86 protein-coding genes and 2 pseudogenes are annotated in these 108,711 nt (G+C 50.6%); 41 read left to right on the forward strand and 47 right to left on the reverse strand.

Annotated features, from left to right (window positions below; translation table 11 throughout):
* Positions 1–400 precede the first annotated feature (400 nt).
* The 4 genes from tig to MRY86_RS01785 all read left to right on the forward strand — a co-directional run bounded on the left by tig (position 401) and on the right by MRY86_RS01785 (position 4,752).
* Positions 401–1,828, forward strand: coding sequence for a trigger factor (gene tig, locus MRY86_RS01770; RefSeq protein WP_293564440.1), 1,428 nt, complete (start codon positions 401–403; stop codon positions 1,826–1,828).
* Positions 1,829–2,009: 181 nt separating this feature from the next.
* A complete protein-coding gene (locus tag MRY86_RS01775) occupies positions 2,010–2,732 on the forward strand; it encodes an ATP-dependent Clp protease proteolytic subunit (protein ID WP_293564442.1) in 723 nt (240 codons plus the stop codon).
* A gap of 107 nt (positions 2,733–2,839) precedes the next feature.
* Positions 2,840–4,099, forward strand: a complete 1,260-nt coding sequence (clpX, locus tag MRY86_RS01780) for an ATP-dependent Clp protease ATP-binding subunit ClpX (protein ID WP_293564444.1) — start codon at positions 2,840–2,842, stop codon at positions 4,097–4,099.
* 77 nt (positions 4,100–4,176) lie between these two features.
* The gene (locus tag MRY86_RS01785; RefSeq protein WP_293564446.1) at positions 4,177–4,752 is read left to right on the forward strand and encodes a CopD family protein; all 576 of its coding nucleotides are present in this window, start codon (positions 4,177–4,179) and stop codon (positions 4,750–4,752) included.
* Between the two features lie 51 nt (positions 4,753–4,803).
* On the opposite strand, the gene MRY86_RS01790 is transcribed toward MRY86_RS01785, so the two are convergent.
* Positions 4,804–5,406, reverse strand: a complete 603-nt coding sequence (locus tag MRY86_RS01790; protein WP_293564448.1) for a hypothetical protein — start codon at positions 5,404–5,406, stop codon at positions 4,804–4,806.
* A gap of 275 nt (positions 5,407–5,681) precedes the next feature.
* Here MRY86_RS01790 and MRY86_RS01795 point away from each other — a divergent pair, with 275 nt between their 5' ends.
* The 6 genes from MRY86_RS01795 to obgE all read left to right on the forward strand — a co-directional run bounded on the left by MRY86_RS01795 (position 5,682) and on the right by obgE (position 10,977).
* On the forward strand, positions 5,682–6,614 hold the full coding sequence (locus tag MRY86_RS01795) for a ribose-phosphate pyrophosphokinase (protein WP_363325381.1): 933 nt from the start codon (positions 5,682–5,684) through the stop codon (positions 6,612–6,614).
* A gap of 159 nt (positions 6,615–6,773) precedes the next feature.
* A complete protein-coding gene (locus MRY86_RS01800; RefSeq protein ID WP_293564452.1) occupies positions 6,774–7,406 on the forward strand; it encodes a 50S ribosomal protein L25 in 633 nt (210 codons plus the stop codon).
* An 89-nt stretch (positions 7,407–7,495) separates the two neighbouring features.
* On the forward strand, positions 7,496–8,275 hold the full coding sequence (locus MRY86_RS01805) for an amidohydrolase (RefSeq protein ID WP_293564454.1): 780 nt from the start codon (positions 7,496–7,498) through the stop codon (positions 8,273–8,275).
* A 143-nt stretch (positions 8,276–8,418) separates the two neighbouring features.
* On the forward strand, positions 8,419–9,099 hold the full coding sequence (locus MRY86_RS01810; RefSeq protein ID WP_293564456.1) for a C40 family peptidase: 681 nt from the start codon (positions 8,419–8,421) through the stop codon (positions 9,097–9,099).
* Positions 9,100–9,318: 219 nt separating this feature from the next.
* Positions 9,319–9,891, forward strand: a complete 573-nt coding sequence (locus MRY86_RS01815) for an adenylate kinase (protein ID WP_293564458.1) — start codon at positions 9,319–9,321, stop codon at positions 9,889–9,891.
* A gap of 33 nt (positions 9,892–9,924) precedes the next feature.
* Positions 9,925–10,977, forward strand: coding sequence for a GTPase ObgE (obgE, locus tag MRY86_RS01820; protein WP_293564460.1), 1,053 nt, complete (start codon positions 9,925–9,927; stop codon positions 10,975–10,977).
* Here obgE and MRY86_RS01825 read toward each other — a convergent pair whose 3' ends face one another.
* Both MRY86_RS01825 and MRY86_RS01830 read right to left on the reverse strand, forming a co-directional pair.
* Positions 10,978–11,937: a GTP-binding protein gene (locus MRY86_RS01825; protein ID WP_293564462.1), complete on the reverse strand. Its 960-nt coding sequence runs from the start codon at positions 11,935–11,937 to the stop codon at positions 10,978–10,980. It lies immediately after the preceding gene.
* Between the two features lie 168 nt (positions 11,938–12,105).
* The gene (locus MRY86_RS01830) at positions 12,106–13,737 is read right to left on the reverse strand and encodes a S41 family peptidase (protein ID WP_293564464.1); all 1,632 of its coding nucleotides are present in this window, start codon (positions 13,735–13,737) and stop codon (positions 12,106–12,108) included.
* Between the two features lie 275 nt (positions 13,738–14,012).
* Between MRY86_RS01830 and MRY86_RS01835 the strand changes: the two genes are divergently transcribed.
* Complete coding sequence (locus MRY86_RS01835) at positions 14,013–15,788, forward strand: BamA/TamA family outer membrane protein (protein ID WP_293564466.1); 1,776 nt, start codon at positions 14,013–14,015, stop codon at positions 15,786–15,788.
* Here the strand turns inward: MRY86_RS01835 and MRY86_RS01840 are convergent.
* Genes MRY86_RS01840 through MRY86_RS01850 form a run of 3 tightly spaced genes read right to left on the reverse strand, consistent with a single transcriptional unit; the run spans position 15,785 to position 19,171 of the window.
* Positions 15,785–16,453, reverse strand: coding sequence for a rhomboid family intramembrane serine protease (locus tag MRY86_RS01840; RefSeq protein WP_293564468.1), 669 nt, complete (start codon positions 16,451–16,453; stop codon positions 15,785–15,787). The genes MRY86_RS01835 and MRY86_RS01840 overlap by 4 nt on opposite strands.
* Before the next feature lie 36 nt (positions 16,454–16,489).
* The gene (locus tag MRY86_RS01845) at positions 16,490–16,894 is read right to left on the reverse strand and encodes a hypothetical protein (RefSeq protein ID WP_293564470.1); all 405 of its coding nucleotides are present in this window, start codon (positions 16,892–16,894) and stop codon (positions 16,490–16,492) included.
* A gap of 18 nt (positions 16,895–16,912) precedes the next feature.
* Positions 16,913–19,171: a hypothetical protein gene (locus MRY86_RS01850; protein ID WP_293564472.1), complete on the reverse strand. Its 2,259-nt coding sequence runs from the start codon at positions 19,169–19,171 to the stop codon at positions 16,913–16,915.
* A gap of 108 nt (positions 19,172–19,279) precedes the next feature.
* Here MRY86_RS01850 and MRY86_RS01855 point away from each other — a divergent pair, with 108 nt between their 5' ends.
* Positions 19,280–20,368, forward strand: a complete 1,089-nt coding sequence (locus MRY86_RS01855) for a helix-turn-helix domain-containing protein (RefSeq protein WP_293564474.1) — start codon at positions 19,280–19,282, stop codon at positions 20,366–20,368.
* Here the strand turns inward: MRY86_RS01855 and MRY86_RS01860 are convergent.
* From MRY86_RS01860 to MRY86_RS01875, 4 genes are all read right to left on the reverse strand, one after another.
* Complete coding sequence (locus MRY86_RS01860; protein ID WP_293564476.1) at positions 20,365–20,661, reverse strand: SCP2 sterol-binding domain-containing protein; 297 nt, start codon at positions 20,659–20,661, stop codon at positions 20,365–20,367. The genes MRY86_RS01855 and MRY86_RS01860 overlap by 4 nt on opposite strands.
* Before the next feature lie 29 nt (positions 20,662–20,690).
* The gene (locus tag MRY86_RS01865) at positions 20,691–21,119 is read right to left on the reverse strand and encodes a nucleoside deaminase (RefSeq protein WP_293564478.1); all 429 of its coding nucleotides are present in this window, start codon (positions 21,117–21,119) and stop codon (positions 20,691–20,693) included.
* Positions 21,119–23,041: a prolyl oligopeptidase family serine peptidase gene (locus MRY86_RS01870; protein WP_293564480.1), complete on the reverse strand. Its 1,923-nt coding sequence runs from the start codon at positions 23,039–23,041 to the stop codon at positions 21,119–21,121. The genes MRY86_RS01865 and MRY86_RS01870 overlap by 1 nt, the downstream gene beginning before the upstream one ends.
* Positions 23,042–23,127: 86 nt before the next feature.
* Positions 23,128–23,553 (reverse strand): DUF1801 domain-containing protein, encoded by a 426-nt coding sequence (locus tag MRY86_RS01875; RefSeq protein WP_293564482.1) that lies wholly within the window; start codon positions 23,551–23,553, stop codon positions 23,128–23,130.
* Positions 23,554–23,722: 169 nt separating this feature from the next.
* Between MRY86_RS01875 and MRY86_RS01880 the strand changes: the two genes are divergently transcribed.
* The gene (locus MRY86_RS01880; RefSeq protein ID WP_293564484.1) at positions 23,723–24,307 is read left to right on the forward strand and encodes a NifU family protein; all 585 of its coding nucleotides are present in this window, start codon (positions 23,723–23,725) and stop codon (positions 24,305–24,307) included.
* Between the two features lie 83 nt (positions 24,308–24,390).
* Here MRY86_RS01880 and MRY86_RS01885 read toward each other — a convergent pair whose 3' ends face one another.
* The 8 genes from MRY86_RS01885 to gltX form a co-directional block, all read right to left on the reverse strand.
* Positions 24,391–25,269: a porin family protein gene (locus MRY86_RS01885; protein WP_293564486.1), complete on the reverse strand. Its 879-nt coding sequence runs from the start codon at positions 25,267–25,269 to the stop codon at positions 24,391–24,393.
* Between the two features lie 94 nt (positions 25,270–25,363).
* Positions 25,364–25,795: a GNAT family N-acetyltransferase gene (locus tag MRY86_RS01890; RefSeq protein ID WP_293564488.1), complete on the reverse strand. Its 432-nt coding sequence runs from the start codon at positions 25,793–25,795 to the stop codon at positions 25,364–25,366.
* A 2-nt stretch (positions 25,796–25,797) separates the two neighbouring features.
* Positions 25,798–26,571, reverse strand: a complete 774-nt coding sequence (locus MRY86_RS01895; RefSeq protein ID WP_363325382.1) for an exodeoxyribonuclease III — start codon at positions 26,569–26,571, stop codon at positions 25,798–25,800.
* Between the two features lie 577 nt (positions 26,572–27,148).
* Positions 27,149–29,203 carry an OmpA family protein gene (locus MRY86_RS01900; RefSeq protein WP_293564491.1) on the reverse strand — a complete coding sequence of 685 codons (2,055 nt, stop codon included), beginning with the start codon at positions 29,201–29,203 and terminating at the stop codon, positions 27,149–27,151.
* Between the two features lie 220 nt (positions 29,204–29,423).
* Positions 29,424–30,410 carry a type IX secretion system membrane protein PorP/SprF gene (locus tag MRY86_RS01905; protein WP_293564493.1) on the reverse strand — a complete coding sequence of 329 codons (987 nt, stop codon included), beginning with the start codon at positions 30,408–30,410 and terminating at the stop codon, positions 29,424–29,426.
* Positions 30,411–30,470: 60 nt separating this feature from the next.
* Positions 30,471–37,652 (reverse strand): gliding motility-associated C-terminal domain-containing protein, encoded by a 7,182-nt coding sequence (locus MRY86_RS01910; protein WP_293564495.1) that lies wholly within the window; start codon positions 37,650–37,652, stop codon positions 30,471–30,473.
* Positions 37,653–38,145: 493 nt separating this feature from the next.
* Positions 38,146–38,346: a hypothetical protein gene (locus tag MRY86_RS01915; RefSeq protein WP_293564497.1), complete on the reverse strand. Its 201-nt coding sequence runs from the start codon at positions 38,344–38,346 to the stop codon at positions 38,146–38,148.
* A gap of 12 nt (positions 38,347–38,358) precedes the next feature.
* On the reverse strand, positions 38,359–40,095 hold the full coding sequence (gltX, locus tag MRY86_RS01920; RefSeq protein WP_363325380.1) for a glutamate--tRNA ligase: 1,737 nt from the start codon (positions 40,093–40,095) through the stop codon (positions 38,359–38,361).
* 330 nt (positions 40,096–40,425) lie between these two features.
* On the opposite strand from gltX, the gene MRY86_RS01925 reads away from it, so the two are divergent.
* Positions 40,426–41,076 (forward strand): polysaccharide deacetylase family protein, encoded by a 651-nt coding sequence (locus MRY86_RS01925; RefSeq protein ID WP_293564501.1) that lies wholly within the window; start codon positions 40,426–40,428, stop codon positions 41,074–41,076.
* Between the two features lie 104 nt (positions 41,077–41,180).
* On the opposite strand, the gene MRY86_RS01930 is transcribed toward MRY86_RS01925, so the two are convergent.
* Positions 41,181–41,714: a biopolymer transporter ExbD gene (locus tag MRY86_RS01930; protein ID WP_293564503.1), complete on the reverse strand. Its 534-nt coding sequence runs from the start codon at positions 41,712–41,714 to the stop codon at positions 41,181–41,183.
* 95 nt (positions 41,715–41,809) lie between these two features.
* Here MRY86_RS01930 and MRY86_RS01935 point away from each other — a divergent pair, with 95 nt between their 5' ends.
* The 5 genes from MRY86_RS01935 (at position 41,810) to MRY86_RS01955 (ending at position 46,746) form a co-directional block, all read left to right on the forward strand.
* Entirely contained in the window at positions 41,810–42,790 is a 981-nt protein-coding gene (locus MRY86_RS01935; RefSeq protein WP_293564505.1) for a tocopherol cyclase family protein, read from the forward strand.
* Between the two features lie 134 nt (positions 42,791–42,924).
* Complete coding sequence (locus tag MRY86_RS01940) at positions 42,925–43,293, forward strand: DUF2237 domain-containing protein (RefSeq protein ID WP_293564507.1); 369 nt, start codon at positions 42,925–42,927, stop codon at positions 43,291–43,293.
* A 125-nt stretch (positions 43,294–43,418) separates the two neighbouring features.
* Positions 43,419–44,837, forward strand: a complete 1,419-nt coding sequence (locus MRY86_RS01945) for a TonB-dependent receptor (protein ID WP_293564509.1) — start codon at positions 43,419–43,421, stop codon at positions 44,835–44,837.
* A gap of 7 nt (positions 44,838–44,844) precedes the next feature.
* Positions 44,845–45,672, forward strand: coding sequence for a M15 family metallopeptidase (locus tag MRY86_RS01950; protein ID WP_293564511.1), 828 nt, complete (start codon positions 44,845–44,847; stop codon positions 45,670–45,672).
* 516 nt (positions 45,673–46,188) lie between these two features.
* Positions 46,189–46,746, forward strand: a complete 558-nt coding sequence (locus MRY86_RS01955) for a thioredoxin family protein (RefSeq protein WP_293564513.1) — start codon at positions 46,189–46,191, stop codon at positions 46,744–46,746.
* Here the strand turns inward: MRY86_RS01955 and MRY86_RS01960 are convergent.
* Positions 46,743–48,443, reverse strand: a complete 1,701-nt coding sequence (locus tag MRY86_RS01960; protein ID WP_293564515.1) for a T9SS type A sorting domain-containing protein — start codon at positions 48,441–48,443, stop codon at positions 46,743–46,745. The two genes, MRY86_RS01955 and MRY86_RS01960, sit on opposite strands and share 4 nt — an antisense overlap.
* A 174-nt stretch (positions 48,444–48,617) precedes the next feature.
* Here MRY86_RS01960 and mnmG point away from each other — a divergent pair, with 174 nt between their 5' ends.
* Positions 48,618–50,483 (forward strand): tRNA uridine-5-carboxymethylaminomethyl(34) synthesis enzyme MnmG, encoded by a 1,866-nt coding sequence (mnmG, locus tag MRY86_RS01965; RefSeq protein WP_293564517.1) that lies wholly within the window; start codon positions 48,618–48,620, stop codon positions 50,481–50,483.
* 229 nt (positions 50,484–50,712) lie between these two features.
* Here the strand turns inward: mnmG and MRY86_RS01970 are convergent, their stop codons facing one another.
* On the reverse strand, positions 50,713–51,318 hold the full coding sequence (locus tag MRY86_RS01970; RefSeq protein WP_293564519.1) for a ribonuclease HII: 606 nt from the start codon (positions 51,316–51,318) through the stop codon (positions 50,713–50,715).
* Between the two features lie 52 nt (positions 51,319–51,370).
* Here MRY86_RS01970 and MRY86_RS01975 point away from each other — a divergent pair, with 52 nt between their 5' ends.
* Positions 51,371–53,884, forward strand: coding sequence for a DUF5686 and carboxypeptidase-like regulatory domain-containing protein (locus MRY86_RS01975; RefSeq protein ID WP_293564521.1), 2,514 nt, complete (start codon positions 51,371–51,373; stop codon positions 53,882–53,884).
* A 5-nt stretch (positions 53,885–53,889) separates the two neighbouring features.
* On the opposite strand, the gene MRY86_RS01980 is transcribed toward MRY86_RS01975, so the two are convergent.
* Entirely contained in the window at positions 53,890–54,426 is a 537-nt protein-coding gene (locus tag MRY86_RS01980; protein ID WP_293564523.1) for a hypothetical protein, read from the reverse strand.
* A gap of 152 nt (positions 54,427–54,578) precedes the next feature.
* On the opposite strand from MRY86_RS01980, the gene MRY86_RS01985 reads away from it, so the two are divergent.
* On the forward strand, positions 54,579–56,513 hold the full coding sequence (locus MRY86_RS01985) for a CBS domain-containing protein (protein ID WP_293564525.1): 1,935 nt from the start codon (positions 54,579–54,581) through the stop codon (positions 56,511–56,513).
* Between the two features lie 69 nt (positions 56,514–56,582).
* Here the strand turns inward: MRY86_RS01985 and MRY86_RS01990 are convergent, their stop codons facing one another.
* The 6 genes from MRY86_RS01990 to MRY86_RS02015 form a co-directional block, all read right to left on the reverse strand.
* Positions 56,583–58,430, reverse strand: coding sequence for a M56 family metallopeptidase (locus MRY86_RS01990; RefSeq protein WP_293564527.1), 1,848 nt, complete (start codon positions 58,428–58,430; stop codon positions 56,583–56,585).
* Positions 58,427–58,807: a BlaI/MecI/CopY family transcriptional regulator gene (locus tag MRY86_RS01995; RefSeq protein WP_293564529.1), complete on the reverse strand. Its 381-nt coding sequence runs from the start codon at positions 58,805–58,807 to the stop codon at positions 58,427–58,429. Before MRY86_RS01995 ends, MRY86_RS01990 begins: the two co-directional genes overlap by 4 nt.
* Before the next feature lie 267 nt (positions 58,808–59,074).
* Complete coding sequence (locus MRY86_RS02000) at positions 59,075–60,136, reverse strand: serine hydrolase domain-containing protein (protein WP_293564531.1); 1,062 nt, start codon at positions 60,134–60,136, stop codon at positions 59,075–59,077.
* Between the two features lie 68 nt (positions 60,137–60,204).
* Positions 60,205–61,077: an OmpA family protein gene (locus MRY86_RS02005; RefSeq protein WP_293564533.1), complete on the reverse strand. Its 873-nt coding sequence runs from the start codon at positions 61,075–61,077 to the stop codon at positions 60,205–60,207.
* 147 nt (positions 61,078–61,224) lie between these two features.
* Complete coding sequence (locus MRY86_RS02010) at positions 61,225–62,136, reverse strand: hypothetical protein (protein WP_293564534.1); 912 nt, start codon at positions 62,134–62,136, stop codon at positions 61,225–61,227.
* Between the two features lie 125 nt (positions 62,137–62,261).
* Positions 62,262–64,694 carry an agmatine deiminase family protein gene (locus MRY86_RS02015; protein WP_293564536.1) on the reverse strand — a complete coding sequence of 811 codons (2,433 nt, stop codon included), beginning with the start codon at positions 64,692–64,694 and terminating at the stop codon, positions 62,262–62,264.
* A gap of 142 nt (positions 64,695–64,836) precedes the next feature.
* Between MRY86_RS02015 and MRY86_RS02020 the strand changes: the two genes are divergently transcribed.
* A complete protein-coding gene (locus tag MRY86_RS02020; protein WP_293564538.1) occupies positions 64,837–65,424 on the forward strand; it encodes a hypothetical protein in 588 nt (195 codons plus the stop codon).
* Between the two features lie 3 nt (positions 65,425–65,427).
* On the opposite strand, the gene MRY86_RS02025 is transcribed toward MRY86_RS02020, so the two are convergent.
* The 8 genes from MRY86_RS02025 to MRY86_RS02060 form a co-directional block, all read right to left on the reverse strand.
* Positions 65,428–65,994 (reverse strand): hypothetical protein, encoded by a 567-nt coding sequence (locus MRY86_RS02025; RefSeq protein WP_293564540.1) that lies wholly within the window; start codon positions 65,992–65,994, stop codon positions 65,428–65,430.
* Positions 65,991–67,229, reverse strand: a complete 1,239-nt coding sequence (locus MRY86_RS02030; protein ID WP_293564542.1) for a hypothetical protein — start codon at positions 67,227–67,229, stop codon at positions 65,991–65,993. The genes MRY86_RS02025 and MRY86_RS02030 overlap by 4 nt, the downstream gene beginning before the upstream one ends.
* Position 67,230: 1 nt before the next feature.
* Positions 67,231–69,906 (reverse strand): hypothetical protein, encoded by a 2,676-nt coding sequence (locus tag MRY86_RS02035; RefSeq protein WP_293564544.1) that lies wholly within the window; start codon positions 69,904–69,906, stop codon positions 67,231–67,233.
* 39 nt (positions 69,907–69,945) lie between these two features.
* Positions 69,946–70,254: a DUF4286 family protein gene (locus MRY86_RS02040; RefSeq protein WP_293564546.1), complete on the reverse strand. Its 309-nt coding sequence runs from the start codon at positions 70,252–70,254 to the stop codon at positions 69,946–69,948.
* Between the two features lie 29 nt (positions 70,255–70,283).
* Positions 70,284–71,633: a TlpA disulfide reductase family protein gene (locus tag MRY86_RS02045; protein WP_293564548.1), complete on the reverse strand. Its 1,350-nt coding sequence runs from the start codon at positions 71,631–71,633 to the stop codon at positions 70,284–70,286.
* A 74-nt stretch (positions 71,634–71,707) separates the two neighbouring features.
* On the reverse strand, positions 71,708–73,258 hold the full coding sequence (locus MRY86_RS02050; RefSeq protein ID WP_363325383.1) for an Rne/Rng family ribonuclease: 1,551 nt from the start codon (positions 73,256–73,258) through the stop codon (positions 71,708–71,710).
* 787 nt (positions 73,259–74,045) lie between these two features.
* Complete coding sequence (locus MRY86_RS02055; protein ID WP_293564552.1) at positions 74,046–74,834, reverse strand: tetratricopeptide repeat protein; 789 nt, start codon at positions 74,832–74,834, stop codon at positions 74,046–74,048.
* An 11-nt stretch (positions 74,835–74,845) separates the two neighbouring features.
* A complete protein-coding gene (locus tag MRY86_RS02060; RefSeq protein ID WP_044145658.1) occupies positions 74,846–75,154 on the reverse strand; it encodes an HU family DNA-binding protein in 309 nt (102 codons plus the stop codon).
* Positions 75,155–75,393: 239 nt separating this feature from the next.
* Here MRY86_RS02060 and MRY86_RS02065 point away from each other — a divergent pair, with 239 nt between their 5' ends.
* Genes MRY86_RS02065 through apaG form a run of 3 tightly spaced genes read left to right on the forward strand, consistent with a single transcriptional unit; the run spans position 75,394 to position 77,221 of the window.
* A complete protein-coding gene (locus MRY86_RS02065; RefSeq protein WP_293564557.1) occupies positions 75,394–76,269 on the forward strand; it encodes a YicC/YloC family endoribonuclease in 876 nt (291 codons plus the stop codon).
* Positions 76,266–76,832 carry a guanylate kinase gene (gmk, locus tag MRY86_RS02070; RefSeq protein WP_293564559.1) on the forward strand — a complete coding sequence of 189 codons (567 nt, stop codon included), beginning with the start codon at positions 76,266–76,268 and terminating at the stop codon, positions 76,830–76,832. Before MRY86_RS02065 ends, gmk begins: the two co-directional genes overlap by 4 nt.
* A gap of 2 nt (positions 76,833–76,834) precedes the next feature.
* The gene (gene apaG, locus MRY86_RS02075) at positions 76,835–77,221 is read left to right on the forward strand and encodes a Co2+/Mg2+ efflux protein ApaG (protein WP_293564560.1); all 387 of its coding nucleotides are present in this window, start codon (positions 76,835–76,837) and stop codon (positions 77,219–77,221) included.
* Here the strand turns inward: apaG and MRY86_RS02080 are convergent.
* The 4 genes from MRY86_RS02080 to MRY86_RS02095 all read right to left on the reverse strand — a co-directional run bounded on the left by MRY86_RS02080 (position 77,218) and on the right by MRY86_RS02095 (position 83,321).
* Positions 77,218–79,488, reverse strand: a complete 2,271-nt coding sequence (locus tag MRY86_RS02080) for a tetratricopeptide repeat protein (RefSeq protein WP_293564561.1) — start codon at positions 79,486–79,488, stop codon at positions 77,218–77,220. The genes apaG and MRY86_RS02080 overlap by 4 nt on opposite strands.
* A gap of 243 nt (positions 79,489–79,731) precedes the next feature.
* Positions 79,732–81,096, reverse strand: coding sequence for a dihydrolipoamide acetyltransferase family protein (locus MRY86_RS02085; protein WP_293564563.1), 1,365 nt, complete (start codon positions 81,094–81,096; stop codon positions 79,732–79,734).
* 138 nt (positions 81,097–81,234) lie between these two features.
* Complete coding sequence (locus tag MRY86_RS02090) at positions 81,235–82,500, reverse strand: competence/damage-inducible protein A (protein ID WP_293564565.1); 1,266 nt, start codon at positions 82,498–82,500, stop codon at positions 81,235–81,237.
* Positions 82,501–82,550: 50 nt separating this feature from the next.
* Positions 82,551–83,321, reverse strand: a complete 771-nt coding sequence (locus tag MRY86_RS02095; RefSeq protein WP_293564567.1) for a biotin--[acetyl-CoA-carboxylase] ligase — start codon at positions 83,319–83,321, stop codon at positions 82,551–82,553.
* Between the two features lie 135 nt (positions 83,322–83,456).
* On the opposite strand from MRY86_RS02095, the gene rsfS reads away from it, so the two are divergent.
* The 5 genes from rsfS (at position 83,457) to MRY86_RS02120 (ending at position 92,546) form a co-directional block, all read left to right on the forward strand.
* Complete coding sequence (rsfS, locus tag MRY86_RS02100) at positions 83,457–83,843, forward strand: ribosome silencing factor (protein WP_044219535.1); 387 nt, start codon at positions 83,457–83,459, stop codon at positions 83,841–83,843.
* Positions 83,844–84,048: 205 nt separating this feature from the next.
* Complete coding sequence (gene ftsH / locus MRY86_RS02105; RefSeq protein WP_293564571.1) at positions 84,049–86,151, forward strand: ATP-dependent zinc metalloprotease FtsH; 2,103 nt, start codon at positions 84,049–84,051, stop codon at positions 86,149–86,151.
* Positions 86,152–86,493: 342 nt separating this feature from the next.
* Positions 86,494–86,853, forward strand: a complete 360-nt coding sequence (locus tag MRY86_RS02110) for a hypothetical protein (RefSeq protein WP_293564573.1) — start codon at positions 86,494–86,496, stop codon at positions 86,851–86,853.
* A 287-nt stretch (positions 86,854–87,140) separates the two neighbouring features.
* Positions 87,141–89,582, forward strand: coding sequence for a zinc-dependent metalloprotease (locus MRY86_RS02115; protein WP_293564575.1), 2,442 nt, complete (start codon positions 87,141–87,143; stop codon positions 89,580–89,582).
* Positions 89,583–90,149: 567 nt separating this feature from the next.
* Entirely contained in the window at positions 90,150–92,546 is a 2,397-nt protein-coding gene (locus MRY86_RS02120; protein ID WP_293570991.1) for a M12 family metallo-peptidase, read from the forward strand.
* Between the two features lie 100 nt (positions 92,547–92,646).
* Here the strand turns inward: MRY86_RS02120 and MRY86_RS02125 are convergent, their stop codons facing one another.
* From MRY86_RS02125 to MRY86_RS27125, 3 genes and pseudogenes are all read right to left on the reverse strand, one after another.
* Positions 92,647–93,741: an alkaline phosphatase gene (locus tag MRY86_RS02125; RefSeq protein WP_293567773.1), complete on the reverse strand. Its 1,095-nt coding sequence runs from the start codon at positions 93,739–93,741 to the stop codon at positions 92,647–92,649.
* A 238-nt stretch (positions 93,742–93,979) separates the two neighbouring features.
* A complete protein-coding gene (gene argH, locus MRY86_RS02130; protein WP_293567775.1) occupies positions 93,980–95,317 on the reverse strand; it encodes an argininosuccinate lyase in 1,338 nt (445 codons plus the stop codon).
* A gap of 171 nt (positions 95,318–95,488) precedes the next feature.
* Positions 95,489–95,821: pseudogene (locus MRY86_RS27125) on the reverse strand (erythromycin esterase family protein); the annotation flags it as partial.
* 436 nt (positions 95,822–96,257) lie between these two features.
* On the opposite strand from MRY86_RS27125, the gene MRY86_RS02135 reads away from it, so the two are divergent.
* The 8 genes from MRY86_RS02135 to MRY86_RS02170 all read left to right on the forward strand — a co-directional run bounded on the left by MRY86_RS02135 (position 96,258) and on the right by MRY86_RS02170 (position 103,619).
* Positions 96,258–96,725, forward strand: a complete 468-nt coding sequence (locus MRY86_RS02135; protein ID WP_293567777.1) for a GNAT family N-acetyltransferase — start codon at positions 96,258–96,260, stop codon at positions 96,723–96,725.
* Positions 96,722–97,009 carry a hypothetical protein gene (locus MRY86_RS02140; RefSeq protein WP_293567779.1) on the forward strand — a complete coding sequence of 96 codons (288 nt, stop codon included), beginning with the start codon at positions 96,722–96,724 and terminating at the stop codon, positions 97,007–97,009. Before MRY86_RS02135 ends, MRY86_RS02140 begins: the two co-directional genes overlap by 4 nt.
* A gap of 210 nt (positions 97,010–97,219) precedes the next feature.
* Positions 97,220–98,569, forward strand: coding sequence for an ATP-binding protein (locus MRY86_RS02145; RefSeq protein ID WP_293567781.1), 1,350 nt, complete (start codon positions 97,220–97,222; stop codon positions 98,567–98,569).
* A complete protein-coding gene (locus MRY86_RS02150; RefSeq protein ID WP_293567783.1) occupies positions 98,553–99,173 on the forward strand; it encodes an RloB family protein in 621 nt (206 codons plus the stop codon). The genes MRY86_RS02145 and MRY86_RS02150 overlap by 17 nt, the downstream gene beginning before the upstream one ends.
* 89 nt (positions 99,174–99,262) lie before the next feature.
* Complete coding sequence (locus MRY86_RS02155) at positions 99,263–100,738, forward strand: S41 family peptidase (RefSeq protein ID WP_293567785.1); 1,476 nt, start codon at positions 99,263–99,265, stop codon at positions 100,736–100,738.
* 116 nt (positions 100,739–100,854) lie between these two features.
* Positions 100,855–101,649 carry a LytTR family transcriptional regulator DNA-binding domain-containing protein gene (locus tag MRY86_RS02160; RefSeq protein WP_293567787.1) on the forward strand — a complete coding sequence of 265 codons (795 nt, stop codon included), beginning with the start codon at positions 100,855–100,857 and terminating at the stop codon, positions 101,647–101,649.
* Positions 101,650–101,747: 98 nt separating this feature from the next.
* Positions 101,748–102,899, forward strand: coding sequence for a serine hydrolase domain-containing protein (locus tag MRY86_RS02165; protein ID WP_293567788.1), 1,152 nt, complete (start codon positions 101,748–101,750; stop codon positions 102,897–102,899).
* A 3-nt stretch (positions 102,900–102,902) separates the two neighbouring features.
* Positions 102,903–103,619 carry a hypothetical protein gene (locus MRY86_RS02170; RefSeq protein WP_293567790.1) on the forward strand — a complete coding sequence of 239 codons (717 nt, stop codon included), beginning with the start codon at positions 102,903–102,905 and terminating at the stop codon, positions 103,617–103,619.
* A gap of 362 nt (positions 103,620–103,981) precedes the next feature.
* On the opposite strand, the gene MRY86_RS02175 is transcribed toward MRY86_RS02170, so the two are convergent.
* The 4 genes from MRY86_RS02175 to MRY86_RS02190 form a co-directional block, all read right to left on the reverse strand.
* Positions 103,982–104,893, reverse strand: a complete 912-nt coding sequence (locus MRY86_RS02175) for a helix-turn-helix transcriptional regulator (protein WP_293567792.1) — start codon at positions 104,891–104,893, stop codon at positions 103,982–103,984.
* 52 nt (positions 104,894–104,945) lie between these two features.
* Complete coding sequence (locus MRY86_RS02180; RefSeq protein ID WP_293567794.1) at positions 104,946–105,767, reverse strand: SDR family oxidoreductase; 822 nt, start codon at positions 105,765–105,767, stop codon at positions 104,946–104,948.
* Between the two features lie 157 nt (positions 105,768–105,924).
* Positions 105,925–106,794, reverse strand: coding sequence for a DJ-1/PfpI family protein (locus MRY86_RS02185; protein ID WP_293567796.1), 870 nt, complete (start codon positions 106,792–106,794; stop codon positions 105,925–105,927).
* 213 nt (positions 106,795–107,007) lie between these two features.
* Complete coding sequence (locus MRY86_RS02190; protein WP_293567798.1) at positions 107,008–107,796, reverse strand: nuclear transport factor 2 family protein; 789 nt, start codon at positions 107,794–107,796, stop codon at positions 107,008–107,010.
* A gap of 232 nt (positions 107,797–108,028) precedes the next feature.
* Between MRY86_RS02190 and MRY86_RS02195 the strand changes: the two genes are divergently transcribed.
* The gene (locus tag MRY86_RS02195; RefSeq protein ID WP_293567800.1) at positions 108,029–108,466 is read left to right on the forward strand and encodes a helix-turn-helix domain-containing protein; all 438 of its coding nucleotides are present in this window, start codon (positions 108,029–108,031) and stop codon (positions 108,464–108,466) included.
* Positions 108,467–108,528: 62 nt separating this feature from the next.
* A pseudogene (locus MRY86_RS02200) lies at positions 108,529–108,711 on the forward strand (hypothetical protein); the annotation flags it as partial.

The following is a 108,711-nucleotide window of genomic DNA, read 5'->3' on the forward strand; positions in this document are numbered from 1 at the left end:
AGTCCCTCCACCCGCACAAGGAAAACATAAGGCAGGTGGAGGGGCGAGAAGTCTATCCCGGTCTCCTATGACATAGGCCAGGATTACCGGGAAGTCCCTCCACCCGCACAAGGAAAACACAAGGCAGGTGGAAAGACAAGAAGTTTATCCGCCTATAAAAACCAGGATTGCAATCCTTATATGTCGCAATCGTTCCAATACTCAGCGAGCGCAAAATACATGTCCTACTCAGGCATGCATTGAAATCCGCCGATCGTAAAGGCTGCATGAGCACTTAGAGTTATGCAGCCTTTATTATACATACCCGATAACCAAGCATTCAACTTTCACTTCGGGTTACGGGTTCTCACAAAGCTCAGAGCCTGCACTTTAATATTGAATTCATCAAACGCCAAGCGTTATGCCAAAAGTCGAACACGAAAATATCGACAACCTGAACGCCGTACTCACGGTGACGCTCGAGAAAAGTGACTACGAGCCTAAGTTCAAAACAGAACTCAACAAATATCGTAAGCAAGCCAACATGAAAGGCTTCCGGAAGGGGAAGACGCCTGCATCCGTTCTGAAAAAGATGTATGGCAAAGGCGTACTGGCAGATGTCATTAATGAAATGCTCCAGAAAGAGCTTTACGACTACCTGACTGACAACGACATCAAGATATTAGGTCAGCCCTTGCCTTCTGCAGATCAGGAACCGCAGGACTTCGACCTCAAAACGTTTCAGGACTACGTTTTCAAGTTTGACCTCGGCCTCGCACCTGATTTTGAAGTACAGGGTGCAGATGAGCATACGACTTTCGAAAAGATGGTCGTAGAGCCCAGCGAGGAGATGATAGACGAAGACCTGCAGGCTGCCCGCAAGCGCAACGGCGAGCGCAAAGCCGTAGAAGACACCATACAAGAAAATGATATGGTGAAACTGGAAGTAGCCGAACTGGACGGCGATGCGCTTAAAGCAGATGGCATCACTTCTGAGTTCAGCCTGCTTATTGGCAACAATACCAACGAAGAGCTGAAGCAAACTCTTGAGGAGAAAAAGCAGGGCGATAAGCTCAAGATTGACATCCTTAATGTTGAGAATGGCCGGGACGAAGACTACGCCCGCAGGTATTACCTCAACCTGGACGAGGACGAGGAGGATGAAAATGAGGATGCTGAAAAAGCATTTAATAACGAATTCGAAGCCACCATCGTTGAGGTTACGCGCATCGCTCCTGCTGAAATGGACCAGGAATTCTTCGATCAGACCTTCGGAGAAGGAGAAGTGACTTCCGAAGCCGAAGCCCGTGACAAAATCCGCGAGCAGATCAAAGGCTTTTACAACAGTCAGGCAGAAGCCCTGATGTCCCGCGACATACAGGAAAAACTGCTTGAGCTGAACCCGATGGCATTCCCGGAAGCTTTCCTCAAGCGCTGGATGCAAGCCAACAATGAAGAGGTTGACGAAGAAACCATCGAAGCAGAGTATGACAATTTCGAAAAGAACCTTCAGTGGTCGCTGATCCGCAATAAGCTGGTAGAGCAGTTTGAGATAGAGGTCAATAATGACGATATCGTAGAGGCCGCCCGCCGCCGCATCCGTCAGTACTTCGGAGGCCAATCCATGCCGGGCATGGAGCAGATTGTGGACAGCACCGCGCAGCGCATCCTTCAGGACCAAAAGCAGGTAGAGCAGCTGTATGAGGAAGTCCTCACCGACCGCACCTTCGAAGTCCTGATTGAGAAAGTCAATGTCGAAGAAAAGTCTGTAAGCCTTGAGGAGTTCGAAGAGGCCGTAAAAGCGGCACAAGCGGCCAACACCCCGGCTGCAGCGGAGGAAGAAGAATAAGCAGCGCTGGGAAAAGGCTTGGATTACGCGCCGATTAAATATTTTCTGATATTTAGTTCCGGCGGTGCTCCAAGTCTTTTTTTTATTTATTCAACCGCAGGGCACCAAAGTTGTTAATACAGTTGATATTCAAACCGCATCGGAGTTTTTGCTCCAGATAAGACCTTAAAGCATAAAGCGCATGTTCCAAAAGAACGAATTCATGAAGTATGCTACCAAGCACCTTGGTATGAGTAGCATGCACCTCGAAAAATACATCGACCAAACCACTCCAATGGGCATGGGTGCAGGCCCCAATGTACAGGGCTTCACCACAGCTATCATCGATGAGCGCATCAAGAACGTCTTCCCTATGGACGTCTTTTCCCGCCTGATGATGGACCGCATCATCTTCATGGGCGTACCCGTGAATGACTATGTGGCGAATGTTATTCAGGCCCAGCTCCTTTTCCTGGAATCTGATGACCCCAAGCGCGACGTGCAAATGTTCATCAACAGCCCGGGCGGTAGCGTAATTGCCGGATTAGGCATTTACGATACCATGCAGTATGTAGCCCCGGATGTCAACACCATTTGTACCGGACTGGCTGCTTCTATGGGTGCCGTATTGCTTACTGCAGGTGAGAAAGGCAAGCGGACCTGCCTGCGCCACAGCCGGGTGATGATTCATCAGCCACTGGGCGGCATGCAGGGACAAGTCACCGATATGGAGATTTCCTACAAGTTGATCAAAGACCTGCAAAAGCAGTTGTATGATATCCTGGCACAGCACACCGGACAGCCCTACGAAAAAATCGAAGAAGACTGCGACCGGGACAACTGGATGACTGCAGAAATGGCTAAAGAATACGGACTAATCGACGAAGTGCTCGACCGTAACAGCCCACGCAAAGAAAACGTATAATTAATCTGACGGGCGGACCTTACTAACAAATAGCAAGGTCCGCCCTGTCTCTTTTTGAGCGATTCAAGCCTGGCTGTTTTGGCCAGCAGTTTTATAAACAGCAGCGTATGCGAAAAAGCAAACAAAGCTACCGTTGTTCCTTCTGCGGAAGGGATAAGTCAGAAGCACTCATCCTCATCGCCGGTATAGACGGACATATCTGTGAGGTTTGTGTTGAGCAGGCAGGGGAAATCATTGAAGAAGAACTCTACGGTGGCAAACGCAAGGAAGAAGAAGCACCACAACAGGACTTTCTGTTGCCGGATAAAATCACACCGCAGGAAATTAAGGGGCACCTTGATGAATACGTCATCGGGCAGGACGAAGCCAAAAAGTTTCTTTCCGTAGCGGTTTACAACCACTACAAGCGCCTGCGGCAGCACCGCAATGATGATATTGAGATTGAAAAGTCTAATATCGTTTTTGTGGGACAGACCGGCACAGGCAAAACCTTGCTAGCCAAGACTATAGCTAAGTTTCTGAATGTACCATTTTCCATTGTTGACGCTACCGTGTTCACAGAAGCTGGCTACGTTGGGGAAGATGTGGAAAGCATTCTCAGCCGACTGCTACAGGTATGTGACTATGACGTGGCAGCCGCTGAAAAGGGCATTGTCTACATCGACGAGATCGATAAGGTAGCGCGCAAAAGCGACAACCCTTCTATCACACGCGATGTCTCCGGTGAAGGTGTGCAGCAAGCTATGCTGAAGATGCTGGAAGGCACTGATGTCAATGTCCCGCCACAGGGTGGCCGCAAGCACCCCGAGCAGAAGCTGGTGAAAATTAATACCAGCAATATCCTTTTCATTTGTGGTGGTGCTTTTGACGGTATTGAGAAGGTCATTGCCCGCCGGGTAAATACGCACGTTATCGGGTTCAAGAACAAAGAAGCCTCAACGGATGCGACTGACCGGACCAAGTTACTACAGTACATCAGCCATCAGGATCTCCGCACCTTTGGGCTGATCCCTGAACTACTGGGGCGCTTGCCGGTATTGGCTTATCTGGAGCCTTTGGACATCGAAGCGCTCAAGCAAATCCTTGTGGAGCCCCGCAATGCCCTCATCAAGCAGTACCAAAAACTGTTTGACCTGGAAGGCATCAGGCTGGAGTTTTCAGAGGATGCAATTGAGTTTATTGCCGAAAAGGCGCTGGATTTCAATCTTGGTGCCCGCGGCCTGCGGTCCATCTGTGAGGCTGTGATGACCGATGCTATGTTCGAACTGCCTTCCCGGCAAGACGTCGACCGGTTTGAAATCACAAGAGCGTACGCAGAAGAAAAACTCAGCCGCTCAAAAATCAGCAAGCAACTAAAGGCTGCCTAAAAAACAGCCCGCATCATATAAGTCAATGAAGGGCGCTGCATGCAAGCAGGGCCCTTCTGCATTCCAAAAAGCAGGTTATGGCCAACGCACTTTTTTTCTTTAAAGCTTTACACGTTGTTGGGTTTGTCTCCTGGTTTGCCGGGCTGTTTTACCTGGGCCGTATTTTCGTATACGATGAGGAAGCCTCCGGCAAGACAGAACCGGAGCGCAGCACGCTCAAACAGCAATTCAACCTCATGGAATGGCGGGTGTACCGTATCATCTGCAATCCGGCCATGATGATTACCTGGACCGCCGGGCTGATCATGCTGGGGCTGGGCCTATTTTCACCGCTTATCCCTAATTATTTGACATCCGGCACGCCCGGATGGATGCACCTCAAGCTGCTGCTCCTTGTATTGATGACCATTTACCACCTCTGGAATAAGCGAATCATCCGGCGTATGGAAGCCGGGGAGCGCCCTTTCTCTTCCTGGCAGTACCGGCTACTGAATGAAATGCCTACTTTATTTCTGATTTCTATTTCCTACATCGCAGTTTATGGCAAAGCAGGTACCCTGAATTACCTCTACCTTTTCGGTGGGATCATCGTTTTTGTTGGGCTGATTTTTCTGGGGGCGAGGGCGTACAAAAAAGCTCGGGAAAAAGCTTAGAAGGGTCAGCGAAAGCCAACGGTTTCCGCGTCTGTCTCAGGGCACTACGGGTTACCGGCCCAAGCCATGCTCTTCATGCGGGTAGCCTTTATCTTCGATAGGCTCTACTACAAGAACACGGCCCTCCTCTATCACATCCACCACTCGGACTGAGGAGCCCCTGCGGAGTTCCATCCCGGCTGTCATCGCCTCAATTTCGTAGGGGGCACCTTTAACATTTAGGTGGACTTTGCCGAAACCATTGCGGTGGGAAGGCACTGTGTACAGCACCCTTCCGGTGGATTGCACCAGGCGCTGTGGGTTGGAAAGCGTAGGACGAGGAGCCAAACGGAGCAACATCAAAGTCACCCCTTTAGCCATTGCCGCAGCAATCAGCCCTGCCAAAGCGCCACCCGCGATGACATAGTGTTGAGCCAGACTAGTGTAGGAAATGAGCAAGCCCACCCAACCGAAAAAAGTGAGGAAAGTCAGGATAGTGCGGGGGTTGAACACCCGGGACAGGCGCGCCGTCGCCTCCGCTTCCGTTTCCGGATCGATCAGGCTCATCACAATGAGAATAAGCAGCAGCAACGTGCCCGTCACCGCAACCAGCCACAGGCTTTGTTGCAGAGCCGAAAGGGCTTCCCACCAATTAGAAAAAAATAATCCTGGCATAGGCTGCAAGGTTTTGCCGGGCCTTTTTTGATAAGTCATGCCCGATGTACAATATTAATAAGACAAGCTGTGCCATACACTTCCCTTCGACCAAGCCCACCTGATTTTCGGCGAAAGCGCTCCCCTCTTCATCGTATTGGCGCCAAAACCTGCCGGCATTCAGGGTGGACCAAGTGTAGGCTGTCTCTTAAATCCTCTGCCTGATCTATGAAATACTACCTCAGAAGTTTTACCTTTGCCCGAGGCATAACCCACGACAAATGATCAAAGGCCCAATGGTAGAAGTTAAACTCTTCTCAGGTACGACATCCGCATATTTATCCAAAAGCATTGCCGACCACTACGGGCATCCGCTGGGTGATATTAATGTCCACCGTTTCAGCGATGGAGAAATGCAGCCCGTTATCAATGAGTCCGTGCGTGGTGCCTATGTTTTTTTCATACAGTCCACTTACCCACCCACGGAGAATCTGATGGAGCTGTTGCTCATGGTTGATGCGGCCAAGCGGGCTTCTGCCGGCTACATCACGGCTGTCATCCCGTACTTCGGGTACGCCCGTCAGGACCGGAAAGACAAGCCCCGTGTGCCCATCTCTGCCAAGCTTATTGCCAACCTGCTCCACACCGCAGGCGCCAATCGTATCATGACGATGGACCTCCACGCCGATCAGATTCAGGGTTTTTTTGATATTCCTGTGGACCACCTCAAGAGTGAAGCCATTTACATCCCTTATTTTCAACAGCAAGACCTCAGCAATACCATTTTTGCATCTCCAGATGTAGGCGGTGTAAAACGGGCCCGCACTTACGCCAAACACTTCAGCCGCCCGCTTGTGATTTGCGACAAGTACCGCAAGCAGGCCAATGAGGTGGCGGAGATGACCGTGATTGGCGATGTTGAAGGGGCCGATGTCATTCTGGTGGATGACCTCGTGGACACAGCAGGCACCCTTTGCCGGGCGGCTGCCATTCTGGTTGAAAAAGGGGCCAGAAGTGTGCGGGCCATGTGCACCCACCCTGTACTTTCGGGGCAAGCTTACGAGAAGATCGAAAATTCTCATTTGGAGGAGCTCCTGGTATGCGATACCATACCACTGAAGCAAGACTCCGAGAAAATTAAAGTCCTCAGCACGGCCAAGCTTTTCTCCCGGGCTATTCGTAATACGCACGAACACCGCTCTATTTCCGCCCTTTTTGTGGGGGATTGAGCCCTTTATATTCCGGTAAAACCTTTTCGCTCAACTTTTTAGCCAGTCAATTTTTTCTTTTTGGCCGGGAATACCTATCTTTGCGTGCCTTTTCAGGGCTAAATGTGTATTGAGTACACGAATCATTGGAATACAGAAAAAGACAAAGTCTATAAAATCATGGAAACGATAGCTTTTACAGGACAGCCGCGCACCGATATGGGTAAGCGAAGCACAAAAGCACTGCGCAAGGAAGGTCACATTCCATGCGTTGCGTACGGAAGTGAAAATCTGATTCACTTCTCCGTTAACCCTATTGACGTTAAGGATTTGATTTATACACCGGACTTCAAAATCGCGGAGGTTTCTGTTGACGGCAAATCTTTCCGGGCTATCGTCAAGGATATTCAGTTCCACCCGGTGACCGACGAAATCCTGCACCTCGACTTCCTACAGCTTGAGGAAGGCCGTGCGGTAAAAGTGGAAGTACCGATCCGCTTCAAAGGCACCTCTCCTGGTGTGAAAGGTGGTGGTAAGCTGATTCAGCGCCTGCGCCGACTCAAAATCAAGACCAAGCCGGAGCACCTGGTTACTGAAATGCGGGTTGATATCTCCAAGCTGGAACTCAATCAGTCTATTCGTGTACGCGACGTAGACCAGAAGCTGGAGACCATCGAAATCCTGAACTCTCCTGGTGTACCTATCGCCAGCGTTGAGACACCACGTGCCCTTCGTTCTGCTGCATCTGCTGCTGCTAAAGCAGGAACTGCTGCACCTGCAGAGGAGGAAGCTGAAGAGGCTACTGAGGAATAATCACTGTTGTGCCTGTTACACAGGCGGCGCATCAGAACAAAGAGAGGTGTAGGCATTGTGCTTTACACCTCTTTTTGTATTATGGAGCTATGAAAGAGCAATTAACCGTTTCATTACTGCAGACCGAACTGGCATGGGAAGATCCTTCCGCCAATTTCGGCTACCTGGATAGGATGTTGCAACGGCTTCAGCCCGGGCAGACCGACCTGCTGATCCTACCGGAAATGTTTACTACCAGCTTTTCCATGAATGCCGCCCAACTGGCAGAGCCTACAAAAGGCCAGGCTTACCAATGGATGGCAGAAAAGGCTGCCTACCTTCAGGCTGTGGTCACAGGCAGCATCATTGCTAAAGTAGACGGGCAATATTTCAACCGCCTCCTTTGGGTACATCCGGATGGCACCTTTTCCCACTACGACAAGCGGCATTTATTTACGCTGGCCGGCGAAGAAAAGGTTTATCAGCCCGGGCAAACCCATTTGCTGACCGAGCTTAAAGGCTGGACCATTATGCCACTGATCTGCTATGACCTCCGGTTCCCGGTTTGGAGCCGCAACACTATGGGGTATGACCTGCTGATTTATGTGGCCAACTGGCCCAGTAAAAGGCGTAATGCCTGGAAGAGCCTGCTTGTCGCAAGAGCCATAGAAAACCAAGCCTACACCATCGGTGTTAACCGGGTGGGAGAAGATGGCAATGGCTATCCACATGCCGGTGACACTTCTATACTCGACTACGCCGGTGAACCGTTGCTGCAGGCCGCTGATGTGGAAAGTGTTTTCACCGTATCGCTGGACCCGGAAAAGCAGGACGAATTCCGACGCAAACTACGTTTTCTGGATGACCGGGACGCCTTCGAATTGCGGTGAGCAGCAAGCTGTACCCCACTTCAGTCGCAGGAGTTTAACCTTTCATTTGGCAGTGAAGGAAAAATGAAGCATGCCGTCTGACGTTAAATTCAGAAGTACATCCAAATTTTATCTATAGACACGACTTTACAACGCAAGCAACAATGTATCAACTGCTCCCCCGATCTATGCAGCTCGCAATGGCACTGGCGGCCATTTTCCTACTCAGCTCCTGCGGCCTGTTCACCACCGAATACAACTACAATACTTCCCGGGGCGGGTCGCCTGCTCAGGAACGCCCTCTTTACGAAGAAGAAAACACTCCTCCCGAAGACAGCCGCCCCTCCCGTGAGGACGAAGAGGACCGCGACACCGAACTTGTCTTTGAAGAGGAAGATGACCCGGAGCCCCCTCTCGATGACCCCGCCGAAGCCCCTGATCTCCCCGATTCAGAAGAGGCGCTCTTAAGAAAAGAGGCTGTTGACTATGCCAAGACCTTTCTCGGGACCAAATACAAACTGGGCGGCACTTCGCCAAGGAGTGGCTTTGACTGCTCGGGGTTCACCTCCTATGTCATGAAGCAGGTGGACATTGCCCTCTCCCGCACCTCTCAGGAACAGGAGAATAACGGTGATAAGGTACGCCTGAAAAAAGTACAGCCCGGAGACCTGATTTTCTACCGGCGCACCCCACTTGGCAAAGTCTTCCATGTCTCAATGGTCGTCGCAAATAAAGAGGATGGCATTTATGTAATTCACAGTACCTCCCGGGGCGTGGTCATTGATAATGTCACCAAATCGAGTTACTGGTCACCAAAAATTTCTTCTGCCCGAAGTGTTTTTTAGGCGACGCCCTGAACAGAACTGCTTGTACGAAATCCAAGGGCAAGGCCATATGAAAGTCAAAGCCCTTTGAATGACGTCACTCCTCCTAAGTTTCTTAGCATTTTCGTATTTTGCCCGTTGCGATTCAGGCGGTGTGAAACTGCCATTTTATCAAAACAAACATGCCTTTCGGCAAGCTTCGGCTCCCAAAAAGGCAAAAAACCAAAAATGTTACTATATATGATCAATCTGATACTCTTCGGCCCTCCGGGCTCAGGCAAGGGCACACAGGCGGCAAAACTGGTTGAAAAATATAGCCTGCTGCACATTTCCACCGGTGACCTTTTCCGCTACGAAATGGGCAATGATACCCCACTCGGCAAAGAAGCCAAAAGCTATATCGAAAAAGGGGAGCTTGTGCCGGATAGCGTAACGGTGGGCATGCTCCGCAACAAAGTAGAGGCTAACCCCGATGTTGCTGGTTACATTTTCGATGGCTTCCCACGCACCACCCCACAGGCTGAAGCCCTGGATGAGCTGCTGAGCGAAAAAGACCAGGCTGTTTCGTCTCTCATTATGCTCGATGTGCCAGACGAGGAGCTGGTTAAGCGCCTCCTGGAGCGGGGCAAAACCTCCGGGCGTAAGGACGATGCCGATGAAAACATCATCCGCAACCGCATTGAGGTCTACAAAAGCGAGACCACTCCGGTATTCGACTACTACGCTGCCAAGGGCAAGGCGGTAAAGGTGCACGGCGTAGGCAGTATTGAGGAAATCTTTGGCCGTTTGTGCGCGGAGATTGACAAGCTGTAAAATGCCTACATTTGCCCTAACCAAATTTTAAACATGTCCGGAAACTTCGTCGATTACGTAAAGATTTGCTGCCGATCTGGAAAAGGTGGCGCGGGCTCTGCACACCTGCACCGAAGCAAAGCCACGCCCAAGGGCGGGCCCGATGGTGGTGACGGTGGCCGGGGCGGGCACATCATCCTGCGGGGCAACAGCAACGTGTGGACACTGCTGGCCCTGAAATACCGCAAGCATGTTATCGCCGGAAGCGGTGGCAACGGCGGCCGCAATCACATGTTCGGCGCTGACGGTGAAGATATTATTCTGGAAGTGCCTCTGGGTACTGTAGCCAGAGATGCAGAAACCGGCGAGGTGGAGTTTGAAATTACCAAACACGAGGAAGAACGCGTTTTGCTCAGCGGTGGCCGGGGCGGGCTGGGCAACAGCCACTTCAAATCCGCAACCAACCAAACCCCACGCTATGCGCAGCCCGGCGAACCGGGGCAGGAGTCCTGGAAAATCCTGGAGCTGAAGACACTCGCGGATGTAGGCCTCGTTGGCTTTCCGAATGCGGGTAAGTCCACCCTTCTTTCCGTGATCACAGCGGCGAAACCGAAAATCGCCAACTACGCCTTCACCACCCTCGTACCTAACCTGGGCATTGTTTCTTACCGTGATGGCCGCTCCTTCGTCATGGCCGACATACCGGGCATTATTGAGAATGCCCATCAGGGTAAAGGGCTGGGCTTCCGCTTCCTTCGGCACATTGAGCGCAATGCGACGCTGCTTTTCATGATCCCCTGCGATACGGAGAATATCCGAAAGGAATACGACATCCTCCTCAACGAGCTGCAGCAATACAATGAGGAACTGATGCACAAGCCCCGCGTCCTGGCCATCACCAAAAGCGATATGCTGGACGAGGAACTGAAGGAAATGCTCAAATCAGAGCTGCCAAAGGACTTGCCCACGCTCTTTATTTCCTCCGTTGCCCAGCAGGGCCTGCAGGAACTGAAGGACTTGCTCTGGACTACCATCTCTGAATATAAGGCTATCGATCAGGCGCGGGAGGAAGATCATTTTCAGGGTTGGGGGGAGGAGGAAGAGTAATCACTTCGCCACCCCCTGTCGCAACAACCGTTCAATCGCCTCCTTCTTCAGGCCTTTCCCAATCACAACCAAAGTGGAAGGGCTGTCCGTTGAAAGCGGTGCAGCTGCCGGCGTGATTTGCAACGCCTTGCCGGTGGACTGCAGCAGATAGCTTTTGCCATCTTCCTTACTCTTTACCACACCCTTAATGCGGTAAATCTGCTTAGCGTAGAGCATCAGGCTTACGGTCAGTACGTGCCGGAGCTGATTGAGGTCAAAGGGTTGGTCGAAAGTATGAGTAGTCGAGGAAATATCAGACTGCTGAAGATGGCCCGTTGTTTTGGGTTTTGCAGCAGCCGTTACGCTGGCGGGTAGTTGGAAAGCCATGCGGGAACGCCGGGTTTCGAGCCAGGATACGGGGATTTTACCGTCTTCACTGGGCACCACCGGCGCGAAGGGATTGAGCTGGCGGAGCAAATCACGGGCTTCTGCAATTTGCTCCTCCGTGGCTTCCTGCATTTTATTCAGCACGAGGAGATCGGCGGCGGTGATTTGACGGCTGACTTCTTCGGCTTCCTCAAGGCGCTCGGCGACATTGGTCGCATCCACTACCCCGATAACCTGAGCCAGCTCGTAGCGCTGACTGATATCCCGGCGCAAAAAGACGCCCGCCAGGCTGCCGCTATCGGCTACGCCGGTGGCTTCGATAAAGAGACGGTCGGGTACCGGATCTTCGTGGACAAGCTCGGTGAGTACATCAAACAACTCGTCGTCAAGCGAGCAACAAATGCAGCCGTTGCTGATCTCATATACATCGCTGGAATACTGCCGGACCAATCCGCCATCAATGGACACCTGCCCGAACTCATTCTCAATGACCACATTATTCTGACCGTTTAATTGTTGCAACAGCGCATTGAGCAGGGTCGTTTTGCCCGCGCCCAAAAAGCCGGTGAGAATGGTGACCTGTATCTTTTTCATGCACTCAAGGTATTAATTCCGCATAGACTCCGGGAAGTGAAACGGCCTTTTTCATAAAGACTATGGTATATACAACATGCTGAGCGCCCCTTTCGGACCTGCCCGAAACAGAAGCGGGCAAGCGCATGATGAATTGCACTTGCCCACTTTGTTTTTTAACCGGCCGGTCTACTGACCACTCAAAATTGAGTTGTACCGCGCCGTGTCATTAAGTAGCGCAATAGCTTCCTCAATTTCCTTATCGTTGCGCAGCCCCATTTTGATTTTACCTTTCTGATAGTAAAAGCGGCTGGCTACATCTTTCTCAATGAGGTCAATAATAACCTCCTGATTCTTTTGCAAAGCATCTTTTTTGCTGGCTTTGATGTCCTGCTGCAGGGCGGCGATTTCTTCGGTCAGGTCATAGCCGTCTTTCTGACTCGCTTTCTGAAGTTTTTTGAGCAGTTTTTCGCTCTCTGTATCGTATTGGAAAGCCTGCGCATCAAGGTAATCGACAAAAGCCTGGAAATCATCGAAGCGATAGTCTTCTACTGAATCAATGCTGTCCACCCCTGAAAAATAGGCTGTTACGAAATCAAAAATCAAGTGTTGATCAATCAGGCTTTTGACGATGGAGGCATCGGTGAATTTGTCTACCACCACATCCGGCTTCACCCCACCACCATCAAGTACAGTACGCCCGTTTCGGGTGGTGAATGGCGTACGGCGGTCATCAGGGATATCCACAGGCTCGCCATCTTCGTACTCTACACTTTGAATGCAGCGCCCGCTTGGGATGTAATACTTAGCGGTGGTGAGTTTGAGCTTGGAATTGTAGCCGATATCGCGGGTATTTTGTACCAGCCCCTTTCCATAACTCCGCTGCCCCAAGAGCACGCCCCGGTCATAATCCTGAAGCACGCCGCTCACTATTTCTGAAGCAGAAGCAGAACGGTCGTTGATCAGGACAACCACAGGAATTTCTTCATCGGTAGGATTACCCATTGTACTGAAGGAGCGGTCCCACTCCTTAACTTTACCTTTGGTGGTCACCACCACTTCTCCACGGGGGATGAATACGTTGGAGACATTGACCGCCTCAGTGAGCAAACCGCCGCCGTTGCCGCGCAAGTCAAAGACTACGCCCTTCATATTGGGGTTTTCCGCTTCGAGCGCTTTGAGCGCACTGCCCACATTTTTGCCGGCATTTCGGGTAAAAGTAGTCAAGGCCACATAACCAATGTCATCATTGAGCATGCCATAATAAGGCACGTTCTCCACTTCCACTTCCGTGCGTGTAATGCTCACTTTAAATTGCTCTGCCTCACCAGGACGTTGGATTTCCAATTCAACCTCCGTGCCAGGGAAACCGCGCAGGATGTTATTGACCTGCTCCGGCGTTTTGCCCACTGCATCTTTGCCATCGATGGAAATGATGCGGTCACCCGGTTTCAGACCAGCCTGATCTGCAGCCTGATCTTCGTATAACTCAACGATCGTAACGAAGCTGTCAATTTGCTGGCTGATAGCGCCAATACCGTTATATTTGCCTTCCGTCATGAACCGGTACCCTTCAATTTCCGACTCGGATATGTAGTTGGTGAAAGGGTCAAGCGACTCCATCATGGCGTCGATCCCGGTGCGCATGAGTTGCCCCGGGTCCACATCGTCCACGTAGTAGGTATTGATTTCTTTGTAGAGATTGGTGAAAATCTCCAGATTTTTCAGGATTTCGAAGTACTTGTTGCGGGGTGACATCGTAGCCGACATACCGATGACGACGATCCCTACTACAGCACTAATTTTTAGAATACGTTTCATATGCATGATTTTGTCCATCCCTGAGGGGGGACCGGGTGTTGTGAACTTACCGGTGTGGCCGGGCCGAATGCCTTGGATCCTGTTTCAATACCATAGCCTTTGCCATCAAATGTGTACGGCGGAATCCACCAGGTAAGCAATATATGTTTTCAATAACGTTATTTGATGCCAATCGTATGCGGTAAAAACCTGCTTTTTTGTTAAAAAGCCAATAAAACCGAATGTAGAACGTGTTTTAGGCGATCAGCTATTAAAAAAGCGACGAACATTAATAAATGTTTAAGAACCTCCTTTGGCCGTTAATTTTGTTGGTGCCCGTGTTGACGCACGCGCAGTACCGCCTGCAATGGCTGGTCACGGACACCACGCAGGCATTCGTGGAGGAGGTTTTCTCTGAAACGGTGTCCACCTGGCCAGACACCGTTGCCCTGAAAGCGGGCCTCGCCGAAAATATACGCACGCTGCACGCCATGGCATTCGCTGAAGCCTCGGTGGACCGGCTTACACGCAAAGACAGTACCTTTTTCGCTACACTGCATGTAGGCCCGCACTACCGGTGGATTGCACTATCAAACGGCAATATCTCTCCGGCGATCCTAGATGGGGCCGGATTTCGGGAACGGCTTTACCGCAACAAGCCTTTTCGCTACGATCAACTGCACAAGCTGCAGGAGAAACTGCTCGACTATGCCGAAAATCATGGCTATCCCTTTGCCAAATTATGGCTCGACAGCATTCTGATCAATAAAGGGCGGGTAGCGGCTCAGCTGATGATAGACCGGGGGCCGCTCATTCTTGTGAAAGAGCTGGACCTGCGCGGCAATGCACAAATCAGTCAGGTTTACATGGAGAACTACCTGGGTATCGCTCCGGGCCGGCCCTACAACAATCAGCAGGTCCGGCAAATCCGTAACCGCGTACAGGAACTGCCTTTTCTTACCCTGGCAGAGGACCCCACGGTCACCTTCATCGAACGGGAAGCGACGATACAGCTGCCTTTGGAGAAAAAACGGGCGAGCCGGTTCGACTTTGTCCTCGGCGTACTCCCTCAGAACGAAGCCGGCCGGCAACTCAATAACCGCACTGTGCTCGTGACAGGCACCTTCAAAGGGGAACTGCAAAATCAGTTTGGACGGGGCGAGCGCATCTATGCTTCTTTCGAGCAGCTAAGGCCGGAGACGCAGGAACTGGAGCTGGAGTTCAACTATCCTTTTGTACTGGGGCTGCCCTTTGGCGTGGATTTTAGCTTTGATTTATACAAACGCGATACTTCCTACCTCGACCTGGAATCGGACCTGGGCATACAATACCTGTTTGAAGGGGGCAACTACCTAAAGGTATTCTGGAACAACCGCTCTTCCACCCTGCTTACTGTAGATGAAGCCCGGCTGCAACTGCAGGAGCGCCTGCCCCAAAACCTGGATGTCAGCAATGCCTACTTTGGGCTGGAATACGCGCTGCAGGACCTCGACTACCGCTTCAATCCCCGAAAGGGCTGGTCTGTACGGCTGAGAGGGGGCGCAGGGGTAAAACGCATTGAACGCAACAACCGTATCCTGGAACTAGGCTACGGTGAGCTGTACGACACCCTTGAGCTGCGCAGTTTTCAGTACAAGCTTAGCGGACAGATAGAAGGCTACCTGCCTTTATTCAACCGCAGCACCCTGCTCGGGCGGCTGCGCGGCGGGGCGGTTTTCTCAGAAGCGCCGGTATACTTCAATGAGCAATTCCGCATTGGGGGCAACCAAATCCTGCGTGGCTTTGACGAGGAGTCCATTTTCGCGACCCGCTATGCTTTATCCACTTTGGAATACCGACTGCTGATCGGTCAAAACTCCTACCTTTATGCTTTTGGGGATGTGGCTTATGTGGAAGATGTGACGCCCGTGAAGGACGTGACCGACTGGCCCTATGGCTTTGGGGCCGGTATTTCTTTCGAGACCAGTGCAGGCGTTTTTGGCGTAAGCCTGGCGTATGGCAAGCAACTAGGCAACCCCATCGACTTTAGCGCACCCAAGGTCCATTTTGGGTATGTGAGCCTGTTCAATTAAGCATACGTTTCCTCCGCCTCCTTCACCCGCTCCATGGGGTAAGCAAGCCGGAAGTATAAGCCTGCTGCAAAACCAAAAACAAAACCGCCAATGTGCGCCCACCATGCAGTGCCACCCCCTTCAGCCCCTACCTGCAGTGATGCCCAGCCACTACTCCACTGCATCCAAATCCAGATTCCCAAAAACAGGAATGCCGGGACCCGAAAGATCAGAAAGAAGAACCAAAGCTTCACGCGGGAAGAAGGGAACATGACCATATAAGCGCCCATTACGGCAGAGATCGCCCCACTTGCGCCTACCGTTGGCACCACACTGCCCGGATTGAAGTAGATGTGGGCGGCGTGGGCGGCCATTCCTCCCAGGAGGTAGAACAACACGAATCGGACGTTGCCAATCGTGGCCTCGATATTGTCTGCAAACACCCAAAGGAAAAGCATATTGCCCAAAATATGACCGAACCCGCCGTGCATAAACATACTCGTCAGCAAGGTGAACAGGTTACGGCCCGACTCAATCTCCGCGGGCACTGCCGCATATTGATCAATCAACATGCCCGGGCTCGTGAGCTGAAAATAAAAGGCTATAACATTAAGGACGATAAACAAATAACTGAACAGCGGGAAATGCCCGCCTTTTACCTGATCATCGCCAATGGGAAAAAGCATAAATTATGGTTTGTTATGCGGCTGTCGGTAGTGGATTTATATCGCCTCCACAATGAAGGTCACCACGTATTCCTCCGGCTGTATGGATTGCCCTGCCACCGGATAGGGCGTAACTTCCGACAAGCGGTAAATATACCCACCCATACTTTTGCTGGCCAGCTCCGGCTTGCCCTCACGCAGGGTCAGATCAAGCGTTTTCCGGTCGCCGTTGCCAAGTGCCAGTTGCACAACCGCCTGCCCTTCCCATACACAATTGGTGTATTCGGGGCAGCGGGAGTCTTCCTTGACCGCAATTAATTGAATAGGGGTATCCTGGCATTCCACGGTGCCCCCAATTTGTAGCTTAATGGGTTCGCCCATCGGGCAGCCCGAAAGGTCGTCGCTGCATTTAGCAGCCGCCAGCGCTATAGCCAGCAGTGGCAATAGGTATTTGATTTTCATGCTTCCTGTTTTCAAAAATTAACGATTGGCGTAAGCCCTGAAGTACAGGCACTCCTCGATTATCTGCTGATAAAAATCTGTGCCGGCATAGTTCTGCACCAATAACTCAAAGTTTTCAAAGCTCTGCACCGCATCCGGTCGCCACCGGTTGACGTAGTACTCGTTGCGCTCACACTTGGCCGCCATAAAGGTGGCTTTGGCGGCCAGCTCCAGGCTGTCGGTAGCCAACCGCGCCCTTTCAAAGTAAAGCCGCGCTCTGGAACAGTCAAAATTTTCCTGATTACCGTACGGAAAAATCGGATGAGGGGTCACATTATCGCCATCCCGGAGGTAAGCGGTTTGCAAGCTCGCTCCACTGCGGTAAAAATCCATGGCTTTCCAGGCCTGCCCAAAGTAGGACATATTATAAAGCGCCAAACCAATCTCATAGTTCAGTACGCCGACGTTGCCGGTGCCTGCTTTGGCCTCATATTCTTTGGTCAGCAGCGCTTCAATGAGTTCTCCTTTGTTGTACAAAGGGACGTTAGACGGCAGCGGGCACCGTATGCAATCCCGGATGCGTTCCACGAAAGGGTTATAGAGCCCATAATTGTCCCAGTCTACCCGCTCCATGCGCTTGAGGGTCTCAATGGCTGCTTCAAATTTGTACTCTGACATCAGGTAGCTGGCCTTAATGTTTAGGAGCATTTGCTGAATGGTACTGTCGCCATCGGCAATGATTTGTTCTTCCAGTTTGGAGGGGTTGGCTTTGCGGGTGACTGCCAACAGGTTTTCGATCAGTTCAGGCTTGATATTGGGCTTCAGGTGCTGAGGCGGGTGCTGCATCAGGAAGGCCTTGCCGGGCTGCCCGTTCTCTTGGTATAATTCAGTGAGGCGGTCGCGGAAAAAGTCCTTGAAGTCTTCAAAGACCTCATAGGCTTCATTGGTCTCCTGCAGGCCTACGATTTTGTTCTCGATTTCGTGATTGATATCGTCGAGCGCATTGATGTACAGGGCCAGCTCAAAGGCATCGAGCTGCTGCTCAAGGATAGGCGGCAGGTCCATGTCCCGGGCCTCGCCAAAGGACTTACGGGCATCGTAAAAACTACCAGATAGCATAGAGAGGTAGCCTTGTGCAATTTTCCAAAGCCCGGGCCTGGTGATCACGCCTTCCTTCAGTACCTGCGTCACGAATTGCTCCAACCGGATAATCCGCTGACCGGCATCGGCCACCGGAACGCCGTAGTAAAACTTGTTTTGCCGACGCTGATTATTGAAGGAAAGCCCGAGCAGGTTGCGCTCCAGTTTCAGCATCTCCTGAATGAGAAACATGGGCAGATAGGGGCTATCGGGATCGCGCTGATAGATCTCCTTCATTTCCACCTGCAGCTTGCTGTTCGGGAAGCTGGCGCGGATGGCAAAAAGGGTGGCCTCTTCCTCGGGGGTCTTGCATTTCGCCAGAATAGCCGCCCATTCCTCATCGTTTTTTACCGAGAAGCTGCGGTAGGCAGATTCGCGTTTGCTGGGGCAGCGGTCGAACAAGCGGGAATAAATGTATGCCGCCTCCACGCGCTGTCCCAGAGCGAGCAGCGCGCCCGCCCGGTGGCCTTCTATCCAGTCCTCGATGATGCTGGGATCATTATCGATTTTGGGCATCAGGTCATCGTAGAGGGCTAGGACTTTCTCATATTGCTTGCTGTAGTGGGCCAGGCGGATGACCTGATAAGCGTACCGGAGCCGGATGTAATGGGACTTGGTTTGCAGGAGCTGATCCACCCCGTAAGTGATCCAGTCGTCCATCTCCTGATAACGCAGCTGCGGGTTGTCCCAAGGGCTGCGGCGGGTGGCGTAATACTCACAGTTTTTGGCGAAAGCCAGGTAGGTGGCCGTCTCCTCGCACTGATGGCTTTTGAGGTATTTGGCGAAAGCGTTGTTGGTCAGCCGGTAGGGCAATGGCGCCCGCTTGCTTTTCACAGCAGTGACCAGGCTTTCGAAATCCGAACGGGAAGATTGATAAATCACATCGCCAATATCCTGCACCGTATGTAAGTCACAAAAGCGCTCCTGCCATTCCTCAAGATTCCCTTTGACTTGCGGGTCGCCCTGCTGACGGGCGTAGTCCTCCAGTTCCTTGAGGCTGACAAACAGGCGGGCTCCTGGCACTGCGGGGCTGATGAGGTTGGTATTGATAAAACTATACCCCTGAAAAGGCGGCCGGTTGTCGCTGCACCCTTGACCATTAAGCAAATCTAATGGGCTCAAAATCACCAGGAAGATAACAAACGTAAGCTGACGCATACTGAATATTTCGTGAAGTACCTGACCGGGCCGGCACTGCACATGCCATTACCCATTAACAAGAAATGAAAAAAATGCTTACATTAATCCAATATCTTTCGTAAAACTATGCCTACCGATCCACTTTACAGTTATTCTATTACGCTACTGGTTATTCTGATTACCGGAGGGACAGCGCTGCTGCTCTCCCGGCAGCGCATTCAGGCTTACCGGGCCAGCCGGTTGCTGACCTTATTATTGCTTAGTGTCCTGTTGCAGGCGGTTCTGCCCCTGGTCAAAGCCCCTATTGCCCAATCGTTAATGGATGGGCTGCTCCTGGCTGTTGCCCCGCTTTTCCTGTTGCACCTGCGCAGCCTGCTTGGGGACTGGCTCAGTAAGGGGCGGGATGGCTATCACTTCACGGCTTTTGCGGTTTGGAGCGTGCTGAGTCTTTTCCCTGCTCAGTTGACCGTCATTCAAACCTCTTGGTATGCGCTGTTTCCAGAGCTATTCCTGCTCATCTACCTTGGGGGCAGCTACCTTTATTTGCAAAGCCGGGTCGAAAGCCTGGTGCAAATTCGAAGCCGGATCCCGATGGGCAAAATCCGCTGGGCAAAAATATCCCTAATTCTTCTGGGGCTTTTCGCCCTATTCAGCGCGGCAGCAGATGTGATAACCATTCGGGCGGTTGCAGAAAACGACACCCTATTCTTCGCCCTGGCTCAAGCCATGACTGTGCTCGTTGCTATAGGGCTTGCCGGGATTGGGCTGACCCTTGAGCGCCCGGTGGTCCCGGTCGACCTGCAGGAGGAAGCCTTTCTACAACTTATTGCAGATCGCAGCGATCCGGAACCTGAAGACATTCGCGAGAATGCCACGCTTTTCAAGACGCTAGATGCCACCATGCAGTCCGAGAAGTACTTTTTTGATGACGATCTGCGACTGAATCAGCTGGCTGAACTGATGCACAAACCGCCCCGGGCTATTTCCCGGGCGATCCACCACGTAGGCGGGCAAACGTTTTTCGACTACGTCAATGGCTACCGGGCACTAAGTGCACAGGTACTTATCGATGACCCGGAAAAGCAGCTTACCCTGGATGAGGTACACAGAGCCAGCAATATTGAATCCCGCATGGTCTTCAATACAACCTTCAAGCGGCTGACCGGGTCGGCGCCCACCGCTTACTACAAGCTCAATAATGGTTCGAAGGACTAGGAAATCAGCGACGGCAGCTTCATAGCCAGCCCCATATCACCTTTGATTTTCACCTTGCCGGTCATCACGGCAGACATGGCGTTGATATCTCCTTTACGGATTCCGTCCAGTGTCTCTATGCTGGTGGTAATCACACAATCGGCTTCTTTGTCTTCATTCGTTACCTGGGCTTGCTCGCCGGTCAGGTCGATGTGGACGATGCCCTGGTCAAAGACAAACTTGATGGATTTGCCCAGGCTGGGCGCTTTGGCAGCTGTTTTGCTGAACTGTTCTGTAATAGCTTCTAGTGTCATAACCTGATTTTGGAGGCAATATAGTGAATTCATTTGTGGAAAAGTGCCACGCAGTCTTCCTGCAGCACCCCGCCTTCCACCTTAATGTCGTACCAGGCCTTTTCTGCGACCTCCCGGCAGTAGATTTTCACCTGATGGCCGTGGGCAGCGGCATCATCGATAGTGGCGCCAAAGTAAATCTTGGAGACCCCCGCCCAAACCGCCGCCATCGCACACATCGGGCAGGGCTCACAGGTAGAAAACAAGATGCTGCCAGTGGTTGAGATGCCCAGCTTTCGTACCTGCCGGATAGCATTGACTTCTGCATGGGCGGTTGGATCTGCATCGGCTTTGACGCTATTAGCGACGATGACTTTTTCACCGGTTTCCGGTTGCAGCAGCACGGCACCATAGGGCGTGCCCGCAGCTTCAGCTTTCCGGATAGCAGCCTGCATGTAGTAAGCCTTCAGGTCCTTCATTACTTCATGTGTTTCGCCAGGAAGCCAAGCATGGCTTTGTAAAATTCAAAACGGTTCTCTTCATTGGAGAAGCCATGCCCTTCGTTGTACTTCACCATATAGGGCACGTCGATCCCCCGCTCCCGCAGGGATTGGACGATCTGGTCCGATTCGTCAATATTTACACGGGGATCGTTAGCACCCTGCACCACGAAAAGCGGGGTTTTGATTTGATCAATATGGAAGACCGGAGAGCCGGCATGCAGGCGGTCTTTGTCTTCTTGGGGATGGCCCACCATTTCGTACAGCATATCGAGGTAAGGCTTCCAGTAGGGCGGGATGGTCTCCATGAACGTGAAGAGGTTCGATACCCCCACGTAGTCTACTGCACAGGCATAGAGGCCCGGCGTAAAAGCAATGCCGGCCAGCGTAGCGTAGCCTCCGTAGCTCGCTCCGTAAATGGCCACACGTTTGGGGTCCGCCACACCAGAATCGATCAGCCACTTTACCCCATCGGTAATGTCATTTTGCATATCGTGCCCCCACTGCTTGAAACCCTTCATCCAGAAAGCTTTGCCGTAGCCGGTACTGCCCCGGTAGTTGGGTTGGAAAACGGCATAGCCCCGGCTGGCCAGCAGCTGTACCTCCGGATTGTAACCCCAGCTGTCGCGTACCCATGGCCCGCCATGCGGATTGATCACTACCGGCATTTTCTCCCCTTCCTTATTTTTGGGCACCGTCAGGTAGCCATGTACTTCTTCTCCATCCCTGGCTTTGTAGGACACCGGCTTCATGGGCGCCATATCTTCTTCGTTCAGCCACGGGCTGACCTCCGTTATTTTCCGGATGCTATCCTGCTGCAAGTCGTAAAAATAGTAAGCGCCCAGTGACCGGTCACTGAAGGTGCGGACCATGTATTTGTCTTCCGCCCGGTTGCTGCTCACTGCTACCACTTCATACCCCGGGAGGAGACTTTCCAGGCGCTTTTGCATTTGCCTGCGCGGCTCGTCAAAAAACTCAATTTGCCGTTTCCAGGTGGTGTATACAGCCCCGAGCAACACTTTACGCTTACGGGAATAAAGAAGGCTGCCTGCGTCTACCTCTGGGTGTGCGAAAATCGGTGGGCCTACTTCTTCTCCCTTTTCAAAGTCAAAACGGATGATCTCGCTGCGGTCGCGACCAATATCGCTTACACAATAGACCACGTGGCCATCATCAAAGTCAAAGAACAACGGGCTGAGGCTCTCCTTGAAATTGGTTCTTACGACCGTACGGAAAGGCTGGTCTTCAGCAGACCGGTACATGATGTGCTGGTTGACGCCGTTGAGGGTTTTGATGGCGATGCGTAGCCGGCCGGCGTGGTCAGTCATCCAACCAGTAATGGGCTCCTCAGGATTGTCGTTAGGCGCCAGGCGCTGGTATGCTCCGGTGTGGATATTGAGCCGGTAGGGCTCAAACAGCATGGGGTTTTCCTTATTCATGCCGATGATGAGTTCATCTTCCTGGTCTTCCAGGTCATCGATGAACTCGATTTTCACATTTTGAAAAGGCGTCAGGTCGCGAGGGTTGCCCCCATCCCGGTCTACCGCAAAGAGCTGGAAGTTCTCATCTCCGCCGCTATCCTTGACATAAACGATGCGGTTATTATTGGCCCAGAAAAAGCCGCCAATATCGCGTTCTGTTTCATGAGTGATCCGTACCGGTTCACCTCCTTCTGCCGGGCAGACGAAAACGTTTTGCCTGCGTTCGTAGGGGCCGGCGTAGGCCAGGTAGTCTCCGTTGGGAGAAAGCTGAAAGCCTGTTTGCTCAGGATTGCGGAAAAAATCTTCGACTGAATATTTATAATCGCCTTCCTCCCTTCCAATCAGGCGCAAAAGATCCTCAGCCGAGCTGGGCAAGGAAAGATTGCCGGGCAGTTCGTGTTCTTGTTCGAGGTTTGACATAGTTATACAGGGGTAGATTCCTTACAAAGGTAAGAAAAGGTAGCAGAGCGCCGGAAGGCAACAGAAAAATCTACTGGATCAATAGGCTATCCCTGATCCGGGTACTGCATCTTCATGTAAGCCACCGATTCCGCTATTAACTCTCTGAGGACCAAAGGATCTACATCTGAAAGACGCTTCACATACAGGCAGGATTTACCGGTTTTATAATTACCCAGCTTTTCCATTAAACTTTCATACCGGCTAAAACCCGACATGATATATATGGAAAACTGCCGCTTGCGGGGCGCAAAACCGGTCAGAAAAGAAAAGCCTTCGTGCCCGCTATCGTAACGGTAGTGGTAACGGCCAAAGCCAATGATGCTGCTGCCCCACATTGCTGCTGCTTGGCCGGTAACTTCCTGCATTATTTTGAGCAGCTCGTAACTGTCCGCTTTTTTCTGTTCGTCTTCCAACTGATTCAGGTACTCCTGTACGCTCTGATCCGTAGGTAGTGTTTTTTGTTTTGCCATACTCAGCTGATTTTATCCAAAAAATACGGAAAAGGTTAAGAATACACCCTTCGAATGCGTATTAATTTATTTTTGTCAAAACCAGCCTTGGCATTATGTGTTATTGTTCGTAGAATAGGTCTAAATAAAGAAAATTACAATGAGCAATCCCGTTACCAAAAGCCCTGTAATGCTATATACCGAGCAGACCCCAAACCCGGAGTCGCTCAAATTCGTGACCAACCGGATGATTTACAAAGGCACTGCCGACTTCCGGGAAGAAGAACTCGCTAAGGAATGGTCCCCGCTGGCTACAGAACTGTTTGAGATGCCTTTCGTGAAAGGGGTCTATATCTGCAACAACTTCGTGACCATCACCAAGGAGTTCAACTACGACTGGGCAGATATCATGCTTAAAGTCAAAGAATACCTCAAAGGCTACATTGGGGACGAAAAGCCTATCATTAAGGACGGCTTTGAAGAAGCAATGGCCAAGATTGAGGAAGAGCGTGGCGCCAGCTATGACTACACTGAAAACGAGGCTGAAATTGTCAAGAAGATCAAAGATTTGATCGACACCCACGTAAAACCTGCCGTGGAAATGGATGGCGGCAATATCGAATTCAAATCCTGGGACCAAGGTAAGGTTACGTTGGTCATGCAGGGTGCCTGCAGTGGCTGTCCTTCCTCTACTGTAACCCTGAAGCAAGGTATTGAAGGCATGCTGCAGCGGATGATCCCTGAAGTAAAGGAGGTGGTAGCAGAAATGGGGTAGCCCGCTACAGCGAACCGCCTCTAAGCCAAAGCGCCCCTATGGAAATCCATCCATAGAGGCGCTTTTTGTTTTTTCTCCGTCAATTACAAACTGAAGCCTACAGATACCTGTATATTCAGGTTTCGGTCGTTATCGTCCCGGGTAACAAACTCACTTGGGCTATTAACCACCTGACGGGAAATGTCCCGGCTGGTATTCGTGATATCGCTAAGCCCATAATTCAGGCGCAATCCCAGAAAAAGTCCGCGGTTGAGGTAGTAGGATACACCGCCGACCAGACCAAGGTCTAAGGTTTTGTACAGGTTCTCATCCGACGCTTCTTCCTGATAATACGCCCCAAGGGTTTGAGGAATTTCTACTGGCTGGTTATCAATATCCCGCCTAAAAACAGGTGTACTTTCTCCCTGCTGGAAAGGATCATTAAAGTAATTGTAGTCAAGAGCTAACAAAAAGGGCGTAATAATATCCCCCTGCGATGAAGCTCCTGCGAAACGGGTTTCTCCCGCAGCCCGGGAGGCCACCAGGAACCCAAGGCTCATGCCAGCACTGATTTCAAATTTATTGAAGCGTGCCACGCCCATTACCGGAATATCAATATAGGAGTTGGTGACTTCCAGTGTAGTTTCGCGGTTACCGGTGGCTACAAACGACTCACTGCCATTAGTGGGCGTAAAAATCCAATACGAATCTCCATTGTAATTGTATACTCCTCCTTTCTGAGAATAGAGCAACTCTGCCCGCAAACCAAAAATATCTGTAAAGCGGAGTGTTCCCATAGCCCCCACGTGAAAGCCATTAGAATACTCAAAGGCTTCCAATTCGGCCCCATCTGCGCCCATATCTAGCGGGCCATTGAACGTTGTAAAATTAAGCCCGGCCCGAAAACCACCCGAGAACTCCTGAGCGTTCAACATAATAGTACTCAACAGCGCTAATGCAAAAACTAAGCTAAAGCGAAGCATATCTTTCCAATTTGATGGGCCCCGTTCGCAGCGATTCAGGCAACCTACCTGTGTTCGCCAATCCCGGCTTACCCTAATTAACGAATCAGCCCTCCTAAATTAAGACCTTCTCCAGCCATATTCGGTTGGATAGCGGGTCGGCTCTTTTTTCAACAGCTGTAATGTAAAAGCCATTGTTTAGGGCAAATATAAGCATAGGCTTCAGGTAGTTGCGGGTTTTAAAGCGGATATGCCGGTACCCTTCCGCTTTTGCCCAGTTTTCCTGTTCCCGGGCCAGTGCCTGAGCGACGCCCTGCCGCCGGTATTCAGGGCATACACCTCCCATCCACGAATAAAAAACTCCAGCCCGCTCATAACCGGCCTTGAAGCCAGCCATATCACCGTCCGACTCTGCCAACAGCAGTAAGTGGGGCACACCGGACAGCCGCTGCTCATATTCGGCAGCCGGATAAGGGTTTTTCAATTCCGGGATTTGTCTTGAACACGCTACTGCTTCTTCAACAGAGCAGCTTCTGACTTGCAACATGCCTATAAGTTGTAGGTCGCTACAACAGGGCAGTGGTCTGAGTGCACGGCATCTGTCATCTGATAGCAGGCCTCAAGTTTTGAAGCGAAAGCCTTGCTCACAGAGTGATAGTCCAGCCGCCAGCCTTTGTTATTGGCGCGGGCGTTAGCGCGGTACGTCCACCAGCTGTATTCTTCTTTATCGGGGTTAAGTTGGCGGAAGGCATCTACAAAGCCACTCTCAAACCATTTGTCCATCCAGGCCCGTTCCTCAGGCAGAAAGCCGGAAGTTTTTTTATTCCGTACCGGGTCGTGGATATCCATTTCATGGTGCGCGATATTGTAGTCTCCCACAATGACCAGATTGGGGCGCTCTTCACGCAACTCCTGTACCCATTTAAAAAAATCATCGAGGAACTCCATTTTGAAAGCCTGCCGCACATCCCCGGTAGTGCCCGAAGGGAAGTAGCAATTCAGTAAGGTCAGCTCACCAAAGTCGGTCCGTAGAATCCGGCCTTCCGCATCGTACTTTTCGATCCCACACCCTTCGGATACCAAATCAGCCGGGTGCCGGGATAGCGTTGCGACCCCGCTGTACCCTTTTTTTTCGGCGGAATGCCAGTAGGCATGTCTAAATCCATTTTCCCGAAGTTCGGCTTCTTCCTTTTTCACCTGATCAGGCTGCGCCTTGGTCTCCTGCAGGCAGAGTACCTCAACCGGGTGTTCAGCAAACCAGTCAGCCATACCTTTTCGCATCGCAGCTCTGATACCATTTACATTATAGGAAGCAATCGTTATAGACATATTGTAACATTTAGCGCAAATATAAAAATTGGCACTGTTTTTGGTCTTTTTTAGCTCAATCTGATCAGGCTTTCTCTCCCCTCAACAATATACCTACACTTTTTTTTATTTTTTTTCTCGCTTTACGCATAAAAAAAGAAGGCAAAAAAATACAAATATCGAACTAAAAAAAATATCAATCAGCTGATAATCAGCATATTAAAAACAATCAGTCCTATATTTAAATCACAGTAACCATACAGAATGTACTTACAATGCCGATTGTTATGTAGCACCTTTGTATTGTCAGCAGGGAAGAACAGATACAGAGGATGATTGAAAAAGAAGCTGACGAACCCTGTCACAAGCGGCAGGAAAAAGGTTGAATCCCACGAATGCAATTATAATCTCATGAAGATTTTGAGACATCAAAGGATGTTTCAATTTGGTATGTAGATAGCCTCTCAAAGCTCTTTTGGAAACCGGTCCCTCACAGGACCGGTTTTTCTTTTTCTTCTACATTCTACGTGCCTTTTTCACTTAGGTTACATACCACCTTAACAAATTTCACTTTTTCTTTATATTTCTTTGGCTACTTCTCAATAATCGCTACTTCGGTTCGCCGGTTTTGGGCATGCATATCTTCTGTACAAGGGACACTTCCTCCTGTGCCGTCACAATCACAGTCCACTACCGGATTAAGCTCCCCATAGCCAAATGCCAGAATTCTGTCTCTTTTTATTCCCTGCTGTACCAAAAAGCCACGAGCAGCTTCCGCCCGCCTGAGCGAAAGCTTTCGGTTGTAGTCTTCCCCACCGACACAGTCCGTGAAGGCCCTTAACTCAACCCTCATTCCAGGGTTGTCCCTCATCAACTTTGCCAGGGTCTGTAGGTCTGCCGCAGCTTCTGCCAGTATCTCTGCCGACGCAAATTCAAATTGCAGATTGTCGAGCAGGAACCGGCTGCCTACCTCAACCGCGCTCCGATCGCCAAGACTTGGTGCCGGGGTATCGTTATAGGAGCCTGATGGCGGGTAGCTGCCGCTACGAGGCATAGCCGGCAAAGGCTTAAGTGAGAGAGAGACGCCAAGTGAGCGGTTACCACGGCGGTTGACGGTTTGTACATAAGTGGTGTCATTCTCATATCCTACATGGCTCCCCACAATCGTGAAACGGAAACCGTCAGGTAAACAATATTTGAAAACACCTCTTTCATCCGAACTAATAGTTACCCGCCGCTGCTCTTCCTGATTAAAAATCAAGATCGTCGCTTTTGATATCGGAGCCCCTGCCTCCCTATTACTCACCACGCCTTCCAGCGTGATACAGTCATCTCTTTTCAAGGGTATGCCTACCGGCCGGTTGAACCGGTTGTCTGTTGGCATGTAGTATTCTTCTGCTGCGAAAAATCCCCGCTTCTCCACCTTAATCCTGTACTCTTTGGATACATCAAGCATGATGTAGGCTTTGCCTTCGCTGTTGGTCACTTCGTCCGGCTCTTCGAGGTCTTCACTCCGCTGATCAATCTGAGCCTGCCCGTCTCTGCCCATGCCTACGCTTGCACGTGGCAAACGCAAGTATTGTATGTTGCCTGAACTGCCAATAACCCGCTCATAAATTTTAATTTCTGCCCCGGATACCGGGCGGCTTCCCTCCTCAGAAAACACCTCAATGGTAGTGGTCTTAAAGTCAGGAAATACGACGCCCTGTATGCCTTCGGGAGCATCAAAGCTGTAAATGTCATCCCTACCAACTCCGCCTTCACGATTAGAAGAAAAATATCCACTTTTGCCTTCTTTATCCAGGATCAGCCCGAAGTCATCTGCATCTGTGTTAAAGGGTTCTCCCAAATTGACCACTTCCGCCCACGAACCATCGCCTTTGCCTTCTACCATATAAAGGTCATACCCCCCATAGCCCTTCTTGTAGCCATCTGAGGTGAAAAAAAGTGTCCCGGACTGATGCAAAAAAGGAAAAAATTCGTGCCCGGGCGTATTAATCCGTCCTCCAAGGTTCATTGGAGGCGACCACCCTCCGTCCATTTTCAGGGAAACATAGAGGTCATATCCCCCCTTGCCTCCCGGCCGGTTGGAGGAAAAGATCATAAAAGTGCCGTCATGCGACAGCGTGGGGTGCATACAGTTATAGGCATCGCTGTTGAATGGAAGGGGTTTGATCTGTTCCCAGTCCAGAAACCCAAAAGTCGCTTCGTATATCTTCATCCGGATTTTGCCATCAGCCACTGCGGGCTCAACCCCATTTGTGGTGTTGTTGCGGGTAAAGTATACTTTGTTGGCTTTCAGATCAAACGTAGACTGCCCTTCGTGTTGCGCAGAATTGAGATTGATGGAAAAGGGTTTTGGAGAGCGAAGGCTACCGTTTGGCCCAATAGGCGCGAAGTAAAAATCAAAGAACGATTCGCCGGTGGCGGGGTCTTTAGGGCCAGCGTGGCGGGAAGAACAGAATACCAGCGTATCACCATAAAAAGAAGGTGAGAAGTCCGAGGCTGTGGAATTGATTGCAGTCTCGTTGTATATGCGGACCTTTTGATTAGGTTGTACAACCGTGCGCAGGTTTACAGGTGCAGGATCCTGAGCTTGCAGGCCAAATGCAAAGCTAAGCAGCAATAGAGGCAGATAGAATCTCATTATAGGGCGTCTTGTTGTGAAGGAACGCCTGCAGGCGTTCCTAAATACCATTATCCAGCAAGGTATCAGGTTATCTCATCATATAACCAGAGGCGTCAATTATGGCACCTGTCTAAAGAGCAGTGCCAGCGCCTCAAAAGATTAACACAAGTTAGCCATTATCTGCCATAAAGTAAACCTTCCTCCATAATCCTTGAGAGCGCCCGGGCTTAATGAAATACTAGTAAAAACGCTTATTGCTCCCATTGCTATTAAAGAAGCGTGGATTATCATAGGTGGCACCTTTCCCACTTTTACCACCGAAAAAGTGGTGGATAAAGAGCTCCGCGCTGCCGTCATTATAATCCTGTAAGTCGGAAAGCGTAAAATCATAGGAGGCGCCAATCATCCATTTGTCGCCGATCCGGCTGGAAATAAGACCGGACACAGATTCTCCAATGCTGTTTTCTTTATTGCCCCCCGTGCGGTAGGATGCTCCCGCGGTAAACTGCTCGAAAAAGGTAAAGGAAAGGTTGATATCTGCATCAAAAGGCGCTCCGTCTACATATTTCAACAGGAAATTGGGCTGCATAACGATATCATTATCCATAAGGCGCACATTGAACCCTGTCATTAAATACCAGTGCTGGTCCTCCTTGGAGATCGTGCCCTCGTCATCTGACAGGTCAATGCTAGACTTCAGAAAGCGGGGTATCGAAAATCCAACGTAAAAATCATTGCTGTTGTAGTAAATCCCTCCTCCAAAATTCGGCGTTACCCGGCTCTGAAAGCCTGTCGGTATAGCATTGTCGATCTCGATCGGCTGATTGGCCCGAAGCTCGCCAAGGCTTGCTTGTATCAAGCGGATAGAAGCAGAAACCCCAATACCGAAGTAACCATTCCCTAACCGGAAGCGATAAGCGTAGTCCCCTTCCAGGGTATAGCGGTCCATAATACCAATACTGCTGCGCACGAGACTCCCCCCAATGCCCACCTTGGCGTTGAGCGCAGAATTAAAGGTGATCAATTGCGCCTCTGGAGCGCCTTCTATCCCAATCCACTGCTGCCGGGCCATAGCCGTGAGGCGTGAGCTTCCGGTCGAACCTGCATAGGCAGGGTTGAAAGCCAGCTTATTGTGCATGAACTGGGTAAAATGGTCTTCTTGCTGCGCTTCCGCTAAAACGGCCAGCAGCAGGAAAAGTATAGTGGTCAGGTAGTAGTTTTTCATAAGTACTTATTTGGGATTTTGCCCCGGCTTGTACCGGGGCAAAAAGATTCCTTGTTTAAATTATTTCTGAAGCAGAAGATATCCGGTAATCGGCCGGCTCCCATCTCCAAGGTCCAGAATATAGAAGTAGGTATCCACTGGCAGGTCTTCTCCATTGAAAGTTCCACGCCAGTTGTTCGGATAAGGGCGAGGTGAATTGTATACCTCGTCTCCCCAGCGATTAAAAACAGAAAGCTGGCTGTTTGGATAGACACCTGTGTCCAGCAAACACGGAATGATAAAGGCTTCATTGACCCCGTCACCGTTTGGCGTGAAAATATTCGGGGGCTCGCAGTCGACCCCTTCGCCAACGGTGAGCCTTAATACGGCATCAGCGCAGGCACACCCTTCGCGGCATACCTGATAGACCAGCTCGTCCGTTCCGGCAAAATCAGGATCGGGTGTGTAGGCAATCCGGTTATCTGCCGTCACCCTGGCACGCCCATTGAATGGCTCCATAATCACTTCCAGGGTACTCCCCTCCGGCACAGCGTCATTAGCCAGCACATCCACAATTGTTTCCACTGCAAATTCAATAGTCCGCTCGTCATTTTGGACTACCGGTGGCAGCTGAAAGTCGATGATCAGGGTATCCCGGGAATTCTCGCCGCACAACCCTCCGTCCAGCGTCCAGATGGCTAGGTTATCGCCCACTGTGAGGTTGGCCACCTCCGTATCGGTGTTGTTCCGGTTGGAAAACACCAATTGCTCATCCGGTGAACTCCATCTGCCGGAGCTGCCATCTGCCGGCTCTCCTGCCGCCAGCATGGCCACGCCGTCTTCCTCACACACAATCACATCAAACCCGGCAAACGGGTTATTGTCCGCCAGGGTAATGAGAACACCAGTGCTGTCCATTCCGCATTCGCTGACCACCGTCCAGGTAAACGCATAAGTGTTGCCCGGCAGCAGCCCTGGCCCGGAAATTCCGGTACCAGGATCTTCCGGGTTATCAATATCCACATTAAAGTCAGCCTGCACAGCGGATTGTGACCAGCTGCCTTCTCCTGCCTGCGGGTTGGAAGCATTTAAGAAGATCGGATCACCAGGGCAAAGCAACGTATCCATGCCAGCCTCGGCCGGCTCAGGAACGTTTACCTGGATTTGCAGGGTGTCAGAGCTAAAGCTTTTACAGCCTCCGTTGGACAATACCCAGACCAGTTGCCGGATGCCTTCCTCTTCAAAGCCCGAAACATTAGTTGTGGCGCTTCCTGGATTTTCAATAGTGAGGGCTCCACCATTAGCATTAAGTTCCAGCCAGGTGCCTACGCTTTGGGATACTGGCGTGGCGGAAATCAGCAGATCTGCTCCTGCACAGGTGGAGGTGTCTTGCCCGACCATGGCTACCTCATCCGGTATGGTATCCAATGCAACCGAAAGAGAAGGGGAAGGATCGGATATACAATCGCCGGTTTGCACTTCTGCCTCCAACGTAAGCGACCCCTCGAAACCGGAGAAGTCTGTTATCAGTAAATTGGGCGTAACTGTAGTATCCAGTGGCGTCCCGGCATTATACCACAGATACTGAATGCCACCACCCGTTTGCCCATTTGGAATGGAGATGGTGAGGGTGGCACCGGGTTCATCCACGCATATGGGCCCGTTGCTAACGAGGTTAGTAGGAGCCGGTAGCGTTTCGTTGATGACTACCGTAACCGTGTCTGGTTCGGACTGGCAGCCGTTGCGCTGAGCGGTTACAATAAAGGCGCCGGTATGCAGGTCCGGATTGGCGGAAGGAATGTTAATATTTGCTCCACTTGGTGTCGTGCCCATTGGTGTCTGCCAGGTATAAGTAGACCCTGCTGGCCCGTTTGCGAAAAGCTGCAATTGTGTACCCTCACAAACAGGACCATTGCTGGAAGCCTCCACCGTTGGATTGGCATTCACCTGAATGGTACGAACGGGGGAAGGCACAGAGGGGCAGCCATCTTCAATGAGAGACACCTGATAACTTCCCGCATCATTCGTAGTGAGATTGGATATCGTAATGCTATTGTCCGGTCCTGTATTTACGGGCCCCGAAGGGGTATCCCAGATGTAGGTGGCATTGGCCACCATTGGTGTGGTCAGTGTCAGTTCCTCCCCTTCACAATAAGAATACGTAGCAGATGGGTTCGTGGGAGTAGGCGCACGCGGGGGAGCATCCTTCACCTGCAACGTAGTACTTACCGGTAGAGAAGGACAGCCTTCTTCGGTAAATACGACCAGGGAATAGCTGCCTCCATTTAATGCTTCCGTTACATTCTCAATAATAGCGACCTCGTCAGAAGAAGTGTAACCCGGGCCTGTCCACAGGAAATCGTAGGTTCCATCATTTACCGGGAAAACGGTAGCCTGAAGCGTCACATCCGTAGCTCCATACAAACATTCGGGAGCGCTGTTGCTGACCCCGATGATATCGATGGCTTCAATGACCTCCACACTGACTGAAGCCGTATCGCTGCAACCCTGCGAAGTGGTAACGGTCAGGGTGTAGGTGCCGGTGCGCAATGGCCCCACTTGATTGATGACTGGGTTTTGGTTTAATGAGATGTAGCCGTTGGGACCATTCCAGGTATAGGATTCCATTAAGTTCGGCGTTCCCAAAAGCTGCAGGGCACTTCTCTCACAAAGCGGATCTTCAGGAGAAATGCTGGTCACCGCCATAGCATTGGGCTGTTCGTTGACAATCACATTCGCGGGAGGAGAAACATCGGAAACACAGGAAAACTGGACACCGCGTACAGTCCAGGCTCCATTATGCGTCTCATTTGCATTATCGAGAATGAGTGTATTCGTAGTCGTGGTAATCTCGTTCAGGTCTGGCCCGGTCCAGATGTAGGAAGCTGCACCGGCTGGCTGTGCTTGAAGGGTTATTTTGTCCCCTTCGCAGAAAGGGTTAGTCTGCACCGCAATTTGGTATGGCCCTGGCTTTGGAATCACATTAATGATGGAAAGCACCGGTTCAGAAGGGCAGCCATTTTGGAAAACAGTCAGGCTGTACACCCCGGCATTTTCTTCTTCCAGTGGATTGATCACCGGAGGAATCTGTGCCATAGAGAAAAAGCCATTCGGACCGGTCCATTGATGGGTAATATTCGCTCCTGCAACAGTGGTGCCCAATGAAGCCGAGCCTCCCTCACACTCGGTAATAACAGCTGCGTTGACCGATGCAGTAGGCCTTGGTGTCAACGTAACATGTGCCGATAGGGAGGGCTCTGACTGGCAACCATTGGCTTCAATGATAAGGTAGTAGAATCGGGTCTCAGGCTGCGGGGGATTGTAGGCGGGCAAGGTTAGGCTACCCTGGTTCGTGGTGGTTATCAATGTCCCATTTGGGAACTGCCCTTCGTACCAGTAATAGGTAGCGTTGCTGAGCACGACGGAGGAGCTCAATTCAACCGGCTCATCGCCACACTGCTGGGCGCTTGCTTGCACAACCGGGGTCAGAGGCAACCCGCTGACGGCCACGTTGACCACGCCTTCCGCTGTACATCCTGATAACCCTTCAATGGTTACTACATAGGCACCTGAATCATCTTCGTCCACATTGGGGATAACCGGATTTTGCTGGGTGGAAATGATGTTCCCATCTGGCCCACGCCATTCATAAGTATACACTATGCCCCCCTCTGCTGCGGGCGGATTTGCAAAGAGGTTCAACGTGTCTCCGCCACAAATACCAGAACTATAGGTGGGTATTGGCGCCTCTGCCTCAATGCGGATCGGGCGGGTACAGGTAGAAACATTACCCACGACATCCACCACCGTAAGCGTAGCCATCACTGTAGTGCCGGCCTCATCACAGGTGAAGGTATTAGGTGAGAGGAACATCGTATCAATCGAACAGTTGTCGAAACTACCGGCATCAAACTCGTCCACACTCACCGTATCCGGCTCAATACCGGACGGATTGATTTCCACGACGGTAGGGTTGCAAAGGGCAACGGGGGGCTCATTGTCAAGGATATCGACAATGAAGCTGCAGGTATCCGGATTACCGACCTCGTCCTGCACAATGTAATACACTGTTGTTTCGCCCACATTAAACTCGTGGGTTGGCGACAAGGCTGGTGCAGTCATCTGCGTATAGGGAATTTCTGTAGCCCCTTCAGCGTAATAAAAAGGCGTCACGGTTTGGTAAACCAGGCTTACAAAAGCATAGCTGAGACTGTCTGTTTCACCGTCTGCGTCTACCGCCATGGCATCACAGGGGTTGATCCCATCACCGGGCCCGCCCGGTGGCACCGGAATGAAACTAGGCTGCAGGGTGAAGGTTACACTGCCATCACTTGCCCAGGCGTTGAAATCGGCGGCAGGAATACTGACGGCGTATTGCCCCGGATTTGAACAACTGGCAATACCCTGCGGAGTGACATCTATGGTGTCTCCGCTATCGCCAATGATGTGGAAGAATGCCCCGGAGGAGCTAAAGTCCCCCTGCAAATCAATCAGCAAATTGATATCATCAAAAGCATTGGCTGCCACGTCGTTGAAAGTATAGGTCTTCGGGTTAGCGATATAATCGTTGAGGTTGGGGTCAAAGGTGTAAGTCAGCCAGGCACTTGCGGTATCGCCAGGCATAGTTTGGCTGTAGGGTGACTCGAGTCCGCAGTTGTCTGTGATATTGTCCGGGAGCGGCAAGGTCACTTCAGCGGAGCAGGTGCCCGGTTCCAGTGGCTGAGCAATATCAGAGGGGCAGGTCAGCTGAGGCGGTTCCTGATCTTCCACCACCACCTGCTGAACACAACTGTCAATATTGCCCGCACAGTCTGAAATATAATAAGTGATGGTGTTTTCGCCAATAGGCAGGGTCACCATAGTGGGAGCGATTGGGTCAACCAGTACGCGGGGATTATTGTTGGTCCGATATTCATAGCGCAGGTCATTGAGGTCTGCTATCGGGAAGATTAGGTTAGCCTGAACGGTACCAGCAGGGTTGCAAAGCGCATTAATGGCAAAGCTGCCCGGCTGTGTGGTTGGAATATTGGGCTCCAGGCGGATTTCAATCACCCCATCCACTGCCCAAAGGTCCAACAGGGGCTTAGGCACACTGAGCAAAGTGTCTGCATTGCCGCATTGTACCATCGCTCTTCCGGTACGGCCAATCGGCGTGCCATCTTCACCAATAACGTTGAAGTACTCTGTAGTCCCCTCTGCATCTACATTCTGAAGCTGTAGGCTGAGCTGCCCGCCGGCTTGTGCATTGATCGGCAGTGGCTGGCTTACAGGGAAAGACAAGACAATAGGATTGACGGGCACGCTCGCCTCCTGCCCCGGAGAAGCATTGGAAGTGATAGTTGCGTTATCTACTAGGTTTACCACAGAGGATGAACTGGCACACTCCTCCTGAATAAAGGGCACTTCTAAAGTATAATTAGCAGAGCACTGCCCAAAATTGGTGCCAATCACTTCATCCTCCGGACACTCTACAAATGTAGGCGCCGTATTATCAATCACGATGAAGGTTGCCTGCTCCAGGCTGAAGTTTCCGCAGCCATCATCCACTACAAAGTCTACGACCTGCACCAGCAAGGTGTCACTTCCTGAAGGGCAAATAATATTAGGTGTATTGCTGACCGGCTGATTGGTTCCGGCCTCAAAAGCATTCCAGGTCAGGCTGTCCACCGGCGTACAGGCATCGCCTGCCTGAGCACCTCCGTAGCTTTCCAGCCAGTTGCTATACAGGGTTTCAATATTCGTACCCGCCATACAGGTGACCGTCAGGTCTGAGGGTGCTGACAAAAAGACCGGTGCAATGGTATCAATAACGGTAACCTGCTGAATCTGAATGCTGTCATTCCCACACTCATCCGTCACACGCCAGGCGCGCTCCAGTACGTAGTCATTTTCACAACTGCCCGCTATGATTGTTTCTGAAAGCAATTCAGTAGTCAGTTCGTTGAGCCCTGAGCAATTATCCGCTTGCATTGTGGGCTCCCCGGTAATGGAAAAATCATCCTCGTCCCCGCAGTTCACAGTAGTATCGGCGGGCACAAGAAAGGAAGGCGCAATGGTATCCTTGACGGTGATCAACTGATTCACAGAGGCAGAAATGCCACACACGTCTTCTACCACCCACTGCCTTTCTATAAAGTAGCTGTTGGCGCAATTTCCCGGTGCTGTTTCATCCGTAAATGAAACGGTGATCGGCCCGCCACAGGCATCTACCGTATCGGTTACTGTACCTGTAATACTGAGGTCAAGAGGGTCTGCATCGCAGGAAATGGTTATATCTGGCGGGCGGTTGAAATCAGGGGCTGAGAAATCACGTACCCGGATCACCTGAACGGCAGAAGTGAAGTTGCCGCAGGAATCTGTAACAAACCAACTGCGGCGGATATCCAAATCATGCTCCGGGCAGGACTGTGGCCCGGGAATGGTATCCTGTTGGAAACCTACCGTAAGGTTGTCCCGGCAGTTATCCATAGCCGTTACCATAGAGGGCGGGTTGTTCATCAGGTACTGCTGTATGGTATCACAGCTCACTTCTATGGTGTCCGGCACATTTTGCAGCTCCGGCGCTACAGTGTCTATGGTGATGAAAAAGGCTTCATATTCGCGGGTGTTTCCGCACAAATCCCCCAAAGTGAAAGTGACCATTAGAGTATCACAAGGCTCAGGCACAAAGGAAGATGGTGGCATATCATTGTTAACCGTAGATATCACATTATTGCAGTCAAAAAGATTGCTATTAACTGCAAATACGGTATTCGCCCGCCATGAATCAAAAACCAGCTCTCGATTTTCACAGGTAACAACCGTATCAAGGCTAATGGTGAAGTTTGAGACCGGCGCGACTGTATCCTGTTCAATGACTATTTCCTGTATGACCTCTGTGTCGGTCATATCTGCAAAAGTGCCCCTCCAGATTCGGTAAAGCGTATCCGGGCCTGCGCAAACATTAACTGCCTGTTCTAAGGTTACCCCTGCTGTGATGGCACCAAAACTTGCCGTACTATCGACCGGAAGAATGAAAATAGAGTCATTCATATCCATTGGATTGAACAGCAGGAGGGTGTCCGCCATAGGGATGTTGCAAATGCCATCCACTATGGTATCGTTGGGTGGGCTCAGGAGCGGCGGCAATTCTTCCATTCCCCGAAAAGTTGATGACGGTTTCTCAGGGGGGGTAGGACCATCCGCAGCTTTAGACTGAAGCGGGGCTGCAAAGCTGATGAGCAGCACTCCCCAGACCAGTAAAGCGTGTAGTCGTCTCGTCATGATTGTGTTAATTTATGGGATGATTCCATTGTAGGGCCCTCAAAGAACGACCCTACCAAAGTATGTTTGGGTAATAAAATTTTCCTGCTTGAATGACCAACACCTACAGGCACAGGAATGCCCGGAGTTTGGTCTTAGGTTGCCTAAGAAGTGCATGTTCAATCGGTTTTGGTTTTATGCTCAAGCGGTTGTCATCGATAGACTAAACACCCGGAGAATACGCAAAAACTAGTCACAAAATATATAAAAGCTGGCAATCAAGCTCACAATTAACGTCTCTAATTGCCTAAGTAGCATCTAATTATCAATTCGCTCTACACTGGCGAATAGTAATTGAATCGCGTAACAAACTTCAATAGCAGCCAACCCAAAACGGAAATCCTGGCTGCTTGCTTTATTCTTGGGCTGTGCTGGGCTTAGGGCTGTCCTGACTTTCGTCGAACGGCAGGTGAGTTCATGCTTTTGCTTTCGTCCGGAACAGGGCCAGAAGCGTCTATTCTTCTTCGTCTTCAGACTTCCGGCCCTTCAGTTTCTTATCTTCTACGTTCTTATCCAGAAATTGATTCAATTTTTCGACATCAAGGTTTGAAGATATTTCTCCAAATTCATTGATTTTTATCTCAAAGCCTTTCAGGTCCTTGTGTACACCGGGTTGCTCCTCCTTTTCTTCTTCTTCATTTTTTTTCTTGGACATCGGCTTGTTATTTTAGGATTGTACCATGCTATCAAAGGCCTCAAACCCGATTTTCAAACGGGCCACAGCTTCCTCCTGCCCCAACAGTTCCATCATTTCGAAGATCGCCGGCCCTTTCATGGTGCCCGCCTGCGCCAGACGCAACATTGGCAGCACATCCCCAAACTTCAGTTCGTACTTTTCCATGAACCGTTCGGCAGTGGCTTTGATCTCATCAGCAGAGAAATTACTGAGCTGCTCCATTTCCTTAACGAGCTCCGCAAAGTGTTCGCTGCGTTCCGGCTGCCAGCGTTTTTGAATCATTTTCTCTTCGTAACTCCGGGGGCGCTCAAAGAAGTAGTAGCCGTTTTCCCAGAATTCAGGCAGCGTCACAGCCCGCTCTTTCATCAGGCCGACAAAGCCCTCTACAAAGGCATCCGAAGCCTGTTGCCCATTGGCCTCCAATATTGGACGGACGAGCCGGGCCAGGCGGGCATCCTCCGCTTTGATCATATACTGCTGGTTAAACCACTTCGCTTTGTCGATATTAAAGCGGCTGCCAGACTTATTGATTCGCTCGGGCGTAAATGCGCCTACCAATTCCTCCAAAGTAAACATTTCCTGCTCATCGCCGGGGTTCCAGCCCAGCAGGGCCAGGAAGTTGAGCACAGCCTCCGGCAGAAAACCGTACTCGCGGAAGCCTGTAAAGCTGTCTTCTGCCGTTGCGCCCTTCCACGAGAGTGGGAATACCGGGAAGCCTAAGCGGTCACCGTCCCGCTTACTGAGTTTACCATACAACGCACTTTTGAGAAAGGCTTTGAAGGCAGCCTTATCGGCTTGATCTTTTTCTTTTTCTTTCAGATTGGCAGGAATATTTTTCTTATCCTGAAAAGTTTGCAGGGCGAATGCCTCCGCCTTGTAAGCGGCATGCTCCGGATGCTTACGGGCAAACTCCTCTGCCATACGGCTCGCCATTGCAGGAATTGTCGACTTATCGAGGTAACTTTCCGGCGCAGGCTTAAGGATGAGCGGCAGGTGGGCAAAAGCAGGCATATCCTGCTCCCAGCCAAGACTCCGGTAGAGCAAAACGTGGTGTGCCGTGCTCGACAGCCACTCCTCTCCCCGCACCACATGGGTGATTTCCATCAAGCGGTCATCCACTACATTCGCCATATGGTAAGTAGGCATGCCATCGGCCTTGAGCAGGACTTTATCATCCAGCTCAGAGCTGTCAAAAGCAACTTCTCCCCGCACGATGTCCTCAAAAAGGATGGTCTCATTATCCGGAACTTTCAGACGCACAACACGCGGCACTCCTTTTTCCAGTGCTGCCTCTACCTCCTCCGCACTCATACTGATGCTGTTGCGCATCCGCATGCGGGCAGTAGAATCATACTTGAACGTCGGGTCTTTTTCCCGGGCTATATCCAGCTCCTCAGAAGTGTCAAAAGCATAGTAGGCATGGCCGGATTCAATCAGTTGCTGCGTGTATTTAAGGTAGATATCCTTTCGCTCTGACTGACGGTAGGGCCCAAAGTCACCTCCAATGCCGGGGCCTTCGTCCGGAGTGATCCCCAACCACTCTAATGCTTCAACAATGTATTGCTCTGCCCCTTCAACATAACGAGTCTGATCAGTATCTTCGATACGTAGTATGAAAGTGCCGCCGTTTTTTCGGGCCAGCAGGTAGTTGTAAAGTGCGGTACGGACACCGCCAATGTGTAGTGCGCCGGTGGGGCTGGGGGCAAATCGAAGCCTCATATTTTCCATTGAATTTGAATGCTTTTTGTCATTTCAACGAGCCGGGCAGAATGGGTTGCGCCATTTAGAAATTTTTTTTGAAAAAACTGGTGTTTTCAGGCAGCAAAAAAAGCACTTGATACGTTGTACTCTTTAAATGCCCAGTCTGACCAGTTATTCATCTACTTTCTTCGACACTAAGCCGATACCTCGGGAGGCACAAAGGTAAGCATTTTCGCAAAGCCTGCCAGCGTTAACCCGTTTAACGGGGGAAATCCTCCTTAGTCTGAAAATCAAACACGGCTGCTTCTGAAGGAGCGCCCGTTTTCCTATACCATGAACATTTAATCAAAAGGAGTTATGTACCTCGTTAAGACACCTCAAATTATCCAAAATCTCTTCCCCAACTTTACGTGGAAGATCCCCACTGATGAGAAAGTCATCTACCTGACTTTTGACGATGGGCCTGTGCCTGCAGTTACCCCATGGGTGCTGGAGCAGCTCAAAAAATACGACGCCAAAGCGACGTTCTTCTGTGTAGGCGATAATGTCCGCAAATATCCGGATGTTTTCAAACAGGTCCTCAGCGAAGGGCATGCGGTGGGCAACCACACCTTCAACCACCTAAATGGCTGGACCACAGAGAACATCCCCTACTTCCATAATGTACGTCATTGTGCCAACCGGATGAACTCCGTGCTGTTCCGCCCGCCTTATGGCCGATTAAAGCCTAAGCAGGCACAGTTCCTGCAGCGCCACTACCGCATCGTGATGTGGGATGTGCTCAGCGGTGATTTCGACCCGAAAATCTCCACCGAACAATGCCTCGCCAACGTAGTCGACAATGCAGAGCCTGGCTCGATTGTCGTTTTCCACGATAGTGTAAAGGCTGAAGATAAGCTGCGTGAGGTGCTGCCACAGGTCCTGGAGTACTTCACTGCCCGGGGGTATCACTTTGGCAAACTCAACGAGCAGGAGCTCATTACCCAGCGGGTCAAGGTGAGCGCCTAAAACGGATGCAGCCAACTACTTTTGGCGGTTAGCTGATTAATAAATTCTGCAATGCTTTAGAGCAAAAGCTGCCCCCGGAGACTCCGGGGGTGGCTTTTTACATATTAGAACTCAACAGGCTCAGACTCAGAAATCACCAGCGGGAAAGCCTTGCGGACCGCCCGCTGCTCTCTTTGCCTGAGTTGTTGGTAAGCCCTCCCGTACAACCGTTGGGCTTCTTCCTCCCAAAGCTTCTGATAGCCTTTCAGCAACTGATCATAAACAGTAAGATAGACCTCGTAGCTTGTGCCCCGATCGTGCTGCAGTGCCACTACCGCATGCCGGGGAGAAGAGGGCAATTTTGGCGACCGGGCAGGATTTTGGACAAAGTGGGTGAGTTTTGCTGACAGTTGGTCAACAGGCAGCAATTCTTGCTCTACCAGCAGCTGATTGCCGGCGTTAATCTTCACACTGAGCACATTTCGGTCTGGCAAGGGCTGCACAGGGGCAGGCAGATAGGCCGGCAAGCGTACCTGTAGCCCGCTTTCCTGGATGATGGTTGTGGTGACCAAAAAGAAAATCAGCAACAAAAAGGCAATGTCTGCCATAGCCCCCGCTTCTACCTGATGGGTGGCACGGCGTTTAGATCTCGGAAACATAATTGGTGGATTTGATGGCCCTTTCTGGTAGTCTCCGACACCTGTAATGATGCACAGAAAGTGTATTTTGGTGGCTCACCAAGCCGGATTGTGCTATGCAACACCTCGCTGCCCGATGGAAAGCCCTTTGGAATCCCGACCGCTACCATGGATGGGGCAAGTACCAAAATTACTTTGAAGGCTGGTACTTTAAGATTGTCAGCCCCTGCGAACGCCATGCCTTTGCGCTTATCCCTGGTATCTCAATGGATGAGCAGGGGCAGCAGCACGCATTTATTCAGCGGTTGGATGGCAAAGCCTGCACCTCAGCCTACCACAAATTCGTCTCCTCTGATTTCAAACCCCTTGCAGACCGCTTTGAGGTGCAACTGGGCAACAATCTTTTTGCAACTGACCAACTGAAAGTCGCCCTACCGGAATTATCGGGCCAACTTACCTTTAAGGGCACCACCCCCTGGCCATCCGCCCTTGGCGCACCCGGAATCATGGGGTGGTACAGCTTTGTCCCGTTCATGGAGTGCTACCATGGCGTTGTCAGCCTCCACCACAAACTAAGCGGGCACCTGAGCGTTTACGGTGAGCCCGTGGACTTTACGGGAGGGATAGGCTACATCGAAAAAGACTGGGGAAGGTCCTTCCCTTCCAGCTGGATATGGATGCAGACCAACCACCTCGCCCAAACGGAGGGCGCCTGCCTGATGGCATCCGTAGCCCGTATCCCCTGGCTGGGCAGCCACTTCCCCGGATTCCTTGCCGGGCTCAGGCTGGAAGGCCGGCTTTGGGCTTTTACCACCTACAATAATGCCCGCCTGAAAGTCCATTTGGACGAGCCTTCCCGAACCGTACAGCTCGTGCTAAAGCGCAGAGGGGCTATTTTGGAAATCAATGCACACCAACGGGGCGGCACCGGCACTCTTGCCGCGCCAATATCCGGAGCAATGGCCGGAAAGGTGAACGAAAGCCTCCAGTCTGTAATCCACATCCGGCTGCGAGAGGGCCAAACCACGCTCTACGAAGGAGAGGGGCGGCATGCGGGCCTGGAAGTCACCGGCCCTGTAGCGAAAGAGCTGGTTTAAATTAAACCCTGTCCCGGCTCGGCTGTTGTGAACACCAAAACCCTGCGATCATGCCGATACGATTACTATTCATATGGTCCGGGCTCTGCTGCCTCAGTCTGAGTTGCGGACAAGCACAAAACCCACAAGAAACAATGACTAGAGCTAAAAATGTACTTGGTGAGCCCCTTCAATCCTGTTGTACCGACCCGATGACCGGCTTCTACCGGGATGGCGTTTGCAATACCGGCCCCGATGACTTTGGCACCCATGTGGTCTGTGCCGAAATGACCGCTGAGTTCTTGGCCTTTACCAAGTCAAAGGGCAACGACCTCAGCACCCCCCGCCCGGAGTACCGCTTCCCCGGCCTTAAGCCCGGCGATGGCTGGTGCTTGTGCGCATTGCGATGGAAAGAAGCCTACGACGCTGGGGTTGCGCCTCCGGTCCGCCTGGCCTCTACTCACGAAAAAGCACTGGAGTTCATGGACTTAGAGGCTTTAAGAGCCAATCAAGTCACGCCCTGACCCTGACACAAGGCACCTGATCCAAAAGTCCAACCCCGACAAAGCGCAGATTCCCCCCTCTTTCACGGGCAGAATTAGTACATTTGTTTCTGAACTGCTACTGTACAGACAAACTGCAACTGCCCATGCGCCAACTACTCGAAACAGATCAGAAAGCACTAGAAATCAACCTGGACTCCTCAATTTACGGCACCTTTGCCGAAATTGGAGCAGGGCAGGAAGTCGCCCGCTATTTCTTTCAGGTGGGCGCTGCAGCAGGCACGATTGCCAAGACCATGTCCGCTTATGACAAAACCTACTCCGACAAAATCTATGGAGAAGAGGTTTCTGGCCGTTATGTATGCGAGGCGCGCCTGTACAAAATGCTCAACCACGAGTATGACCTGATGCGCTCCCGCCTGACTAATGAGCGCCCGGATACCCGCTTTTTCGTTTTTGCAGATACCGTGGCAGCCATCAACTACACCCGCACCATCAAAGGCAATGGTTGGTTAGGGATTCGCTTTCAACTAACACCCGGGGGGGGCACCAATGACCTCGTGCTGCATGTGCGCATGCTCGACAACGACAATCAGCTACAGCAACAGGCGATTGGCATACTGGGGGTCAACCTCATTTACGGCTGCTACCGTTACCACGATGATCCGGAAGTGATGCTACAGTCGTTAATGGACGGGCTACACGGCCGGGTGAAAGTTGATATGGTCCGCCTTACCGGACCAGACTTTGAAGACCTTGACAATCGCCTGCTCAGCCTTTGGATGGTCAAAAACAAGCTCACGGATGTAGCTATGTTCGGCCCGGAACGGCAAAATGTCCATGCTTCCGAATTTCTGTACAAAAGGCATGTGATGATGGTCCGGGGCAGCTTCCGGCCGGCCACGCTGGTCAACATGGATATGATCAATGCCTCCTATGCCCAATTTAGGAACGAAGCGGAAACCGACCCCCGGCGCACTTTTTTGCTCACAGAAATCACAATGGATAACCTCTGCAGCACCGGCGAACTGGACGAGCAGGATTTTCTGGACCGGGCGGAACTTCTCAACACCATGGGGCAGACCGTGGTGGTCTCCGACTGTCAGCAGCAGCAGAAGATGGTTGCCTATCTTTCTGATTTTAAAGTCCAGAAGCTGGGCTTTGTCCTTGGGGTGCGCGAGCTGCTGGAACTGATCAATGCCAAGTACTACCAAAACCTGGATGGCCGGCTCCTTGCAGCATTTGGGCAGCTATTTACCCGCAATGTAAAGTTTTACGTTTATCCGGCTCTTCAGGAAGGAAGTGGCGAAATCATCAATGCCCAGAATGTACCTATCCCGGAAGGCGTAAAATTTTTATACAAGCACCTCCTGGACAACCGGCAAATTGTGGACGTGGAGGGCTTTAACCCAGATGTCCTGCACATTTTCTCCAAGGAGGTCCTGCATATGCTCCGCGCCGGCGATGAAGAGTGGGAAAGCATGGTGCCCACTCAGGTCGCCAACCTGATCAAGGAGCGCTACCTCTTTGGCTACCCCGTAGAGCAAAAAACCTTTGAATTCTAAGTACTTTATGAAGCATCTCATTTTTCTGATTTTCCCTTTTTGTCTGGCCTGTCAGCCTGCAGCGGATACGGCGCAACAAGGCACGCAAGCGGATACAATCGGCTATACTGGTAATCATCTGACCGAAAAAAAGGATACCTCAGACCTCGAAAAAGCCCGTGCCATGGGCTTCGATACCCCATACCTGATGGGGCAATTTGACCCCGCCAAGCACCCTGACTTTGTGCAGGTACCCGCCCGGTACGCCGACCGCGAAGGCCTGTTACTCCGAAAAGACACCTACGAAGCCTTTTTGGCTATGTACGAAACAGCACAGGCAGAGGGCATACAGCTCGTTATCCGATCTGCCACCCGCAATTTCAATTACCAGAAAGGCATTTGGGAGCGCAAATGGACCGGGCAGCAGAAGCTTTCTTCAGGCGAGCATGCCGCCCAGTCTTTTCCGGACCCCAAAGAACGCGCGCTGGAAATTCTGAAATACAGCTCTATGCCAGGCACTTCCAGACATCACTGGGGCACAGATATTGATTTAAATGCTTTCAATAACCGTTACTTTGAAGAAGGCAAAGGGCAGAAAATCTACGCATGGCTTACTGCCAACGCTCCCAAATTTGGGTTTTGCCAGCCCTATTCCCCCAAAGGCCCCGAACGCCCCAATGGCTACAATGAAGAGAAGTGGCACTGGTCTTACCTGCCTGTTGCTCAACCACTTACCGCTTTGGCACGGGCAGAACTTCAGGATGGGATGATCTCTGGATTCAAAGGCGCAACTACCGCAACAAGCATTCAGGTTGTTGATAATTACGTTTTAGGAATCAGTGACTTATGTATATAAAAATAAAACAAATCCCCGCCTTCTATGTCACAAAAACTAAAATTTTAAACACCCTGCCGGTATCTTTTTCCGTTACTTGCACGTAATAATTAACATTACAACAGAAATACGGGGTTTAAACAGCGATTAAACTCAAACAAAAACACACACAAAAACTTTTTTATTTCTTTTGATTACTTGAGACAAGGGTTTCTGAATTGCTGAATTCTACCAACTCCTTGCTTCCTCCACATGAAACGGATATGCACAGTAATTTCGTTTTACCATTGATCTAAAAAGCTCGAAAAAGAGTAAGAGGGAGTAGACAGAGAATCCTGAATTTCAGCTTGTGATGTCTAATTTTCCAGGAAGTACCAAATTTTTGGTACGCAGGCACTAACATCTAATGAGAATTTATTCTCAGATAGCTGACCTCCCTAACCCGGGGTCAGCTTTTTTTATTTCTGCGCCACACCTATCACTCAGCTCCAAACAAAAGTGCGCCTTCCGGCTTTCTTATAACAAAGCAACGAATGTATGGCACTTACTGAATCAAAAATGATGCAACTGGGTACTGTAGCGCCCAACTTTAGCCTGGAGGACACCGTCACCGGAGAGACCGTTCAGCTGGGGGATGTGGAATCCCCCCACGGCACAGTCATCTTTTTCCTGTGCAACCACTGCCCCTATGTTATCCACGTCAACCCGGAATTGGTGCGCCTCGCCAATGCCTACAAGAAAAAAGGTATTGGCTTTGCCGCTATTAGCTCCAACGATGCCGTGCAGTATCCTCAGGATGGGCCGGAGGCAATGAAAAAGACGGCCGCTAAAGTAGGCTACCCCTTCCCCTACCTTTATGATAAGACGCAGGAGGTGGCGATGGCCTACGATGCCGCTTGCACCCCGGATATTTTTGTATTCGATGGGCGTGGAAGACTTTACTACCGGGGACGCCTCGATGGCTCCCGCCCTAACAACGATGTACCACTGAATGGCGAAGACCTCCGGGCTGCTCTCGATCACCTGCTTGCCGGCGACCCGCCACCGGAGCGCCAGTACCCTAGCGCGGGCTGCAATATTAAGTGGAAAAATTAAGGTGCCTTGACAAAGGGCAGCGTGCCTCGTTTACCCGCTGCTTCTATTGTCAGGTAGTACACACCCGACGGCACCTCAAGGGGAGCTGTAAAAATATTCCGCCCCCGGCTGACTGAAGCGGCACCTTCCCGGACGACTTTCCCCAGTGCGTTATGGCATGACCACTGCACCGTGCCGGCGATGTCTGCAACATAAGCCCATTGGAGCTCCGCGCCCACTGGGTTGGGAAATATCGAAATGTTGTCCAGCAACCGGGGCGCTACATCCGGGTAAATTCGGTTAATCAGCAATCGGTCCTCCGGGCTGAGACCAGAATCATCGAGCGTCCCACCGTTCATGTATACATTGAGCAAAATGCCAGTTTCCTGCACCCCAACACGCTCCAGGCGGCTCAGAGGGCCAAATTCCAGGTGGTTGCCTGGCTGCAAATCTATGTAAGTTTGATTATCGGGGGATACCTCGTGGTTCCACAGTACAACCCGGTTGTTAATAAAGAGGCGGCTGTCTTTGCCCAGCACAATTTGACCTCCTTTGCCGAGCCCTAGCAAACCGTCTCCATCTGCCCCGTAGTGAAGGTCTATACCTGGCTGCACTTCCAATTCTGATCCATTCAGAAACATCAGGCAGGCGGTCTCCCCGCCAAAGTCCAGGTGGCCGCCGCCGTATATCAGATTTGTAGAGCCATCGAAGACCAAGTCAATAATAACACCAAGGCACCAATCCATACCTTCATTGATGATATTCAATTCGTGCCGGACAGAGTCGCTGCCCTCCACCAACGCCCCCCGCACCTGCGTGAAGGGCTGAAAACGGAGATTGCTATACTCCCCGGCATACAGATTCAACTCCTGTGGAGTGGTCGTGTTTGTCTCCGGTTGCGCCTCAATGAAAGAGGGCTGGTCTACGCTCGGGTAGGTGGTATCTGCATAAACCCCTAGATAATTAGGCGCCCAGGGTTCCCCATCTACCACCTCCTCAATCGCAGCATCGTAGGAGTCACCGTCAAAAGACCAATCTGGGAATACCAGCTCAGGAAAAAGGCTGACTTCATCGTATATGCCCACAAAGTCACTAAAGAATAGCCGGAGCACTTGTCCACTTAGGTCTTCTTCATCGAAGGTGAACTTGATGACAAAGGTTTCCAGGAATTGATCTTCAAAGCGTTCCGTGGCAATGCAGCTTTCAGCATAGAAGTCGACATTGTCGCCGCCAATGCCTGCTTTATAGGTACGGTGTGAGCGCTCGCCCGGTATTTCAGCGGGAATATTGATCCGCGTAATCAATCCGGAGCAAAGTCCGCCCGGACAGCCCGTACCCAGCTTCAGAATACTCCCGGTATTGGGCTGTACATCGGATGCTGACAAATAAATATGGTTAGGGATCAGGAGTGCATTCAGGATATCTGTGCTTCTGATAAACAGGGACAGGTCCGGATCGATCTGGCCTAAATCAATGGTAGGGTTAAAGCCATCTGCTTCCACAGTGATACAACGTGTGCTATCTACCGGTCCATTCCATAGCCCATTCGTAGTCTGGTAAACCTCCCAGCCCACCGGCCAGAGTACAGTTTCTGATTCATCATAGGGGCAGGGGCGGCTTTCCAGGTCGTTGTAGTAAATATTCGCTAGATAAGGCTGAGCATGAAGCGCAAACAGACCGAAACAACTGGCTAGCAGTAAGGCATAAAGCTTTTTCATACGAATTGGGTTTAGTCAAATTCAAATTAGCCCTTCAGGAACTATATTTCAACCCCAACTTTGTCTCGGGGATTGCCAGAACGGCACATTGAACGAAAATCCAGGCTGTGCTGTTGATTGTCAAGCGAATACCGTACTTTTGCAAGTCCGAAAATTACAAGACCGATAACGATTATGTTTCCAGAATACGATGTGATTGTAGTGGGTGCCGGGCACTCGGGATGCGAAGCCGCCGTAGCAGCAGCTAACCTGGGCTCCAAAGTGATGCTCGCCACTATGAATATGAATACCATCGCGCAGATGTCCTGCAACCCGGCTATGGGCGGCGTGGCAAAGGGTCAGATTGTACGTGAGATTGACGCCCTGGGTGGTTACTCCGGTATTGTGACCGACCACACGATGGTGCAATTCCGCATGCTCAACCGCTCCAAAGGGCCGGCCATGTGGAGCCCGCGGGCCCAAAGCGACCGTATGCTCTTTGCGGCCAAATGGCGGGAGTTGCTGGAGCAGCATCCTAATATCGACTTCTGGCAGGAAATGGTCACAGGCATTGTGGTGAAAGACGGACGGGCAACCGGTGTGCGTACAAGCCTGGGGCTGGAAATCCCGGCAAAGGCAGTCATCCTGACCAACGGCACTTTCCTCAACGGCATTATCCACATCGGTGAAAAGCAATTCGGTGGTGGCCGGGCGGGCGAACGTGCTTCCAAGGGTATCACCGAGCAACTCGTGGAGCTGGGCTTTGAAGCCGGCCGCATGAAAACCGGTACACCGCCCCGCCTCGACGGCCGCTCCATCGACTGGTCGCAACTGGAGGAACAACCGGGCGATGAAGATCCGGGCAAGTTTTCCTACACCGATACTCCAACGCTGAAAAAACAGCGCCCTTGCCACATCGCCTACACGAGTCAGGAAGTGCACGACACGCTGAAGGAAGGCTTTGACCGCTCCCCTATGTTCAACGGGCGTATTCAGGGCCTGGGGCCACGCTATTGCCCTTCCATTGAAGATAAAATCGACCGCTTTGCTGACCGCGACCGGCATCAGCTTTTTGTAGAGCCTGAGGGTTGGAATACCGTTGAGATTTACGTCAATGGCTTCTCGTCCTCCCTGCCGGAAGATGTACAGTACAAAGCGCTGCGGAAAATCCGGGGTTTTGAAAATGCCAAGATGTTCCGCCCGGGCTATGCCATCGAATACGACTTCTTCCAGCCTACGCAGCTGAAGCTTACGCTGGAAACCAAGCTCGTCGACCGCCTTTACTTCGCCGGACAGATCAACGGCACCACCGGTTACGAAGAGGCGGGCTGTCAGGGACTGATCGCTGGCATCAATGCCCACCTTTCCATCAGAGAGGAAGCGCCATTTGTGCTGCGCCGCTCCGATGGTTACATCGGTGTGCTAATAGACGACCTGGTCAATAAAGGCACCAAGGAGCCCTACCGCATGTTTACCTCCCGGGCCGAGTACCGCATCCTGCTCCGGCAAGACAATGCCGACCTCCGCCTGACGCCCCTGGCCCAAGAGCTGGGCATCCAAGGTGCGGAGGAGCGCATGCAGCGCGTACTGGCCAAGCAGGAAGCCGGCGAAGCCATCAGCAAATTTGCCCGCAAGCTCAGCGTGGAGCCCGGTGAAGTCAACCGTTACCTGGACAGTCTGGGTTCGCAGCCGCTTTCGCAAAAAGTGAAGCTGCACAGCCTGCTCCTGCGCCCGCATGTGGATATTGCCAGGCTGCGCACCGTCCTCCCTGCCCTGGATGAGTTCCTCGGCAACTACGAGCCTGAGTTTATCGAGACGGCCGAGACGGATATGAAGTACGAGGGCTACATTGAGCGCGAGCGCGAGCGGGCCGACAAGATGAACCGCCTGGAAAATGTCCGCCTTTTCGATAACCTGGACTACCAGCAGCTGACTTCCCTCTCCAAGGAGGCCCGCGAAAAGCTATCCCAAATCCGTCCGGAAACTGTGGGGCAGGCGAGCCGAATCAGCGGGGTTTCTCCGGCGGATATTTCGGTGTTGCTGGTGCATATGGGGCGGTAGGTTTTTCTGTGTTTTTTGGTCAACTGTTTTCAAGAATTGATCGTGACATTTCCACCCCCTGAATCCACCTCCAGCGGGGGACAGTCGCTGCGCTTGGGGTGAGGGCGTTGAGGTGATCGCAGTGGCTTCAAGCTTCATACTGCAACATACGAAGCAGCCCTAAACCTTTGGCTCCAACCTAAGACAAAACGCTACGCTACCTCACGCTACCCTGAAATCAACCAAAAACCTACTCCCAAAGCCGCCCCTGCTCTGCATTCGGCAAAAGGCGGAACGACTGCCGGTGGTGTGGCGTAGCCCCGTGCGCCTGTATGGCTGCCCGATGTGCTTTGGTAGGGTAGCCTTTGTTTTTGTGCCAGTCGTAGTGGGGGTGTGTTTCGTGAATCTGCATCATATAATCGTCGCGGTAGGTTTTGGCCAGTACGGAGGCGGCAGCGATCGACAGATACTTCCCGTCTCCCTTGATGATGCAGTGGTGGGGCAGGTCCTGATAAGGTTTGAACCGGTTGCCGTCGATGAGGAGGCATTCCGGTATGGGGTCGAGTTGAGCGATGGCCCGGTGCATAGCCAGGAAGGAGGCGTTGAGGATATTGATCTCATCGATTTCTTTCGGGGCCACCTGCGCTACAGCCCATGCAATGGCTTCGGCTTCGACGATTTTACGCGCTTCGTACCGCTGTTTTTCTGACAATTGTTTGGAATCATTGAGCAACGGGTGCTCAAAATCTGTTGGTAAAATCACAGCCGCTGCAAAGACAGGGCCAGCAAGGCAGCCGCGACCGGCTTCATCGCAGCCTGCTTCAATTTGATTTTTGTCGAAAAAGGGCAATAACATTATCGCGAACAGTTGAATTAGTGGCCACAAAGATATAGCTTACGTCCAAGAGATGATGAAAAGTCCAATATTTATACTACTCCTCCTGCTTACAGCCGCTCCACTCCTGGGGCAGGTGACGCTGCGTGGCCGGGTGATCGATCAAGATACCAAGGAGGGCGTACCTTTTAGCAACGTATTCTTCGAAGGCACTACCAAAGGCACCTCAACTGATGTGGAGGGTTATTATGAATTTACGGTCGAGGAACCCGGAGACAGCCTGAGCGCGAGCGCTATCGGTTATGATGTGGTGCGTAAGCCAGTGCTGCCGGACCTCGCAGAGCAAGAGATCAACTTCTACCTCGGTGGCTCCAGCCTGACCCTCAACGAGGTGGTGGTTATTGCTGGTGAAAACCCGGCTAATGCCATTGTAAAGGGCATTATCGACAACAAACCGCAAACCCGTATGAGCGCCCGGGAGTCCTACGCTTACGAAAGCTACGCTAAAATTGAGCTGGACCTGGAAAACATAGACGCAGAGCTGCGCAACAAAAAACTGCTCAAGCCTTTCGACTTCATCTTCGAGAATATCGACAGCACTTCTGACGAAAAGCCTTTCCTGCCGATTTACATCAATGAAGTCCTTTCCGATGTGTTGTATGTGAAGGATGCGGGTCAGCCCAAACGCATTATCAAAGCACAACGCGCTACCGGCACGGACAATCAGACCGTCATCGAGTACATCAAGCGCATCCACCTGGAGTACAGCATTTACGACGACTGGATTTACGTGCTGGACAAGCCCTTCGCCAGCCCTTTTTCCAAATCGGGGCTCAACTACTACGAGTACTACATCATCGACAGCGCCATGGTCAACGGGCACTGGAGCCATCAGCTCAAGTTTAAGCCCAAGCGCAAACAGGAGCCAACTTTTTACGGTGATTTTTGGGTGGCAGATTCCACGTTTGCGGTACAGCGTGCCAATATGCGGATGACGCCCGATGCCAACATCAACCTGGTCAGCCGTATCATTATACACGAAGAATATGAGCCGAGGGGTGAAGCCCCCAACTGGGTGCCGGTCAAGAAAAAGATGGTGGTCGACTTCTCCCCCGCTGAAAATGCGCCCGGGATGATCGCCCGGCGGACCGAGACCTTCAAAGACATACGACTCAATCAGGTTGGCACCAAACAGGATTACATTGAGAAGGAAGAATTTTACCTGCTCGATGAAGTCAAGGTAGAGAATGACTCCTTCTGGCAGGCTGCCCGCCACGAGCCCCTTTCCAAAACAGAACAGCAGGTCTACACCATGGTGGACAGCATTCAGAATATGCCTTTGTTCAAGACCTATGTGGAAGTCCTCGAGACCATCTTCGTAGGCTACCTGCAAATTGGCAAAGTAGAAATCGGCCCTTACTCCTCCCTCTACAGCTTCAACCCGGTGGAAGGCGACCGCTTTAGTATTGGCGGGCGGACTACACGGGAATTCAGTGAGCAACTGCGCCTGGGTGGCTTCCTAGCCTATGGCATAAAGGACGAGCAGTTTAAGTATGGCGCTAATGTGGATTGGATCATGAACCGTAAGCCCAGGACCATGGCGGGCATAGCTTATGTGAACGACATCAGCCTCAACAGCGAAAACAGTGAAGAATTTGTGCAGGGCGATTTATTTTCCGGGCTTTTCCGCCGGGACCTGTTGCAAAAGCTGATGCGTGTACGGGAAGGCAAAGTGTACTACGAACGCTTTTGGAAAAATGGCTTGTCCAACCGCGTCACCTTCCTGCACCGGGAGATGGACCCCTACGGCGGTATTTTTCCGGACGGCCGCGGCTTCAACTTTTCTTATCTTTCCGACCCTGGCCGACTCACCGACATTGATACGACCATCCGCACGACAGAAATCATTTTCAAAACCCGTTACGTAAAGGATGAGATGATTGTGGACGGGGACTTCAGCCGCAACAGCTTTGGGTCTAAACACCCCATCATTGAATTCCAATATACCCTGGGCGTTGACGACCTCCTCGGTGGGCAGTACACTTACCACAAGCTCAACCTAAGCTACCGGCACTACTTCTACATGAACCCTGTAGGCTGGATGTCTTACCGCATCCGGGCCGGCAAAGTTTTTGGCAACGTTCCCTTCTTGTTGATGGAAGTCCATCCCGGTAATGAGGGCTATCTGGTAGGGCGCAGCATTTTCAATATGATGACACGGTATGAGTTTGCCAGCGATACCTACGCCAGCCTGATGCTGGAACACCACTTCGACGGGTTCTTCCTGAACCACATCCCGCTTTTGCGAAAGCTTAAGTTCCGTTCCTACGCGACCTTCAAAGCGGTGATGGGCCGCCTTTCAAACGCTAACCGAGATGTCAACCGGCTCAATCTCTTCGAGCCTACGGATGCCAATACTTATCCGGGCTTCCGGGCACCGAGCCATCATCCCTACATGGAGGCCAGCGTGGGTATTGAGAATATCCTGAAAGTCTTTCAAATCGAGGCTGTCTGGCGCCTGAACTACCTGGACAATCCACAGGCACGGCGTTTTGGGCTAAGAGGGGGCGTGGCTTTTTACTTCTAAGTTACTTACCGGTAGGCTCTGAAGACCATATCCAGTTGGGACGCGTAGTTAGCAGGTGGCGAAAAGGCAAAGAAAACGACGATCTCCAGCCGGACACTCTCCCGGAATAAATCCCGTTTGGCATTCCGCAGCCCGGGCAGCAGGTCAATGCGGTCATCTTCAGGGTAGCGCTGTAGCTGATCGATGTAGAAGACTTCATCGGCTGGTGTGCAATTTTCTGTGCCATCCTTGCAAATCCGGACTGAAATGCCTTCCAGAAAAACATAGTCAAAACCATCAAGGCACCGCAAAGTGGCCGAATAAGCGCTAACCTCAGAAATCGCCGAGGTATCTGTGTTATTCTGGTTGAGAAAGAAGTTGATATTGGTGGCCACCCCACGGATAGCATAAGCTCCCGGGAGCACAGGGCTTTCCCCGGCTTGAATGGTGAAGCGGAAATTCGGGTAAGCCAGGTCAAACAACGGCTGACGGTTATCGCGACGGCAGGCCGCGAAGATGAGCACTGTAAGGAGGATGTAAACCAATTGCTTCATAATGTTCATAACAACCAAATGGCCGTAAAGATTGTGTGCGTGGGCTATCTTAAAGATCACAGTTTTTCACACAGCTCAGGCAAGCAAAATTAAAAACTAAAATTATGCCTGCCTTTCCAATTATCAACTATATTTAAGCAGCTGAACAAAACGACACACTTATGGGCGAGCAAAGAGTCTCTCTGGTACAAGACGAAGTATCTATGCAACAGTTTGTTAAGAAACTGCTGCGGGATGTACAGGCATTGGAATACATGCTGGACAATGACTGGTTTGAAAAGGACATCGTCCGCATCGGGGCAGAGCAGGAGATGTGCCTGGTGCACCGAAAAACCTACAAGCCAGCTACGATTGCCATAGAGGCACTCGAGCACATGAAAGAATACGACTGGGTGGAGACGGAGCTGGCAAAGTTTAACCTGGAAACCAACCTCGACCCCAGGGAGTTCACCGGGCACTGCCTGAGCGAGCTGGAAAAAGAGAACGCAGGCAAGCTGGATAAAATCAGTGACAAGCTCAAGGACCTCAAGGCACGGCTCATTCTTACGGGTATTTTGCCTACGCTCCGAAAGTATGACCTGGAAATGCACAACCTGACGCCAAAGAAGCGCTACTATGCACTCATGGAGGCCATCAATTCCCAGCTGCAGGGCAATGCCTATGAACTGCGTCTTTCCGGCATTGACGAACTGCTGCTGCGGCATAATTCTCCACTGCTGGAGGCTTGCAATACCAGCTTCCAGGTCCACCTGCAGGTAAGCCCAAACAACTTTGCCCCCTTGTACAATATCTCACAGGTACTGGCGGCCCCCGTTATTGCAGTGTCCGCCAATTCACCTATTGTCTTCGGCAAACGCCTGTGGCATGAGAGCCGTATTGCGTTGTTCCAGCAGGCCCTGGATGTGCGTACCACCAATGAGCACATGCGGCAGCGCAGCCCAAGGGTCAGTTTCGGTACCAACTGGCTCAACGAATCCATCATGGAGATTTATAAGGAAGATATTGCGCGTTTCCGGGTGCTGCTGAGTGCGGATGTGGAAGAAGATTCGATTAAGCTGCTTGCAGAAGGTAAGGTACCCAAGCTTCGGGCCCTGCAGGTACACAACTCTACAGTGTACCGGTGGAACCGTCCCTGTTATGGTGTAAGCCCGAACGGACAGCCCCACCTGCGCATTGAGAACCGGGTCATCCCTGCCGGCCCAACCGTTGTGGATGAGGTGGCAAATGCTGCTTTCTGGCTGGGAGCTATGGAGGGCATGTACGCCGCTTACCCCGATATCCGGGCTAAAATTGGCTGGGAAGATGCGCAGGATAATTTCATCAAGTCCGCCAAGTTTGGTATTGATACCAAATTCACTTGGTTTGGCGACCAGAAGGTAACGGCCACTGATCTCCTGCAGCAGGAACTCATCCCACTGGCACGGGAAGGCCTGAAGCGGCGCAATGTGGATAGTGGCGACATCGACCGGTATTTGGGCATCATCGAGGAGCGGGCTAAAATGCATATGAGCGGCTCGCGCTGGCAGCTGCGGGCTTACACCAAACTGTCCAAGGAAGTAACCCGCGATGAAGCCCTCTGTGGCCTGACCGCCTCCATCATCAAAAACCAGAAAGCTAACAAACCGGTGCACACCTGGGAGCTACCGAATGCAGAAGACATGCCCGATTATAAACCCGCACGCCTGATGGTCGATGAGTTTATGGAGACCGACTTGTTTACGGTGCAAAAAGATGACCTCATCGAACTCGTCGCAGAGCTCATGGATTGGCGCAAAATCCGCTATATGCCTGTGGAGGACTCTAAGGGAAAACTCGTAGGGCTCATTACTTCCCGGCTGTTGCTGCGCTACTACACGCACCAAAGCCGGCTCAACGGCAAGGCCGCAACCTGTGTGAAGGACATTATGATTAAAAACCCGATCACTGTGGGACCCAATGAGACGATCGTGCAGGCCATGCGTACGATGCGCGACAAAAAAATCGGCTGCCTGCCTGTGGTGCAGAATGATGAACTGATCGGTATCATCACAGAAATGGATTTTCTGCGCATCACTGGCCGCCTTATGGAACGGCTGGAGGCAGAATTTGAGGACTAATCAAGAGCTGGCGACTTCCCCCGGTTGAGTGGAAGTCACCAGCCTTTCAAGGTGAGACCTAGTAATCAATTACTGGGCTTTATGCTGATTGAGCTCTTTTTTGCGCTGCTTCATGGCCTTTTTTCTGGCCCTGGCTTCTGCTTTAAGCATTTCCTTTCGGCGCTCCATTTGACGAGCCTGGAGCTCGTGCTGCCGCTCCAGTTGATGCATTTGGCGTACGCGAATTCGGTTCTGGGTTTCCAGTACCCGCTGTAGTTCTGCTTCCTGCAATTCAAGCTGCCGCTGCTGGTCTTCCAGTGCAAACTCCTGGTCTTCTAACTGCCGCTTTGCCTCTTCCAGTGCCATCTCCTGTTGCTGGAGGGCACGCATTTGCACAAGGTAAGCTTGCTCCTGCCCCTCCTCTTCCAATGCTTCCAGTTTTTCTTCCTGACGCTCCAGCTCCAATGCTTCTTTTTCCAATTCAAGCTCCTGAAGTTCGAGTTCGCGCTGCTGAGCTTCCAGTTCCTGCATAGATTGTTCCAGCTCCAACTGGGCTCCATACTTTTCTGACATTGCCTCGTACAAAGCGCGCTCTTGCTCCATCAGCTTAGCCTGCAGCTCTTTTTCGAACTCAATCATCTGGGCTTCCAGGGCTCTTTCCTGTTCGCGTAGGGCGCGCTCCATTTCAATCATCTCTCGTTCAATCCGCTCCTCAGCTTCCGGTTCCGGAGGGAGGGTGTCCTTTTCTGGTTTTATAAGAAGGTCTGGTTCTGTATCTCCGTTTCTTTGTGGCTCAGGCTGTAGTTCCAATGCAGGCTGTTGAACAGAGTCTTTGTGTGTTGCTGCAGGTGGCCCTTCTGGTATTTTCAGAGCTTCCAATCCTTCAGGTTCCAAAGTCACTGACTGTTCAGCCTGGGTGGGGGTAGAGAAAGCCAATAGTATCCCCGCAAAACCTGTGACCAGGATGGCCCCGGCTGTCCTACCTGAAATTAACCGCCCGCCAGTTTCCTGCCCTAGGATTCGCTGCACCCGCTGTAGTACAGTACCTCCAGCAAAGGCCATCGACAATCGGCGACCGTCTACCCGCCAGGATTCTGCATTGGCCAGCGCCGTTACATAGGTAGCTGCATTGCCGGAAATTTCGATGGCAAGATCATCGCAGGCGTGCTCCCGTTCCGTCCGTATCCGGCTGCCCATCCACCAAACGAAGGGATGGAAAAAGAAGACCGTCTCTATGGCAGCAACCCCGATATTAACCAGGTAATCATAGCGACGGATATGCGCCAGCTCATGCAGCAGAATCTGCTCCACCTCTGCTGTGGAAAGGCCGTTGAGCATACCCACTGGCATTAAGATGACGGGCTTGAGCACGCCGCTCACCATAGGGCTGTGAATGCGGGCCGTTTCCTTCAGGTATACTGGCCGGGTGAGTCCGGTTCGCCGGGCCAGTTCCCCCAGGCGGCCCGTCCAGCCGGCACTTGCCAGGCTGCAGCGATAGTGCCTCAGGTGCTGTAAATACGCATACTCTCCTATCAAACGCAGCGCAAGCAGTATCACCCCGAGCAGCCAGCCCCCTGCAATGAGCGGTAAATAAGGCTCAAAATAGTTGGGTGAAACAGTCGGGTGACTTGAAGCAGGTGTTGGCAAAGCTACATCAGGGGTTATTACTGTTGGGTTCAATGCTACTGCTGCAACTGCGTTCAAAACAGGTGCAGCGGGATCATACAGCCATACAAAAGTGGCCAAAGCAGCCAGCAGTAGGCTAAGCATCGCGCCAATGGACATTAAATACCGAAAATTAGGTGTGCGGCTACGGCTGAAAATCAGCAGCAAAGCCAGGCTTAGCGCAATGGCAGCCCCTTGCCACAGGGAATGCAGAAGAGTCCACCCCAGCGCTTCGGCCAGAGCGGGGTCAATGAGTCGGGTGAGATCATTCATGATTTGGATTGATTTTCAAGTTTTCGGATGATTTCTTTTAGTGCTTCCAGGTCTTCCGAATCGGCTTTGGTGTGCCCAAGGGCTTGTATCGCCAATTGCAGGGGAGAACCCTGGAATACGGTATCGACCATTCGGTCAACCAAGGTCGTTTTTACGGCCTTCTCTGTTACAATGGCTTCATAGAGGTGGGTCCGGCTGGAGGTGTCCCGCTGCAGGAAGCCTTTTTCTGTCATGACTTGCATCATCTTCAGGGTTGTCGTGTAGACCACTTCGCGGTTTTTGCTCAGCTCGGTATTCACAAAGCGTACACTGCAGGGGCCATGCTTCCATAGGATTTGCAGGACTTCCAATTCTGCTTCGGTCGGTTTTTTCTTCATCGTTGCTTTGTTGACTCGGGTACTGCATCGCAGTAGGTCTTTTGCTAAATTCAAGTACTACGATAAGCATCGTAGATACAAACATATACGATAATTATCGTACTTGCAAGTTTTAGTACGATGATTATCGTATATCATGGCTCCAAAAGGAACTCCCCATGCTACAAATAATTAAAAATCAGTGATTTGCCCTTAAAATAATTTAGCTTAAATGCATTACCATTAATGCTCCGGAAAAGATTTACACAAAACTGGCAGCTTTAACCCTCACTTTTTCTCTGAATATGCCGTTAAGTCTATTGCAAAAGTTGCTATATCAGGATAATTTCCTGAAGTGTTTGACAGTACTACAATTACTGTCTGGCTTTTAGGGATTATCATCAATTGGCTTGTACAGCCTGTTTGCCCGCCACTGTGCCCGATAACTAAATTCTCATTTGGAGGCGGGCCGTACAAAAACCAACCAAGCCCGTACTTGTTGCCGTCATATTCCACAGGTTGTACTTCCAACATTTGATCCAAACTCTTTTGAGCGATTAGTTTGCCCTCAAGCAAAGCATTGCCGAACTTCATTACATCTTCCAATGTGCTGAGATAGCCACCTCCGGGTACCCGGTTACTCAAGTCATTTTGTTTTCCTGCCCTTGCTCTCCTTCCGTTATTGTGGTAAAGGCAAGACTTACCTGGGTACTCCTTTTTAATATCCTCAACGTAAGTGTGCTCCATTCCAGCTGGTTCAAAAATATACTGGTCCATATATTCCGCATACGGCATAGCAGTGACCGCTTCAATAATTCTTCCCAATACCACATAGCCATAAGTGGTATAAAAATACTTCTCCCCGGGATCAAACAATAAAGGCCTCTGAATGAAAACCTGCATTGCATCCTGCAAAGTGTTGTAGTGGACCGTGTTTTCAATTTCCTCCTCTCCCAGGTACTGAGGCATTCCTGAAGTGTGGGCCAAAAGTTGTAGCACAGTAATCTGCTTTTTGTCTTTGGGCAAATCGGGCAAATAAGTTTCGATAGGGGCACTCAGGCTAATACGCTCTTTTTCTACCAGCTGCATGATGGCTACCGCTGTAAAATTCTTAGCTATTGATGCGATCCTCGTCAGGGTAGTTGCGGTGAAGGGAGATTCACTATCCTGGCAGCTCCATCCGGACGAATTGGACCACCGGGTACTGCCATTGACTGAATAAGCCGCTGTAATTCCGATGTTTTCTTTCTTTCCCGTTAACTCAACCAACCTTTGATCGGGGTCAAATTCCTGACCTGAGCTACTGACTACAGCCGTAAACAACAGAAATATCAAGACTTTCATTTTCATAGTGGCTATATTTTATTCGTTTAAAGGGCATGATAGCCCGCAGGCCCAACAGGACTTAGCACCTATATTTAATCCAAAGCACGCTTCAAATCGCGCAGCAGGCGGCGCTGCCCGAGCTCTATCCGAAACTCCATACGCTCGTTGAGCAGCCGGCCCTCTTCCGTTGAATTGGAAGCGCGGGGAGCAAAATCCCCCTTGCCCGCCACCGTTACCCGGCTGGTGCTTAGCTCGTATTTCCGGGTCAGTTCGTTCACCAGAGTTGCAGCCCGCATGGCACTAAACTCCCACTTGCTGTTGATGCTGTTGCGGCGCAAGGGCTCGTTATTGTTGTGGCCGATGACGGTGAGCTGTAGCGTGGGATAATCTGCCAGATACCGGCTGATGATCAGCAGGGTTGAGTCGGCCTCCCGTTCGAGGCGGGTGGTACTGCCCGGATAAAACAGATAATCCGATAGCACAGATAACGACAAATAGCCACCGGGTTCCACATCAAGGGTAAAAGCAGCGGAATCCCGCCTTTGCAAAGTATCCAGCAGCTGAGCACCAAGGGTATCAAGCTCGGCATTGCGGGCTTCCAGCAAGGCCTGAAAAGCGGCAATTTTGGTATCTCTTTCGGCAATGAGGGCATCGCGTTCCCGCAGGCGGGCATCCAGGTCCTCCACTTCATTGGAGCGCTTTTGCTGCAACTGTTCAATTTCATCATCCAAGGCGATGATGCGGTCTTGCAAATTGCGCTGACTAGCGAGCAGGGCTGTATTCTCCCCGCGGCGCTCAGCAGTATCCAGTCGCAACTGGTAAACGAGATTTGTGGTGGAATCCAACCGGTAAGTTAAGCTGTCTGCCACCGCATCAGCAGTAGCGAGGGCAGCCAGGTGCTTTTTTTTGCTTACACAGGATACCAGCAGCAGGGGAAACAGTCCAATCCAAAGTATTTTCCTCATTTGCAGACGATTTAGCCCCACAAATATAGCCTTCCTGATCTGTCCGCTGAAAAATACTCGCGCGTTCCTGAAATCAGCGAGCCCCGAAAAGGCGCAGAAGCTTTCCCGGGGCTCGAATAGTTTTATTGGAATTTATTCCGGCCAGGTTTAACGCAGCCGTATGCTGGAGGAGCCCAGCATACCGATTTCCGTAAAGATGGACACCCGGTAAAACCCAGCGTCAAGTTTATCTTCCAGGTCGTATACGAAAGATAGACGTTGGTTCTCAGCAATATCCACATCTTTCGCTTTGACGGCGATGATGTCCATTTCCTGGTTATTGACAATAGTTTTTGCCTTTACCGGATTGGCAGCAGCAATTGGCGTTCCCTTGTCATCGTTAATGGTCAGATAAAGGGTACGCAGTCCCTGCAGCTCGTCCGGCACACCAGTCAGGTCGAAGCTGACCCGGATGGTCCGTACACGGCGCGCTTTGGAGGTTACTTTGTCATTGCCTTTTTCCAGCTCTACCTGAAAGGCAGAAGCTTTAAAGTTTTCCAGCGTCAGCCGGCTATTTTCCTCTTCAATGGTTCGCCGGATGTTGTTCAGCTGCTCAATCTCTTCTTTGGAAGCCGTGAGTTCGCCTTCCATGACGCCCATAGCCTGACGCAGGGAGTCATTCTCAGCTACTAACCCCTGAATATTGGACTGCAGCTCATCCTTCAGAGACATGAGTTCCTGAATCTCAGCCCGCAGGGCATTGATCTCCGAGGAACTTTTCGCACGGATATTCCGGATGGCAGCCTCTTTTTGCGCGATGGTTTCCTGCGCTTGTGCAATATCGCCTTGCAATTGGCCATTTTGCTCAGCAAGCATGGTATACTCACCCTGTAGGCTATCCACTTCTGAAAGCAGGTCTTCTCTGAGGCTTTCCAGGTCTTCCACTGTACCTTCCAGTTTATCCCGGACGCCTTCCAGTTCCTTACGTTGATTGTTTTGGTTGAGCCCCCAAATACCGGCGGCGATAAATAGGATGGCTAAGATAACGATGGCGGCAATCATGCCTTTCTTCTGGTCCATAGTTGTTACAGTTAGTTGGTTTTGATGATGAAACTTGTCTTTTTTTCAAGCGTGCTTCTTCCCCCCTAACGAAGTGCAATGGCCAAATCGCATGATTGCCTCCACTTTTTTTAACATTTTTTTAATTATTCCACAATGGTCATTCTCAGCGTGGTCCGGGACTGCCCCTGACTGAGCTGCAGGTTGTAAGTCCCCGCCGACAAGCCCTCCACAGGCAGCTGTAGTTGATGCCCTCCTGCCGATATTTCCGTTTGACCGCTGCGCAGGCGCTGCCCGAATTGGTTGGTCAGGCTCCAGGCCATGACACCTGCCTTGGGGCTACGAACGGACAACTGCGCCTGATTGACTACCGGGTTGGGGAATATCCGCGCTTTGAGCCCACCGGTCTCTGCAAATGAAGCACTAGAAGGGTCCAGGTCAAGCACTTCAATCAGGTCCAGGTAAATGAAGTTGCCATAGTCACCAACATTTTCAAATTCTATTGTCACAGCTTGTCCTGTGAAATCTGCCAGGGAAACGGTTTCCGTACGCCATTCCTCACAACCTTCAGGCACGAACGGGCTAATTTCCGGGCTTGCTGTTGCCAGGTCGCTGCCAAAGGCTTCATACACGGTGGTTTTATTGCCATCGCAATCGATCAGGTTTACCCTCAGCCCATCGGCAATACCGGTCGTCTTCTGGGCATGAGCCACATCAAAACGCAGCGTGGGGTCATTCAAACTGCTCAGGTCGAAATTGGCACGCAGGTAATCGCTTGTATTGCGGGTATCGACCAGGAAGTTGTTGATGCGCATGGCACCGGGGTCGCAGAAATCAAAGTCAACCCGTTCCCAGGCCGCGAGGTCACCCTCAGGGTTCTCCACCGTCCACGTTGCTGCCGGGAAAGCATCTTCAAAGGTCTCCAGGTAAGGCTGTTGCAGTTGCCGCACTTCCACATGGTTCATTTGTGCCAGGGTATCAGCAATACTGCCTTTGTAGGCGATTAGCTCCACGGCATAACTGCCTCCTTCCGAATAAATAACGGTTGGCATTTCCGCCGTTGAAGTTGCCGGCTGCCCACCTGGGAAATACCAACGGATACTGTCATAGACACCGGTCGTCAGATTCTCAAATAGCACCGGCTCGCCTGGGCAAATCTCGCGGGCTTCCGGCCCAAAGGCAGGCTGAAGAGCATCCACTTTAAACCGGAAATACCCCTCCGGTGCCACGATAGGGCGCACCTGAGATTTCCCGCTATTGGCTTCGGCAGCCAGGTAGTATTCCACTACCGTATTTTCCGGGAAGGGTGGAATGCTGCTTGTCCAGACGGACTCGGATGTATCAGAAAGCACCATATTAACTGTGGTATAATCAGCCTCGCCAGCCGTTCGGTAGTTCAGCGTGGCCTCTGTAATGCCGCTCTTGTGCTTGATGATCGCGCTGAGTGGGTAGGCTTCTTCCGTACTTTCCTGATCGCGCAGGCGGGCGTGGGCTATCCACAGCGGATCGTTCACGCCTACCAGCTTGGTTATGCAGTGGATCGCACCAAGGCTGGGGATGATACCGTTGCAGTCAATGCCCACGATATTGTAGCCGGGCAGGGCTTCTTCATAAATGCGCAGGGCGGTGGTATCGTACTGCTCATCGTAAGTAGGCACAAGCACTGTGCCATTCACAAACAGCGAATTGGTGTAGGTGCGGTAGTCCCCATTTTGATCCGGATAGCGCCCCTGGGCGTCCGGTGGCATGGGGGTTCTTATGATTCGGTAAGAATTACCGAATGGTGTCGGCACCTCATTGAGCAGGTACTCAATATTGGCTTCGATCTGCGGGCCATCGGACACGCCTTCCGGGTACTCCCCAATGATAATGGTTTCTTCGTCAATGAAGCGCATGTGCATATCGAGGTGGTGGATCACATCGTAAGGCAGCGCAGGCAGCTTCACATAGCGGTCTACACCGAAAAAGAGGTTGGCAATCTGGTCGATCTCTGCTTCGGTCTTGAAGGGGTTTTCCTCCAGAATCAGGTCAGAGGAAAAAATGGTGCCCATACCATCGCGGAGGTTATTCCCACCGCTATGCACCCAATCGTAAGGCGGCTCAATGGCTTCATAAATGGGCAGCCCGAGGTGCTCGGCGATGAAGGCCGGGATTTTATCATCATTGGGTCGCCAGGGCCGGTTGTAGATGTAATCCGCAATCATCAGGCTGTCTACATCATTGTGGTAAATCGTCCAGGGCCCGTAGTCCCGAATCCAGATGGAATCGTACTCCGGGCTGAGGATTTCGACATTTTCCAGGGCAACGTTCCCCGAGCTGAGGTAATTCGAAACGGCAGAAGGGTTATCAGCAAAGATGATGACTTTGCATTCGGCTGAGCCGTGCCGCACGATCTCCCTGAGCAGAACCGCATGCTGATTGCGCCAGCTTACCAGCAGTGCCTGTGATTCTTCCCACTCGGCCATCAGGCGTACCGGGGCAGGGGGTGGATCTGTGCTGACCTGCTGCGCCAGAGATGGGGTAGCAGGCAGCAATAATAGCCAAACGAAGCAGATAAGAAGTGTAGACCTTAGTTGCATAGGATGAGTTTTATAACTCTTAAAGATACACCGATACCGCTACTTTTTAAAAGACAACTTGGGATTGCGTCGCCGAAATTGCCAGAACGCTGCTATCAGCCTACCTAAAAGGTTGTACCTTTTCGTAAAGAAAAAACAGCGTATGCCCGTTTTTGAAGAAAGTGGCCTGCAGTTTGGGTTCGATAGCCGATGGACGGTACGCAAGTACGATGCCCACCGCTTTTTTCAGGGCTTCAGCGGTGCCGGGCTGAAGGGGGTAGACTTTATTGCCCTTTCGGGAGATACATTGCTGTTGCTGGAAGTCAAAAATTACCGCCGGCGACGGTCCTGGCAAACGGAAAACCCTTTTGACCGTATTTTGGAAGCGCCGGAGGCTTTCGCCGGGCATATGGCGGGCAAGTTTCTCGACACCCTGCGTGCGCTCCGGGCCATTGGCACTTACTATCGCCGAAAGTGGTTATTCCGACTATTCCGCCCCATCTTGCTGAGGCGTTCCGGAGGGCACTCCGACTGGGCATTCTGGGCACAGGTGGATGCACATCTGCAAGGCAGGCAACCGGTTATCGCGGTGCTTTGGCTGGAAACCGAACGAGACCAGGCTGTCTTCCGCGAGCAGCTAAGGCAGTCCCTGAAAAACCTGCTTGAAGATGCGGTTCAGGAAGTGCAGGTGTGTCATCTCGGCACAGGCCAACTACCAGAGGGTATTCAGGTGCGCCTTGCCCCTAAATAGGCTCTACTCTTCCTCCTCCACCAACCGCTGATTGTAGCGGGCTACCGAACGGGCGAATTCCAAAAAGTACTTATGTGCCGGGGTAAACCGGAAAATCTGATCGTCCAGCTTTTCAATGATGCGGCGGCGGTGCAGGCGGTTGTAGAAATTGCGGCGGGCCTGGGCGTCCTGCAGGTTGGTAGTAGCGTCAAGGACTTCCCGGAAGGAAGACATTTCAAACATTTGCTCTACCTGCTCAAACTCCAGCGTATGAAAAGAAAGCTGCTCCAGCAGGTTGTAGCCCTCCCGGTCGAGCTCATAGCATAATATGCCCAGGAAGATGCACACATCGCGCGAAAGCGGGTCGCTGTCCCGCCCACTTTGCAAAAAGGCGTACTCACTGTGGTATTCCAGGGACAACCCAAAGGACTCCCGAAAAAAAGCCTGGTAAAAATCCACATGCTGCTTAAGCGTCATAAAGGCAGGGTCGCCTTCCAGGAGAAAACGCCCGTCGACCAGCAAGGCTTCCACTACATCCTGATGGCCCTCGGGGAAATTGATTCGGCGTTCTGCAGAGGTATCCCTATTCATAGAGCAGTTGTTTTTTGAGCCGTAGCTTCCTGTGTTTTGCGGCGCACCTCCATGACCGGCAGGTCAAAGACAGCGGACTCGATTTGTAATTGGATGCGGCCTTCGCTAAATTCGGCTTCATACTCATCGGCTTCTTCAAAGAGCAGGCTGCCAATTTTGAGGAAGCGCTCGGTAGTGGGCATGGCTTCGTGTGCCTGCATCACCTCATAGCACCATTCGAAGTAGTTGCCTACGGGGGCCGCAGCCTTCAGTGCCTGCTGGTAATGGCGGCGGTTGAAGTAGACCTGACGGGTGTTCACCGGGGCGGCTTCTTCTTCCTTAAGGACAATATCGGCCGGGCGGCGCTCAAACTGCTGCAGGAACAGCTCCAGTCCCACACCTATATTACTGCCCGTGAGCGTGAACAACCGGCGCGCGGGCATCACCGGTACTTCGTGCAGGAAAGGCCGCTCCAGAAAAAAAAGCCAGCCACTGAGGATTTCCGACTCCGTCTGCAGGCGCTCAATCAATGGCAGCAGCTCGCGGGTCACCACATGAGATTGCCGGAGAATGCGGGCCTCGGCTTCGCGCAGCAGCTCATGCAGGCGCTCAAAGCGTTGCCGTATGCCTGTATGTGGATGGTTGAAGCGCTCCACATTAACATAAGCGGATACCTGGTTGAGCAGGTTGGTAATGGACTGCTTTTTCTGGACATCAAGGATGCGGTTGAGCGGTTCGATGTAGTATTCGATCAGGTGGCGGGCGCGGCGTACCCGCTCACTGTAGGGGATTTCGCCTTTGTTGGCCTTGAGGTACTGACTGTTGCGCAGCAGCTGGCTCGTATTGCTCTCTACATTTTCCAAAAACTCCTGTAGTTCCTGGTAAAAGGCGTCGAGGCGTTCAGCCAGGATGAGAATGTCATCGTCCCGGAAAGCCTGAATGCGCTTGAACAGCTCCAGGAAAGCCTGCCGGTACTTGGTCAGCTCCTCGGGCAGCAGTGGCTTAAACTCGTTAAGCAGAAAAGCCAGAAAGCCCCGCACCGGCTCGTTGATGCGGAAGCCATTGGGCTGGCTGACCACCAGTTTGTAGTCCAGCATCCGCTTGACGATAACGTCCGCTTTTTCTTCTGTGGCTTCTTCAAACAGATCCCGACCAATGATGCTGTGCTCCAGTTGCAGGCGGTAGAGCGTGCGGAACAGCTCGAAGTTGTCTTCGAGGAAGCGGAGGGCCTTATCTGGTTCTGCTTTTAAGATCATGCTATACCGCTTGGGCTACCTGAATAACGTGTTTTTGCTCATCGACCACCAACTGCCCGCTCGGCTGCCGCTGAATGAGCAGGTACTGGTCAAAGCCGTCCACGATGTCCGGGGCGGCAAAAATGGGATAAAAGTGGTGCTCTTTGCAGAACTCCACGAGCTGTGGCCGGTTCTTCCCGTCGATGGTGGCAATCTCGTCGATAAACAAGACCACCCGGTTGTCTGAGCTGCGTTGCGACAGCCGGCTGATGACCGCCATGACGATGATGAGGCGCAACATCCGGTCGGTACCATCCGACTCCACCTGCCGCCCGAGGTTGACCGAGCGGACTTTACCATTGATGGAGAGCCGCAGCTGCAGGTTGAACAAGTCGCTAAAGGCGATGGCTTGCCCTTTCTCGAGATACTCCCTCAAAATATCCAGCCGCTTGGCGGTATGGTCGGGCATGCGGAACAGGCCATCGGTGGTGAGGGACAGCTCAGCGATGGACCGCAGGTCGTTCTGCAGGCGCTCGTTGGGCTCAAGCAGCACATTAAGGGATTCCAGATTGGAGATTTGGATCTCGCCCATCGTCCGGTTGAACTCATGGTGCACAAAAGCTTTGAACTCCTCATAGGCATCCAGGAAACGCTGAGCCGGGTTGGCAAACTGCACGGCAATGCTTTCCAGCAGGCTTTCGATACTTTGCTGCTTATCCCCAATCGAGAGCATTTCCTGCTCCAGCTGGGTGACAAACTGTTGCTCGTCGGCCAGGTCAAACTGGGTTTTGTCTTTGAGCTGCTGGAAGAGGCGCTGCCGGGCTTCCCGTTTTTGAGCCACCTCTTTGCGCAACTGCTTGATCTGATTGAATAATTGCCGGATGGCATCGGGCGTGCGCACCATTTCCTGCGCATCAGGCTCCATAACGGGCAGGTTCATTTCCTCCACTTCCCGCTGATCGCGTTCCATATCACGGGTGGACTGCTCAATGCCCTGCACCTCTTCCTGCAGCTGTCGGATAGCACGCTGCCGCCGCTGCAAGTCCTCCTGTACGGTGCGGTATTCCTGTTCGAGGGTATTGAGCTGCTTCTCCAGCTTGCGGATGGCTTGCTGCTGGCTTTTCAGTTCGTTTTTGATTTCCGGCAGCCCACGCACCTGCAGCAGGGACTCCTCCAGGTCCTGGCGTTCGGCCTTGGCAGCTTCGAGTTGTTTTTTGAGTTCGGCGCTGTTCTGAGCGGTGTCCATCAGCTGGGCATAGCGATCGCGTTCCTGCTGTAGTTCGGCGACTTCTTCCGCCAGTTGCTCGGGGTTGCTTACTTCCTGCATAGGAAAGTCCTCAGGCAGCTCAATCTGACCGTCGAAGAGCTCAATGAGGCGGCTGGCCTTACTGATGGGCTTTTTGATTTGCGCCTTAGGCAGGCGGGCGATATCCGGATGCAGGATGCTGTTGAGCAGGCGGCGCTGGGCATCATCTTTCGCGAGGTGGGCAACGAGCCAGTCGTTGATATCGGCCTGCTGTGCCGCTTTGCGCTGTATTTGCTGATCAAGGCGCTCAATGCGGCGCTGCAACTGCTCTGGTGGCTGGGCGGCATTGGCAGCATACTGCTGCAGCCGGAACCAGAGCTGCTCCACTTTCTCCTGCTGATTTTGCAATTGTTGCTCCAGCAGGCTTTCAGCGGGGAGTTCCAGGGCTTGCTGCTGCTGTTGCTGTAGGGTTTGGGCGTCGCTCTTCAATTGCCGAAGCTCATAATCAAGACGGCCCTTTTGCTGATTGATGCGGTCGTTCTCCACGCTTTTAGCCTGAAGCTCGCCCTCCATTTGCTCAATCTCCTGCTTTTTGCGATGGCGCTGCTCCATGAGTGTGGCCCGCCGCAGGTTGGCACTGGCGAAAAAGGTAGCCGCCTGCTGGCAAAGCAGCTCGTAGTGGGCTTTCACTTCGCTGACCAGGCTTTTGAACTGGGTGAACTCTGCCTCAATATTTTTAAGTACAGACAACTGCTGGCTTTGGTAGCGCAGGCGGTCAATCTGCTGTATATTCTGCCGGCTGTAGCTCAGCTCGTCCTGATCGCGGCTGTCGGCAATCAGCAAGATGTCCTTGAGCGCCCGGTTGTCGATGAGTTTAGAGTTGATTAGGTAGCGGTAGACTTTATTAAAGCTGTTGTATGTACCGCTGATCTTGCACTTGTCGGTAAGCCAGACCACGGCATCATTTCGGTCCCCAACCTGATAGATGTGCTTGAGGATTTCCTGGACCTGATCGATTTTTTTGACCTTAGCGCCTGCTTTGACGGCGGTGCGCATTAATTCCTTATAATTACGGAGGTGCTGCCCATCTGCCTGTTCTTCAAAGAAATAGCTGCGTTGATAAGGCTGATCGATACGGGTGTAGAGCACCTCATTGTCGGCATTGCGGTGCACGAGCATGCAATAGCGGCGGTCCCGTTTTTTGACCTCGAAGAGGATAAAGCTCCGCTCCGGGCTTGGGAAGTAGTGCGCCAGGGTCTCCTTGTCGGCAGTCCGCTGCCCGCTGAAGTTCATCAGGCGTTTATTGACCAGGAACAGGAAGTTAAGGGCATAGATCAGGGAGCTCTTGCCTACGTTATTGGGGCCTACCAGCTGCAGGGAGTGGCCGTGTTCGAATCCGACCTCTGCCATTTTGTAGGCACAGGAGTTAATGAGTACGAGTTTGGTCAGCATAGCCGACAAAGATAAAAAAACAAGGCTAAGAATGCAGGGCTACAGTACTTTCATCAGGGTGCGAAAGGATACGAACTTCCCTTTATACCGGTCCTGATGGTCTTTCTGCAACAGGTAGGCATGCTTTTCCTGATAGAGTTGGTAGGTGGTCATATTGGGGCTCAGGTACTGAATGCTGTAGGTGAAGCCATCGGACTCATCCGTACCCAACAGGCGGGAAATCCGGTGCTCGATGAACATGCCGGTTTCCATGACCGCCGGGATGTGCACCCGGCGCATCCACCGCAGCCAGTCTTCATGCACATCGTGGTCTATTTTCACCGTAACATTATACAGGATCTTGCTCATGTTTATTTTTTAGCATTTGGTAGGAAGGGCTATTCCCCAAAGATTTCGGCCAGTTTGACTTCAAGGGCTTCTGCGCGAAGTTTGTTGGCAATGACGCTGCCGTCTGCGTCAACCAGCACGGTGTGCGGGATGGAACGCACTCCATACATTTGAGCGACTTCGTTCTGCCAGCCTTTCAGGTCACTTACGTGAGGCCAGGTCAGCCCATCGGCTTCAATAGCTGCCAGCCACTTATCGCGGTCCCGGTCCAGGCTGATGCCCAGTATCTCAAAACCTTTGTCTTTGTACTTTTCGTAGACTTTTACTACGTTAGGGTTCTCCCGGCGGCAGGGGCCACACCAGCTTGCCCAAAAGTCAAGCAAAACGACCTTTCCCCTGAAGTCCGACAGGCTCAGCGGTTTTCCCTCGGGGGTATTCTGCGAAAAGTCCGGCGCGCTGCCGCCTTTCATCAGGTTTTTCATCTGCTCGATCTCCGCATACATGCTTGCCGCGGCATCCGGGTCTTTCTCTTTGTAAACGTCAATGAACGCCTGTGCGAAATGGGCAAAGCTTTGGCTGTTCCTTTGCTTAAGTCCTGCCACGACCCCGGAGAGCGCCAGCTTGTGTGTCGGTGTGCCAGGCGCTATGCCGGACATTGCACCCTCGATAAGCTGCTGCTGCCGTTCCGCATTAATACCGATGCTCGCCAGCGTGGTGGCATATTCCTGGAACTTTTCGAAGGTCCAGGGCAACTGTCCGTATACTGGCTGGGAAAAGTCCACAAGGCCAAAAAACTCATTGGCGAAGTATTCGATTTCATTGCCGTAGCCTTCCGGGTGGTTGTGGTAGCTCAGGTAGGTATTCAGCCGTACGATGGGGCCAAACAAAGGGTGTTGTTTTTCTGCTTTTTCAAGCAAGGCCAGCTTCTTTTCGTCCAGGGCTTTCATATCAGCCACGACTGCAGCCCTGCCGGCGCTGTCCCGTTTAGACTGATAACGGCGGATCAGCCCCGCGCCTTCCTGCTTGAGGGCATTGATTTCTGCTTTTAGCGCCTGATAGTTCGTGTAAAGAGGGGAATTGCTGACGGTAGCCGTCCTGATCTTAAGGCAATTACCGGACAGTCGGACGGTATCTTCTTCACCAAGCAATAGAGGGATCATATTGCTGCGGCTTGTCCCGATGTAGAAGAAGCCCGTCTCCTGCTTTGGCAATCGGACCTGATACTGATCCTCTCCGGTTTTCTCTACTGATTGGACCGGATAGAACTTGCTGCCGTCAAACTTCAGGAGGGCCAGCGGTTCCTGGCAACCGGCCAGATTCACTTCTACCACGACTTCCTGAGCCGGTGCTGCAAGAGTAAAAAGGCATAGTATCCATATGGAAGACAGTAACTTATGCATGGTCTTATATTTTGGCGTTCCAAAGGTAAAATACAAAAGGTGAAGCATTTTACCACTCCACCTTTTGCCCGATCTTAATTCAGTCGGATTTCGTCTTCGTTCTCATCATAGAACTTGTACTTAGTCAGGTGGAAATCGTTATTTGCCTGAATACGCACCCACTTGTAGTAATTCATGTACCAGCGCATCTGAACGCTTGGTAGGCCCTTCTTGAGGTAAGCCTCGATGAAGGGGTGTACCAGCAGTTTGATTTTTGACTTGGGCCGGGACTGCACGATGAAGTTCAGGTCGCGCTCAATCTCGTCGTAAATCAGCAGGGAAGCATTGATCTTTCCGGTACCGTTGCAGGTTGGGCAGACTTCGGAAGTGCTGATATTGACCTCCGGCCGCACCCGCTGACGGGTAATCTGCATCAGCCCGAATTTACTCAGAGGCAAAATCGTATGCTGAGCGCGGTCCTTCTTCATAAACTGCCGCATGGCCTTGACGAGCTCTTTGCGCTGCTCAGCCTTGCGCATATCGATGAAGTCGATAATAATGATACCACCGATGTCCCGCAGGCGCAACTGCCGTGCAATCTCTTCTGCTGCTTCCAGGTTGACCCGCATGACGGTATCTTCCTGCTTTGAGCTGCCCATTTTGTGCCCGCTGTTCACGTCGATCACGTGCATAGCTTCAGTATGCTCGATAACGAGGTAAGCTCCGCTCGGCATGGTGGCGGTTTTGCCAAAGGACGCCTTGATCTGCTTGGTTACGCCATGGGCATCAAAAACAGGCTTGTTTGTACGGTGCAGATTGACAATCTTAACCTGCTCCGGAGATATATTCTCGAGGTAGCCGCGGATGTTTTGATACATCTGCTTGTCGTTGACGACAATCCGGTTGAAGGAGTCCGTCAGTACATCTCTTAGTATACTCGAGGTTTTATCCAGTTCGCTGAGCAGCTTCAAAGGTGGCTTGGCCTTATGCAGCTGTTTGTGGATGTCCTCCCAGCTCTGCATGATCTGAATGATCTCTTCGTGCAGGTCTGCCACTTTCTTGCCCTCGGCCGCTGTGCGCACAATTACGCCAAAGCTCTTTGGGCGAATACTCTCTACCAACAGGTGGAGGCGTTTGCGCTCTTCAGCGTTGCTGATTTTTTTGGAAACAGCTACAACGTTGGAGAATGGCGTAAGGACGATATAGCGCCCCGGCAGGGTAAGCTCACAACTTAGACGTGGCCCTTTGGTGGAGATCGGCTCTTTGAGCACCTGCACCAGTATAGGCTGCTTTTTACTGAGCACCTGATCAACTTTACCGGTTTTGATGATATCCGGCTCCATCTTGAAGTTGTCAAGTGTATGGGTGTTGATCCCGCCTGACATCGCACCATTCGTGAATTTGAGCAGCGACTTGAGCTTAGGGCCCAGGTCGGTGTAGTGCAGGAAGGCGTCTTTGGGGTGCCCGATATCCACGAAAGCGGCATTCAAGCCAGGCATGAGGCGCTTAATGCGCCCTACAAAAATGTCCCCTACGGTAAAATTGTCGTTGGTTTTCTGATAGTGGATCTCTACCAGTTTTCCGTTTTCAAGCAACGCAATTTGAACCTCCGTGGGGGTGGAATTGATGATAAGTTCTTTTTCCACGGTCATGTTTTTGGGCTCCTGCCTGAATGTCCGGGGCTCGCCTTATACCAAAGTAACGGCAACCGCCCGGCACGGGCAGAAGTCAAAGATAAACTCGGTCTCAGCGATCAAGCGAGATACGAACAGCAGTGGAAAAGAACCGTTGAAGTGCCACCCGAAGCCAAGTACAAGGTGCCTTTTTTAACATAAGGCAGGTCGTAAAAGCTGCGGGCTCATTTATTATAAAGCTAGGTCTGCTTTAACAGGAAGGAAGCTGCTTTCTCTTTGTAAGTGGAGCCTGGTTAGAGGCAAAATATCTTATTGCATGACACGCGCTTGATACGCCGCGTCGTTCTGTGCAGCTCTAAATTGTCCTATTACACAAGCTCTCCGATAGCCGCTCTTTCGATTCGGGCTAAACTGTTGGGCTTGATAACCTGTCAAAGAAGTTTTTTCTTTCCTCTTTCAGCACACCATATATAGTCTGATGTACTGAATTGAAGTAGATCAGCGGTTATTACAGCTGAAAGGGTATGAGGTTGCAGGCTGCATGTGAATAACGAGCTGCTAACTTCAACCGGCATAGCTGATGTACAATACCACGCCTGAATACACCGCTTCCGGGGTCAGGCACAGGCCCGACTCCGGAAGCAACCGAAAATCACTTACTTATTCTTCTTCTTATGACGATTCTTGCGCAAACGCTTTTTACGTTTGTGCGTAGCGATCTTATGTCTTTTTCTCTTCTTTCCACAAGGCATAGTCAGAATCCTTTTAAAAATGAAAAAATCAAAATATTTAATGATGTTTACTGCCTCAGTTGCCGGCACTGCTCAGCATATGCATTAGCCTGCTCAGCGTTTCCGGCACCTTCATAGGCTTGAGCCAGTAAACAAATGGTGGTCGCATTCTGTGGGTCTGCTTCCAAAGCGGCTCCAAGGCGTTTGATTGCATTTTCAAACTGCCCGGTACGAATAGATAGCCGACCAAGGGCATTAAGTACTAAAACATTGTCAGGCTGCTCTTGGTTGAGTTCTCTCAACATCAGCACCCCTTTCATTGGGTTATCTTCCGGCGGATTATTGGTATAAGTCAGCGCCAGGTTGACCCGGTTGGCCAGGTTTTCCGGATTCAGGGAAATGGCATTTTCAAAAGCCTGAATGGCCCGCTTTGAGCAAAAGGACTTTATCCGCTCCTCATCTGTACGCTGGGTACAAATAGAATAGGTAGTCCCTGCAATGGACCAGGCCCCTTCGTTGTTTTCCACCTCAGCCACCTGCTGTGCATAATAGCCGGCGATGGAGAACCGCTGCAATTGATACCATTCTCCGGAGAGCTCTTTGTACAGGCCTACCCGGATGCTGTCTTCCAGTGAAGACTCCAGGTCCTGCTCGAGCCCCGAAATCAGCGTAGCTTGAGCAGGCTCAAGCGCCGCTTTGGCTTCCTGAATGACCAAATTAATGTCTGTACTTTCAACCGATAGTGCCCTGGACGTTTCCAGACTTGCGATATCTTCAGGTTTTCGGTCGCATCCCAAATAGAGTACCAGAAACAGGGCAAGTGCCCCGGCGATAACCGCCCACTGAAGCTTTGTCATATCAGCAAAAGTTATTTCGTATCTTCATCAGGGAGCGCATCCACATTCTCTTTCACCTGCTCCACGAAAACCTTCGCTGGCTTAAATGAAGGGATATAATGCTCAGGGATTTCTATGGCGATATTCTTCTTGATATGACGGCCAATTTTTTTGGCGCGCTTTTTAATCACGAAAGAGCCAAAACCTCGAATGTATACGTTCTCACCATCAGAAAGGCTGCCTTTCACTTCTTTGAAGAAAGTCTCCAAGGTAACCAACACGTCTACCTTTGGCACACCTGTTTTCTCTGAAATTGCTGCAACCAAATCAGCTTTTCTCATCGTTAGTTCTTGGTTTATAGTCAGTTATAGCAATTCTTGCTTTTTCAAAACGAAGGGCAAAGCTCGGTATTTATTTTTTTAATCGAAAATAAATGTTTGGTTTATTTTTACTTTTTTTGGTTCGCGCTCAACTGGTTACAGCAAAAAATGACTTTTCCATTCCTTTCTTTATCTTTGCACATTGCAAAATTTCGGCTGTATTAGCCTACCTTCCGGGCTTAAAGCCTAAACTTATTCTTATGCTGCTATCAATGACGGGCTACGGCCGCGTGTCACACCCTTTTAAGGATAAAACCATTAATGTAGAGCTCCGGTCTCTCAATAGCAAGTACACTGATATCCGGGCCAAAATACCTCAAAACTACCGGGAAAAAGAGCACGACCTCCGCAAGCTCATCTCCGACCGGGTGCACCGGGGCAAAATTGAGGTTAACATCGAAGTGGCCTCAGACAGTGGAGATGAGGAGTATGGCCTTAATGAAGCGCTCTTCCGCAAGTACCACCGGGAACTCAGCCGCCTTTCTTCCGAACTGAATATACCGGACGGGGATATGCTGCAGGCTATCCTAAGGTTGCCCTCCGTAGTGGCGACTGCCGCCGATAGCATAGATGAAGAAGAGTGGGCCGCTATGAAAACCGCCCTGAACGACGCGATGGAGAAGTTCACTGCGTTCCGCACCGCCGAGGGCAACGCTATGAAAGAGGACTTGCTGCTCCGGGTTGAAAACATCTCCAACCTGCTCCACCAACTCGATCCGGAGGAGGAAGAACGCGTGACCAAACTGAGACAGCGGATGCGGCAAAGTCTGGAAGAACACCTGGGCAAGGACAAGGTCGACGACAGCCGCTTTGAGCAGGAAATACTCTTCTACCTCGAAAAAATTGATATTACGGAGGAAAAGGTCCGCCTCGAACAGCATTGCAAATATTTTATTGAAGAACTCAGCAAAAAACAGCCCCTCAAAGGCCGGAAGTTAAGCTTCATCAGCCAGGAGATGGGCCGGGAGATTAACACTATGGGTGCCAAAGCCTATTCTTCCAGCATCCAAAAGCTGGTAGTTGAGATGAAGGACGAGTTAGAAAAAGTTAAAGAACAAGTGGCCAACACCGTATGAGTAAGTTATTTTTGTTTGCCGCCCCCTCAGGAGCTGGCAAAACCACTATTGTCCGGCACCTCCTTGAGCGCTATGACCATTTGTCTTTTTCCACCTCAGCCACCACCCGGCCCAAACGGCCGCACGAAACAGATGGCAAGGACTACTATTTTATTGCTCCGCAACAGTTTACAGAGTTGGTGGAAAGCGAGGGCTTTGTAGAATGGGAGGAGGTTTATGAGGGTTTGTTTTATGGCACCCTCAAAAGCGAGGTGGAACGGCTCTGGAAAAAGGGCAAGCACATCGTGTTTGATATTGATGTCAAAGGCGCGGTCAACATCAAAAAGGCTTACCCTAAGGAAGCAACCGCCGTGTTTGTCAAGCCCCCCTCACTTGAGGCGCTGCGTCAGCGGTTGGTTGCCCGTGGCACCGAGGACGAGGCTAATCTCCGGAAACGGCTGGACAGGGCGGCTGAAGAAATGACCTACGAAGACCGTTTTGATATCGTACTCATCAACGATGACCTGCAACAAGCGCTCCGCGCAGCGGAAAAAATTATTGAAGATGCAATAAAGGAAGCCTAAACATGGCAACGCAAACGACTAACGGCATTCAGATTACGGTACAGCCTTCCTATCAGGCCGCTTATTCCCGTCCTGCTCAGCACCGCTACATTTTTGCCTACGAAATCACCATACAGAACAATAGCAAGGAAACGGTACAGTTGCTTCGCCGCCACTGGTTCATCTGGGATGCCAACGGACACGTGCGGGAGGTAGAAGGGGAAGGTGTGATTGGACAGCAGCCTGTACTGCCGCCGGGTGGTAAGCACCGGTATGCCTCCTGGTGCGACCTATCCACGGGGATTGGAAAAATGCACGGTGCCTTTGAAATGGTCAACGTACTGGACAACAGTACCTTCAAAGCGATTATCCCTACCTTTTTCCTGATCGCGCCTATCCGGCTAAATTAATCCGTGTACGCCTTGAGGTCCGGAAAGTCAATGATATGCCTGCGGGCACGCATCTGATCGGCACGCCGCCCATCCACATAGGCTACCACATAAGCCGATGCAAAAGCGCCTTCGAGCAATTTCACCTTAAAGGCCTCCGCCTCTTCATAAGTCGTAAATGCGCCTACTGTATACCGGTAATACGGGCCATCCATCTGACGCTCCACCATTACACCTTCATAAGCATCAAGACTGGCTGTACCATAGGCCCCGCTCAGTGCCCCTACCTGTACTTTGTACAACAGCCGTTCGTGGACAGGATGCCTGGGCACTGCATTAGCGTACCGGAGACCTACGACCGGAAGGGAGGTCGTTGCCGCCTTGCCTTCGGGAAGGTAGAACGAAAAATCAAGGCTGCATTCCTGCTCACCTACTGCTTCCGAAAGCAATCCTCGAATAAAAATACGGTCGCTGGGCACTCCTTTTGCTGACAGGGCCTCCGCGACAGCTTCTGCCTGCTGAACACCTTTAAAAATCGTTGTGCCTTTGCCGCTTTCAACCTCTTTTTGGTAAGCGGTCAAAATCAGGTAAGTATCCTCTTGGTTCTGCATGGTATCTGCGATGGTCTGCAGTTGCCGAAGCTGATCTGTGGAGAAGGCTTCCGGGGCATCCATCTTAAAGTAGATCGGGGGTAGGAATAACAGCCCGGCCGTCCCGTTTTCGGAAGCGGTCTCCGGCGCACCGTCCACCTGGGTCTGAACGGGAATGTCCTCCTCATCAGCTGTGACTTCCGGCGCTGTAGGGATTGCCACATCCGGCACCGACCCTGACTCTTTAGCAGGGACAACCATTCCAGGCAAATCCGGCGGCGCTTCTCCTTCAGGATTAGCAGCCATATCCTCCTGTGGGGCGGTCACTTCGGGTTCGACAAGCCTGGACTCTGCATGCCCGTAATATTCATCCACACGCAGCTCCATCTCAGGCAAGAAGTTGTCAAAATGAGCCGCATAAATATCGCGCTGCCCCATGCCATCTTTCCGGGAAGAGGCAAAAAAGCCTGTAAATCCGTCCTTAGCAATCCGAAAGTAAGCATCATCTTCAGAAGAATTGATCTTGGTCAGCAAGTTTTCGGGCGTGGTCCAGGTCTCGGAGTTGGGGTTGAAAACCGCCTTTACCACATCCAGGCCACCGATACTGAAATCAGGATGGTTCGTACTGTAGTACAGGGTCATCCGGTCCCGTGCCAGGAAGGGCGTGGTCTCGTCGTAGGCGGTATTAATTTGAGGCCCCAGGTTTACGGGATTGCCCCACTGCCCGTCTTTGAACTCTAGGCGGTAGAGGTCGAGCCCACCGTAGCCTCCGGGGCGCCGGCTGGCGAAGTAAACCAGGTAGTCGCTGGCGAAGAAAAACGCTTCATCGCCAATAGCAGGATTGATTGGCCCTTTGAAAACATCAGAACTCACCGTTCGCTCTTCCTTATCATTGCGGAAAGTATCCACGATAATTTTGGCATCCTCATGGTGCCAGCCCTGAAAAAAATACAGCACGGTACCGTCCGTATTGAAGTCCAGGAGCACATCGTGCCGGGTGCTATTGACCAGGTAGCCTACCGAGCTTACTTCCTGCCAGTTCCCTCCCCCACCGGTGGCAGAACGGCAGGAAAAAATATCACTGTAGAATTTTCCGGTACGGCTATCCGGCATTCCATTCTCGTCTCTCCGTCCTCCCAAATTACCACTACGCATGGATGAAAAATACAACCGGTTGCTAAAGTTAGGGCTTGGCACGGGGGCAAACTCATCCCCAGTGGTGTTCACTTTAGGCCCCAGGTTTTCGGCATACACATCAGAAGGCAGGTACTGTAGCCGCATGCCGGTTGCGCAGCGGCGGATATCGTCCCATACCATTTTCCGATTGGGGTTATTGGCACGGATACGCCTTAAATAGTCCTTGTAGTATTCCGCTGCTTCCGCAAATTGGTTCATAGCATGGCGGATCTTGCCCAGGTAGAGCCAACATTCCGGAAAAGGGTCTTTTTCACTACGGATAATAGACTGGAACAAGCGGCCGGCGGCTTCCAACTGGTTGGTTTGATAGTAGGACACCGCAAGGATAAAGCGCGCTTCCTGGTCCGTAGCGACCAGGGACTCCGCTGTTTTCAATACAGCAAGGGCTTCTTCGTACCGTTGGTTGACGAAGAACGCCTTGGCTTCTTCTTTCTTGTAGGCTTGTGCCTTGAGTGCGTGCCCCGCTGTCACGGACAGCAAGACAAGTAGCAATATTCTCATAGCGCCTATTACTTTTGGGGAACGGCCGTGTGCAAAGACCGCTCAAGGTTAATGTCGACAGGTTACTACAGCTCTGCGCCAACAGGCAGCAGAGCACAAAAGGCGTCATTCATGATTGTGCTTGTAAGGCATCAGGGTTGGGGGGCAAAAAACTTTTCTATAATAAAACTTAACCGCATCGAATGCAAGGAATATACCAATTTTTCTATCTAATTCCTGCATTCGATGCGGAAACAATGGTTTTTAAATGGTTTGAGTATCATCGAACTGCTCCATGTAATCCCCTACCCGGCGCAGGAAAGAGCCACCCAGGAAGCCATCTACCACGCGGTGGTCGTAGGAGAGGGAAAGGAACATCATGTGGCGCACAGCAATCAGGTCACCATATTCTGTTTCCACTACTGCAGGCTTTTTGCGGATCGCACCTACTGCCAGAATGGCCACCTGCGGCTGATTGATGATAGGTGTACCCATTACGTTGCCAAAGGTGCCGACATTGGTCAGAGTAAACGTTCCGCCCTGTATCTCATCCGCCCCCAGCTTATTGGCCCGGGCGCGAGCTGCCAACCCGTTAACCTGCTTGGTCAGCCCCATCAAATTGAGGTGGTCTGCATTTTTAATGACAGGCACGATCAGATTGCCCGAAGGCAGTGCCGTCGCCATACCAATATTGACGTTCTTTTTACGTACAATCGTATTGCCGTCCACCGACACATTGACCATCGGGAAGTCTCGGATCGCTTTGGCTACCGCCTCCATGAAAATCGGCGTGAAGGTAATTTTCTCACCGTGCTTTTCCTGAAACTGTTTTTTCACTTTGTTGCGCCAGTTGACAATCTTCGTCACATCCACCTCCACAAATGAGGTGACGTGCGGTGAAGTCTTCTTGGAATTCACCATATGGTCTGCAATAATGCGGCGCATACGGTCCATTTCAATAATTTCGACATTATCGGATGCCGATACCGGGGCGCTGCCGGAAGCAGATTGAGCAGCCGGTGCTTTTGGCGGTTTTGGCGCAGCGGTTTCCTGTACAGGAGCCTTGGTTTCAGGGGCGGACACAGACTGGCTTTTGCGGTTTTCCACGTAAGCCAGGATGTCTTTTTTGGTCACCCTGCCCTGTAAGCCGGAACCTGAGATCTGCTCCAGCTCAGCCATGCTGATATTCTCTTTTTCCGCAATGGTGCGTACTAAAGGAGAGTAAAAACGGCTGCTGCTGTCTGTGCGCTCTACAGGCGCATCAGCGGAAGCCATAACAGGCGCTGGCTGAGGCGCTGGCTTATTGATACCATTGCTGCTCGTCTTTTCGGCAGGCGCCTCGGCTGTCTCTTTGACGCTTGGGCTGGCTTGCGGAGTAGCTTCCTCTCCATCCGTACCAATGATCGCAATAACTTTACCAATCTCCACCGTCTCGTCCTCCTGAAAGCGAATCTCCTGAATTACTCCGTCTACTGGAGAAGGCACTTCGGAATCTACTTTATCTGTGGCAATTTCAAGAATGGTTTCATCCTCCTCAACGGAGTCTCCCACCTGTTTAACCCATTTGAGGATGGTTGCCTCCATGATGCTTTCCCCCATTTTGGGCATAATCAGTTCGACTTGAGCCATAATTCTTTCTTTCGTTGTGTATTTGGTTCTATTTGGCCGGTCTTTGCCTGTGCCTTTTCAGACCGCAAAATTAGCCGTTTTGCATGTGTAAAACAAATAAAGCGCCGCATTCCGGAAGCCCGCGGCCTGTACCGTAGTTTAAGCGTCGGTCAATATGGCGGGATAATGTTTTTTCAGGAACCGGCGAATGAAATTCAGCGCATGCGCACCGGTGTATTCAATATTTTTCTCCCGGTCTTTTCCTGCCTTAAGCAGGTAAGCCTCTGTCACATTGTGGTCGCCCACAGCAAGCCAGATGGTCCCCACCGGCTTTTCCGGCGTACCGCCGCCCGGGCCGGCAATTCCGGAAACGGCAACGGCAATATCGCCTCCGAAGTGCTGCAGGGTGCCTGCTACCATTTCTCGGACGGTGGCTTCGCTTACGGCACCCTCCGTTTCTAATGTAGCAGCACGCACGCCCAGCTTTTCCTGCTTGAGTGTATTGCTGTACGCTACGATACCGCCCAGAAAGTAAGCAGAGGAACCAGGAATACTGGTAATCAGGTGCGAGAGGTATCCGCCGGTGCAGCTTTCAGCCGTACTGAGCCATAAGCCGCGTGCTTTAAGCATTTGCCCGACTACAGCCTCCAGGCGGTCTTCCTCTTCTCCAAAGAGCAGATCCTCCACCCGTTCTTTGAAACGGTTGGTCCACTGCTCGAGTTCGTCCAGGAAGCTGTCAGACTGGCTCCCCCGGCTGCTGAGCCGCAACCGCACTCTTCCTAAATTCGGCAAATAGGCCAACTTGATATGGGACGGAAGGGCACTTTCAAGATCAGCAACTCGCTCGGCAATGCGGGATTCGCCTTCTCCGGCCGTAAGTAAAGTACGGTGGGCAATCCGTTCCAGCGGATACCGCTCCTTAAGGCGGGGCAAGACCTCGCCCTGCATAAGTGCTTTCATCTCGTAGGGCACGCCTGGCATAGAGACCACCACCTTGGTTTCCACCTCAAACCACATCCCCGGTGCCGTGCCCATAGGGTTGGTAAGCAGTGTAGCGTTATCGGGCATGTAAGACTGCAGCCGGTGGGCTTCCGTAGGCTGACGCCCCAGCTGTTTAAAAAATCGCTCGATCCGCTGGTAGGTTGGTTCATGGAAAGCCAACTGCCCCCCGGTAAACTCGGCCAGGACTTTTTTGGTGATGTCGTCTTTGGTAGGCCCCAGGCCTCCGGTCATTAAAACGACATCTGCCGACCGCAGCCCTTGTTCCAAAGCCTGAATGATGCTGTCGGCCTCATCCGAAACGGTCATTATTCCCGTAATGTGGGCTCCATTAAGATTGAGCTGCTGACCCATCCAGGCAGAATTGGTATCCACGATCTGCCCGATAAGGATCTCATCACCTATTGTGATCAGGTATACTTTCATGAACTTTTTTTTCTGGAAAAGACCAGGAGGGGGCGATTTGTTGCGATAAATCAGTAAATATCGGGCACCAAAGCGATTTCCTTGAGTGCAAAAGCCTGGAGCCGACCGTCTATTCTCAAAAGTAAGCGACCGGCTTCATCCACTCCGGCAGCCTCTGCCTCGAACTCCCTGCCGTCAGGCAAACGATAAGTGCGCAGCTCCTGATACCCGGCCAGGTATTGGTAATAGTCGCGCCTGAGCCGGGCATCCTGTGCGGCTCTCAGCTGAAGGTAGCGCTGCTCAAGGGCCAGCAAATAAGAAGCCGCCACTTCGTCCAGGTCATGTGAAACGCCAGTATCCAGGTACAATGAAGTGGCAAATGGCAGCTCAGAAGGAAAAGCCGGTTGATTGATATTGACCCCGGTCCCGATGATGCTATGCTGAACCTGCTGCCCGGCCAGCTGATTTTGAATGAGAATACCCGCCACTTTGCGCGGCCCCAAATAGACATCATTGGGCCACTTTACGCTTACCTCCGATTTGGCGTAAGCCGACAGCGTATCGCGAAGTGCCAGCGCGGTAGCCATATTCAGCACAAATTGCTTACGGGCCAGTAAAAAACGAGGGTACAGAATGACACTCAGGGACAAGCTCTCCCCTTGCGGGCTCTCCCATTTGCTGCCAATTTGTCCACGCCCTGCCGTCTGCGTAGCTGCCGAAATGACCGTTCCTTCGGTTGGTTTGCTTTTTGCAAGGAGTTCCTGTGCGTAGCTGTTTGTGGAAGCAAGTGCCTCGAAGGCATGAACAACCTTTCCGATAAAAAGGGTGTTTTTGTTAGGCAAGAGCAAATTATTTGATAATTTTATTTGTTGTAAGCCCCAGATGGGGCTATTCCACCTCAGAACCTTATATATTGGGGCAAAACGACCAAAAGCGGATGCCTCCTTTTTTCATTGCAAAATTAACAAAATCTGAGTTTGAATTCACACACCAAAGTTCAACAACGCGAACTCACCACCGAGGCGCTGAACGAATTGATCATTGAAAGTATTCAGGACATCAAGGGCAAAAACATCATCAAGCTCGACATGCGCAAACTGGATGATGCCCCCACGGACTACTTCATCATTTGCGAAGGCGACTCCAACACCCAAGTAAAAGCCATTGCCGATCACATTCAGAAACGGCTCAAAAGAGAGGCAGACACTTTTGCCAGCCATGTCGAAGGCGACCGAAATGCGCTTTGGGTTTGCATTGACTACTTTACGACTGTAGCACACGTATTTCACAAAGAGCGGCGCTCCTTTTACGAGCTGGAAAGCCTTTGGAGTGACGCGCAGGTTACGGAATACAAGAGTTTATAGTCTGCCCGGAACTCTTGGCCGAATTCTGGCAACGAAATATCGTAAAGAACGTTACTAGATAAATTCTCAGGGTATCCCCCAGAGCATTTGGCTTTGGTTACAGTCTCATGGAAATACCCTGATTTTGGGAAGCTACAGGACGGCAAGCATTACAATCAGATGGGACAGGGCACAGCCCTGCCTGATTCGATAAACGTATATTTTAATGGAGAACAAGAATAATCAAGAAGATAAGAACAAGCCAACCGGGCCTAAATTCAACACTTATTGGATTTATGGCATCATCGCGCTGTTCCTGCTGGCACTGAACTTCTACAGTATGTCAGAAGGGACTATGGAACAGGTGAGCCGGCAAAAACTCGGTGAAATGATCACCGACCAGGATGTGGACAAACTGGTGGTGGTCAATCAAAAGCGGGGCTATATCTATATCAAGCGGCAGGCTTTGGAGCAAAAAACCGAGTTTTACAAGGATGCCGAAAGCCGCTCCTCGCTAAGCGGGGAAAACTACCAATACTGGCTTGAGGTTGGCTCGGTGGAAGCCTTTGAAAATTGGTTGCGTATCACACAGGAGCAGGCAGAGATTCCCGAATCAGAGTGGATTTATCCCACTTTTGAAACCCGGCAAAACTGGTTGACGCCATTGTTGGGCTGGGTGCTGCCGATCATTATCGTGGTGGCGATTTGGGTTTTCATCATGCGCCGGGTGAGTGGCGGTGCCGGTGGGCCGGGTGCTCAGATTTTCAACATTGGCAAATCCAAGGCAACCCTTTTCGATCAGAACAGCAAAGTCAATGTCACCTTTCAGGATGTTGCCGGGCTTGATGAAGCCAAAGAAGAGGTGATGGAGGTGGTTGACTTCCTGAAAAACCCTAAGAAATACACGGCCTTGGGTGGTAAAATCCCCAAAGGAGTTTTATTGGTTGGCCCTCCGGGTACCGGTAAGACGCTTCTGGCCAAAGCAGTAGCGGGTGAAGCGGGTGTACCTTTCTTCACGATCTCCGGTTCTGACTTCGTAGAGATGTTTGTGGGTGTCGGTGCCTCACGGGTACGCGACCTGTTTAAGCAGGCAAGGGAGAAAGCACCTTGTATCATCTTTATTGATGAGATCGATGCGATTGGCCGTGCCCGTGGAAAAGGTAATATGCAAGGAGGTAACGACGAACGGGAAAACACCCTCAACCAGCTGTTGGTGGAAATGGACGGTTTTAGCACCGATAAAGGTGTTATTCTAATGGCCGCTACCAACCGCCCGGACGTACTCGACAGCGCCCTCCTGCGCCCGGGACGTTTTGACCGCCAAATCGGCATTGACCGCCCGGACCTGAAGGGACGGATATCCATTTTTAAGGTGCACCTCCGCAATATTAAGATTGGTGAAGGGGTCAACGCAGAAGCACTGGCAGAGATGACACCGGGCTTTGCAGGAGCAGATATTGCCAACATTTGCAACGAAGCCGCGCTCGTAGCTGCCCGCCGCAATAAGCAGGCGGTGGATATGGATGACTTCAACTTCGCACTGGACCGCATCATCGGTGGATTGGAGAAGAAGAACAAGCTCATCTCGCCCAACGAAAAGAAAATCATCGCTTATCACGAAGCCGGGCACGCCATCTGTGGGTGGTTCCTGCCACACGCTTCTCCGCTGGTGAAGGTAACAATCGTGCCACGCGGCGTCGGTACTTTAGGTTATGCCCAATATCTTCCCAAGGAAGAGTACATCACGCGTACCGAGCAATTGCTGGACCGTATGTGCATGACCTTCGGAGGCCGGGCTGCGGAATCTATCGTGTTCGGCAAAATCTCTACCGGTGCACAGAATGACCTTGATCAGGTTACCAAGATGGCCTACAGCATGACAACCGTCTTCGGCATGAACGAGAAAGTCGGTCAGGTTTCTTTCTACGGTATGTCGCAGGACCAGTTCCAGCGACCTTATTCCGACAACACGGCCGCTCTCATCGACGAGGAGGTCAGAAAGCTGGTAGAGTCCCAGTATATCCGTGCGAAAGAACTGCTGACAGAACACCGGGAAGACCTTGAGAAGCTGGCGCAAATCCTGCTGGACAAGGAAGTCCTCCTCAAGTCTGATGTAGAGCGTCTGCTGGGCAAGCGCCCGAGTGAAGCAGAAGATGATCCGGAAAGTGGCTTTGATGACCACATCGCCGGCCAGATGAAACCCGTCAAAAAAGACGAGCCTGAAGTTTCCGCTGATTTGCCTACCGAACCTCATAGTGCTAAGCAAAACGGCGAAGAAAACAAACAAGACGAACCTCAGGAGGAAGAAACGCCAACCAAAAATGTATAGCGCCTTGTAAGGCAGGAAGCATCTTCCTTCCTAACTGCAAAGCCCCGCTCGCTTCATTGGAAGCAGGTGGGGCTTTGCTTTTGACGCCCAATTAAATTTTATTTATTCATATGTTTTTTATTCCTGCTTATACTATTGGGTGTTAAGGCCACGTTAAGGAGCCAAATTTCTACATCCTCAAAAGCAATTGAGCCCCAAATGACCCAAGCACCTAACTTCTGAAGCCAATAATAACGAAGCCGGGCCGGAGAAATTGCCGCACGCCCAAACAATTTATATTTTTTTTCATATAGAGAATTTTTTAGTTTAATACTTTGCGAATGTGTCCAAAACCTGTTAACTTTGAATTATCCTAATCAGTTGTGGGGTAAACTCACATCATCCATCAAACCAAAGAGTGTTTCGGGAGCAATAATGCAAATTTATGCTCAATCCGGTAAGCTGTTCTGCTATGCTAAGACAGCTTCTGAAAGAGCAGCTTGTCATTATTCCTTTTCACTTTTTCTGAGAACGACTTCAATACAAACTTACCTTGAGAAAACGCAAATAGTACGCCGTGGCCGTGATCTGCACGTTCCATGGGGTTATGCTATTGCGATCAAGCCATCATTTTTGACCTCAGTCAGCAGGATTGACCCCCTGCGCGAAAAGCAACTGTACTGTCAAACTGAACCCGGCAGATCCATTGTATTCAAACCATAATCTTATGAAAAACAAAGCTGTGGGCAGGCTTCATGCTCTAGAGGCTTAGGCTTCTGAAGTGTACCCCGGCACGAATCCGTATGCCTCATTTCATTGGCCTTAGGGCGGATAATACGGAGCTTTACGGATTCACACAGGTGCAAGCACACGTAGCAGTGCCATGCCCTGACTAATGATGCAAACACTCACCTGCTGACAATGAAAGCTTTGTCAGCAAACGGGAGTGGTGTGCCCCAACAACTGATTGAGAACAAGAACCGATTGTTAACCAAAAACCGTTTTACACCATGAGATTCCCACTTACGTTGCTGGCGCTGCTGGCATCACTGCTTGCCTTTGCGCAACAAGGCCTCAAACCCATTGACTTGATAAACACCGCTAAAAACGAACGTACAACATTTGAAAAGCTTGAATTATTTACCTCCGCTCAACAATCTGATTACGTACCTGCACGGCAGCTCGATGCCAATGACTTTACCTTACTCGAACTCGACGAAGAACCCCTTTCTGCTTTGGTGCATCTAAAACCCGACGCCATTGAGCTGTCGCTACCTGCCAAAGGCCGGTCCGGATCTATTGACCTGGAGATGGTCCGCGTCAATCCGCTTAGCTCTGGCTTTGTGGCAATTGCAGCTTCTACAAAGCGGCCGGTCAAAGTACCACAGGGGGCGCACTACCGGGGAGTCGTCAAAGGGTCGCCGGGCTCGGTCGTCGCCCTAAGTTTCTTTGAAGACGAGGTCATGGGTCTGATCAGTACCCCCGGGCAGGGCAACCTTGTGCTCGGAAAAAACCAGGAAGCCCGCTCCCCTCAGGAGTACATCTTGTATAATGACCACAATGCGCTCCGCGAAATGCCTTTCGACTGCGCTACCTCTGACGATGCGCCGGATTACCGCCCGGAGCAACTGGAGCCGGTAGTGGGCGAACGCGGCCCTGGCGATTGTGTACAGATCTACCTGGAGATTGATTATGATGTCGTGCAAAGCAAAGGCGGTGTGGCCGGAGCAACCAACTACATCACCGGCTTATTCAATCAGGTAGCTACTTTATACGCCAACGAAACCGTCAACATCCGCCTGTCCGAGATGCTGCTTTGGGACCAGATCAGCCCTTACAATGGCAGCAACAGCTTTGTCGTTCTCACTCAGTTTGTCAATGAGCGCCCCACTTTCAACGGCGACCTTGCCCAACTGATCAGCTATCAGGCTTCCGGCGGCATCGCTTATCTGTCTGGCTTGTGCAATGAATACTCGCCCCGCCACGGGTTTAGTAGTATCAATGCAACTTACGCTGCCGTACCCACCTATTCCTTTTCGGTAATGGTGGTCGCGCACGAGCTTGGGCATTCCTTTGGCGCCCGTCATACCCACGCCTGCGCCTGGAACGGCAACAATACGGCTATCGATGATTGTGCAGGGTATACGGAAGGGAACTGCGCCTCCCCGGGTTGGCCCTCCGATGGCGGCACGATGATGAGCTACTGCCACCTGCGCAACGTGGGCATCAACTTCAGCAAAGGCTTTGGCTTTCAGCCCGGTAACGTCTTGCGCAACGCCGTAGCTGATGCGGCATGCCTGCAAGCCTGCTCTACAGATGGCGGAGGCGGAGATGTTGACACCTGCGCCGGACAGGAAATCGCTCTGGAGATTGTCCTTGATGCTTATGGCATTGAAACCACCTGGGAAATCAGGGACACCAGTGGCGAACTGCAATACAGCGGCGGCCCCTACCCCAATTCCACCAACGGCACAGCAATCAACGAAAGCCTCTGCCTCAAGGAAGGATGCTATGTATTCGAAATCCGGGACACCTACGGCGATGGCATCTGCTGCGACTACGGTGATGGCTATTACGCCCTTACAGACACAAGTGGCCTGCTGCTGGCTACAGGCGGGGAATACGGCACCGGAGAAGAGGTCAATTTCTGCCTCCCCGCTGAACAACCGGAGCCTGGAGACAACAATTGCCTGCCCATCGACTTTTCGGATTACGAAATCCTGTCCTTCGGCGGGCCACAGGATGCGGGTTCTCACAATCTGCTCGATGACGGTGAGGTACTCCGCATTCAAAACAACGCCTGGAAAGCCATAGAAGTCAACTATGAGGTGACGCCAAATACCGTTATCGAACTGGACTTTGGCTCTACCCGTCAGGGAGAAATACATGGCATTGGCTTTGACGAAAACAACAGCATATCCTCCAATCGCCTGATCCGGTTATACGGTATTCAAAACTGGGGTTATGGCAACTACGACAACTATCCCGGAGGAGCAATCTGGAAAAAATACGTCATCCCGATTGGTGAATTTTATACCGGGGAATTCCAGTACCTGTTCTTCACCGCTGACCATGACCGCCCGCCCCGCAATGGCAATTCCTACTTCCGCAACATCATTATTTATGAGGGAGACGACTGCTCAGGCGGCAATGGATTGGGCACCCCTCTGGCAGCCTTGGAAGAAAATGCGCCAGCTGCGGCACTAAGCCTGTACCCCAATCCTGTAGCGGATTTGCTCACGCTGCAGCTTGATCGGCCACAATTGGAGCAAGCGAGGGTGGAAGTCTATGCCCTGACGGGGCAGCGGATGCCGATCGGTACACAAGTGTGGATGCCCGGTACCGTGCAACAGCAAATCAACGTCAGCCAACTGCCAGCCGGCACCTACGTCGTGCGGGTTCAGGCCGGGCAGCAATATTGGACAGAAAAATTTACCGTTTCCAGGTATTAACGCAGAGGCAGCTGTATAAGGCTGTAAAGACACGGCATTAATTGTGTGAATTTCGAGCGCTGGGGCAACGGAGCCACAGCGCTCTTTTTTATTTATCAAAAATGCCGTTTTTTTTGCTTATACATTAATTTTCACTACATTTATCCCCATCGAGACAGAACAAACCTCTTGTTTTCCACTAACACTCCAAACAATTAAGAGCCACACACCACCCTGGTTATATCCATTTATTGGGAGCCCGAAAATTTGAATAGGCTCAAAGCCAATCTGGATTAACATTTGCCAGAACAAATACACCTGTACTCCTAACAGGTGTCTTCACCCGCATGGCACTAAAGTGCCGAAAAACAATTGGATAGTAACGCTTACTTTGAATCATTTATAAGCTTTGGATCGCAGAATATGACCTGTTAAAGGTTATGCTCCGGACAGTAGTTCCTTTACAGTCTTTCTGAAGCTATACCTCTTTTTCTGCTGCCGCAATTATGTATTGGCCAGCAGTGGTTTTTGTATGCCCTTAAGGCTGCTTCTTCATTCGGAAATTCTTTTTAACCATTAATAATTAGTATGAAAACTCTACTTACAACAATCTCCTGTTTCCTTGCCCTGTCCCTCTTTGGGCAAGGCATCCTAAAGCCCGCCGAGCTCGTTCAGGCGGAGAAAAGCAAGGGCATGCCCTTCCAAACGGTAACGGCCTTCGACCAATCTGAAGGACGGGCAAACCTTGGGGACGAAGCCCCTGAGCAATATGATCTGCTTGAAATGCGTGACGAGGTGGTACAGCAACTCCATGCCGAGCAGCCAGATCGCATCACTTTTGCCTTACCCTCGACCCACCGCAGCGAGCTCGCTATTGAGCTGGTCAAAGTGGACCTCTTTACCGACGACTTCCAGGTTACGGACAGTCAGACCGAGTCTGCCGCGAATGTGGACTACGGCGTGCACTACCGTGGCATTATCAAAGGGGAATCCGGTTCAATAGCTTCCCTGAGTGTCTTCGAAGATGGGATCATGGGGCTGTTCAGCCCGGCAAGAGGGGGCAACCTCGTCCTTGGCCAGTTGGAAGGCAAGCGCGATGAAACCCGCTACATCCTGTACAACGATAAGGATGTGCTGGAGCGCATGGCTTACGATTGCGGCACGCCCGACGATGGCGAAGGCTACACCCGGGAGGAATTGCAGCCACAGGCTGGCACACGGGCACTTAGCGACTGCGTGCGCTTTTACTACGAGGTAGATTATGATATCTTCCAAAACAAAGGTGGTACACAAGGCGCGACCAACTACGTAACGGGCATTGCCAATGAGGTGGCGACACTCTATGCCAATGAGAACATTAACACCGTAGTTTCAGAAATCTTTGTCTGGAGCTCCACCAGTCCTTACTCCAGCTCCTCAAGCTCAGGCATGCTGTCCGACTTCCAGAGCTACCGCAATGGCGTGAACGGCGACCTGGGGCACTTGCTTTCCTACCAGGCAAGCGGAGGTATTGCAGCTGGTTTCTCCGGGCTTTGCAACAGCAATCCTGATAACAGCTTATGTTTTTCCTCTATCAATTCTTCGTATTCACAGGTGCCGACTTACTCTTTCACGATTATGGTGACTACGCACGAGTTCGGGCACCTGTTCGGGTCCCGCCATACCCACGCCTGTGTCTGGAATGGCAATAACACCGCTATCGATGGCTGTGCCGGATCAACAGAGGGCTCTTGCGCCCTGCCAGGTTATCCCAGCAATGGGGGTACAATCATGAGTTACTGCCATGTACAAAACGTCGGTATCAACTTCAACCTCGGCTTCGGGCCACAGCCTGGCAACGTTATCCGCAACCGCGTGTCCAATGCCTCCTGCCTGCAGGCCTGCGATGGAGGTGGTGGCAATCCTACCTGCAATGATAATGAGCTTACGCTCACCATCAACCTCGACAACTACCCTGGCGAAACCACCTGGAGCGTGGTCAACAGCAGCGGCACAACAGTAGCCAGCGGTGGGCCATACAGCGGTGCAGGGTCTACCGCCACGGAAGACATCTGCCTGCCGAATGGCTGCTATGACTTCACCATCTTCGACAGCTACGGCGATGGTATCTGCTGTGCTTACGGCAATGGCTCGTACAGCCTCACCGATGGCAGTACGGTACTGGCTTCCGGAGGCAGCTTCGCCAGTAGCGAGACGACCAACTTCTGCGTAGGCAGCACCCCTCCTCCGCCCCCTCCCAGCTACTGTGGCTCAGAAGGCAGCAACAGCAACTTCGAATGGATTCAGCGGATACAGTTTGGCAGCATCAACAACAACTCCGGCAACGACGGTGGCTATGGGGACTACACCAACCTTTCCACCGCACTCACGCCCGGAGGCTCTGTTTCCGTCACACTGGTGCCTAGCTTCTCCAGCTCTACCTATACTGAATACTGGCGCCTGTGGATTGATTACAACCGTGATGGCGACTTTTCGGACGCCGGAGAGCAGATCGGACAGGGAAGTGGCACAGGCACTTTATCCGGTACCTTGAGCGTATCTCCCAGTGCAACACCAGGCACCACACGCATGCGGGTAGCCATGAAGTACAACGCCTACTCTACTCCATGTGAGACCTTCTCCTACGGGGAGGTGGAAGATTATACCGTCACCATTGGCACTGCGCTCCCGGGTGAAAATGGCATCGCAGTAGGAAATGTCACCGGCCTGGAAAGCAATGACCTGACCAAAGGCGCTGGCTTCCGCATCTTCCCCAACCCGGCGAAGGACCTGGTCAATCTGCAGTACCGTGCCGCAACTGAGGGCAAAGTGGAAATCGAACTGCTCGACCTGATGGGCCGCACGCTGCAGGCATTCACGGATCAGGCAGTAAGTGGTTCCAATGCTTTTCAGCTGGAAACCAATCAACTTCCGGAAGGCACCTACCTTATCCGGCTAACCCAAAACGACCAACAGCATGTGGAACGAGCGGTCATCAGCCGATAGTGAGGTGTAACGGTCTCGATAAATTGTCTCGATAAAATAGCAGTGCCCGGTATAGCTTGTAAGCCGTACCGGGCACTTTTTCGTCCGCAATTAGCCGTTTTTACCAGCGCAGGGCTTGCAGCATCAAGCCGAAAATATCATTGTTCTGATAAATGCCCATAAACTTAGCTGCACCGGGGCCGTAGGCATACACCGGAATGAGCGTAGCGGAGTGCCCACCAGTGCTGAAGGTAGGGTTGATATGCTCGTAAGTCCGCTGCATACGCACTTCAGCGGCAGAAAGCGACATCCCGCCTGTTTCATGATCTGCGGTAACAATCACCAGGGTATTCCCATCCCTTTCTGCAAAGTCCAGCGCCGCATCAATCGCTTTATCGAAGTCTTTCACTTCCTCAATGATGTAATCGCCATCATTCGCATGGCCGCCCCAGTCAATCTGTGAGCCCTCTACCATCAGGAAAAAACCATCTTTGTCCTGAGAAAGGAAATCAATAGCCATGGCAGTGGCTTCAGGAAGAAAATCGCCACGGCCTTCTGACATTTTCGGCATACCGTCAGAAGCCAGTAGGTAGCCATACTTTTTGCTATAGTCCCAGGCTGCAGGCTTGGCAAGAGCCGTGGTATCCACAAGGTAACCGTAAGTTTTCAGAGAATCCAGGTAGTTTTTGCCATCCTTACGGCGGGCGAAGAACTCAATGCCCCCCCCCGCAAAGAAGTCAACAGGCGCCGTGGATAGCTGGGCCGCTATTTCATCTGCCATGCCACGGTCTTCAACGTGCGCGAAAAAGGAAGCGGGCGTAGCGTGCGTGATCGAAGAAGTGGCAATGACACCCGTAGCCTGCCCCCGGGCTGCGGCCATTTCGAGTATGGTCTCCCTGGCGATGGTGTCCTGATCAACCCCAATGGCACTGTTGTAGGATTTGTAGCCAGTTGAGAATGCGGTAGCGCCCGCCGCAGAGTCCGTGATTTTAGCATCTGTAGGCTCATTCTGGTGCAACCCTATATGCTGAAAACGGGTAAAGCTCGGCGTTTTATCCTGGTAGTAAAAAGCAGTGGACATCTGCGTAAGCCCCATGCCGTCCCCAATCAGGAGGATGACATTTTTTGGCTTTTTACGGATGGCCATTTGCTGGTAGCTGTTGTTGCAGCTCTGTACCACGAGGATAGTGGCGAGGAGGAAGAGTAGCTTTTTCATATCGCGTAATGCAGTTTTCGGCAAAGGTAAGGTTTTGATGTTGTTTAAAAGTTAACTTTGTACATCGACTCGGATGGGCTGCCCAAGGGCCATTCCGTAATCAAAAGCTTAAAAAACCATAACCGATGAGCCAAACCATTTTTCAACTCAAAATCACGCTGATGGGCTCCCCAGAGCACACGTCCGCTTAGTTGAGTAGTACAAAAATGCAGCAGACGCTTACGGCGAACTATTTTGATTAACCTTTTTGTACCAATTGCCGGATGGCTTTTTCAACCTGCTCAAAGGGGAAGCCCTGAACCGTCCGCTCCCACTTCGCCCGGATTTCCGGCAGGCATAAATTCCCAATACTGCCTTCGTGCGTGTGTTTCAGATCACGAGGTGGCTCAAAGCGGCCATTAGCAATCTGTCCGCCCACAATCTGGTAGGCTTCCCGGAAGGGCTTGCCTTCGAGTACCAGCTGATTGACCGCTTCCACGCTAAAGAGGTAGCGGTAGCGCTCGTCTTCCAGCAGCCGCTGAGCCGGGCGGGCGTGGGGCAAAGCATAGTTGAGAATGCTCAGGCACTGCTTGAGCTGCTGTAGGGCAGGGAAAATCGCCTCCTTTAATAACTGAAAATCGCGGTGGTAGCCGGAGGGCAGCCCGGCCGTCAGTTGGCTGATCTGCACCGGCAGGGCCTGCAGGCTGTTGCAGCGGGCGCGCAGCAGCTCGAAGACATCCGGGTTTTTCTTGTGGGGCATGATGCTGGAGCCGGTGGTGAGCTCATCCGGGAAGGATAAAAAGGCGAAATTCTGACTGACATAAAGCACCACGTCGGCAGCGAGCTTGCCCAGGGTAGCCGCAGTGCCCGCGATGCCATAGCTGAGCTGCTGTTCGGATTTGCCACGCCCCATTTGAGCGTGGACGACGTTGTAGCTCAGGTCCTCAAAGCCCAACAGTTCTGTAGTCATGCTGCGGTCGAGCGGGAAAGAGGCCCCATAGCCCGCCGCCGAGCCCAGCGGATTGTGGTTGATGGTCTGGTAAATGCTCTGCCACAGCCGCAGGTCGTCCACCAGGCTTTCCGCGTAAGCGCTAAACCACAGCCCAAAGCTGGAGGGCATGGCGGCTTGGTAGTGGGTGTAGCCGGGCAGCAGTGTGTCTTTATGCTGTTCGGCAAGCTGCAAAAGGGTTTGAAAAAGCTCTCCCATGAGTTGGGTGACCTCCTCTATCTCCGAGCGGAAGAAAAGCCGCAGGTCCACCAGCACCTGATCGTTACGGGAGCGGCCCGCATGTATTTTCTTGCCGATATCGCCTAGCTCCTCAGTCAGCATATATTCCACCTGTGAGTGAATATCTTCCATGCCTGCCTCCACAGTCATGCCCTCTTCGTTTGCCTTTCTATACAGTCGGAGCAGTGCGGCTTGCAGCTGGGTCAACTCCTCTTCGGTAATCAGCCCGATTTTGGTGAGCATTTGCACATGCGCCAGAGAGCCCAGGATATCCCAGGGCGCCAGGTAGGCATCGAGTTCCCGGTCCTGCCCTACGGTGAAGGCTTCAATTTGCTGGTCGAGGGTGTAGGATTTTTGCCAGAGTTTCATAATTGCTGTTTGTTCTAAGCCCACCTACGGCAGTTAATGAACTAAAAATGGCTAATTTAATGTTTCCTGTTTATTAGCAATAGAAACTTAGGAGATGAAAGAGCTTACGCTGAAAATACCAGACCCGTTGCCCCCCTGCATCGGGTGGAAGCCCATTCCGAGTTTAGAAATTCAAAAAGGAGTAATAGGGTTCGTTTTATCGATATAGATAATACCATCAAAATTTGTTGATATATTGATCGGATAAAATTGAATCCCTATGGCAACCGCTCCTATACTTCGATATGTTAATCTGGAATTAAGCCAATTAGCGTTTGCTGAATGGGCTGGATTTTTCACCTCAAAAAAAAAGGCAGATTGACCAACTTGATTTAAACAGTTCTCGATACTTCCAGGCTCTGAATCGAGCAATGGATTTTTTAGTGACAGCCTCCCATTTTTCATTGCGGCACACGCTCCGGTGTTTAAGAGGAAACCGATGGAAAAGAATCGATCGGAGTAATGCTTTTGTAGATACCCCCGCGGGGCACGAGTATAGTGTACACTCCCAAAAAATCATTAACCTTTCACGACCTACCTCACCACTATAACATACCTACTATTATTGAGGCAGTACAGCCCGCCGCACAATCCAAATGTATTAGCATATGGTTCCCAATAAGTCTAAGAGATGCTATGTTAGCATCTCTTAGCAGGCGCGTGAAAATCCGTATATTAATGACGTTAGAGCGATTACAAAAAAGAACATAAAGCGGGCAATGCTAAAAAAACCAAAAAAGTTGTTCTGAATGAGCAAGGTTATACGGTATAGCTGAAAAGGGCTGCATGGTTAATTGCGGGCTCTCTAGGGAGCCTAAAGAATGGATTGGCGGATATAATCTGCTACTGAAAAGCGTACCTGATGGAAGAGGTGTTCATCGTCTGACTAAAATAGAGCCATATGAATATCGTTAGGTTAAGAAAAGCATCTAGTAAAGATAAAGCCATCGTGGTTGGCTTTTATAACAGCATTGAGCAAGAGGAGCCGTTCAGCTTAAAACGGGAAAAAAAGATTGCCAACGCGATATTGGATGAGGCCTGCTTTATCATTTTGGCGAACAGAAAAGCGATAGGGTTTGTGATTTTTGATTACCGCTTTTTCGATCAGGGGTGGATAGAGCTAATAATCCTGGACGAAGCCTATAGAGGGAAAGGCATTGGCGGGAAAGTATTTGATCTTCTGGGGGAGCAATGTAAGGCGGGGAAGTTGTTCACTTCTACCAATCGGTCCAATACCCGAATGCAGAAAGCACTTGCCAAAGCCGGTTTCTCTTTTGCCGGTCAGCTGACTGGGCTGGATGAGGGGGACCCTGAGCTTTTTTACTACCGCCTAATAAAGGAAGAGAACCAATCAACGGAGCAATCATGACGGTAAGGGCACTACGGCAAGCGGAATCGGGCTTCTTAGCGGACATGCTTTATGAGGCGATTTTTATTCCGGAAGGGCACGACTTGCTGCCCAAAGCAGTCATTAAGGACCCATCCCTGTCTATTGCTTCAGAATACCTTAAATTAGGCGTGGAATACTTGTCGTTGAGTGTCGATAAGGCCAACCCTGCGGTGAATTTGTACCAACGGCTGGGGTATGCGGTTGCCGGAGAGACGGCAACTTCACTGACGATGAGGAAAAGGTTGAAAGGTCCGCTGCGGTGAGTATAGACAGGCTTGTGAGTTTAGCATTTAACCACCGTAGCTTTTGGGCATAATCGAATGAAAACAGGAATATCGGTCTGGTTTGTAGGCAATCTATTGATTGGTGTGAAAAAACCACGCCATTTAAACAAATAATTCGATTTAATGGATTTAATCTGATAGATAAAGTATATTGCGTGAAAAATTCACGCTATGATAATTAGGTTCATTGTGGAAAATCTGTTTTCTTTTGGTGAAAGAAGAGAGTTTAACTTGCTTCCAAGTCCAAGGTATTCAAGATTATCGCATCATAAGTACTCTTTAAACAGCTTCGATTTTTTGAAGTTATCAGTTTTTTATGGTGCAAACGGGTCAGGTAAATCGAATCTTATCAAGTCAATTGCTTATCTAAAGGATATAGTCTTAGAAGAAGAAATTCCACCTCGTTTTCAACAGCATAAGTTTAAATTTCACAATGAACTCAAAGAAGTGGAAGTCTTGCTTGGTATTGAATTTATTAGCGAAGGGACCCCTTTTATTTATGCTTTGAAATTTAACGAAGGAATCATTCTTCACGAAGAACTATATATATCAGGATTGGGCGTTAAGGATGACGTTCTGATTTTTGAAAGAGAAACAAATCAGGATGGGCATATCAGTACCAAGTTCTCTGAAGATTTCGAGAAGGATACCGAAAGCAAAATACTTCAAAAAGTTATCGAGAAAAATTTAAGTAAACCAGACAGGCCGCTATTGAAGCTCTTGTCTACGCTAGATAGTCCATTTTTAGAAGATTTAGGGAAAGCGTATAGGTGGTTCGAGCGGACAATCCAAATTATTACACCTTTATCGAAGCCTGCTGCATTAGCACAAAGAATTGATACTAACGACAATTTTCGTGAATACGCCAATGATACAATGTGTGCATTTCATACTGGAATTAAAAATCTCAAAACTGAAAAGAAGTCTCTGGTTGAGTTTTTCGGGCAAGACAACATTGGTGAACTCGATGAATTGATTAGAGAGTTAGATGATTCTTCTAAAAAAATGATAGGCTTGCCAACCAGAATGGGCGAAGAAATTTTACTCGTGAAAGAAGGTTCTGAAGTCTTTGTAAAGCGGCTAAGGCTGGAACACCAAGGTCTAAACAAAAAGACAGCATTTTTCTATATTAATGAAGAATCTGATGGGACTGTACGATTACTGGACTATATACCAGCATTCCAGGATATCGTAAATAAAGAAAAAGTGTATATAGTTGATGAAATTGAGAGAAGCATCCACCCTCTTTTAATAAAAGAACTGATAAGGAAATTCTCTAGTGACTCTAATACAAAAGGGCAATTGATCTTTAGCACTCATGAATCAAATTTGCTTGATCAGGAAATATTTAGGCAAGACGAAATTTGGTTCGTAGAAAAGGACAAAAATGGGAGCACCGACCTGTATCCTTTGAGTGAGTTCAAAGAACATCATACCAAAAATATCAGGAAAGGGTATTTAAACGGCAGATATGGAGGGATTCCATTTTTAAGTAATCTGCAGGACTTAAATTGGAATAAATATGCCATTGCTGAATAAGAGAGAATACGAAAAGAAAATGCCTTGGAGAGACGCAACAATTTTCATTATAGTCTGTGAAGGTAGCCACAAAGAACCCGAATACTTCAATTTCTTTCATTTGTTGACGAAGAGCATAAAGGTGATAGCGGTTCCAAGTAGCGAAGGCAGAAGCTCGCCAACTCATTTAATACCTAATGCACATCAGGCAATAGAAAAGCATAATTCAGATGATGGGGATTTTGAATTATGGTTCGTAATTGATGTAGATCAATGGAAGGGTCAAATACACGAATTGCAGCAAGAGGCTTTGCAAAAGGGCTGGAATGTAGCTATTTCAAATCCTTGTTTTGAAGTATGGCTCAATGATCACTTTGAATCCTCCCTGCCACCTGCGGAAAATGAAGAAAGCTGTAAAAGTTGGAAGGCTCACGTACATCAACAACATGGAGGTTTCGATCACACTAAACATCAGACTTATCTTGCAAGAGCGATTGAAAATGCACGTGCCAAATTCAGTGAAAATGGGTACATTCCCGACATAGGAAAAACACAGGTGTTCAGACTTGGCGAAAGAATTTTTAAATTGACAGAAGGGGAGCTTAAGAAATACTATAATGTATAAAATAACTGCCGAAAAATGGCTGGAATGCAATATCCCTCGTTTCCGGGCTTCTGAATTTAGGCTGGCCGGTTGTAATTAATCAAACACCAATGAAAAGCATTTCTAAAGTCATCATCATCTGTTGTCTTACACTCCAAACTGCGGGCGCCCAGGATTTCGGCGATTTTCCCAAGATTGAGAAAGAAAAGCTATTAGGTGACCTGGAAATACTGTATCAGGGGCTGGACAAATTCCACTCCGGCATGTATTGGTACACGCCCAAAGACAGCGTGGACAGGGCTTTTGCAGACGTCAGAAGGAAAATCACGAAGGATTTAAATGTCCTTGAGTTTCACAAGCTGATCGCGCCGTTGGTGGCCCTTTCCCGGGAAGACCATACGGATATCTTTCGCCCTGCGATCGTGAAGGAAAAAATAAACAGCGAAGTAAGGTTGCTGCCCTTAAGCGTGGTCTTCCTGGGTAAACAACTCTACTGCGTTAAGAACGGCTCCGACTTTGAAGCCTTTGCGCTCGAAGGCCAACCCATCGAATCCATTAATGGAGAAACGCCGGAGCATATAGTAGGCAACATTGGCAATCTCTTTGCTTCCGATGGGTTTATCAAAGCCGTTAAGTACAGTGACCTGGAAGGGTTGAGCTTTTCGGTGTACCACTTCTACTACTACGGGCAGGTGGATCAGTTTGAGATTAAGTTCAAGGGCATTAGCGAGCCCGTAACCCTTCAACCGCTGACCATAAAGGCGATTACCCGGCACCTGAACGACAGGTATGGCAAGCCCAAAAACACAGAGGAGGAGGTGTTGGAATACAAAATACTCAATGACTCGGTAGCCTATCTGGGCATTCATACTTTTGGCAATGGTGAAATAAGAGCGCATTCAAAAGAAAAGAAGCTGAGCGTTTTCCTGAGGAACAGTTTTAAATCCATAAGGGAAAATGATATTCAAACCCTCATCGTAGATGTAAGTAAAAACACCGGCGGGTCGGAAGGCAATGAAGGGTTGCTGTATTCCTACTTCGGCGACAACTATCAGAAATACAAAAAGGTGAGGGTAAAGGCCCAAAAGGCGGTGTTGGATAATGGAACGGACAAGCCCATTACCCTAAAGGCATTCGGCTTTTTTGAACGGCTGCTGACCAACCGGAAAATGGAGGATGGCTCCTTGGAAAGGAGAGCGGCACCCGGCAAAGGGCTGATGGCCTATAAGAAGGAGCCGGATTACAAATTCAGGGGCAAAACCTACGTCCTGATCAGCCCGGTCACCTATTCCGGGGGCAGCGAATTCAGCAACATGATGTACAGTCAGGGTTTAGCCACTTTTGTAGGGCAGGAAACCGGTGGGGGCTACTACGGGAATACAAGTGGCTACGGCAGAGCATTGGTATTGCCACATTCAAAGATCAAGGTGTCTGTCCCGGCTTTGCAGTTTGTGATGAATGTGAAGCCTAAGCTCCCCTTCGGCAGAGGGGTCATTCCCCATCATGAAGTCATACCCACTTTTGACGCGTATGCAAATGGGGAAAATGCCTACTTGAACCATGTATTAGAGCGATTGGAAAATTAAACACAATCAGCTTGCAGCGTGAGTGTTTATGTGGGGCAAAATCCCGGTAGGCCCAAACCCTTGCAGGGTAATAAAACCATACACTAAAAACCAATTTTAAAATCATCCGATCTGAGATGCCCCTGGATTTAACATCAGCAGCAAATAGACTTAGAGATCTTTATTACCCTAGGCTCTACCCTATAATCCTTGGTTTTTTATCCGGATTTTCTGTATTCTACTTTCTGTATACATTCGGAGCGTATGGCATTCAAAAAGGTTTATCTTATTCAGGCCATTCTCATCTTTTTCGAAGTATTAGCTTCGGGCTGTTAACCTTTGCGTATCTGACTGTTTTTGAAGCCTGGCTCAAGCCAAAATTGAATATTTCCCAGCTTAGCCATACAATGCTTTGGTACCTGAGTCTAGTGCTTTTAGGAAGCCAACTCATATTTCTCCTATTTAACTTCTTTTGGAACTGGCAAGAGTGGAATCCGGAAGCCTACTGGCTGATTATGAAGGAGTTCCCCTTGATGGTGGTACTGCCGCTCTCCATTTATTTTGTACTAAAAAGAATTTTAGCTCCCCAAAAGCCAAATGCCCCCTACTTTACTTTTCAATCTAAAAACGGGAAAGACCAATTAAGAATTAACCCACATTACTTTCTCTATGCCAGCTCTTCGGAAAACTATATCACAGTGGTATACACTTCAGACGGACAGCGCAAACAGCATCTCATCCGCAAGCCGCTCAAAGCTTTGGAACAAGAGCTGAAAGTTTACCCGGAAGTAGAAAGAACGCATAGAAGTTATCTGGTCAATAGCCGCAACATAGAAGCCGTAAAGCAATTCAAAGGGAAAGTTACACTTGAGGTTAATGGAAGTAATATACCCGTATCCAAACAATATCAGCATCATTTTCTCAAGGGCTGATTTTTTTCGTCACATATAGGCGTTTTTTATCCCAAAACCGACTTTCCGCTCGCTAAATCAGGTTTTTAGCCTTCACCTTTGCCGGAAAGGAAAACCCGATGAAAAAGCTATTCCTGTTATTCTGTGCATCCGGGGTTATTACCCTTACAGGATGTCAGCCAAGAGAAAACCGGCCGTCTGATGGAGCAATTTCGACTGCGGCCCAGCGGATTGATTCCCTTTTTAGGAATCATTTTGAACAAGACCTGTTTCATGGTGGCGTGGTAATCGCGTACCACGGGGAGACGATCTATGAAAACTATTTGGGCCTGGCCGATAGAAGTTGGGGTATTCCCTTCGATAGAGAAGTAAAGCTCGATATCGCTTCCGTAAATAAATCAATGATTGCGGCTTTAGCTTTAAAAGCGGTGGAAGAAGGGCGGCTGAAGCTTGACGATCAATTAGTGGAGCTGCTTTCCGGGTTTACCTACCAAGGTCATTTTAACCCGGACATCACCTTGCACCACTTACTGAGCCATAGTGCGGGTTTAGCTGATTATGACGGGATCAGCGAAGCCTTGCGGCAGGAGAATTACTTGAAATTCAAACGCTCGCGATTTACTGATGAAGCCTATGTCGATTTTATCAGCCAACTTGCCCCGGTTGCAGAACCAGGAAAGCAATTTCATTACAGCAATTTTGCCTATCATTTGGTAGCGATCATACTGGCCGATACCTACTCTAAACCTTTTGCGGAGGTCCTCGAAGAAAAGCTCACCGTTCCTCTGGGCCTGAAAAACACCGTATCAGAGGGGCTCAATGAACGCGTGATCCCTAAATTAGCCCAGGCTTACACGTATCAGGTATCCACAGGGCAATGGCTCGAAAACCCATTCCTGGATCTAAGCCTGAGCAGGAGAATATTTTCCACAGCTGCTGACCTAAACCGCTGGGCGCAGGTGATGAACAACCCCGGTTGGTTGTCAGAAAATTCTTTAAAGTTGATACAAAAAAACCACCTTGCCGGCATCAGCGAAGACTTCACCTATGGCTATGGCTGGGTCATTATTGATAAAGAAAACAAAAGTGCGATGGGCGATTTAGGGATTGCCAGGCCCTATATTATTCATGGAGGCAGGACGGACGGCTATAAATCCATGCTCATCAATGTAAATCAGGGAGCGTATGTAATCAGCTTTTTAAGTAATGTGGGAAACCAAACGGACGAAATGCAACTTGCTCAAAAAATTGTAAACCTCTTAATAAAGTAAATAATGGAAAAAGGATTGAATACCTTGCTTGTGGGCGCATTGATGCTCGTATCGTTTTACACCTATGCCCAACCAGAAAGGATGATAGGCCTCTGGGAAGTAGAGAAGGTTGCAGTTGGAGAAGAAAACATGACGCCTGTGGCAAAGTGGTTTAGAATAAACGCTGAGGGCACTTACCAGGCTGGAAATGGTTGGCTGCAAAACGGAAATGGTTTTTGGAATTATGACTCCTCTAATCATCTCTACACCGCCTCAGACCCCTTAGATGTGGCAGACGAGTTCGGAGGCTTTAACGTATCGTTTGATGGGGCAAAAATGATGTGGGAAAGAGCAGAAGAAGGGATGCCCGTAACCGTTACATTAGTACCTGTTGAAAAGCTGCCCATGTCGCCTGCCGACTACCTTGAAGGTATTTGGGATTTAGTAGAAATCACGGAAAATGAAACCTCCATTTTAGACGATTTCGACCAAGAGAATAAACACAAACTATTCATTCGGTGGGATAGAGTTTATATCAACTTCAGTTCAGAAGGAAAGAGACTGACCGGGTACTGGCATATCCACGGACACAAACCTGAAATCACCTTGCTACCTCACCAGGAGGGCAAAAAACCCGAAAGCTGGAAAATAGAAGTGAATGAGAAGGAATTGTTGATGACAGGCATTTCCGATACCAACCGTAAGATTCAACGGAAATATGTGAGGCGGAATAAATTTTAAGCCAAAGGAAACTCAGCGTAACAGCGCAATACATTTTATCGAAATCTTATTAATTGTGCCAGCACCTCCGTGAAATCTGTCAGGACAAAGCGAGCGATCTTTGGTTTGGCAAGAATGTATGTGGAGACACGCTGCACTATTTCAGGGTACAGCGGGGGCAGAGTAACCGGGATAGCGGAGGATGGCGACTGGTTTCGGGCGCAATAAATACGACGGGCCCCCCTTCACAGTATTCAAAGAAGAAGACGGGCTACTAAATAGGGAATTTGGTCTATGTATACCAATTCCGGGTGCGTCATCTGGATCGGGCACAATGAAGGGCTTAGCCGTTTTGATGGAACGAAAATTCAAGTCGCGGTTGCTTAATTCAAGTTTCTGAATTCACTTGGGCTAAAACCGGTTTTTGACTTAAATAAGTTGCTAAAGTGCTGAGGATATTCAAACCCCAGAGCATACCCAATTTCACTGATGGAGTGATTAGAACTTAAGAGAATATTTTTCGCTTTTTCAATGACAAAAAGGTGTATATGTTCCTGAGCAGTCTTTCCGGTTTCTTTCTTCAAAAGGTCGCTCAGATAGTTGGCAGAGAAGTTTAATTTTTTTGCCAGGTACTGGACATTCGGCATGCCTGAGTCATGCACTTGATCTGTTTGATAATAAGCTTTTAAAAGCCGCTCAAATTTTGAGACGATGTCGGTGTTGAGGTTGGTTCGGGTATAAAACTGACGGTCGTAGAACCGGGTACAATAATCCAGCAAGAGTTCGATGTTGGATATAATCAGGTTCTGACTGTGCTTATCCAAATTTTGGCTGTATTCCTTCACTATTTTATCCAGCAGACCCTCTATCGTATCTAATTCTTCCTCTGACAGGTGAAGGGCTTCATTGACATCGTAATTGAAAAATGAATACCCATCTATTTTAGCGGATAGGGGGGATTTCCTGATTAAATCCGGGTGAAAGGCCAATATCCAACCTTTGGGGTCATCCTCTGATTCCGGCATTTCGCCATCGGACACCGTAACCTGGCCGGGCGCAGTGAAAACCAAGGTTCCTTCTTCATAATCGTAGGAGTTTTTGCCGTACAACAAATTGCCGCACCCTGGTTGCTTCAGCGTAACCTGATAAAGATTGTTGATGACTTTCACCCCATTAAAATCGAATTGGGCGTCAAAATCTTTAGTTAGCACTACCGTAACCAAAGGATGCTTTGGCGAGGGTAGCCCCATAGCCTGATGCGCCTGAGCAATTGAATTTATTTCATAGTAATCCATACGGTCACTTTTTGTACGGTTCAAACATACGAGCATATTTGTAGTGCGGGATTTACATCCCCATCATCTGTTTTTGCATAGCGAAGAATTCCTCATCAGACATCTTGTCTCTTGCCCCCAGCAATTGCTCGCAATCTGCACCCGCTCTGTAGCGTAGTTGGTCCGAACCATCGGTTGCCGCTTCAAAAATAACTTCAGCAATCTGCTCAGGCTGCGTCATCGTTTCAGGATTCATAGCTTGTGCCATGGCAGCCATAAAAGTATTTACGAATGCATTGTATTCGCTGAGCTCCTGATTATGCTGCATATCCAGGGACCGGCCTCCAAAATCAGTGGCAACGCCTCCCGGCTCAATTATCTTCACCTTTACACCAATTTGTGCCATTTCCCATCGCAAGGATTCAGAGAAACCCTCCACAGCCCACTTGGTGGAATGATACAAAGGCATTAACGGATACGTCATTCTTCCGCCAACTGAAGAAATGTTGATAAACATTCCGTCTTTGTTTGCTCTAAAGTGCGGCAATGCTTGCTGCGTTACATCGAATAGCCCCTGCACGTTCACACCAAACTGTCGAATGATGCTTTCACGGCTCGCAGATTCGAAGGTGCCCATGAGCCCGTACCCGGCATTATTGAGCACCACATCAATATTGCCAAATTGCTCAATGCCTTCCTTAATGGCGCTTTTTATGGTGTCTAATTCCAATACATCGAGTTGGGTAACAAGTGTATGGTCAAGTGCCTTAAGTTCAGTTTCTTTTTCGGGCGAACGCATGGTGGCGATCACATTCCACCCCTTTGCCTGAAATAACCTGGCAGTAGCTCTTCCGATTCCAGAGCTTGCTCCGGTAATTAAAATGGTCTTATTCATGTTTGTTTAATTTAAGGTAATTTCTGACCGAGAGGAAAGAAATGGACTCAAGAATTAATAGCCCTAAAATAATAAACTGTATTCCCATTGCTTTCTGGGCAGCGATGTAAGTTCCCAACTGCCTGAGAACTTCTGTTTTTGGTGAATTGAAGGGCTGTTAACGAACCTGCAATTCTTTAAAAAGGGCGGCAACCGTTATCTTCCCCAGCTCATCACAAGCCTTGGGGCTATCTCCAGAAATGAGCTTCCTGTCGACGTGAGTGGCTCCCGTTATTTTATCGTTGATTACTTCAATGCCCTCTTTTTCTAAAGCTTCGCACTGAAACCAGGTCAACTGCCCGGGCAGATAGCCCAGTGAAGGTGACTGCTTATCGAATTTATCCGGGAAAGCCGCCATTTTATACCCTTTATAAGGATTGGGGGCATTGCTGTTGTCTTTTGCTATCATAGCAGCAGGCCCATGACAAACGGCAACAAGGTACCGGTCAGAGGTTTCTACCCAGCGGAGCAGTTTGCCAACATTTTCATCGTCCGGTAGCCCGACCATAGAGCCGTGCCCACCTGGCAGAAAAAGAGCGATGTAATCCGAATCCCCTTTTAATGCATTGCCTGCAACGAGCGCTTTTAGGGAGAGAGGGGTGTCGAATTTGGTTTGATGTTCTTCCCGGAATGCCAGTACTGCCTTGTCCTTTATGGGTACCGACCACTCTTCAAGGATAGCCGGTTTACCGGTTGAAGTGACTACGTCAAAACTAAATCCTCCATTGACGAGATGCATTAATGGAACCATAGTTTCCTGCACATTATTTCCTGTGGAAAAGAGCTTTCCATTGGCCATTTCAAAGTAACGCTCTTCGGTGCACAGCACTAAAATCTTCTTTTTTCCTTTATACTTCCTGCCCTCAAAATCGGTCGCTTTGTAACCGCTTACTTTGTCTACACCAAACTTTCTTCCCATTGGGGAGGGGATATAGCCGGGACCATTTTTTTCTTTAGTGGGTGCTATTCCGAGTACTTTCCTGATCATTGCGTTTTGTTTTTTACTGTTGTTCCGCAAATATCAGTTGAGCAAAGGGAGGGCATTAAATGATTTCCCGGAAAGGCTAAATGAAATTACGGAAAGTGGTGCAGCCGGTATCTTGCAAGTTGGGCAAAGACGCCAGCCCCAATAGTCACCAAGGTACCCATTGAGGCCGGAGCCGTCACACAACGTTAGGAAAAGTACAGAAAAGCTCCTCCGTTAGTCGTTTTTGAACCCAAACATCCCATTATCATTCGCCAAACCCTCGGTGGGGATGGGCTGAATGACATCCCAATGCTCTACGACTTTATCGTTCTCAATTCGAAATAAGTCATAGAAGACATTGCTGGTGTTATTCCATCGTCCCTCACTTACCGTCAAAACAAAATTCCCTTCACCCAGTACTTTGTGTATTTTGGTGTACTGAAACATGTTATTCCGGGCAGTTAGATATTCGACTGCTTCTACAATACCCTGCAATCCGTCTTTGATGTCTGGGTTATGCTGATGGTAAGTTTCAGCACTGATGTAGTCAGTAATTTTGTTTGGATTTTTGCCCATCAATACATCTTCAACGAGGGATACTGCCAGGGCTTTGTTCGCTTCGGTTTTATCCAAATCCTCAACCGTTGTGGGACCGTCCGTTTGCGTTCTCCCGCTGGCCGTTTCTGTAACTAATGGGGTCATAGCATCCCAGTGTTCGGCTACCTTGCCATGTTCATCCAACCGGATGATATCAAAGGAGACCATCTCGTCTGCCCCAAAGGGCTTGGCATTCCGCCAGATGTTGTGCATGAACACGTACTGGCCGTCCTGGAACATCCGGATATTCTCGGCAGTCGTGCCATTTTCCTGCAGGACCGGCAGCATTTGAATGAAAGGCTCGAGCCCGGTGGGGATGAATGGGTTGTGCTGAATGTAATCGGCATTGGCCAGTTCCCGCATCGTCGCCGGGTCATTTTGTAAAACGGCGCCAAGGAAAGTGCCTACTGTTGCTTTGGTACTCATGGTTGAAGGTTTTGCATTAGCGTGATCAGATGAAGCAGCCGTTGGAGACTGCGCTGTTGAATGGCTGCAGCAGGCCAAAATGCCCGACAGCAGTAGAAGAGGTATTGCTTTTTTCATTGCTTAAAGTTTATTACTTTTGTTATGCAAGCAAAATTACACTTTAGCTTTCAAATTGCAAGCAAAAACAGAATTACTTTTATTTTAAAAGCAATATTTAACAGGAGCTTAACATATGCCACAGGATTTCAGATGCAACTGCCCGTTTACTTCAGCCCTCGACATCTTAGGGGACAAGTGGATGCTGGTGATTGTAAAGCAGATGCTGGTCGAAGGCAAGGAGACCTTCAAGGACTTTACGGAAAGTGAGGAGGCCATTGCGACCAATATCCTTTCCACTAAACTCAAGCTATTGGAGGAGGTGGGGATCATCATCAAGACCAAACGGCCGGGCAACAAAAAGACCAACCTCTATCTTCTAACGGATATGGGGCTAGCCCTGACTCCCATACTCGTGGAGCTGGCCTCTTGGAGCGACCGCTATCTCAGGGGCCTGAACCCGTCTATTGTGGATGGGGAAGCTATGGAGTCGATGCGCAGGGATAAAGCTGCATTCGCGAGTGCGTTGGAGCAGAACTACCGGGCAAAGCTGGCTTCAATGGTGTATGAATAACGGTTGAAACAAAGTAATTCAAATCATTTGAGTTTTATCCAATTTGTTCTTATCTTGCCTGCATGATACGGCGCGATATACTCTGGAAAGGCATTATTGAAGATTTAGCAGAAGACTTTTTGCATTTCTTTTTCTCCAAATACATTGACCAGATAGACTTTAGCAGGGGGCTGGAGTTTTTGGATAAGGATTTGGAGCGGATTATGCCGGAAGCGGATACCAAACGGCGGCATGCGGATAAACTG

Origin of the sequence: Phaeodactylibacter sp., assembly GCF_022763345.1 — a bacterium.
Classification (GTDB): domain Bacteria; phylum Bacteroidota; class Bacteroidia; order Chitinophagales; family Saprospiraceae; genus Phaeodactylibacter.

Excerpts from the sequence above, each read along its gene's own strand:
- MRY86_RS01975 (WP_293564521.1), top strand. The coding sequence starts at position 51,371 with ATGATGAAAAGTCCAATATTTATACTACTCCTCCTGCTTACAGCCGCT.
- MRY86_RS01925 (WP_293564501.1), top strand. The coding sequence starts at position 40,426 with ATGTACCTCGTTAAGACACCTCAAATTATCCAAAATCTCTTCCCCAAC.
- MRY86_RS01985 (WP_293564525.1), top strand. The coding sequence starts at position 54,579 with ATGGGCGAGCAAAGAGTCTCTCTGGTACAAGACGAAGTATCTATGCAA.
- MRY86_RS01935 (WP_293564505.1), top strand. The coding sequence starts at position 41,810 with ATGCAACACCTCGCTGCCCGATGGAAAGCCCTTTGGAATCCCGACCGC.
- MRY86_RS01955 (WP_293564513.1), top strand. The coding sequence starts at position 46,189 with ATGGCACTTACTGAATCAAAAATGATGCAACTGGGTACTGTAGCGCCC.
- MRY86_RS01860 (WP_293564476.1), bottom strand. The coding sequence starts at position 20,661 with ATGACACTAGAAGCTATTACAGAACAGTTCAGCAAAACAGCTGCCAAA.
- MRY86_RS02120 (WP_293570991.1), top strand. The coding sequence starts at position 90,150 with ATGAAAACTCTACTTACAACAATCTCCTGTTTCCTTGCCCTGTCCCTC.
- MRY86_RS02005 (WP_293564533.1), bottom strand. The coding sequence starts at position 61,077 with ATGAGGAAAATACTTTGGATTGGACTGTTTCCCCTGCTGCTGGTATCC.
- gltX (WP_363325380.1), bottom strand. The coding sequence starts at position 40,095 with ATGGAAAATATGAGGCTTCGATTTGCCCCCAGCCCCACCGGCGCACTA.
- clpX (WP_293564444.1), top strand. The coding sequence starts at position 2,840 with ATGCGAAAAAGCAAACAAAGCTACCGTTGTTCCTTCTGCGGAAGGGAT.
- MRY86_RS01940 (WP_293564507.1), top strand. The coding sequence starts at position 42,925 with ATGACTAGAGCTAAAAATGTACTTGGTGAGCCCCTTCAATCCTGTTGT.
- MRY86_RS02040 (WP_293564546.1), bottom strand. The coding sequence starts at position 70,254 with ATGAGCAAGATCCTGTATAATGTTACGGTGAAAATAGACCACGATGTG.
- MRY86_RS02015 (WP_293564536.1), bottom strand. The coding sequence starts at position 64,694 with ATGCAACTAAGGTCTACACTTCTTATCTGCTTCGTTTGGCTATTATTG.
- MRY86_RS01900 (WP_293564491.1), bottom strand. The coding sequence starts at position 29,203 with ATGAGATTCTATCTGCCTCTATTGCTGCTTAGCTTTGCATTTGGCCTG.
- MRY86_RS01795 (WP_363325381.1), top strand. The coding sequence starts at position 5,682 with ATGGTAGAAGTTAAACTCTTCTCAGGTACGACATCCGCATATTTATCC.
- MRY86_RS01870 (WP_293564480.1), bottom strand. The coding sequence starts at position 23,041 with ATGTCAAACCTCGAACAAGAACACGAACTGCCCGGCAATCTTTCCTTG.
- MRY86_RS01805 (WP_293564454.1), top strand. The coding sequence starts at position 7,496 with ATGAAAGAGCAATTAACCGTTTCATTACTGCAGACCGAACTGGCATGG.
- MRY86_RS01910 (WP_293564495.1), bottom strand. The coding sequence starts at position 37,652 with ATGACGAGACGACTACACGCTTTACTGGTCTGGGGAGTGCTGCTCATC.
- MRY86_RS02155 (WP_293567785.1), top strand. The coding sequence starts at position 99,263 with ATGAAAAGCATTTCTAAAGTCATCATCATCTGTTGTCTTACACTCCAA.
- MRY86_RS02160 (WP_293567787.1), top strand. The coding sequence starts at position 100,855 with ATGCCCCTGGATTTAACATCAGCAGCAAATAGACTTAGAGATCTTTAT.
- MRY86_RS02135 (WP_293567777.1), top strand. The coding sequence starts at position 96,258 with ATGAATATCGTTAGGTTAAGAAAAGCATCTAGTAAAGATAAAGCCATC.
- MRY86_RS01890 (WP_293564488.1), bottom strand. The coding sequence starts at position 25,795 with ATGTTGCAAGTCAGAAGCTGCTCTGTTGAAGAAGCAGTAGCGTGTTCA.
- MRY86_RS01800 (WP_293564452.1), top strand. The coding sequence starts at position 6,774 with ATGGAAACGATAGCTTTTACAGGACAGCCGCGCACCGATATGGGTAAG.
- MRY86_RS01775 (WP_293564442.1), top strand. The coding sequence starts at position 2,010 with ATGTTCCAAAAGAACGAATTCATGAAGTATGCTACCAAGCACCTTGGT.
- MRY86_RS02055 (WP_293564552.1), bottom strand. The coding sequence starts at position 74,834 with ATGACAAAGCTTCAGTGGGCGGTTATCGCCGGGGCACTTGCCCTGTTT.
- mnmG (WP_293564517.1), top strand. The coding sequence starts at position 48,618 with ATGTTTCCAGAATACGATGTGATTGTAGTGGGTGCCGGGCACTCGGGA.
- tig (WP_293564440.1), top strand. The coding sequence starts at position 401 with ATGCCAAAAGTCGAACACGAAAATATCGACAACCTGAACGCCGTACTC.
- MRY86_RS01845 (WP_293564470.1), bottom strand. The coding sequence starts at position 16,894 with ATGAAAATCAAATACCTATTGCCACTGCTGGCTATAGCGCTGGCGGCT.
- MRY86_RS01785 (WP_293564446.1), top strand. The coding sequence starts at position 4,177 with ATGGCCAACGCACTTTTTTTCTTTAAAGCTTTACACGTTGTTGGGTTT.
- MRY86_RS02195 (WP_293567800.1), top strand. The coding sequence starts at position 108,029 with ATGCCACAGGATTTCAGATGCAACTGCCCGTTTACTTCAGCCCTCGAC.
- MRY86_RS02125 (WP_293567773.1), bottom strand. The coding sequence starts at position 93,741 with ATGAAAAAGCTACTCTTCCTCCTCGCCACTATCCTCGTGGTACAGAGC.
- MRY86_RS02010 (WP_293564534.1), bottom strand. The coding sequence starts at position 62,136 with ATGGACCAGAAGAAAGGCATGATTGCCGCCATCGTTATCTTAGCCATC.
- MRY86_RS02065 (WP_293564557.1), top strand. The coding sequence starts at position 75,394 with ATGCTGCTATCAATGACGGGCTACGGCCGCGTGTCACACCCTTTTAAG.
- MRY86_RS02190 (WP_293567798.1), bottom strand. The coding sequence starts at position 107,796 with ATGAGTACCAAAGCAACAGTAGGCACTTTCCTTGGCGCCGTTTTACAA.
- MRY86_RS01840 (WP_293564468.1), bottom strand. The coding sequence starts at position 16,453 with ATGCTTTTTCCCATTGGCGATGATCAGGTAAAAGGCGGGCATTTCCCG.
- MRY86_RS02045 (WP_293564548.1), bottom strand. The coding sequence starts at position 71,633 with ATGCATAAGTTACTGTCTTCCATATGGATACTATGCCTTTTTACTCTT.
- MRY86_RS02185 (WP_293567796.1), bottom strand. The coding sequence starts at position 106,794 with ATGATCAGGAAAGTACTCGGAATAGCACCCACTAAAGAAAAAAATGGT.
- MRY86_RS01980 (WP_293564523.1), bottom strand. The coding sequence starts at position 54,426 with ATGAACATTATGAAGCAATTGGTTTACATCCTCCTTACAGTGCTCATC.
- MRY86_RS01850 (WP_293564472.1), bottom strand. The coding sequence starts at position 19,171 with ATGCGTCAGCTTACGTTTGTTATCTTCCTGGTGATTTTGAGCCCATTA.
- MRY86_RS01790 (WP_293564448.1), bottom strand. The coding sequence starts at position 5,406 with ATGCCAGGATTATTTTTTTCTAATTGGTGGGAAGCCCTTTCGGCTCTG.
- MRY86_RS02090 (WP_293564565.1), bottom strand. The coding sequence starts at position 82,500 with ATGAAAGTATACCTGATCACAATAGGTGATGAGATCCTTATCGGGCAG.
- MRY86_RS01905 (WP_293564493.1), bottom strand. The coding sequence starts at position 30,410 with ATGAAAAACTACTACCTGACCACTATACTTTTCCTGCTGCTGGCCGTT.
- MRY86_RS01865 (WP_293564478.1), bottom strand. The coding sequence starts at position 21,119 with ATGAAGGACCTGAAGGCTTACTACATGCAGGCTGCTATCCGGAAAGCT.
- MRY86_RS02175 (WP_293567792.1), bottom strand. The coding sequence starts at position 104,893 with ATGGATTACTATGAAATAAATTCAATTGCTCAGGCGCATCAGGCTATG.
- MRY86_RS01990 (WP_293564527.1), bottom strand. The coding sequence starts at position 58,430 with ATGAATGATCTCACCCGACTCATTGACCCCGCTCTGGCCGAAGCGCTG.
- MRY86_RS01830 (WP_293564464.1), bottom strand. The coding sequence starts at position 13,737 with ATGAAACGTATTCTAAAAATTAGTGCTGTAGTAGGGATCGTCGTCATC.
- MRY86_RS01825 (WP_293564462.1), bottom strand. The coding sequence starts at position 11,937 with ATGAAAAAGATACAGGTCACCATTCTCACCGGCTTTTTGGGCGCGGGC.
- MRY86_RS02060 (WP_044145658.1), bottom strand. The coding sequence starts at position 75,154 with ATGAGAAAAGCTGATTTGGTTGCAGCAATTTCAGAGAAAACAGGTGTG.
- MRY86_RS02140 (WP_293567779.1), top strand. The coding sequence starts at position 96,722 with ATGACGGTAAGGGCACTACGGCAAGCGGAATCGGGCTTCTTAGCGGAC.
- obgE (WP_293564460.1), top strand. The coding sequence starts at position 9,925 with ATGTCCGGAAACTTCGTCGATTACGTAAAGATTTGCTGCCGATCTGGA.
- apaG (WP_293564560.1), top strand. The coding sequence starts at position 76,835 with ATGGCAACGCAAACGACTAACGGCATTCAGATTACGGTACAGCCTTCC.
- MRY86_RS01855 (WP_293564474.1), top strand. The coding sequence starts at position 19,280 with ATGCCTACCGATCCACTTTACAGTTATTCTATTACGCTACTGGTTATT.
- MRY86_RS01995 (WP_293564529.1), bottom strand. The coding sequence starts at position 58,807 with ATGAAGAAAAAACCGACCGAAGCAGAATTGGAAGTCCTGCAAATCCTA.
- MRY86_RS01930 (WP_293564503.1), bottom strand. The coding sequence starts at position 41,714 with ATGTTTCCGAGATCTAAACGCCGTGCCACCCATCAGGTAGAAGCGGGG.
- MRY86_RS02000 (WP_293564531.1), bottom strand. The coding sequence starts at position 60,136 with ATGAAAATGAAAGTCTTGATATTTCTGTTGTTTACGGCTGTAGTCAGT.
- MRY86_RS02170 (WP_293567790.1), top strand. The coding sequence starts at position 102,903 with ATGGAAAAAGGATTGAATACCTTGCTTGTGGGCGCATTGATGCTCGTA.
- MRY86_RS01815 (WP_293564458.1), top strand. The coding sequence starts at position 9,319 with ATGATCAATCTGATACTCTTCGGCCCTCCGGGCTCAGGCAAGGGCACA.
- MRY86_RS01880 (WP_293564484.1), top strand. The coding sequence starts at position 23,723 with ATGCTATATACCGAGCAGACCCCAAACCCGGAGTCGCTCAAATTCGTG.
- MRY86_RS01885 (WP_293564486.1), bottom strand. The coding sequence starts at position 25,269 with ATGCTTCGCTTTAGCTTAGTTTTTGCATTAGCGCTGTTGAGTACTATT.
- MRY86_RS02030 (WP_293564542.1), bottom strand. The coding sequence starts at position 67,229 with ATGATCTTAAAAGCAGAACCAGATAAGGCCCTCCGCTTCCTCGAAGAC.
- MRY86_RS01810 (WP_293564456.1), top strand. The coding sequence starts at position 8,419 with ATGTATCAACTGCTCCCCCGATCTATGCAGCTCGCAATGGCACTGGCG.
- ftsH (WP_293564571.1), top strand. The coding sequence starts at position 84,049 with ATGGAGAACAAGAATAATCAAGAAGATAAGAACAAGCCAACCGGGCCT.
- MRY86_RS02115 (WP_293564575.1), top strand. The coding sequence starts at position 87,141 with ATGAGATTCCCACTTACGTTGCTGGCGCTGCTGGCATCACTGCTTGCC.
- MRY86_RS01950 (WP_293564511.1), top strand. The coding sequence starts at position 44,845 with ATGAAGCATCTCATTTTTCTGATTTTCCCTTTTTGTCTGGCCTGTCAG.
- MRY86_RS01915 (WP_293564497.1), bottom strand. The coding sequence starts at position 38,346 with ATGTCCAAGAAAAAAAATGAAGAAGAAGAAAAGGAGGAGCAACCCGGT.
- MRY86_RS02180 (WP_293567794.1), bottom strand. The coding sequence starts at position 105,767 with ATGAATAAGACCATTTTAATTACCGGAGCAAGCTCTGGAATCGGAAGA.
- gmk (WP_293564559.1), top strand. The coding sequence starts at position 76,266 with ATGAGTAAGTTATTTTTGTTTGCCGCCCCCTCAGGAGCTGGCAAAACC.
- MRY86_RS02025 (WP_293564540.1), bottom strand. The coding sequence starts at position 65,994 with ATGAATAGGGATACCTCTGCAGAACGCCGAATCAATTTCCCCGAGGGC.
- MRY86_RS01960 (WP_293564515.1), bottom strand. The coding sequence starts at position 48,443 with ATGAAAAAGCTTTATGCCTTACTGCTAGCCAGTTGTTTCGGTCTGTTT.
- MRY86_RS02035 (WP_293564544.1), bottom strand. The coding sequence starts at position 69,906 with ATGCTGACCAAACTCGTACTCATTAACTCCTGTGCCTACAAAATGGCA.
- MRY86_RS01970 (WP_293564519.1), bottom strand. The coding sequence starts at position 51,318 with ATGTTATTGCCCTTTTTCGACAAAAATCAAATTGAAGCAGGCTGCGAT.
- MRY86_RS01875 (WP_293564482.1), bottom strand. The coding sequence starts at position 23,553 with ATGGCAAAACAAAAAACACTACCTACGGATCAGAGCGTACAGGAGTAC.
- MRY86_RS02080 (WP_293564561.1), bottom strand. The coding sequence starts at position 79,488 with ATGAGAATATTGCTACTTGTCTTGCTGTCCGTGACAGCGGGGCACGCA.
- MRY86_RS01835 (WP_293564466.1), top strand. The coding sequence starts at position 14,013 with ATGTTTAAGAACCTCCTTTGGCCGTTAATTTTGTTGGTGCCCGTGTTG.
- MRY86_RS02085 (WP_293564563.1), bottom strand. The coding sequence starts at position 81,096 with ATGGCTCAAGTCGAACTGATTATGCCCAAAATGGGGGAAAGCATCATG.
- MRY86_RS02150 (WP_293567783.1), top strand. The coding sequence starts at position 98,553 with ATGCCATTGCTGAATAAGAGAGAATACGAAAAGAAAATGCCTTGGAGA.
- MRY86_RS02165 (WP_293567788.1), top strand. The coding sequence starts at position 101,748 with ATGAAAAAGCTATTCCTGTTATTCTGTGCATCCGGGGTTATTACCCTT.
- argH (WP_293567775.1), bottom strand. The coding sequence starts at position 95,317 with ATGAAACTCTGGCAAAAATCCTACACCCTCGACCAGCAAATTGAAGCC.
- MRY86_RS02020 (WP_293564538.1), top strand. The coding sequence starts at position 64,837 with ATGCCCGTTTTTGAAGAAAGTGGCCTGCAGTTTGGGTTCGATAGCCGA.
- MRY86_RS01945 (WP_293564509.1), top strand. The coding sequence starts at position 43,419 with ATGCGCCAACTACTCGAAACAGATCAGAAAGCACTAGAAATCAACCTG.